92 protein-coding genes, 2 pseudogenes and 2 riboswitches (1 of these 96 running past the window's edge) are annotated in these 103,054 nt (G+C 42.6%); of the genes and pseudogenes, 69 read left to right on the top strand and 25 right to left on the bottom strand.

All coding sequences use genetic code 11. The annotated features are described in order from the left end of the window. Window positions 1–191: pseudogene (locus tag B5771_RS01760) on the top strand (IS110 family transposase); the annotation flags it as partial. Window positions 192–662: 471 nt separating this feature from the next. On the opposite strand, the gene B5771_RS24970 reads toward B5771_RS01760, so the two are convergent. Next, window positions 663–797 (bottom strand): hypothetical protein, encoded by a 135-nt coding sequence (locus tag B5771_RS24970; protein WP_282433304.1) that lies wholly within the window; start codon window positions 795–797, stop codon window positions 663–665. Between the two features lie 154 nt (window positions 798–951). Beyond that, window positions 952–1,078, top strand: a riboswitch (SAM riboswitch). A gap of 174 nt (window positions 1,079–1,252) precedes the next feature. On the opposite strand from B5771_RS24970, the gene B5771_RS01755 reads away from it, so the two are divergent. From B5771_RS01755 to gvpA, 21 genes are all read left to right on the top strand, one after another. Continuing rightward, a complete protein-coding gene (locus B5771_RS01755) occupies window positions 1,253–2,449 on the top strand; it encodes a homocysteine biosynthesis protein (protein ID WP_088185972.1) in 1,197 nt (398 codons plus the stop codon). A gap of 2 nt (window positions 2,450–2,451) precedes the next feature. Next, window positions 2,452–2,853, top strand: coding sequence for an NIL domain-containing protein (locus tag B5771_RS01750; protein WP_047808690.1), 402 nt, complete (start codon window positions 2,452–2,454; stop codon window positions 2,851–2,853). Continuing rightward, window positions 2,854–3,600: a UPF0280 family protein gene (locus B5771_RS01745; RefSeq protein WP_047808691.1), complete on the top strand. Its 747-nt coding sequence runs from the start codon at window positions 2,854–2,856 to the stop codon at window positions 3,598–3,600. It begins immediately after the preceding gene. Window positions 3,601–4,011: 411 nt separating this feature from the next. Continuing rightward, on the top strand, window positions 4,012–5,058 hold the full coding sequence (locus B5771_RS01740; protein WP_088185971.1) for a DUF6385 domain-containing protein: 1,047 nt from the start codon (window positions 4,012–4,014) through the stop codon (window positions 5,056–5,058). A gap of 75 nt (window positions 5,059–5,133) precedes the next feature. Further along, on the top strand, window positions 5,134–5,445 hold the full coding sequence (locus B5771_RS01735) for a hypothetical protein (protein ID WP_088185970.1): 312 nt from the start codon (window positions 5,134–5,136) through the stop codon (window positions 5,443–5,445). Between the two features lie 345 nt (window positions 5,446–5,790). Then, on the top strand, window positions 5,791–6,015 hold the full coding sequence (locus tag B5771_RS01730) for a hypothetical protein (RefSeq protein WP_047808693.1): 225 nt from the start codon (window positions 5,791–5,793) through the stop codon (window positions 6,013–6,015). 110 nt (window positions 6,016–6,125) lie between these two features. Continuing rightward, entirely contained in the window at window positions 6,126–6,572 is a 447-nt protein-coding gene (locus B5771_RS01725; protein ID WP_140417668.1) for a hypothetical protein, read from the top strand. Between the two features lie 238 nt (window positions 6,573–6,810). Continuing rightward, the gene (gene gvpJ / locus B5771_RS01720) at window positions 6,811–7,017 is read left to right on the top strand and encodes a gas vesicle protein GvpJ (protein WP_047808695.1); all 207 of its coding nucleotides are present in this window, start codon (window positions 6,811–6,813) and stop codon (window positions 7,015–7,017) included. Window positions 7,018–7,093: 76 nt separating this feature from the next. Further along, entirely contained in the window at window positions 7,094–7,510 is a 417-nt protein-coding gene (locus B5771_RS01715; RefSeq protein WP_088185968.1) for a hypothetical protein, read from the top strand. A gap of 4 nt (window positions 7,511–7,514) precedes the next feature. Then, a complete protein-coding gene (gvpN, locus tag B5771_RS01710; RefSeq protein WP_047808697.1) occupies window positions 7,515–8,399 on the top strand; it encodes a gas vesicle protein GvpN in 885 nt (294 codons plus the stop codon). Between the two features lie 6 nt (window positions 8,400–8,405). Next, window positions 8,406–8,627, top strand: a complete 222-nt coding sequence (locus B5771_RS01705; RefSeq protein WP_047808698.1) for a hypothetical protein — start codon at window positions 8,406–8,408, stop codon at window positions 8,625–8,627. An 85-nt stretch (window positions 8,628–8,712) separates the two neighbouring features. Next, window positions 8,713–8,934, top strand: coding sequence for a gas vesicle protein GvpJ (gene gvpJ, locus B5771_RS01700; protein WP_047808699.1), 222 nt, complete (start codon window positions 8,713–8,715; stop codon window positions 8,932–8,934). Window positions 8,935–8,949: 15 nt separating this feature from the next. Then, the gene (gene gvpO / locus B5771_RS01695) at window positions 8,950–9,225 is read left to right on the top strand and encodes a gas vesicle protein GvpO (RefSeq protein WP_047808700.1); all 276 of its coding nucleotides are present in this window, start codon (window positions 8,950–8,952) and stop codon (window positions 9,223–9,225) included. A 102-nt stretch (window positions 9,226–9,327) separates the two neighbouring features. After that, a complete protein-coding gene (locus B5771_RS01690) occupies window positions 9,328–10,056 on the top strand; it encodes a GvpL/GvpF family gas vesicle protein (RefSeq protein ID WP_088185967.1) in 729 nt (242 codons plus the stop codon). 36 nt (window positions 10,057–10,092) lie between these two features. Next, window positions 10,093–10,299: a gas vesicle protein GvpG gene (locus tag B5771_RS01685; protein WP_088185966.1), complete on the top strand. Its 207-nt coding sequence runs from the start codon at window positions 10,093–10,095 to the stop codon at window positions 10,297–10,299. Beyond that, window positions 10,296–11,285, top strand: a complete 990-nt coding sequence (locus B5771_RS01680; RefSeq protein ID WP_088185965.1) for a GvpL/GvpF family gas vesicle protein — start codon at window positions 10,296–10,298, stop codon at window positions 11,283–11,285. The genes B5771_RS01685 and B5771_RS01680 overlap by 4 nt, the downstream gene beginning before the upstream one ends. Then, window positions 11,278–11,478, top strand: a complete 201-nt coding sequence (locus tag B5771_RS01675; protein WP_047808704.1) for a gas vesicle protein — start codon at window positions 11,278–11,280, stop codon at window positions 11,476–11,478. The genes B5771_RS01680 and B5771_RS01675 overlap by 8 nt, the downstream gene beginning before the upstream one ends. Beyond that, on the top strand, window positions 11,475–12,224 hold the full coding sequence (locus tag B5771_RS01670; RefSeq protein ID WP_088185964.1) for a GvpL/GvpF family gas vesicle protein: 750 nt from the start codon (window positions 11,475–11,477) through the stop codon (window positions 12,222–12,224). Before B5771_RS01675 ends, B5771_RS01670 begins: the two co-directional genes overlap by 4 nt. Further along, entirely contained in the window at window positions 12,221–12,553 is a 333-nt protein-coding gene (locus B5771_RS01665) for a gas vesicle protein K (RefSeq protein ID WP_088185963.1), read from the top strand. The genes B5771_RS01670 and B5771_RS01665 overlap by 4 nt, the downstream gene beginning before the upstream one ends. A gap of 22 nt (window positions 12,554–12,575) precedes the next feature. After that, the gene (locus B5771_RS01660; RefSeq protein ID WP_088185962.1) at window positions 12,576–12,926 is read left to right on the top strand and encodes a gas vesicle protein; all 351 of its coding nucleotides are present in this window, start codon (window positions 12,576–12,578) and stop codon (window positions 12,924–12,926) included. A gap of 257 nt (window positions 12,927–13,183) precedes the next feature. Continuing rightward, window positions 13,184–13,396: a gas vesicle structural protein GvpA gene (gvpA, locus tag B5771_RS01655; RefSeq protein WP_047808708.1), complete on the top strand. Its 213-nt coding sequence runs from the start codon at window positions 13,184–13,186 to the stop codon at window positions 13,394–13,396. Window positions 13,397–13,491: 95 nt separating this feature from the next. Here the strand turns inward: gvpA and B5771_RS01650 are convergent, their stop codons facing one another. The 7 genes from B5771_RS01650 to B5771_RS01620 form a co-directional block, all read right to left on the bottom strand. After that, window positions 13,492–14,484 (bottom strand): glycosyltransferase, encoded by a 993-nt coding sequence (locus tag B5771_RS01650; RefSeq protein WP_088185961.1) that lies wholly within the window; start codon window positions 14,482–14,484, stop codon window positions 13,492–13,494. A 61-nt stretch (window positions 14,485–14,545) separates the two neighbouring features. Continuing rightward, the gene (locus B5771_RS01645) at window positions 14,546–15,496 is read right to left on the bottom strand and encodes a glycosyltransferase (RefSeq protein ID WP_088185960.1); all 951 of its coding nucleotides are present in this window, start codon (window positions 15,494–15,496) and stop codon (window positions 14,546–14,548) included. Between the two features lie 217 nt (window positions 15,497–15,713). Continuing rightward, window positions 15,714–17,393, bottom strand: a complete 1,680-nt coding sequence (locus tag B5771_RS01640; protein WP_088185959.1) for a hypothetical protein — start codon at window positions 17,391–17,393, stop codon at window positions 15,714–15,716. Between the two features lie 120 nt (window positions 17,394–17,513). Further along, the gene (locus B5771_RS01635) at window positions 17,514–19,064 is read right to left on the bottom strand and encodes a YncE family protein (RefSeq protein WP_047808712.1); all 1,551 of its coding nucleotides are present in this window, start codon (window positions 19,062–19,064) and stop codon (window positions 17,514–17,516) included. Between the two features lie 96 nt (window positions 19,065–19,160). Then, entirely contained in the window at window positions 19,161–20,168 is a 1,008-nt protein-coding gene (locus B5771_RS01630; protein WP_088185958.1) for a glycosyltransferase family 1 protein, read from the bottom strand. 179 nt (window positions 20,169–20,347) lie between these two features. Beyond that, entirely contained in the window at window positions 20,348–20,821 is a 474-nt protein-coding gene (locus B5771_RS01625; protein ID WP_088185957.1) for a chemotaxis protein CheX, read from the bottom strand. Further along, entirely contained in the window at window positions 20,812–21,675 is an 864-nt protein-coding gene (locus tag B5771_RS01620; protein WP_242966694.1) for a response regulator, read from the bottom strand. The genes B5771_RS01625 and B5771_RS01620 overlap by 10 nt, the downstream gene beginning before the upstream one ends. Before the next feature lie 296 nt (window positions 21,676–21,971). On the opposite strand from B5771_RS01620, the gene B5771_RS01615 reads away from it, so the two are divergent. After that, window positions 21,972–23,102 carry a glycosyltransferase family 4 protein gene (locus tag B5771_RS01615; protein ID WP_088185956.1) on the top strand — a complete coding sequence of 377 codons (1,131 nt, stop codon included), beginning with the start codon at window positions 21,972–21,974 and terminating at the stop codon, window positions 23,100–23,102. 146 nt (window positions 23,103–23,248) lie between these two features. Here the strand turns inward: B5771_RS01615 and B5771_RS01610 are convergent, their stop codons facing one another. After that, window positions 23,249–24,232, bottom strand: coding sequence for a glycosyltransferase family 4 protein (locus B5771_RS01610; protein WP_088185955.1), 984 nt, complete (start codon window positions 24,230–24,232; stop codon window positions 23,249–23,251). Window positions 24,233–24,362: 130 nt separating this feature from the next. On the opposite strand from B5771_RS01610, the gene B5771_RS01605 reads away from it, so the two are divergent. The 16 genes and pseudogenes from B5771_RS01605 to B5771_RS01535 all read left to right on the top strand — a co-directional run bounded on the left by B5771_RS01605 (window position 24,363) and on the right by B5771_RS01535 (window position 41,339). Continuing rightward, window positions 24,363–25,349: an SDR family NAD(P)-dependent oxidoreductase gene (locus B5771_RS01605; RefSeq protein ID WP_088185954.1), complete on the top strand. Its 987-nt coding sequence runs from the start codon at window positions 24,363–24,365 to the stop codon at window positions 25,347–25,349. Between the two features lie 44 nt (window positions 25,350–25,393). After that, entirely contained in the window at window positions 25,394–26,098 is a 705-nt protein-coding gene (locus B5771_RS01600) for a sugar phosphate nucleotidyltransferase (RefSeq protein ID WP_047808718.1), read from the top strand. Window positions 26,099–26,150: 52 nt separating this feature from the next. Further along, on the top strand, window positions 26,151–26,852 hold the full coding sequence (locus B5771_RS01595; RefSeq protein ID WP_242966693.1) for a glycosyltransferase: 702 nt from the start codon (window positions 26,151–26,153) through the stop codon (window positions 26,850–26,852). 31 nt (window positions 26,853–26,883) lie between these two features. Continuing rightward, complete coding sequence (locus B5771_RS01590; protein ID WP_088185953.1) at window positions 26,884–27,768, top strand: SDR family oxidoreductase; 885 nt, start codon at window positions 26,884–26,886, stop codon at window positions 27,766–27,768. Between the two features lie 17 nt (window positions 27,769–27,785). Beyond that, window positions 27,786–28,850 (top strand): polysaccharide biosynthesis protein, encoded by a 1,065-nt coding sequence (locus B5771_RS01585; protein WP_047808719.1) that lies wholly within the window; start codon window positions 27,786–27,788, stop codon window positions 28,848–28,850. Continuing rightward, the gene (locus tag B5771_RS01580; protein ID WP_047808720.1) at window positions 28,847–32,122 is read left to right on the top strand and encodes a glycosyltransferase; all 3,276 of its coding nucleotides are present in this window, start codon (window positions 28,847–28,849) and stop codon (window positions 32,120–32,122) included. The genes B5771_RS01585 and B5771_RS01580 overlap by 4 nt, the downstream gene beginning before the upstream one ends. A 276-nt stretch (window positions 32,123–32,398) precedes the next feature. Continuing rightward, window positions 32,399–32,743, top strand: a complete 345-nt coding sequence (locus B5771_RS01575) for a hypothetical protein (RefSeq protein WP_047808721.1) — start codon at window positions 32,399–32,401, stop codon at window positions 32,741–32,743. 27 nt (window positions 32,744–32,770) lie between these two features. After that, window positions 32,771–33,427 carry a hypothetical protein gene (locus tag B5771_RS24620; protein ID WP_242966692.1) on the top strand — a complete coding sequence of 219 codons (657 nt, stop codon included), beginning with the start codon at window positions 32,771–32,773 and terminating at the stop codon, window positions 33,425–33,427. Beyond that, window positions 33,388–33,789: a hypothetical protein gene (locus B5771_RS24615; protein WP_242966691.1), complete on the top strand. Its 402-nt coding sequence runs from the start codon at window positions 33,388–33,390 to the stop codon at window positions 33,787–33,789. Before B5771_RS24620 ends, B5771_RS24615 begins: the two co-directional genes overlap by 40 nt. Before the next feature lie 258 nt (window positions 33,790–34,047). Next, window positions 34,048–35,604, top strand: a complete 1,557-nt coding sequence (locus tag B5771_RS01560) for a collagen-like protein (protein WP_207652668.1) — start codon at window positions 34,048–34,050, stop codon at window positions 35,602–35,604. Window positions 35,605–35,699: 95 nt separating this feature from the next. Continuing rightward, window positions 35,700–36,785 carry a glycosyltransferase gene (locus B5771_RS01555; protein WP_088185951.1) on the top strand — a complete coding sequence of 362 codons (1,086 nt, stop codon included), beginning with the start codon at window positions 35,700–35,702 and terminating at the stop codon, window positions 36,783–36,785. A gap of 138 nt (window positions 36,786–36,923) precedes the next feature. Then, the gene (locus B5771_RS01550) at window positions 36,924–38,021 is read left to right on the top strand and encodes a glycosyltransferase family 2 protein (RefSeq protein WP_047811890.1); all 1,098 of its coding nucleotides are present in this window, start codon (window positions 36,924–36,926) and stop codon (window positions 38,019–38,021) included. 139 nt (window positions 38,022–38,160) lie between these two features. Then, window positions 38,161–39,225: pseudogene (locus tag B5771_RS24610) on the top strand (glycosyltransferase); the annotation flags it as partial. Window positions 39,226–39,306: 81 nt separating this feature from the next. Further along, on the top strand, window positions 39,307–39,870 hold the full coding sequence (locus B5771_RS24965) for a class I SAM-dependent methyltransferase (protein WP_172408119.1): 564 nt from the start codon (window positions 39,307–39,309) through the stop codon (window positions 39,868–39,870). Between the two features lie 45 nt (window positions 39,871–39,915). Continuing rightward, window positions 39,916–40,515 (top strand): class I SAM-dependent methyltransferase, encoded by a 600-nt coding sequence (locus B5771_RS01540; protein WP_047811889.1) that lies wholly within the window; start codon window positions 39,916–39,918, stop codon window positions 40,513–40,515. A gap of 110 nt (window positions 40,516–40,625) precedes the next feature. Further along, window positions 40,626–41,339: a glycosyltransferase gene (locus tag B5771_RS01535; protein ID WP_047811888.1), complete on the top strand. Its 714-nt coding sequence runs from the start codon at window positions 40,626–40,628 to the stop codon at window positions 41,337–41,339. 138 nt (window positions 41,340–41,477) lie between these two features. On the opposite strand, the gene B5771_RS01530 is transcribed toward B5771_RS01535, so the two are convergent. Continuing rightward, on the bottom strand, window positions 41,478–42,467 hold the full coding sequence (locus tag B5771_RS01530; RefSeq protein WP_047811887.1) for a glycosyltransferase family 4 protein: 990 nt from the start codon (window positions 42,465–42,467) through the stop codon (window positions 41,478–41,480). A 227-nt stretch (window positions 42,468–42,694) separates the two neighbouring features. Here B5771_RS01530 and B5771_RS01525 point away from each other — a divergent pair, with 227 nt between their 5' ends. The 3 genes from B5771_RS01525 to wecB all read left to right on the top strand — a co-directional run bounded on the left by B5771_RS01525 (window position 42,695) and on the right by wecB (window position 45,866). After that, window positions 42,695–43,774 carry an NAD-binding protein gene (locus B5771_RS01525; RefSeq protein ID WP_088185949.1) on the top strand — a complete coding sequence of 360 codons (1,080 nt, stop codon included), beginning with the start codon at window positions 42,695–42,697 and terminating at the stop codon, window positions 43,772–43,774. A 66-nt stretch (window positions 43,775–43,840) separates the two neighbouring features. Continuing rightward, window positions 43,841–44,761, top strand: a complete 921-nt coding sequence (locus tag B5771_RS01520; protein ID WP_088185948.1) for an NAD(P)-dependent oxidoreductase — start codon at window positions 43,841–43,843, stop codon at window positions 44,759–44,761. 22 nt (window positions 44,762–44,783) lie between these two features. Beyond that, window positions 44,784–45,866, top strand: a complete 1,083-nt coding sequence (gene wecB / locus B5771_RS01515; protein ID WP_088185947.1) for a UDP-N-acetylglucosamine 2-epimerase (non-hydrolyzing) — start codon at window positions 44,784–44,786, stop codon at window positions 45,864–45,866. A gap of 157 nt (window positions 45,867–46,023) precedes the next feature. On the opposite strand, the gene B5771_RS01510 is transcribed toward wecB, so the two are convergent. Then, a complete protein-coding gene (locus B5771_RS01510) occupies window positions 46,024–47,019 on the bottom strand; it encodes a CAP domain-containing protein (RefSeq protein WP_088185946.1) in 996 nt (331 codons plus the stop codon). Between the two features lie 285 nt (window positions 47,020–47,304). On the opposite strand from B5771_RS01510, the gene B5771_RS01505 reads away from it, so the two are divergent. The 17 genes from B5771_RS01505 (at window position 47,305) to B5771_RS01425 (ending at window position 72,840) form a co-directional block, all read left to right on the top strand. Next, window positions 47,305–48,459 (top strand): DUF362 domain-containing protein, encoded by a 1,155-nt coding sequence (locus B5771_RS01505; RefSeq protein ID WP_088185945.1) that lies wholly within the window; start codon window positions 47,305–47,307, stop codon window positions 48,457–48,459. A gap of 95 nt (window positions 48,460–48,554) precedes the next feature. Further along, on the top strand, window positions 48,555–49,577 hold the full coding sequence (locus tag B5771_RS01500) for a DUF1786 domain-containing protein (protein ID WP_088185944.1): 1,023 nt from the start codon (window positions 48,555–48,557) through the stop codon (window positions 49,575–49,577). Window positions 49,578–49,674: 97 nt separating this feature from the next. Further along, window positions 49,675–50,487, top strand: a complete 813-nt coding sequence (gene cdaA / locus B5771_RS01495; protein ID WP_088185943.1) for a diadenylate cyclase CdaA — start codon at window positions 49,675–49,677, stop codon at window positions 50,485–50,487. 3 nt (window positions 50,488–50,490) lie between these two features. Further along, on the top strand, window positions 50,491–51,717 hold the full coding sequence (locus tag B5771_RS01490) for a CdaR family protein (RefSeq protein ID WP_088185942.1): 1,227 nt from the start codon (window positions 50,491–50,493) through the stop codon (window positions 51,715–51,717). Window positions 51,718–51,732: 15 nt separating this feature from the next. Continuing rightward, on the top strand, window positions 51,733–53,334 hold the full coding sequence (locus tag B5771_RS01485) for an FAD-dependent protein (RefSeq protein WP_088185941.1): 1,602 nt from the start codon (window positions 51,733–51,735) through the stop codon (window positions 53,332–53,334). 158 nt (window positions 53,335–53,492) lie between these two features. Continuing rightward, complete coding sequence (gene glmM / locus B5771_RS01480) at window positions 53,493–54,830, top strand: phosphoglucosamine mutase (RefSeq protein WP_088185940.1); 1,338 nt, start codon at window positions 53,493–53,495, stop codon at window positions 54,828–54,830. A gap of 653 nt (window positions 54,831–55,483) precedes the next feature. Beyond that, window positions 55,484–57,307 (top strand): glutamine--fructose-6-phosphate transaminase (isomerizing), encoded by a 1,824-nt coding sequence (gene glmS / locus B5771_RS01475; RefSeq protein WP_088185939.1) that lies wholly within the window; start codon window positions 55,484–55,486, stop codon window positions 57,305–57,307. A gap of 496 nt (window positions 57,308–57,803) precedes the next feature. Further along, a complete protein-coding gene (locus B5771_RS01470) occupies window positions 57,804–58,793 on the top strand; it encodes an ABC transporter substrate-binding protein (RefSeq protein WP_047811875.1) in 990 nt (329 codons plus the stop codon). 18 nt (window positions 58,794–58,811) lie between these two features. Further along, window positions 58,812–61,082, top strand: a complete 2,271-nt coding sequence (locus tag B5771_RS01465) for a PAS domain-containing sensor histidine kinase (protein WP_088185938.1) — start codon at window positions 58,812–58,814, stop codon at window positions 61,080–61,082. Between the two features lie 18 nt (window positions 61,083–61,100). After that, window positions 61,101–62,504 (top strand): sigma-54 dependent transcriptional regulator, encoded by a 1,404-nt coding sequence (locus B5771_RS01460; protein WP_083996366.1) that lies wholly within the window; start codon window positions 61,101–61,103, stop codon window positions 62,502–62,504. Window positions 62,505–62,654: 150 nt separating this feature from the next. After that, entirely contained in the window at window positions 62,655–63,323 is a 669-nt protein-coding gene (locus B5771_RS01455; protein WP_207652667.1) for a 4Fe-4S dicluster domain-containing protein, read from the top strand. 36 nt (window positions 63,324–63,359) lie between these two features. Then, a complete protein-coding gene (nrfD, locus tag B5771_RS01450; RefSeq protein WP_088185937.1) occupies window positions 63,360–64,682 on the top strand; it encodes an NrfD/PsrC family molybdoenzyme membrane anchor subunit in 1,323 nt (440 codons plus the stop codon). 3 nt (window positions 64,683–64,685) lie between these two features. Then, the gene (locus B5771_RS01445) at window positions 64,686–67,799 is read left to right on the top strand and encodes a molybdopterin-dependent oxidoreductase (protein ID WP_088185936.1); all 3,114 of its coding nucleotides are present in this window, start codon (window positions 64,686–64,688) and stop codon (window positions 67,797–67,799) included. Between the two features lie 351 nt (window positions 67,800–68,150). After that, a riboswitch (M-box (ykoK) riboswitch) is annotated at window positions 68,151–68,309 on the top strand. A 252-nt stretch (window positions 68,310–68,561) separates the two neighbouring features. Then, window positions 68,562–69,803 (top strand): CBS domain-containing protein, encoded by a 1,242-nt coding sequence (locus B5771_RS01440; RefSeq protein WP_345788186.1) that lies wholly within the window; start codon window positions 68,562–68,564, stop codon window positions 69,801–69,803. A gap of 18 nt (window positions 69,804–69,821) precedes the next feature. After that, the gene (locus B5771_RS01435; RefSeq protein WP_207652669.1) at window positions 69,822–71,063 is read left to right on the top strand and encodes an Nramp family divalent metal transporter; all 1,242 of its coding nucleotides are present in this window, start codon (window positions 69,822–69,824) and stop codon (window positions 71,061–71,063) included. A 349-nt stretch (window positions 71,064–71,412) separates the two neighbouring features. Further along, on the top strand, window positions 71,413–71,622 hold the full coding sequence (locus B5771_RS01430) for a hypothetical protein (RefSeq protein WP_047811868.1): 210 nt from the start codon (window positions 71,413–71,415) through the stop codon (window positions 71,620–71,622). Window positions 71,623–71,778: 156 nt separating this feature from the next. After that, window positions 71,779–72,840, top strand: coding sequence for a DUF3231 family protein (locus tag B5771_RS01425; RefSeq protein ID WP_088185934.1), 1,062 nt, complete (start codon window positions 71,779–71,781; stop codon window positions 72,838–72,840). Between the two features lie 43 nt (window positions 72,841–72,883). Here the strand turns inward: B5771_RS01425 and B5771_RS01420 are convergent, their stop codons facing one another. The 5 genes from B5771_RS01420 to B5771_RS01400 form a co-directional block, all read right to left on the bottom strand. Further along, a complete protein-coding gene (locus B5771_RS01420) occupies window positions 72,884–74,383 on the bottom strand; it encodes an Lsa family ABC-F type ribosomal protection protein (protein ID WP_088185933.1) in 1,500 nt (499 codons plus the stop codon). A 1,009-nt stretch (window positions 74,384–75,392) separates the two neighbouring features. Beyond that, window positions 75,393–76,934, bottom strand: coding sequence for a citrate lyase subunit alpha (gene citF, locus B5771_RS01415; RefSeq protein WP_088185932.1), 1,542 nt, complete (start codon window positions 76,932–76,934; stop codon window positions 75,393–75,395). A gap of 31 nt (window positions 76,935–76,965) precedes the next feature. Further along, complete coding sequence (locus B5771_RS01410; protein ID WP_088185931.1) at window positions 76,966–77,670, bottom strand: aldolase/citrate lyase family protein; 705 nt, start codon at window positions 77,668–77,670, stop codon at window positions 76,966–76,968. Window positions 77,671–77,713: 43 nt separating this feature from the next. After that, on the bottom strand, window positions 77,714–77,986 hold the full coding sequence (citD, locus tag B5771_RS01405) for a citrate lyase acyl carrier protein (RefSeq protein WP_047811863.1): 273 nt from the start codon (window positions 77,984–77,986) through the stop codon (window positions 77,714–77,716). A 295-nt stretch (window positions 77,987–78,281) separates the two neighbouring features. Next, window positions 78,282–78,665 carry a nitrite reductase gene (locus B5771_RS01400; protein ID WP_088185930.1) on the bottom strand — a complete coding sequence of 128 codons (384 nt, stop codon included), beginning with the start codon at window positions 78,663–78,665 and terminating at the stop codon, window positions 78,282–78,284. Between the two features lie 243 nt (window positions 78,666–78,908). On the opposite strand from B5771_RS01400, the gene B5771_RS01395 reads away from it, so the two are divergent. Beyond that, window positions 78,909–79,232, top strand: a complete 324-nt coding sequence (locus tag B5771_RS01395) for a response regulator (RefSeq protein WP_088185929.1) — start codon at window positions 78,909–78,911, stop codon at window positions 79,230–79,232. Between the two features lie 143 nt (window positions 79,233–79,375). Here B5771_RS01395 and B5771_RS01390 read toward each other — a convergent pair whose 3' ends face one another. Next, on the bottom strand, window positions 79,376–81,232 hold the full coding sequence (locus B5771_RS01390) for an ABC transporter ATP-binding protein (RefSeq protein WP_172408118.1): 1,857 nt from the start codon (window positions 81,230–81,232) through the stop codon (window positions 79,376–79,378). Window positions 81,233–81,402: 170 nt separating this feature from the next. Between B5771_RS01390 and B5771_RS01385 the strand changes: the two genes are divergently transcribed. Further along, a complete protein-coding gene (locus tag B5771_RS01385) occupies window positions 81,403–82,074 on the top strand; it encodes a GNAT family N-acetyltransferase (protein WP_242966690.1) in 672 nt (223 codons plus the stop codon). A 344-nt stretch (window positions 82,075–82,418) separates the two neighbouring features. Beyond that, a complete protein-coding gene (locus B5771_RS01380; protein ID WP_088185927.1) occupies window positions 82,419–84,473 on the top strand; it encodes an LTA synthase family protein in 2,055 nt (684 codons plus the stop codon). A gap of 93 nt (window positions 84,474–84,566) precedes the next feature. On the opposite strand, the gene B5771_RS01375 is transcribed toward B5771_RS01380, so the two are convergent. Next, window positions 84,567–85,172, bottom strand: a complete 606-nt coding sequence (locus B5771_RS01375; RefSeq protein ID WP_088185926.1) for an isoprenylcysteine carboxylmethyltransferase family protein — start codon at window positions 85,170–85,172, stop codon at window positions 84,567–84,569. A 538-nt stretch (window positions 85,173–85,710) separates the two neighbouring features. Between B5771_RS01375 and B5771_RS01370 the strand changes: the two genes are divergently transcribed. Next, window positions 85,711–87,435, top strand: coding sequence for a methyl-accepting chemotaxis protein (locus B5771_RS01370; RefSeq protein ID WP_088185925.1), 1,725 nt, complete (start codon window positions 85,711–85,713; stop codon window positions 87,433–87,435). Window positions 87,436–87,454: 19 nt separating this feature from the next. On the opposite strand, the gene ytaF is transcribed toward B5771_RS01370, so the two are convergent. The 6 genes from ytaF to B5771_RS01340 all read right to left on the bottom strand — a co-directional run bounded on the left by ytaF (window position 87,455) and on the right by B5771_RS01340 (window position 93,735). Continuing rightward, window positions 87,455–88,087: a sporulation membrane protein YtaF gene (gene ytaF / locus B5771_RS01365; protein ID WP_088185924.1), complete on the bottom strand. Its 633-nt coding sequence runs from the start codon at window positions 88,085–88,087 to the stop codon at window positions 87,455–87,457. 190 nt (window positions 88,088–88,277) lie between these two features. Next, window positions 88,278–89,177, bottom strand: a complete 900-nt coding sequence (locus tag B5771_RS01360; RefSeq protein ID WP_088185923.1) for a formate/nitrite transporter family protein — start codon at window positions 89,175–89,177, stop codon at window positions 88,278–88,280. A gap of 207 nt (window positions 89,178–89,384) precedes the next feature. Further along, window positions 89,385–90,554 carry a cache domain-containing protein gene (locus B5771_RS01355; protein ID WP_047811858.1) on the bottom strand — a complete coding sequence of 390 codons (1,170 nt, stop codon included), beginning with the start codon at window positions 90,552–90,554 and terminating at the stop codon, window positions 89,385–89,387. A gap of 176 nt (window positions 90,555–90,730) precedes the next feature. After that, on the bottom strand, window positions 90,731–91,651 hold the full coding sequence (locus B5771_RS01350) for a helix-turn-helix transcriptional regulator (protein ID WP_088185976.1): 921 nt from the start codon (window positions 91,649–91,651) through the stop codon (window positions 90,731–90,733). A 190-nt stretch (window positions 91,652–91,841) separates the two neighbouring features. Beyond that, window positions 91,842–93,068 carry an ATP-binding protein gene (locus B5771_RS01345; RefSeq protein ID WP_088185922.1) on the bottom strand — a complete coding sequence of 409 codons (1,227 nt, stop codon included), beginning with the start codon at window positions 93,066–93,068 and terminating at the stop codon, window positions 91,842–91,844. Further along, window positions 93,058–93,735, bottom strand: a complete 678-nt coding sequence (locus B5771_RS01340) for a response regulator transcription factor (protein WP_088185921.1) — start codon at window positions 93,733–93,735, stop codon at window positions 93,058–93,060. Before B5771_RS01340 ends, B5771_RS01345 begins: the two co-directional genes overlap by 11 nt. A 149-nt stretch (window positions 93,736–93,884) precedes the next feature. Between B5771_RS01340 and B5771_RS01335 the strand changes: the two genes are divergently transcribed. Beyond that, window positions 93,885–94,433 carry a hypothetical protein gene (locus B5771_RS01335; RefSeq protein WP_088185920.1) on the top strand — a complete coding sequence of 183 codons (549 nt, stop codon included), beginning with the start codon at window positions 93,885–93,887 and terminating at the stop codon, window positions 94,431–94,433. A gap of 75 nt (window positions 94,434–94,508) precedes the next feature. Here B5771_RS01335 and B5771_RS01330 read toward each other — a convergent pair whose 3' ends face one another. Continuing rightward, entirely contained in the window at window positions 94,509–95,105 is a 597-nt protein-coding gene (locus tag B5771_RS01330) for an alpha/beta hydrolase (protein WP_088185919.1), read from the bottom strand. Window positions 95,106–96,111: 1,006 nt separating this feature from the next. Here B5771_RS01330 and B5771_RS01325 point away from each other — a divergent pair. From B5771_RS01325 to B5771_RS01305, 5 genes are all read left to right on the top strand, one after another. After that, the gene (locus tag B5771_RS01325) at window positions 96,112–96,891 is read left to right on the top strand and encodes an enoyl-CoA hydratase-related protein (protein WP_088185918.1); all 780 of its coding nucleotides are present in this window, start codon (window positions 96,112–96,114) and stop codon (window positions 96,889–96,891) included. A 35-nt stretch (window positions 96,892–96,926) separates the two neighbouring features. Continuing rightward, window positions 96,927–97,793 (top strand): 3-hydroxyacyl-CoA dehydrogenase family protein, encoded by an 867-nt coding sequence (locus B5771_RS01320; RefSeq protein WP_088185917.1) that lies wholly within the window; start codon window positions 96,927–96,929, stop codon window positions 97,791–97,793. A 190-nt stretch (window positions 97,794–97,983) separates the two neighbouring features. Beyond that, a complete protein-coding gene (locus tag B5771_RS01315) occupies window positions 97,984–99,384 on the top strand; it encodes a sigma 54-interacting transcriptional regulator (RefSeq protein ID WP_088185916.1) in 1,401 nt (466 codons plus the stop codon). A 324-nt stretch (window positions 99,385–99,708) separates the two neighbouring features. Beyond that, on the top strand, window positions 99,709–101,523 hold the full coding sequence (locus tag B5771_RS01310) for an acyl-CoA dehydrogenase (RefSeq protein ID WP_088185915.1): 1,815 nt from the start codon (window positions 99,709–99,711) through the stop codon (window positions 101,521–101,523). 32 nt (window positions 101,524–101,555) lie between these two features. Continuing rightward, window positions 101,556–103,054: the 5' portion of a 3-hydroxyacyl-CoA dehydrogenase/enoyl-CoA hydratase family protein gene (locus B5771_RS01305; RefSeq protein WP_088185914.1), read on the top strand. It continues 889 nt past the right edge of the window; the window shows 1,499 of its 2,388 coding nt (coding positions 1–1,499); the start codon lies at window positions 101,556–101,558; the stop codon falls past the right edge of the window.

Below are 103,054 nucleotides of genomic sequence, written 5' to 3'. Positions count from 1 at the left end.
AACGCGCCATTATTGCCATTTCGCGAATGCTGTTAATGTCCATTTATCACATCTTAAAGAAGAAAGAACCCTATAACCCGGATCTGTATAAAAAATCAAATGTTCTTCCAGTTGACCGTGAAATTACTGTTGAACAGGCAATTTTATTGGCCAAAGCTCGGGGTTTTCGGATCATGGCCGTCGAAACTTAACGACCCAACATTTATCCACCCATATTTTTACATTAAGTCATCGCCCGATGGCTTATTTGCTATACTTAGGTGGAGACAGTTACTGTCGATTTCAGACTTGTCACCGCCTGTTCATGGTTCTATGAGAAATATTTTAAGATACAATCCTCTTTATTATAACAGAAAGCTATTTGGGATAATATCCTCAGGTGCGAGCATCATAGATTTTAATAGCGACTTAAGTTAATTTACTTTGTAATGGCTAGGTGTGCTTCATGACGAAAACCGGGTCTTAAACCCGGTTTTGTGGTGTCTTCTTTTTAAAGGGTGAATTTTTGCCTCGATCGGGTTTTCCTGTTTTGGTTGAATCAGCCGCTTTATTGGACATTTTAAATAGGCCTCCTTAATCCTCGTTGATTATTTTTTTGCTGTTAGAGTATCTGGGCTTCCAGGAGTCTTAACATTAAGGCAAGGCGAATCCTGATAAAACAGTTACTGAGGAAAGGTAGTTTCTTTATCTCTGCCATAATCTGTGCGCCCATCCTGGTCTGCTGAATGTCCGCAGGGGAGATCTTCACGCTTTGGAAAGGGCCGCTTTTTTGCTTTGAACTGATCTTGTTGTTCCATTCTTATCCCTCCTCGTGATGCATTTATAGTTCCCTGGTCAATCATTAATTTATACAAAGATTCGAAGAGGTAACTTCTGTATTAATATACAGAGATTATATTGACATGGTATGTAACACATGTTAGACTCAGCGTAGTGAATTGAATAAGTATGCTCTTATCCGGAGTGGTGGAGGGACTAGCCCAATGAAACCCGGCAACCCGCTTTGCTGTGACAATGTTTGTCTGCGCAAGGTATGGTGCTAATTCTTGCAGGAGTGAATTCTTCTGATAGATAAGAGGAGTGTCGATGAATAATTTGGCCTCTTCGAACTAGAAGAGGCCTTTTCGATGCCTATGTATAGGTTTTCGAAAGGGATTTTTCAGGTCCTGGCTCTAGATCACTCTATTTAGAAGGGGAATTTCTTAAAGAATACAAGGATAAAGCGAAAGAAAATCTGGAGGTGGGGTCTTTTATGAGTATTGAGAAAACATACGCAGAGATTAACGCTAAGATCAAAACTGGGAAAGCCGTTGTTGTTACAGCAGAGGAACTAATAGCGTTGGTAGAGGAAAAAGGGCTTACAGAGGCAACCCGTGAGGTCGATGTTGTCACAACGGGAACTTTTGCTCCAATGTGTTCTTCAGGAGCTTTTTTGAGTTTTGGACATACGAAGCCGCGCATGAAAATGCAGAAGGTCTGGCTCAACGGTGTATCAGCTTATGCGGGAATTGCAGCTGTTGACGCTTATCTTGGGGCAGCAGAGCTGCCTGAGGAAGATCCCTTGAATAGTAATTTCCCTGGCGAGTTCCGCTATGGCGGGGGACATGTCATACAAGACTTGGTAGCTCGCAAACCTGTTAAACTAAAAGCTATAGCTTATGGAACGAATTGTTATCCCCGCAAGAGCGTGGAAACTATGATAACGCTGGATGAGATCAATGAGGCCATTCTTTTTAATCCGCGTAATGCCTATCAGAATTATAACTGTGCGGTGAATTTAACTGATCGGACAGTTTACACTTACATGGGTATGTTGAAACCCCAAATGGGTAATGCAAACTATTCCACCTCAGGAGAACTGAGTCCTCTTCTAAAGGACCCTCATTTTAAAACGATTGGTGTAGGTACGAAGATTTTCCTCGGCGGCGGTGTGGGGTATGTGGCCTGGAACGGGACTCAGCATTTCCCGGCCATGACGAATGTCGATGGAAAAGAGCTTGGCGGCGCAGGGGGGACTCTTGCTGTTATCGGAGATCTGAAACAGATGAGTCCTAAGTGGCTGGTCGGTACCAGCTTTCTAGGCTACGGAGCAACGCTTAGCGTGGGAATTGGAATACCAATTCCGCTGCTCAATGAAGAAATTACTCGCTATGCTGCTATGAAGGATGAAGATTTGTTTGCCCCCATAGTAGACTACGGAGAAGCGTATCCCTCCTTTACTCCTGGAAACTTGGGGTACGTCAGTTATGCAGAACTGAAAAGCGGCAAGATAACGGTGCAGGGCAAAGAAATCCAAACCTCACCCTTGTCAAGTATGCCAAGAGCTCGGGAGGTTGCTGCGACGCTTAAAAAATGGATCCAGAAGGGCGACTTCTTATTAACTGAGCCGGTTAAGTCCCTCCCGTCACCGGCAGATGGAATTGTGGCTCATAGTATTAAGGAGGTTTGATTATGGCACCGAAAAGAATCGTTTTGCGCTTTAGATCCGATATCTCGGTAAAGCCTATCGTCTATCGTCTCGTTAAGGACTTTGACTTAGTTGTTAATATTGTTAGAGCAGATGTTAATCCTCAAAAAGAGGGAACTATGGTGTTAGAGGTCACTGGAGATCAGAGCGAAAAAGGGCTCGCATATTTGCGTGAGTTGGGGGTTTCTGTCCAAGATCTTAAACAAGGAATTGTCCGCAATGAAGAAAAGTGTGTAATGTGCGGAGCTTGTACGGGACTTTGCCCCACAGGGGCTTTATACATCGAGCGTCCTTCTATGGAGGTTCATTTTGATGAAGACCAGTGCATCGTTTGTATGCTATGTACGAAAATTTGCCCGATGCGGGCAATGGAGGTTCATCTCTAAGTGGACTTTTCAGAACGTACCTACCGGCAGCTGCATCGCCAAGATGACCTGCAGCATTTTCAAGTGATGGTGCAAGAAACGGATCTGGATATCGGGATTCGTAAAGAACGTTTTTCTCCAGAATTGGTGAAATGGATCGAGGATACAATCTGTTCCTGCCGCAAGCCCTTGGAGACGTATATTCAAAAAGACCCAGGGTTTCAAAAGGCCTTAATTCCTTATGAAGTACCTGAGGATGCCCCCTTGATCGTTAAAACCATGTCTGAAGCCGGTCGTTTAGCGGGTGTAGGCCCAATGGCGGCTGTGGCGGGAGCAGTAGCTGAGTGGGTAGGAAAAGCGATAGCCAAACGCTCTCGGGATGTTATCGTGGAAAACGGCGGAGATATTTTCATGAAAACGACTCGCATTCGTAAAGTCGGAATCTTCGCCGGAGATTCCCCTTTGTCAAACCGGATAGCCCTTGAAATCCATCCGGAACAGACTCCCCTTGGAATATGCACGTCTTCCGGTAAAGTGGGTCCTTCGCTAAGTTTTGGCAAGGCTGATGCCGTAGTTATTCTTTCTACTTCTGCAGCTTTGGCGGATGCTGTAGCAACTGCTTGCGGAAACTTAATACAATCGGAGCGGGATTTGGAAAAAACCGTTGAATTTGCCTCTCAGATCCCAGGAATCAAGGGATGTCTGGCAATTAAGAATGACCAATTAGCTGCCTGGGGGACTATAAAACTCGTGCCAATGAACGTGTAATAGAAAGTAAAGTGAACTCGTTCAGCTAAATCTGAACATCGGGGTTTCAGATGGGGACTCTACCCCACCTGAAGTTTACGAAGGACCCACCCCAACTTATATTTATAGAAGTGGGGGCCTTAAAAACTGGATAAAAGATAAAAGAAAAAGAAGAAAAGAGAAAAGAAACCTCCCCGTCGGGAGGTTTTAGTTTTGCGCAATTATCTTTATCTTCTTATTAATTCCTTTGTACAACCCTAATTTAGCACGAAATACGAAAGGAATCAATGCCCATTTTTTGGATCATTAATCTTGCTGATATTAAAGTTGCTTAAAAATAATATTTTTTAGTTTGTTACAAGTTTAAGTGCTATTTGTGCCTATTAATCTATAGGATAAATTGAAACAATTGCCCAAGACAGGGGGCTAACTATGAAAAAGACTGTGACAAATCGAATTTGTAATGGTGATTTTCAAAAAGCTTGTGAACATGAAGATTTTCCGCAATACTGGCTGCCCATTGGCGGAAATTGTGCGTCGAGATGGAATTTTATGCAGGAATCTCAAGGTAGAGTTGGCGTAGAAATTATTAATTCAGCAAGCGTTAAGGCGGGAATTATCCAAACAAATGACAGTACCATAGAGGTTAGCGGCAAGAGGCATTGGCTGGTAAAAGTGGTTTTTCAATGTCGGGAACCTGCCTTGCAAGTATTTCTATATCTTTATCCAATTCTTGCTAATGGAGATATTTTGCTGCCTAGGATGTTTTGCTTTAATTCTGGGTCAAACACTCAGGAAATGGTGCAATTTAGGAAATTAATAAACATCGAGCCGGAGATTGAAGGTCTGCGTCTGGAAACGGGAATCATGGGTCAAGGCCAATTAGCACTCTACAAATTAGTGGCTCACCCACTAATCCCTAAACGTTTCAGAAGAATGATCAACAAACCAATTAGTCCTCCGATCGAACATATTCAATCCATTGGAGAAATTTTAAAACCAATCCAGCTTGCGACTCCGATTCCGCTAAACATTCCGGTTAACGTTCAAGCGAAAGTGCATGGGGATATTCGAAATTTAACATCTCAACGTGACAAAGTGCAAATCTATGGAAGTAAGCAAGTGCCTTTGGCCACAACCAGTACTGGACGGGCTCAAGTTGAAATAAGTGGTCATGGATTTCAAGAAAGCATCGAAGAAGTTTCAGTTGGTCAAGTTATATGCTATTCAACCATTCGTGATGTTTCTGCCCTTTCCCGTTATTCCTTTGCCATATACAATATGGGACCTGAACTCGTCTATGTGCAGGCTCAACTAAGCCCTGACGGCTTTCATTGGCTGAATATCGGTAAACGAAAAAACGTGGAACCAGAAGCCATAATTATGGTTGCCCCGGAAGTTTTTTTACGCTATGCCAGATTAAGCTTTGAGGCCCTAGGTTTAACCTCCTTGAGAGTTTGGGTTCAGGCTCAAAATTAGGTAAGGGAGGAACAGATTGTCATCCTTCAAAATATACTGAATCACAAGAGATTCATATCTGGAGGGGCGTTTGCTGTGGATGGCTTAGCTTTAATATCTATATTGGCCGTGGTGGTTGAAAAATTGGTTGATATCTTTAAGGATATCGTATATGCAATTCCGATTTTTCCGAATAAGTTCAGGCCCTTAACGTTGGAATTGTTGAGTTTAACGTTTGGGTTAATTCTTGCTTTTCAATGCGATGTTAATGCTTTGCAATTGCTCAATGTTAATGCGATCAATCCCATAACCGGAGTTGTAATAACCGGCTTGGTCATTGGCAAGGGAGCCAATTTTGCTCATGATTTTTTCCATACGGTCGGACAAAACCAAACAAGGAGACAGTAGCAGGATTTTATGGATATTCATTATGCAACAGCCCCTTGTTCTGTTTTAGCTTGGACCTTTGGCATGGAAGAATACCAATTAATAGAAGATAATCATTTACAAGGAGCCCTGATATTGGGCTTCTAAACTATGTCTCAAGGTTTCTTGAAATAAAAGCTGTAGTAATGACATTAAATTAGCAGATAAGTTTACTTAATAAAGATTGTATAGTGCTTATTCAAAACTAAATCGTTACGTCTAAACATGAATACTATACTAACAAGGCGATGAAATTATATGTTTGGGAGGAGAATTGTAGTCAATAGTTAGCTAAACTTGTAATTATTTTAATAAGGAGGAATTCATATGGCTCAATCACGATGCTTGAAATGTGGGGGTCAAAAATTTGAAGCTGTTTATGCCAATAATCTGGAAGGAACGACACGAGCAGTACTCTTTATTCAGTGTGTTGAATGTGGGTCAGTTGTAGGAGCGCTTGATTTTCTTAATATTAGTGTAAAAGCTGCACGGGTAAAAAATGATCTACAAATCACGATAGAGCGTTTATTAAGTCGTTTAAATGGCTCATGAGAACAGGAAGATCTGGAAGATGATTATTATATGCAGGAGGAAATAATTATTGTGAGAATGACCGGATGAAGTGATGAATTTCCACATCCAGTTAGGAGGAGATTAATGTGATGAGTACAATTGTTATAGGACTTTGCTTTTTTTTAGTAGTTGCATTAGCTATTGTTTTCATAAAATCCCGCAATGTTTATAAGGAAATAGATAAAAAATATGGGAAACCCTACGCTGCGAAAGTAATCAAAATGATTGGTGGTCATCCTGAGTTAAAGCAAGGAACAATGGCTCTCTCGTTTCATCCAATGGACGCTATAGCCTTTAACCGCAAAGTTTTCCATTTATCACAGATTGATTCGATAAAAATTATCTCTGAGGTACCTAAACTTCCGAACATTAAAAGAGAGACTGATGAGAAATATGCGTTAGACGAGAAGTTTCTTTGTATTGTTACTAAAGATGGCATTGATGAACATAAAATAATATTCACAGCGTCATCTGACTTTGAAGTGATTGCAAACACTTTGATGCAGAAATGGAAAAGGTACAATCTTAAAGGGTAGTTAAAAGTTGATTTTGAAATTGAGGGAATGCCTTTTTTACGGTAACGAGAAGAGCCCATAGCACATAGAGTGTAGGGAAACGGAGAGAGGGATTTAATTGCTAAAAGCTAGAAAAGCTTGCACACCTTTTGAGTAATTCACATAAATTGGGAATGAAAGAGATTGAGGGAAGGTGAAAAGTAAATCTAGCGCAATATCCCAAAAATCCTCTTCTAAAATTTAGAAAGGTGGCAGAAAAATGAAAAAGGACATTGACTCCTCAAGTTTGGCCGAAGTTGTGGATCGGATTTTAGAAAAAGGTATTGTAATTGACGCTTATGTGCGTGTTTCTCTCGTTGGAATCGAATTGCTCGCAGTTGATGCTCGTGTAGTAATTGCAAGTGTTAATACTTGGCTGAGATACGCAGCAGCTGTTGGATTAACAGAAATGCACCATGACTTTTAATCTAACGATTTAGAAATCCTTTATGGGAGGGGGAAATACTCCCTCCCATTCATTTAGCTGCAAAGGGGAAGTAAGAATGAGTATGAATCTTGTTGAATTAGGGAATGTGTTATGTGAGGAATTTGACCAAAGGAAGCATGAATTAGAAACGATACAAACTGAAATTTGGACAAAGGTAAAAAACGATAAAGATGAACTTGCTGAACAGAGAAAGGTTGATCAAAGAAATCAGCTGGTGGCTATCAAGCAGGTTTTGGAAAGTGCCCAAGAATTGCTTGAAAATTTCGAGGTTGAACATTCCGACATGAAGAAGGTACTGGTGTCAAATTTTAAATCGCAAGTAGAAGAAAGAATGGTATGGGCAGGAGAACGTGAAGAAGAACTCAAAGGTTGGTATAAAGCAGGGGAGTATCTTTTTGGTACGAAGATAGTTGAAGGGAAAAAAGAACGCAAATTTGGAGAGTATGCGACTAGAAAACGTATAGGGAGGTAAGGTAATGCCGGATGCATTTATAGAGACCGCATATTTTAAAGATCTAATGAACCGTGCAGTACTCTATCTCCAGGCAGGATATGCTGTTCATTTTTGTGGACCGGCCGGTACAGGAAAAACTGCATTAGCCATGCATATTGCAGAGTTATTAGGTCGTCCGGTAGTGACTCTCCAGGGTAATGATGAGTATAAACCCTCAGATTTAGTGGGCGGAAACTCGGGGATGCGTAGAAGGAAAGTACTCGATAACTATGTTCATTCTGTTTGGAAAGCCGAGGAAGCAATGGATAGTGTCTGGTACGATGGCAGGATCACTCATGCCTGTAGGAATGGGTATACTTTAGTCTATGATGACTTTACTCGTTCTAAGCCAGAGACGAATAATGTCCTGCTTGCCGTGTTGCAGGAAAGGACACTTGATTTGTCTACCTTGCAAAAAGGAGAAACAAAATTGAGTGTTCATCCTGACTTCTCGGTAATCTTTACCAGTAATCCGTCAGAATACGCAGGAGTGCATATACTGCAAGACGCTTTGAAGGATCGTGTTATAACTATTCCAATAAGAGGATTAGACCGAGAATCGGAAGTGGCTATAGTTTCAGGGCGTTCAGGATTACCCTGGCGCGAAGCGGCAAGGATTGTCGACATCATCCGTGGAATTCGGAGAAATTCAGTCAAGAAACCCAGCATACGGGCTTCTATTATGGTTGCAACAATCCTGGCGACCAGGGGTTTTAAACCTCTGAGCGAAAACCCTGTATTTCTTCAGGTGTTAATGGATGTTATCGGCTCGGAGATTTTCTATGAGAGTGATGATGTTAGCAATAATCAATTGCTGGAACGCATTAGAACTGAATTAGAAAAGTATATTTCAGAGGATAGGAAGTGAGAATAATTGCATCAATCACCGCCTATTAGACCGAAACTAATTCGGCCACTAGTTCATGACCATAAACCAAGCTACTTTCAGATGCATGTTTACGATCAGGAACTGCACCGACTCACAGCTGAGCGAGGGCAAATAGCTAAGAGGGTTAATATAATTGAGGAAAGGGTTCAGGTTGTTCAAAAAGAGCTGCAAAAGCTTGAGAAGATCTTGAAGAGAAATAGAATTTAAGTTTCATGCAGCTAAACTAATCTGTCATGATTTCTGCCCCCAGCTAATATATATGAGTTAGGCAAGGTTGGGAGGGGGTCAGAGTATGGCATTGATCAAAAGCGTAGAGTCGACTAATTTAACGGAGGTCATTGACCGAATTCTTGACAAGGGGATTGTTATTGATGCCTTTGTTAGAATTTCTTTAGTAGGAATTGAACTTATCACCATTGAAGCGCGCATTGTCATCGCTTCAGTGGATACCTATCTGAAATACGCTTCCGCCATTGGGCTAACCCTAGCTGACTCTTCCATAATGGAATATTGAAGGAGGAGCTAAAGCATGGATATCCACAAATTAGTTAGCGATGTCAAAGATTTCTTTCAAGATGTTTTAGAAAAAGAAGCTCATGTCATTGGCGTAAAGCGTTATGAGGATACTTGGTTAGTTCAAGTTGAAACAATCGAGGATTCCGAGTACCAGCGGCGACGGGCTCTGGACGATGTTGTTGGGATTTATGAGGTCGAAGTAAGTATTAACTTAGAGATCTTAGGATACAAGAGGATTAGTTTGAGAGAAAGAGATCAACTCACTAATATGAATTCTGAAGATTATTAAGTCGTGTCGTGACATGACTTTCTTTTTTAGAATTCAGTGTTTAGAAATTGAGTGCCGCGAGAAGTGAATGTTTTTGAGCCTGGTGCAGATGAGGTTTAAGGAGTGGAGAATTTGTATTATGCCTACGGAATTATTCGAGTGAATTCTGAAAACGCCGAATTAATAACATCTGCCTTTAAGCAAGAGAAAATTTGCCTTGTCACTGAGGGAGAACTAGGGCTCTTGTGCGCTGAGATTAATGATGAGTCAATAACTATGGTAACAAGGGAAAGTATGAGTCGTTATACAGAAGTATTATGTCAGGTGATAAAGTTTATGACGGTAATTCCCTTACGTTTTGGAACATTATTTAATAAAGAAGAAGAAATTCAAGAAATCCTTCGCAAGGAGAAAAAGAGTTATCAGAAACTGTTGGCATATTTGGAAGATAAAATAGAAGTAGAGCTCAAGGTGTGGTGGAAAAAGGAGAGCTTCCAAGAGACAATGCTGAAAAACAAGCGTTTGGCTCGCTGGAAAAAAGAATTGGAACGGGGAAAGGGTCAGGGCTATGATGTTGTGGAATTTGGAAAGGCAATTATGGAAACTGCAGATTATGAGCGTAAGGAATTAGAAAAATCATTTCTTGCAGCGCTGCGACCATTGGCAGCTGAGTTAGTAATCAAAGAGCCTATGGATGAATTTCAGGCTTTTGATGGCGTATATTTAGTGGAGCGTTCCAAAGAAGATGCATTTGACCAAGCTGTAGGCAAGCTTTACGCAATTTATTCGGAAACTATGATTTTTAAATATACTGGTCCGTGGGCTCCGCATCATTTTGTGAATGTCAAATAACGGTACTTTGAATTTCAGCGATAGAAGGTGAATGATATGTTTCGGTTTCCGATATGGGCGATAAAACAGGTGATTGAACATGCAGAAGCAGAGTATTACAGTCCCGAAGCAATTCGGCGAGAGCTTAGTCAACATCAGTATATGTTGGAAAATCATGAAATCACCTTAGAAGAATATCGGGAATACGAAAAGCGACTCTTTGAACGTTTAATGGAAGGGAGAGAAAGAGGGATTGAAGAATGAAATGGTCCCTTGAAGAGTGGGAAAATAGTATTGAAAAACTTGTAAATCAGTGCGCAGAAAAGGTGCTCGAAGAACTAGAAAAAGTCATTATGGCGAAGTTAAGAGAAAGCGGTGAAGCAGTAATAGCTCAGGGCTTTTTAAAAGCGAAGCCCTTGTCATTAGTCGTCAATAGCGTCCAGCATCAAGTGCCTCAGGACAACAAGGATGAGTTATTGTACGCTATTGGCATTACAAAGACTCTTGAAAAACCGATTTCATTGTTTGGCATGGAGGACAGGCCATGCCATCTTATTGAAAGCGGCAGTCTAAGTATGCTTGTTTGCCCGGTTTCCCGAGAAGAATACAGTGAAGAATCAATTCACAACCATATGGAGGATATGGTCTGGGTTGAGAGCCATGCGCGTCGTCATGAAGAAATTATATTGAAAGCAATGGAAGATAGGACGGTCATTCCTCTTCCTTTCTGTACGATTTATAGGAATGCCGATAACGTCAAACAACAACTTACAGTGAATACCGAGAAAATAGAAAATGATCTCAATCATCTGGAGAATCATTATGAAATGCAAGTTAAGGTTTTAGTTAATAGTCAACAGTTGTTGGCAAAACTTCATAATGATCTTCCCTATTCAGGTAACCAAAATGGCGGGGGGTATTTTCAAAAACTCCAATGGGAGAAAAAGCTCAAGGCAGAAATGGAACAAATGATGAATGATTATGGAGAATCATTTTATCAAGACCTAAACAGCATTTCGACAGAAAGCCTCCTCCTAGAAAAATCGGAGGTAGTAGTTCAAGATAATTATTTTCTTGTATTTGCCGCGCAGTATTTAGTTTCGGAGGAACGTCGTCAAGAATGGGATACAAAACTTAACGCATTTGATGAATTGACCGATTCTTTAGGTTTTATGGTTGAGGTATCCGGTCCCTGGCCCGCCTATCATTTTTCAAGGCTAAACAATGAGGAGGAAATAGCAGGTGGGTGATATTGCCAATACAAAAGAAGTTACTCTGCTCGAAGTCGTTGAAAAATTGCTGGATAAAGGGGTTGTAATTTCAGGAGATTTAATTCTAAGCTGTGGGAATGTTGATTTGGTTTATTTAAATTTGAAGCTCGTTCTTACTTCCGTTCAAACTATGCTTGAAGGTAGTCATCAGAAGAAAGATGTGTCGGTATGAAGAAACTTTATCTTTTGGCGTTCACTCGCTATGGCGCGGATTTGCCATGTGAAGCACCATTGTGGGTAAAATGTACAACAGTAGGAGAGTATAGTGTCCTTTGGTGTGATTCCCCTAAGGAGACATTTAGTTCTAAACGAGATTTCTTGTATGCGATGTTACAATGGTATGAAAGAATCAATGAGTTGAATCTGACCATATTGCCAATTCAGGCGGGTGTTATAACTTTCAGTGAGATCAATTTAGTCGAACTGTTGAACAAATATACCAAAGAACTTGAAGATTGTTTCGCCAAAGTCGATGGCTGCTCTGAGTATTGCTTAATTTTAGCACATAAGGAACGAGACTCAGCTCAGTTTCCTAATCTTCGAGACAAGGAAAATGTGCAAAGTGGAAAGGAGTACCTTAATCGGTTGAGAGTCAGGCATGAGTTTTTGGCTAGAGAAGTAGCACGGACTCGAGAACTAGTTGAGGATTTGCGTTCATCGTTAACTCCTTTGATCAAAGACTCATGGTTTGAGGTTCCTAAAACTATTGAGTCAGGAATTTGTCCGAGCTTCTTAGTGCCTAATTCCCTTAGAGGAGAGTTTATTCATAAATTAGAATCACTTGCTGTTAATTGTGATTGGACTATCAATTATACAGGTCCTTGGCCTCCTTTTCATTTTAGCTCACTGTCCTTAAAATCCGAAAAACACCTGCTGCGTGAATCATCCCAGTGGGTAAACAGGAAGGTGTTTCCATGATTGAAAATGATGAATCCGGTGCTAAGATAGCTGAAAATTTAAGCAGTTTCGAAGAAAGCAGCAATATCGGGCGTGTTAATGCTAATGAAGGTAATCCGGATCAAGGATTGGCAAAATTGGTACTTACAGTTGTGGAACTGTTGAGAAGAGTTATGGAACATGAAGCTTTGCGGCGTATTGAAGGCGGAACTTTGACCGATGAGGAAATCGAAGAAATGGGTCAAACTTTTCTAAAATTGGATGACAAAATGATTGAAATGCGTGAGATATTTGACTTAAAGGAAAGTGATCTTAATCTAGATCTGGGTCCTCTGGGTAATTTAATGTAGAGAGGAAAGAAGGGGAAGCGGTTTGGCAATTCAACACTCCAATAACAGCAGTAGCTTGGGCGATCTCTTAGAACGGATTTTGGATAAGGGGATTGTCATTGCTGGAGATATTAAAATATCTTTAGCAGATGTTGAACTGTTGAACATAAAAATTCGTTTGCTTGTAGCCTCAGTCGATAAAGCCAAAGAAATGGGCATTGATTGGTGGGCACATGATCCTTATCTTTCATCGAGGGCTAGAGCGCAAGAACCTGCAGCTTTGGAAGCTGTTGCGCCTGCGCAAATTGCTTTACAGGATGAGGAGAGCGTGGGAAATCCTGCAGAGGTATTAGAGAATGATGCAACTATTAAGCGGCCAAGATATCGTACTTAACGTTTAAGATGGAGCTGTACCTAATCAATAAAGGCGTTCTCATTTCACTATATACTAGTGAAGCGAGAACGCCTTTGGGTATTCGCCATTCACTTCGAAATTTTAGAAGTGAGTTTTCAGAACAGCTCTTTTAGTTTTCTGTTAAGTAAAAAATAACTATATTTATGCACCATGTCCAAAACTGAGCATATTATACAGTAGGACAAGGACAAGGACAAGTTTCATTCTAAGGTATAATTAGAGAGGGGGTAAACCTTATGAAAAAGGATGTCGATTCCTCAAGCCTGGCAGAAGTTGTTGACCGCATTTTGGAAAAAGGGATAGTAATTGATGGATATGTTAGAGTTTCCTTAGTTGGCATTGAACTCCTAACAGTTGATCTCCGTATTGTTATAGCAAGCGTCAATAGCTTTTTGAAATATGCTTGTGCAGTAGGACTAACTACTGAACATTATGGTGACCTGTTCTAATTAGAACTAGAGGAAACCTTGTTAATCCAATGCGAACTTCCCCACTTAGTGAAGTGGTGTGAAGTTCGTTTTTTTGGTTTGAGGATATCATCTTGTTAGAGGAGGGTTTGATAAGCTTCGTAGGTCATCTCGGCAACTTTGGACCAGGTGTAATGTTGGCGCAGGTGATGCATTAAGGGTAAAGGTGATGCTTGAAAGGATTGCTCGAGGGCAAGACGTAAACCTTCATTATCAAATGGATGCACATATAAGGCCATATCCTGGAAGTACTCTTTAGGGCTTCCTTGATCTGTGGAAATAACGACGGTACCGCATGCTCCAGCTTCAATGCTGGACAAACCCGGCGTCTCGAACCAACTTGGCAGGACATGTGCTTTGGCAGCTGAATAAGCTGAGGCCAGAAGTTCTCCCTGTAGCGTTCCAAGATGATAAATATTAGGAAAAAGCGTCACACTTTCGAAATAAGCTTGGTCATTTATAGGACCTAATAAGACAACCGGAAGACTAAGTTCTTGTGCAACTTTCGCTAACCAGTACTGGTTTTTACGTGGCGAAATTCTTGCCGCACAGAGCACAAACTCTTGGGGTAAATGGGGAAACTGTTGGCGAAAAGCATCTGAATTAACACCTATAAAAGCATCGGGGAATCCGTTGGGGATAACTATATAGTTTGCTGCTTTAGGGAAATCTTGACGGAGAGCATCCATCTCCATCTGGCTATTCGGGAGTAAGAGTTGGCATTCCCTAACTAATCGGTCACGCATGGGCTGCATATGTTTCCAAATTGCTAAGGCATTGGGATGGATGCCCTCTCTTTTCAGAAAGGCAATTGGCGGCCAATAAATTGGTGATATAAGGATTGGCTTGTGTTGTTTTTGAGCGTTGCAAAAAAACATGTAACTTTCCTTAACTCGTGTAATATTGAATATGTGTATTAAATCATAAAGGGTTAAATCAAGGTTGGGGTCTGCGGAAAAATTTACTTCAACTCCAAGTTTTATTAGATTTTGGCCTGTGGAGATCAACTGAACTGTATCTCCAGCAGGGTTTTTCATGAGATCTGGGCGTGCTTGAAAAAGTACTTTCATCGAAAGCCTCCTATTCATATTAGCTCAATCACCAGAATCTGAAGGAGACTTGAGCCAGCGATTATAAGGTTTCGAGAATTGCTCGAACGGATTGTATCCGGTGTTTATATGTATGGTTGCGGTATACTTCCTCTTGGCCTTGGCGAGCAATTTTGAGTCGGAGATCATCTCGGTTTAGATAAAAACGGACGAGCTCAATCGTTTCGTCGGGATGGCGGCTCCAGACGAGATGAACGTGGTTTTTAAAAAGAGCTTCCAGTGCTGGTGACCAATGGGTTAAGAAAAAAGCTTGACATCCTAATGCTTCAAAAGTGCGCATACTCATCATTGTTGGGGAGGTTATTACTGAATGCAAACCTAGTACAATCTTTGCCGAAGAATACGCGCAAGGCAGCCGGTTGTAGGATAAATAACCTTGGTAAATGTTTGAAGGTAACGTATAGTGGTCGGAATTTGATAGCCAATGTTCGTTGCCGTATACTTTCAGATGAAACGGTTCATTGAGTAAGGGAGTGAGGATTGTATCGAGACCAGTTTTCCTTTGAGGATAGGATGTATAGTAATTAGCCACCAGCAGTAAGTCGCTTTGGAGATCAAAGGACGGCTCAACGGGTCGATGAAACGATGGATTGCAGGCAAAATGAAAGTAATGCGCTCGAATTTTGTCTCTCTGATATAGGGGCAGACACTCTTTGGCTGGAGTAAGTACAAGACTGGCCCCGCGCGCTAAGGGACGGGACATGCGGTTCCAGTCGGGGGGATCGTCGATTGCCCAATAGACGAGAGGAACTGAATAACGACGTAGAAGCGGAAAGAGTCTCCGAGCTACTGTTGAAATTGAAACTCCTTCAGCAAAAGCGAAATCTGGTCTTTGTTTTCTTAATAAGCGGTCCAAACGATTTTCCCAATCGGCCAAATGGACCGGAAGATATTCAAAACTATCAGAAGAAGAAAAACCCGATGCTAAGCCATAGCTCAACAATGATGAATCGTTCAAAAATAATAAGTTCATTAATAATGTCTCCACTCGTCGCCGAATTGTTTCATAACAACCTCTAAGGATTTGATCAGAGTTGCTGAATTAAGATGATAACGTTGAGCAGCCTGCTCAATACTCATATTGAGTAAACTTTTGGCCCCTCAGCCACTTGTTGAGATCCCGAATTTTTTAAATACAAATGCTGTTTGAGGATATTTCGATAAGATTTCTGCAAGGTTGGATTGTAAGTTTAGGTGATCCATTTGTTCCAAAAGCCCCCTTTATTTTTCGATTCGGTCTTCTCCTGAAGCTGGCAAATTTGCATACCGAGACTTTCTAAAGAGGATTCATTTTCCTCCTGTTTGGCTAACATTTTATGCAGGATTTGAGAGAGCCCTTGTGTTTCTTTTTCGAGATTTGACATGGCCTCTTTAAAAGGCTCCAATTCTTCGACAGGGACTTCGGGCGTGGCCGGGGCTTCTTTTAAATCTTCAGAGAAATTGACATCGTTTTTGGAAATAGTAGTTTCTGAGAGGGCATTAAGGATCTGGTCAAATTTGGACATTATAGCTTGTAACGTGAGACTCAGATTAGAATTTTCTTGTTCCAAGTGGGTAACAGTTGTGATTAGATGTTCGAGTTGAAGGTTTTCTTGTTGGGGCTGAGATTGAGGCGGATCTTCCTCCTGAGAAGGAGTTGGTGATTCGGGAATATCTTGGATAACCTCTGAAGAAGGATCTGCTTCTTTTGGAGGATCATTAACATTTAGGGGATTTTCTGAGGTCGAAACAGGGGAAATGGGATAATAAGTTGCTGAGGATACTTCGGGATAGTAGGCCGGAACAGGAGGGGGAGGAGCTGAGGGACTTGTTTTAGTTGAGAGCGACTGAAAAGTAGCAAGTTGAGGCGAAGTGGAAAGAACTAAACCCAATTCACGATAATACACCGGAGTACGTCGTTCAACCTGACTTTCTAACCAAAGCGTTTGATGGAAATTTCGTTTACTTTTATGAACCCACTGCAAGGGCTGATGGAAAGGCGTGTGTGTGGAAACCAACCTCCAACCTGCGCCATCATTAAACAGCAGGATTTCTTCTTCGCTTTGGATTAAAAGCCAGATAACGCCGTTAACTTCCAAAGAGCCGAGATTTTTCCAAGGAGAGGAGAGGGTTCTTATGGGAGCGGGCGATGGGAGCCATTCTCCCGTCAGTTCAAGGGCATTCGTTTGCTGTGCCCAACGAACTTCAAACTGCCCATTAGTAGTTTTAACAGCCCAAAATAGATGATGAACATTGTCTGAGGTCATAAGTGCGGTCATATCTATAACTTCGCCGGAAATCTTCAGGGCTTGAGTCGGTGAGCCCCATATGTGAAATGTTCCATTAAAACGATTTGTAAAGAGGAGAGAATACCTTCCTTGGAAGGTTAAGGTGACTAAATGGAGGTTCCCCTGCCTATCCATGTTTACATGATAGAGGGGTACTCGCGGATGAACAACTTCCCCTAAATGAACACTGTTCCAAGTCGCACCATTCCAGAAATGGTGCTCAATACGCCAGAGATCACGAATAGCCTGGTGGGAACAAGCATAAAAAATATGTATCATTTTACCTTGAGGAAATAGAAAGAGCCGACGATATTTAGTTGTCCGAACATCCAATTTGGAGATCAAGGTTGTCTGTGGACTTGAAGAACGGGGAATCAGCGTATAACAGAGTTCGCCGTTTGTCTTTAAGACAACCAGATGAACAGTTTCAGAGTCTGTCATGATTCCGTGGGCTAAAAGCAATGGTTCTTGAATTCTGAAGTAAGGTTCGGGGGTATCCTTTCCGAAAAGGGCACATCCTTGAGAATCAATATGCAAATAGGTAGATTCGTTTTCATAGGTTAGAAGTAGAGAATTTGGTGTCGTTCGATTTAAGAAAGCCATATGATCACTTCCTTATTATTTTTATCAGGGCTTATCTGATAAATAGTTTAGTAAAAAGAAAAGGCCGCAGTGGACGACCCTTTCTTTTTATAGGGCAAGAAGTCATAAGAAATAGAGTATCTAGCAATTGTCCTGTTGTGGTGGGAAGAAATCACTGGGGAATGGAGTGAGAGTGGTATCGAAGAAGTTAAGACAGGGATTCTGAGGAATAACTGGGAATTCTTCACAAGCCGGAGGCTCTGGACAGAAGCCGAAAGCAGGAACAAGAAGTTGAACAACACCGGTTACTTTAGTTATGACAAAGCTGCCGATGGCAATTTGAATAGTTGTTGTTGTAAAGACAGGACTTGTTAAAACTTCAGTTCTTGTTTCAACACGAAGATTAAAGTCAAATTCTGGACGAGTAGGCGGGAAATACATAACAATATCTTTGTTAATATCCGGCAGGTTTCCTGTTACAGTAAACAGGGCGCCTGTTGAATCTCTTAGAGTCAGCGTGTAAGGTATCTCAATGGTGAATTGTACCCTGGAGAAATTGGGACGAGATGGAATTGGAGTTATGACGATACTGCCGGGAACAATCACGCCATTTGCGAAAGTCATGCTGATAAAGGTGAACGGAGGTACTCCTGTAGGCAATGTGACTGTGAAAGCAGGGAAACATTCTCTTTGCTGACAGCTGGCATAAACTTTTTCTACAATGATACAGACCGATTCGGTGATCTCTTCGAGTTGATAAGGGTCGAGCAAATCAATAGGTTCACTCGGGGATAGAGCTGATCCAACTCTGCCAACGGTAACCCCTCTTGGTGGGAAGGACGTGGGAAGAGCAGCTGCAATAGTATTTGTGGTGGTATTAATTATGCTGATAGAACTGTCTCCTTCATTAGCAACCCATACTTGAGTGCCATCACCGGTGACAGCTATGCCAAGCGGATTGATGCCAACAGGTACTGTTGTGGTGACATTGAGTCCAGTGGTTGAGATGACGCTTACACTGTTAGAGGTAAAGTTGGTTACATACATGAAGACTGGGTTGACAGGGTTGACTGCGATTTTTTGAGGATCTGAACCAACAGGAATTGTACTTATCAACGTATTGTTTGAAGTGTTGATAACACTGACATTGTTACTTCCGCTGTTAACAACAAAAAGTTTTGAATTATCTAAGCTGACTGCTAGACCGTCAGGCGAAGTTCCGACTGGAATTGTGGCTATAACGGTATTTGTTACTGGATTAATGACAGAAACTGAATTGCTGCCACTATTGCTGACATAAACGCGGCTGCCATCGCGAGCAATGGCTACGTCCACAGGATTCGAGCCAACGGTAATTGTTGCAACTACTGTATCTGTTGGAATGCTGATGACAGAAACTGTTCCGCTTCCGGAGTTTGTCACGTAGGCTGTTGTACTGGTTGGGTCAATGGCTACGGCAGTAGGAGCAAGCCCCACCGGAATGGTTGCTAAGACACGATTTGTAGAGGTACATAAGATTGAGACGGTGTTACTTCCTTGATTCGGGACTAAAACTTTGATACCATCCGGCGTACGTTTTGGGAAAGCGGGCGCAATTCCTACGGGGATGGTGGCGACAAGCACGTCGCTGTATACGTTATATATGGCGACTGCGTTGTCGAGGGTTACCCAAGCATGGGTTTCAAATAGCATGTGTGTATTCCCCCCCTTTATTGAATCGAGAAAAAGTTAGACTGTGCAGGATTTCCAACGTTTTCAACGTATTGTATTCCATAGTTCTGTGGGGTGTTACACGCTTTCTTGATTTTGGCTAGTCATTATAAAAATTTGCTGAAGCATTCTACCACTTCGTTGTGTCCAATCGTTTGCGTGAGCATAGGACATTCGTTCAGCTTTGTTTGAATCCTTTTCTGTTAAGAGATGACGTAAGCGAAGGGAGAATAAACGGGGATCACTTTCAAGATTGATTTTAGGAACTGGGAGCAATTCGGGCAGAGGTGTGGCTAATACCTGAATTCCCGCAGCGTAATATTCATAGAGTTTAATGGGGTTGCATCCCTTTGTCATTTCTGTTAGCAGAAATGGTATTAATCCAACGTCAAAGTAATGTAGGTAAGTCGGCAGGTCATAATAAGATTTCAACCCTAAATAGTAAACGTTTTTAAAATTTAGCGGAAATTTATATTTCTGAAAAAGGGCCCCGATAAATACAAAGTTAAGATCATTATTTTGTTGGATCACGCTTTTAAGCAACTCCCAATCAACCCAAGGAGCTATTGCACCGCTGTAGCCGATAATGGGCTTGCCTATCGGCAGATCCTTGGGGCGGCTAGTGGGAGAGGGGGAAAAATGCACGTAATCTACGCCATTAGGAACCAGATATACCTGAGGATGCCTTGGGTAAAAATAGTTATAGATGCTTTGGCTGCTACAAAAAATAAGATCCGCCTTTTCAAGGATAGTAGGGTAATAGGGCGCCCAACTTGCAAATTCTTCTTTGGGCTCATCAACAGCATCGTAGATAACGAGATCAGGATTATAATTGGAAATAACGTTAATATGAGAGGGAACTGTTAACCAAAGTATACGTGGTCGTAGATGTGAAACCTCAAGGGCTGAAATTCCTTGACAGAGATGTAGACTTGAGGATAAGCTCCTGATTCTAGGATGAGGAAAGTTCCCCAGGTCTTCATATAGAACCGTGTGTCCAGATGAGGAAAATTGCCCAAGAAGTTGTTGAGGTCGTTGAAACATCCAATTCCAAGGTATTGAGGGAGGATAGATGAAGGTTGGCATTGCGTACCTCCTTGGTTTGGGTTATAAAATATTGCTCTTATAGTTAAGGTATGTTAGTCATCCTCAATTGGGAATTAAGAGGAAGTATTTTGTTCTAGTTAACAAAAAAATGGCTGCCGCTCCGAGAACACTAGAGTTCTCAGAGCGGCAGCCGCTGTCTTATATTTTGGCTACTTTAATTAACCATTTACTTCAATCAACCCTACGTACACATTAATCTCAATACCATCAACGAGAAACTGAACCGCTATGGTTTGAGGAACGGGTAAAGTGGCCTGTCCATTATGACCAATAAGCAGGACCGGAGGAGAAATATCAAGTCCGTCTATGCCCACCTTGCTAAATTGAGTACAAGCATTGGCACACACCATATTCCCCATTTCTGAGATCGCGCTTTGGGCCAGCGAATCAAAGTCCGTCACCGGCATACCCATCATCATTTTGGATGCAAATTCTTTAGCAGAATCTAAGCTCATACCAATTAAGATAGCACCTTTTAACACTCCGACCAAAGATATATTTACAAGCACTCCATCGTAATCCAACGTTGATTCGACTAAGGAGAGGGCTTTACGTTCCACTGACTGAAAACCAATTTGGGGAAGGATGTCTATAAATGATAGGATGAGCGGATTAATGAGATTTATATCCATGATGCCGCTCCTTTTTTAAAACCAATTCCTAGAAATACAGGGCCAAAGGTTGTTTGAGCATAGGAGGCCTGAATTTTTAAATTGGGACTGGCAATTTCTGAGCTTGAGCTAAAAAACACACTGGGAGGAGATACGCGTAAACTGTAGGATTTGTCCTTTTTGTTGAGCATCGAACAAGCGACGCCTGCAATGATATTGGCGAGTTCCGCGACCATTGCCAATACTTCTTCGTGGTTTTTGCTGGGGCGATGTAAAAGAACTTCAACAATTTGCTCGGCAGCCTCACTTGATAAATCCAAAATCACAGATCCGGAATAGCGTCCAATGATACCGATAACCGTTGTAATCCCTTGGGATACATAAGTGTCACCGAAGGTATCCATAGATTCGAAAGATACTGGCGTCTTAGTCATACGTGTAATATTCTGCGAAAGCGCTTCATTAAAAATTCCGGGAGCTGATTCAATAAGTTCCTCAAATAGAGTGTCCGGCGATAGTATGTTCTTAATGATATTCGAGAGATATTCGCCATCAACGGGCTTTTGGACATATCCGGCAATGCCTGTCCGTCTAGCCTCAGCCTCCGTTTCTTCATCTTTCATTGAACTTACAAGTATTATTTTAGCTGAGGGATCATTCAGCAGAAGTGCTCTGCTGCATTCGAATCCGTCAGTACCGGGCATAACGATGTCCATAGTAACAATGTCAGGTTGGCAATTGTTATAGGTTTCGATTAAGGAATCGAACGAATCCGCTTCTCCTACAACTTCACATCCCCCAAGTTGCAAAGTTTCGGCAAGAAGCGTTCGAGAAAAAAATGAATCATCGACAATCATTACTTTAGCTGCACTCATACACACATTCCTCTCAATATACTTATTATAATAGTTTTTACAAATTAATTACGTTATCTTTTAGCTACTTATTGTATTATTATAACATAAATCTAAAGTTTAATCAGAAAGAAGTTTGTTTTTTTGAAATACTTGAATTAATTTTGAAAAAACAAACCAATAAATAGGAGAAAACATCTAAAACTAGAAAAAATATTACAAACGCTTGTAACTAAACTAAATGATAGCCTTAATATAAAATCTGCTTCGGCACCACCTTAGGCTTGTCGCATAGGATGGTGTATGGAGGTAATTTTATGGATGTGTTATCCTTGACAAACGAATTCGAAGAAGAAAGTTTTGGTGGAGCCGGTACTGCAGTCACCGGCATGGTGCATATGCTTGATCGTTCAGGTGTGCGTCAAACTGTCATAGTACCACGTAGCGATTTTACCGAACCTAGGTGGGATTTACGGGGATTACAGATCAAAGTTTTAGGATTGCCTCGTAACGCCCATTATTGTGGCAATTTAGGTATGATTAAAGCGGAGACGGTAGGTCAGGAATTTCCCGAGCTTAATCGGGAATGGGACTTAATTCATTGCCATGCCATTAATTTTACTTCTCTGGCCTATACACTTTCTGGTGGAAAAATTCCCATTCTCTATTCTGTTTATTCTTTTTTGCGTCAGGAGTTGGGAGATAGAGCGGAGCCTGAGCTGCAAGCACAATTTAAAGTTCAAGAGGATCTGTTGATGCGCTGCAGACGCATTCATCTAATAAGCCAGAGCGAAAAGAACTATTTGCAAGAGAAATTTCCTCAATATCTTTTAAAAACGGAAGTTACTCCCCTGGGTATTTCCTGGCCATCTGAACGTTGGGAGCCGAAAGCTGCTAATGAGTTTCTTTATGTCGGCAGATTGTTGGATTATAAAGGAATTGAGGATTTAATTCTGGCTGTGTATCTTTTAAGGAAGAGTGGACGGCAGGTCCGACTGAATATTATCGGAAAGGCGCCAGACTACTCTTATGAAGTTTATTTAAAACGGATTGTCGAGTCGAGGAAACTTGGGGCTTGGGTTAAGTTCCTAGGTTGGCTGCCAAGTTCAGAAGTATGGCGCTGGATGGGGCAGGCGGCAGGCTTGGTGGTACCCAGTCGGCGTGAAGCTTATGGCCTCGTCGCTTTGGAGGGTATGGCAATAGGGGTCCCAGTGATTGCTTCTCGAGCCGGAGGGCTTGCAGAATTAACCTCTGATATGTCTGCTTTAACCTTCGAACCGGGGAATATTAAGCAGTTGGCTGATGCTTTGCGCAAAGCTGTTGACAACCCGGCGTTCTTACGATCTCTTGCGGTTAGAGGTCAGAAGTGTGCCGCAGCTTTAGAGTGGAGGCAGATGGCTCCGAGATATTTGATGCTCATGGAACAAGCGAAGAGACGGGAATTTTGATGTCAGACATTTGCGTCTAATTGTATAGACTAGTTTATGAGACAACATGAGTTTGAAGTGTGTCAAAGGTGTGTCAAAGGGACGGTCCCTTTGATACACCTTTTCACATTTGTCGGAGTATGGTCGTTTACGTTTGATAGTAAACTTTAAAGTTGTTTTAACACAGATATCAATTGATCAGCAGTACGCTGCCAAGTCCAACTTTTTGCGAAAGTTTGACCGGCATCGGCAAGACGCTGTCGCTCGTTGTCATTAGTTAATAGATGATACATAGCTTCGGTTAGGGCCATAACATCGCTCGGTTGAATGACAATACAGTTTTCTCCATTTCTCGTGTAATCACGATTCCCGCCACAATCGGTAGTTATAACTGCCGTCCCGCAAGCCATTGCTTCAAGGGGCGGTAGGCCAAATGATTCGTAATATGAGGCATAAACAAAAAGGTCTGCTCGAGCATAGAGTAGGGCCATCTCTTGGTCACTTTTGGCTTTCATGATCGTATAAGGAAATGTAGTTTCGAATGTTTGCTCTTCTGGATTAACAACAAGAAGAGTAAAATTCGGGAAACGTTCCTTCAGATATTTGCAGGCTTCCAGAAAGTCGCTATTTCCTTTCCAGGAATAGCCTGGACCACGCAAAATGTAGAAAATAGTTTTTTGACCAGTTCGCGCGGAAAGCTTAGGGGAGGGATGGAAAAAAGCCGAATCGACGCCACCAGAGATTACTGAACTGTCGCGGCCGACTTCCGAAAGAATCAGTTGGCGCTGCCACTGAGAAATGGTGACAATTGGCGCATCGATAGAATAGGTGGCTTTGGATAATTCAGGATTAGCTATGCACAATGGCTCGTAGACGAGACTAAGGCGAACAACTTGCCCTTTTTTCGATTGCCAGGCTGGAAAAACAGTTGAATAGAAATTGGGCAGGATAAAATCGCATGAGGGAAATGCCTTCGGAGATAATTCTTTTACCCGAGTTATTTTAGCGCGCACAGGCCATTCTACGATAGCCTGTTGAGGCATGACTAATTCTACGTTTTGGCCACGATCTATCAGAGCATTTGCTACCTGATAGAGAAAACGGGCTCCGCCGCCTTTTTCTAAACTCTCAGCCGGAATCACAATTTTCATAGGTTAACCTCCGAGGTGGTTTTATTGCTAGTGTATGTAGCAACCTTCTCCAATGTGGCAACTTGTGTCAGATAAACATACATTGACATACGATATATCAGTTATCGGGAAGGAGGAATGAAAGAGCGTGATGTGGGAGGGAAAAAAAGTCTTGATCACGGGGGCTGGTGGTTTTATCGGCAGCCATTTGACAGAAGACTTAGTCAAAGCGGGGGCAAGTGTTCGGGTTTTTATCCGTTATAATTCCAGAAATGGCCGCGGAAATTTGGAAGATTTAGAGCAGCGGGAACTTGAAGAGATTGAGATCATCGCAGGGGATTTGCGAGATGCGGATGTAATAGAACGATCAGTAAAGGGATGCAATGCTGTTTTTCACCTTGGTGCTTTGGTCGGGATCCCTTATTCCTATAAAAATCCCCGGGAGGTTATTGAGACGAATATCTTGGGGACGTTTAATATTCTGACGGCTGCACGCGATCATGGAGTTGAACGAATTGTCCATACGTCCACCAGTGAAGTATACGGGTCTGCACGTTATGTCCCAATCGATGAGGCTCATCCTCTTCAGGGTCAGTCCCCATATTCGGCGAGTAAAATTGGGGCGGATAAGTTAGCAGAAAGTTTCTATGCTTCTTATAACCTACCCGTTGTTACGGTAAGGCCGTTTAATTGTTATGGACCGAGGCAGTCAGCCCGTGCTGTCATTCCGACGTTAATTACTCAGGCACTTGCCAGTGAAGAAATTCTTCTTGGTAATACCGAGGCCATACGTGATTTCACCTTTGTTTCAGATACAGTGGAGGGTTTTATAAAAGCAGCACAAAAACAAGCGGCGGTTGGAAAAGTGATTAACGTGGGTTCAGGACAGGAAATTTCGATTGGGCAATTAGCGCAGATAATTATTGCAACCCTAGGCAGTTCGGGGAAAATCGTCCTTGATGAGTCCAGAGTTCGACCCAGTCGGAGTGAGGTGAATCGTCTTTTAGCCGATAACCGGTTGGCGAAAGAAACTCTGGAGTGGGAACCACAGGTTTCCCTTGAAGAAGGAATAAAAAAGACGATGGCGTGGATTTCTGCTCATTTGAATCGTTTTCAGATAGGAAAATATCAAATATGAACAACTATATAAGGTTCCTATGAAAAGTGAAGAAGGGAAATGCAATGCAAACTATTATTTTAGCGGGCGGCCGGGGAGTACGCCTAGACCCGTATTCGCGGGTTTTACCCAAGCCCCTTTTTCCGATTGGAGACAAACCGATAGCGGAAATTCTTGTGCATCAACTCCAACGTGCCGGGGTTGATGAAATTATCATGTGTTTGGGATATTTGGCGGATTTTATAAAGCTTTATTTTCAGAACGGCAGTTTTTGGGGGGTGACAATTCGATATTCCGTGGAGAAGGAACCTTTGGGGACGGCTGGCCCGTTACGGTTGGTCGAGGATTTAGAGGATCATTTTCTGGTAGTCAATGGTGATGAATTAACCACTTTAGATTTTAAGGCTTTATATGAGCATCATCTTCGGAGCCGAGCGGATATGACGGTTGCGGTTCACAACAAAGCTGTTAGTTCATCCTTTGGAGTCTTAGAGATAGAAGATGGTAACATCACAGGCTATAGGGAAAAACCCTCGCTTAATTACTGGGCGAGTATGGGCATTTATGTGATTAACAAGCAGATATTGTCGTATATACCAGAGGACGAACGGTTTGATATGCCTGATCTGGTTCAGCGGCTGTTGAGGGAAAAAGCTCGGGTGGTAGGTTACGAGAGTCAAGACCTTTGGTTTGACATTGGTACGATGACTGATTTCGAAAAGGCTAAAGAGGAATTTAAAACAATTTTAGATGCCGAAAAGTCTATATAAGAGGGCAGTCGTAAGTGGCAAGGATTCTAGCCATTGGGAGTGGAGGGAAACTATGATGACGATGCCAAAAGTCAGTGTAATTATACCAACTTATAATTATGCACAATATGTTGGCATTGCTGTAAAGAGCGTTCTCGATCAAAATTATCCAAACATGGAGATTTTTGTGGTAGATGATGGCTCGACGGATCAAACGCAAGAAATTCTTATGCCTTTTATACCCTGGATTCATTATTACTATAAGGATAATGGCGGAACAGCCAGTGCCTTGAACTTTGGTCTTGCCGTTGCATCGGGAAAATATGTGTGTTGGTTGAGCTCTGATGATATTTTTTTAGCGGATAAGGTTGCCAAACAGGTTTGTTTGATGGAGAAAGAGCCTGCACTGGGATTTAGTTATACCAGCTTTGTCATGATCGATGGGGCAGGATCTAAGCAGTATGAAGTGCACTCGCCGTTTTATTCGGACCAGAGAGTAATGGTACAAAAACTGATGGAGGGCTGCTTTATCAACGGATCTTCAGTGATGATGCGCAAATCAGCCTTAGATCAGGTTGGGTATTTCGATGAAAGTATGGCTACTGTTCATGACTACGAGCTATGGTTTCGCATGCTTAGAAGTTATCCGTGCGGCTTTCTTGATGAACTGCTTTTAGGCTATCGTTGGCACGGTCGGAATGGGAGCCTTTATGTACCGGCAAATTATACAGAGCCTGCTTTGAAAAAAGCGCGTGAATTCTTCCCAGACTTATAGGAAGCGGTTGAGAAAAGGAGTGGACACTAGCATGTACAAGGTATTGATCTTGGGTGGGTCAGGGATGCTGGGGCATACCCTTTTCCGCCATCTTGCAGGGGAACGCAATTTAGATGTTTTTACCACAGTTCGTTCTTCGAAGGTTTTGTCTGATTGGCGGCCAAGGGATCAGATGAAGAAAGTACGTCAAGACATCGATATCCATCAGATGGAAGGGCTCGTTGAGGTTTTCGGCGAAGTGAAACCAGACATTGTTATCAATTGCATTGGTATTATCAAGCAAATTCCCGAGGCAGAAGATCCTATCGAGACAATAACCATTAATGCACTGCTGCCTCACCGCATTGCGTCGCTTTGCAGTAAAGCGGGTGTCCGAATGATCCATATTAGCACGGATTGTGTCTTTGATGGAGAAAAAGGAAACTATGCCGAAAGTGATGTTTCTAATGCCAGAGATCTCTATGGAAGAGCCAAATACCTTGGAGAAGTCGCTTATCCACATTGTATTACCCTGCGAACTTCCATTATTGGACATGAACTGAAAGGAAACTATGGTTTGCTCGAATGGTTTCTAAGCCAGAAGGATGGAGTGCGTGGCTTTAGAAACGTCATTTATTCCGGTTTCCCGACGATTGAATTATCTCAAATCATTGCGGATTATGTGATCCCAAATTCGGAAATGTCGGGGCTTTATCATGTGTCCTCGAATCCAATTTCCAAGTATGAATTGCTTAAACTGATCAATGCTCAATATGGTAAAAATATAAACATCGAGCCAGAGGATGGTGTCCGGTCGGATCGATCTTTGAACTCTTCGGTTTTTCGTTCTCTAACGGGCTACTCCCCACCAACTTGGGAGGAGCTCATTAATGAAATGTATCAAGATTATTTACAAGGACCTTATCATAACGGTTAGACCAAGGGGGAAGAATTATGGAACTTTTTGATAGCAAAGTTATTGTTATTACCGGGGGCACAGGTTCACTGGGAAAGGTTTTAACCAGGAGACTCCTCCAGAAAGAACTCGGTTCCCCTAAGAAAATCATTATTTTTTCGCGTGATGAAGCCAAACAGCATGCGATGCGTGTCGAATACCAGAATCAGCGCAATGTGACCGATGAGGTCATTTATGATAATTTCACACGTTTAATCGAATTTAGAATCGGAGATATTCGGGATTATCATTCAGTTAGTTCTGTTTTGAGAAATGCGGACATTGTGATCAATGCAGCAGCTTTAAAACAAGTACCTTCTTGTGAGTATTTTCCTTTTGAAGCAGTTCAAACGAATGTCCTGGGAGCTGAAAATATTGTCCGGGCTATTGCTGAAAATGATCTGAACGTAGAAACAGTTGTTGGAGTATCGACGGATAAGGCGTGTAAGCCGGTGAACGCCATGGGAATCTCCAAAGCTATGCAAGAGCGAATCTTTATCGCGGCCAATGTGACGCTCCCCAAGACTAGGTTTATCTGTGTGCGTTATGGTAATGTACTTGCTTCCAGAGGTTCGGTTATTCCGTTATTTCAGGAACAAATCAAGCACGGAGGGCCAATCACAATAACAACCAAGGAAATGACAAGGTTTTTATTGCCTTTACAGAGCGCGGTAGATACTATCTTTGCAGTTCTCCAAGGAGCTAAGGCTGGAGAAATATTTATTCCCAAAATTCCAGCGGCTCGCATAGAAGATATCGCTAAGGCCCTGATTGGGGATCGGAAGGTTGCGATCTCGTATACGGGAATCCGTCCCGGTGAAAAGGTCCATGAAATCCTGATTTCAGAAGAAGAGGCCTGGAGAGCTTATGACCGCGGAGGCTATTACGCGATTAAGCCAATGCTTCCTGAATTAACGGCAGCAGAACCGGGCTTACTGGCGTTGTCAAAAGAATATAGCTCGGGAGATTTCCTTATGACTGATGAAGAAACGGAAGCGCTCCTGCGAAAGCACCATTTAATGATGGGACTGGATAATCGGGAAGAAGGGGAGCTCTTGCGATGAACTATCGGATCGTAGGAATCTGCCAAATTTATAATGAACTCATTAAAGGTAACTTAGAGAGGTTTGTGCATCATATCAAACCTCTTGTGGATAGTTTGGTTGTCTATGATGATGGAAGCACGGATGGAAGTTACGAATATATGTTGAAACAAACACCTTATGTCCTTCGCTCAACAAAAAATAATTTTGCCAACGAGCGTAGTCATAAAAAACTCTTGCTCCAAGAGGCCTTAAAATTAAAACCGGATTTTATCCTTTGGCTGGATGCAGATGAAGTACTAACCGCAAATGCAGAAGAATCTCTGCAAGAATTGTGCAGATATTGTGAGGAACAGGAATATGATGCCATGAGTTTTCATGAAATCAATTTATGGCGAAGTCATTCCTGGCAAAGGATCGATAGTTTATTTGGCTCGGGTTGGTTTTGTCGTTTATGGCGCGTGGTTCCTGGTATAAGTTTTACCGAAACTAAGCCGGGACTTCATCAGCCGCCTTATCCTTCTACAATTCGAAAGATGACTTGGACAGATAAAATTCAAGTGCTGCATTATGGTTTCTCTTCAAAACAAAGGCTGGCTCATAAATACCTCGTTTATAGATCGCATGGACAACGAGGATATGAAATGCTCGATCGTTTGATCAGTGAAGAACAGTTAGTCGTGCAAAAAGTTCCTCAGCAGCTCTTTCCGGAAGACTTGTGGATTGATGATGAACAACCAAAACCTTTAACGTTTGCGGAGTCTTTAACCTATGTCGAACAATATCGTGATGAAGTGTTTAAACCAAAATTCAGCATTATCTGTTTGATTTACAAAAGCGTTGAATGGTTGAAGTTCGTTTATGAGCAGGTCTTTAAATATACGGATATGACCGACAAAGAGTTCTTCTTTGTTGCCAATGATGCTGATTCTGTGGTTCTCGAATATTTGCGTGATAACTATGTGCCGCACTATGTTCACACGAATACTCCTGAGCAGCAAGAGGAATGGTATATCAACAATGTTTATCGTGCTTACAATTTTGCGGTTAACAAGGCACGGGGAGATTTTGTCGTTTTGATCAATTCGGATATGGCCTTTACGCCGAGCTGGTTTGATAATCTATGGCAGGCCTATAACGGAGAGAACTGTGTCACCGCTCGATTAGTGGAGTCTGGGAGGCTGCGCAGCGGTCAGTTTGGGGTGGAAAAGGACTTTGGCAAGGATTATCTGTCCTATCAAGAAACAGAATTTGAGCAGTATGCTCGCGATTTAGCGGAGCCTAAATTGCTGGATGGCGGTTTATTTATGCCTCTCTTGATACGGAAGGAACATTTTAAGAGAGTAGGCGGTTATCCGGAAGGAAATATCGTTCCAGGAAGTGATTTTACTCATCCGATCATAACGCGGCCGGGTGAACCGTGTATATCCGGGGATAATGTCTTAATGTCGAAACTTAGCGCCGAAGGGATTCAACATCAAACCGCATTTGACAGTATCGTCTATCATTTTCAGTGCGGGGAATTAAATAGCCCGCGAACAGCAGAAAGGGTAGAAGAAAAAATCAAAGTTGCGGTATGTAATGACCTGATTACAGGGTCCATGGGGGAAAAGGTCTTATGGAATTTTCTCCTGGAAGCCTTACCATCCTCCGCAGGTGTTGATATGTATCTCGCAGGCACCGAAGGCGATTATGCGGCAAATGCCCGGAATTATATTCAGATGCATCACCCAGAGGTTGAAGTCGTTATTCAGAATGCGACGTTTATAAACACCGTTGATCCATCCCGTTATACGATTGCCTTTTTACAGGACAATCTGAGGTCTATGGGCTGGGCTAGTGCGCAGCAAGAGGAAAATTTACGCCGAGCCTCCATACTTGTTACTAATTCATTGCAAACTGCACTGTCCTATCCAGAGCATGATTTTGAGATCATTCCCGTAGGTGTTGATTTAGAACTCTTTAAGCCTCTGGATAAAGTGGAGGTTCGCAAGGAATTGGGGTTTGATACAGGAAGAATTGGTATTTTTGTCGGCGATTTTTCTGAGGTAAAGGGTTGGAGCAAAGTGCGGAGCTGTATAGAACAACATCCCGAGATCACTTGGATTTTGGTCTCTAAAGCCCAGGAAACCTTCGCTGCTCCCAATGTTCGAGTGTTTAACCGAATAGCCCAAACCCTAATCACCAAGCTCTTGAACTGCGCTGATTTCTTTATGATCGGTTCGCCCGTTGAGACTCAGTGCTTGGCAGCGGTTGAAGCATGTCTATGTGATATTCCGGTGGTTATGCGGCAGGTGGGAATTTTTAAAGACCTCAGTGAAGAAGAACGTTCACGATGTGGGATTTTCGGAGAGGATTTTGAAGCCGCCCTTCAAGAATTACCAAACCGTGTTTTTTCGCCTCGGCAGGTGATGATCGAGAAGAAATTGTCGACCCAAGATTCCATGGAAAAATGGTACCGTCTCTTAACAACTGTTTCGCAAAAACTAATGGCAAAAAAAAACACTAAACGCAGCGCCGGACAGAAAAAAAAGCCTAAAATTTCTATCATTATAACAACATTTCAAAGAGTGAACTTGTTAAAATGGGGGCTTTTTTCTCTATCCCAACAGACAATACCCTTTGAGTTCGAGACCATTGTGGTTAATGATGGCCTACAAGACGAAACCGAAGAAGTCTGCAATGAATTCAAAGAAAAACTCAATTTGAAGTATATCTTTTCCGGGCAGAGAAATCTAAACTCAGAGCCTGTTTGGCGGATTCCTGGCTTTGCCATTAATATTGGAGTGAAACAATCGTCCGGAGATATTTTAGTTCTCTGCTGCGCTGAAATGTTTCATATCAACCAAACGATTGCGGCTCTAATTACCCCGATCCTCGATCAGCCCAAACTATTGGGTATTCCAATTGGAAAAGATGATCGAGATGGGAGGTTTCTCGAGCAGATTAAGGATAAGAATGGCTCGTTTGAATTGGATGCCTTAAATAACTGCATCGTATTAGATACAAGAATGCCTTTTTTAATGGCAATGCACCGCGATCAATTTTATGAGATCGGGGGCTATGATGAAGATTTTGTGGGAATTGCCTATGATGACAATGATTTTATCCACCGCTTATTAGGGAATGGCTGCAGTTACTGTATGACGACGGCGATTACGGTGCACTTGTATCATCCCAGGGCTCAAGATTATTACCAGGACCCTCCTGAGTGGGAATATAACAAAAAATTATTCTATTCCAGGATGGGCAAAATTGTACGAAATGAAGGAAGAGAATGGGGAGCTTTATAGCATTTTTCGCTTAAACTTTAATATGGGAACAACTTTAGACGTTCGTCCATATTTATTATTAAAAAGTAAGGATTAATTTTGAATTTAATTAATCCTTACTTTTTTTATTTAGATAAAGACTATCTTTTTTAAAGCAAACCCCAAGACATCTAAATAGCAAATGCCAAGATACAGATAAAGAAAGATTTCTGGTCTCTCTAATAAATGGAATAATTAGGTAACCAAAAGAGGACAGGGATAATACAATGTATAGACCCATAATTAGGAGGTGAGTGAATGCCATATTTAACAACAGGTTTATTTGATAACACTGCGGTTGCGGGTGTTAGACCGAGTTCAACGCTCGCTGTAAAGATCGCTAATGATGATACCTCAACCGTGGTGATTCAAATCGAGGGCTTTTATCAGACCGGAGCAACCAAAGTGAAATACGTGGAAGAGTTTTTTACACTTGCAGCGGGTGAAGTAGCTTTGAGAAACTACTTTGTCCAATTTGATGCTTTCGAGTTTCAATTCTTTGTTAATTCAGAGGCTGTGCAAGTATCCGTTTGGGGGAAAGACTCAACCGGAAATCTTACCGCAGCACATCGGGCAGTGGCCCGAGAAGTCAATCCCTTTTAATTAAAAATAATTTAAGGAGACGATTTGATGATTATTTTAACGACTGGGTTGATTGACAATCCTGCGGTCTCTGGGGTAAGACCAACGTCAACGCTAACTGTCAGGATAACAAATGATGACACCGTTTCAGCTTCCGTTGAAATTATAGGATTCTATTTGACTGGAGTCACTAAGACAGAGTACGTTTTGGAGCTTTTTGCCTTAAATCCGGGTGAGGTAGCTACAAGAAATTACTATGCTCAGTTTGATGCTTTTGAGTTCCAGTTTCTAACTAGCTCAGATGCTGTGGAGATCACAGCCTGGGGAAAAAATGCTGCCGGTGATTTGACAACAGCCCATCGCATGGTAGCCGAAGAACTGAATGTGATTGGCTCAGAAGGAATAACAGGGGCAACTGGACCGACAGGGGAACGCAGGGTATTCAAGGAACGCAGGGTATTCAAGGAACGCAGGGTATTCAAGGAACGCAGGGTATTCAAGGAACGCAGGGTATTCAAGGAACGCAGGGTATTCAAGGAACGCAGGGTATTCAAGGAACGCAGGGTATTCAGGGAACTCAGGGGATCCAGGGAACGCAGGGGATCCAGGGAACGCAGGGTATTCAAGGAACGCAAGGTATCCAGGGCACTGCAGGAACAGGCGGTTTGCCTGCCTTTGGATATGTCTATGAACTTGCTACACTAGCTGATGCAACTGTCGTTGGCGGCGCCGATGTACCTTTCAGTAACAACGGTCCTCTTTCAAATATAACGCACACTGCAAGTGCGACCACTGTGGTTGTCGCTAATACCGGTAATTATCAAATCGATTATAGTGTGTCAATAACTGCAGGCGTCGGTTCGTCAATTGCTATCACAGTGAACGGTACAGTAGATGCCTCAACGCCTATTTCAGCGCTGATTGCCACTGGTCAAGTTTCAGGTCAGGCTATTTTGTTACTAAATGCCGGGGATGTTTTAACACTAAGAAATAATTCAGCTACTCCCTTAACTATGGAATTAGCACCAAGTGTAGGGGCACAAATGACAGTCGCTGAATATAACTAATAAACATTTATGGGGTTAGATGATATCTGGCAGTAACAGAAACTGGACATGAAACGTAAAATTATAGTAACGATAGATTACGACGGTGTCCGTAAATGTGGTGCACTAAATAAGAGAATTTTTGAAAATCGGAGGGCAAAAAATTTGCCGAGGTATCGCTATTTGATTCTCGCTAGCCAAGATATCAATATAAGCATCCATTTTTAAAAAGTATACTTCAAAATAATCCTAATAATTATAGGAAAGGAGATGGGGTAATTGCCTTCTTTAACTACTGGGTTGATTGACAATCCGGCGGTCGGCGGGGTCAGACCGACTTCGACGCTTACTGTGAGAATAACAAATGACGATTCAGTAACTGCTTCCATCCAAATACAGGGTTATTATTTAACCGGAGCTACAAAAACACAGTACGTTTTGGAATTTTTTACTCTGGTACCCGGTGGAGTGGCAACTAGAAACTATTTTGCTAATTTTGATGCTTTTGAGTTCCAATTTATAACGAGTTCTGATGCCGTTGAGGTTACGGCCTGGGGAAAAAATGCCGCAGGTAATTTGACGACAGCCCATCGGATGGTGGCTGAAGAGATAAATGTTATTGGGGCTCAAGGGATAATAGGAGCGACGGGAGCGACGGGAGCAACAGGTATCCAAGGAACGCAGGGTATCCAAGGAACACAAGGTATCCAAGGAACGCAAGGCATCCAAGGAACGCAAGGCATCCAGGGAACACAAGGCATCCAAGGAACGCAGGGTATCCAAGGAACTCAAGGCATTCAAGGAACGCAAGGCATTCAAGGAACGCAAGGCATTCAAGGAACGCAAGGTATCCAAGGAACACAAGGTATCCAAGGAACACAAGGTATCCAAGGAACACAAGGTATCCAAGGAACGCAAGGTATTCAAGGTATCCAAGGAACGCAGGGTATCCAAGGAACGCAGGGTATCCAAGGAACGCAGGGTATCCAAGGAACGCAGGGCATCCAAGGAACGCAGGGCATCCAAGGAACCCAAGGCATCCAGGGAACGCAAGGTATCCAAGGAACGCAAGGTATCCAAGGAACGCAAGGTATCCAGGGAACGCAGGGTATCCAGGGAACACAAGGCATCCAAGGAACGCAGGGTATCCAAGGAACGCAGGGTATCCAAGGAACGCAAGGTATCCAGGGAACGCAGGGTATCCAGGGAACACAAGGCATTCAAGGAACGCAGGGTATCCAAGGAACGCAGGGTATCCAAGGAACGCAGGGTATCCAAGGAACGCAAGGTATCCAGGGAACGCAGGGTATCCAAGGAACGCAGGGTATCCAAGGAACCCAAGGCATCCAAGGAACGCAAGGCATCCAGGGAACGCAAGGTATCCAAGGAACACAAGGAGCAACTGGAGCTACCGGGTCTGGATTAGCAGCCTATGCGTACCTCTATGATACGACAACGCAATCAATTGCCAGCGGCGGTGATGTGACGTTTAACTCAGTTGGCATATTAATCGGAGGTATAACTTACGCTACTGGTTCAACACAAATAACTTTGCCTGCCGGAAACTATTCAGTCGATTTCTCGACTACAGTTTCTACCAATAATGAGTTTGCTTTAACTCAAAATGGGGCAATACGCATCCGTACGGTGTATGCGTCGAGCGTTTCCGGAACGCCTACAGTTCGAAGGAATGAAGGGCCTTCAATTATTACCGCTTCAGCCGGCGATATTATAACATTGAGAAATACAAGCGGCGCAACGGTTACTTTGGTAAACAACGCTTTTGGACAGCTCACAAACGTGGCAGCAAGTTTAAGATTTATGAAATTAAATTAACTGCTTAAACGAGGGCTCCACGGAGCCCTCTCCTCAAACTATTGGCCTATACTTATAGATAGATATTTTACGGTTGTATACGAGGTGAATAAATTGTGAATAATTCAAAGATTACAATAAGTTTATGTATGATAGTAAGAGATGAAGAACAAACAATCTCCAGATGCCTGGATTCTGTGACAGGTATTCCTGATGAAATAATCATTGTTGATACGGGGTCAATAGATCAAACTAAAGAAATCGCCCAAAAGTATACTAACTTTGTTTTTGATTTTGAGTGGATAGATGATTTCGCTGAAGCACGGAATTTTGCTTTTTCTAAAGCTAATATGGACTATATCCTTTGGCTGGATGCAGACGACATTATCTCAGGGTGCGATCGTGACAAATTTTTGATATTGAAAAAAAGCCTTGATCCTTTGATCGATGTGGTTAATATGCCTTATATATTGGACCTCGATGAATATGAAACGGTTGCTATGAGTCTTCGCCGCAACAGATTGGTAAAGCGCAGTAAAAACTTTCAATGGTTTGGGGCCGTCCATGAATTTTTGAAAATTGACGGTTATGTTATGAACAGTGATGTCTGTGTGACTCATCTAGGAATCCGGGATGATCCGAATCGCAATCTCAGGATATTTGAAAAACAGATGATTAAAGGGAACCCCTTGTCAGGAAGAGATCTCTTTTATATAGGCAATGAGCTGCTTAGTCACCGCTTATACCATCGTGCCATTGAGATCTACCAAAAGGCTCTTCAGCAAGAGGACTTATGGGTTGAAAATAAACTGTCTGCCTGCCAACGTCTTGCCGGAATTTATCATCATCTTGAAGACAAGGACAATGAATTACAATTTCTCTTTAAATCCTTCGAATATGATGTTCCTAGGGCGGAGTTCTGCTGTCATCTGGGCAATTATTTCTTGGAAAATGGCCAGTACGAAAAGAGTATTTTTTGGTATAACCTTGCTACTAAGCTGGAAAGGCCTGGAGAGAACTGGGGTCCGGCGGAGCATGCCTGTTGGACTTGGCTTCCCCATATCCAGTTATGCCTTTGCTATGATCGTTTGGGTAACTACAGCCTTGCTTACAAACATAATGAAATCGCCCGGGGTTACCGTCCCCAAGATCCCCGGATTCTTTACAACAAAAAATATTTTGAAGATATTTTAAGCCCTTAGATAAAGCATGGATGTTTCTTAAAAATCGATTCCCCTAACTGAATTATTTAGCTCGATATTTCGCGAAGAAAATGCACCGCTGTCCCCTGTTATGAATACGATATATTGACTTTATTTTTGGGGAGGCTAAATAATCCAATGCCACAAACAGAAATAACCATCAGTCTGTGCATGATTGTCAAAAACGAAGAGAGCAATATCGAGCGCTGCCTAGATTCGGCGCATAACCTTGTGGATGAAATTAATATAGTAGATACCGGTTCGACGGACCGCACGAAAGAAATTGTAAAAAAATATACTGACCGAATTTTTGATTATGCCTGGAATGATGATTTTGCTTCCGCCAGGAACTACGCTTTCAGTCAGGCAACTAAGGACTACATTCTCTGGCTGGATGCAGATGACGAGCTTCTTGAACAGGATCAGAAGGAGTTTTTAACCCTTAAGAAAACGTTGGATCCTGTGGTAGATGCTGTAAACATGCCCTATCATTTGATTCTGGACAAACATGGAAAACCTATTTGCAGCCTGCGCAGAAACAGGTTGGTCAGGCGCAGTATGAATTTTCAGTGGATAGGGTTGGTACATGAGTATTTGGAGGTTAACGGGAAAGTTTTAATCTCAGATTGTGCAGTTACTCACAGAGGAGGCCCGGGTGAACTTGACCGAAATTTAAAGATTTATGAAAGTCGTTTAGCAAGGGGAGAAGTTCTTTCTCCTCGGGATCTATATTATTACGCCAATGAACTAATAGACCACAAGATGTATAATCGAGCGATCGAATATTACCTTAAGTTTTTGGCCACCGGAAAAGGATGGGTGGAGGATAACATTTCTGCTTGCGGGAGGCTCGCGGATTGTTTTGAGATTCTTCATGAGCAGGGAAATATGTTCAAATATTGTTTTAAATCCTTTGAGTATGATACTCCACGGGCTGAATTTTGCTGTCGTCTTGGTTTTTATTTTCTTCAATTAGAGGCGCTTGATCAGGCCGTTTTTTGGTATAAACTTGCCACAGAAGTAGAGTTGCCTATAGATTCATGGGGTCAGGTTAACTACGACTGTTGGACCTGGCTTCCTCATCTGCAGTTATGTGTCTGTTACGACAAATTAGGAAAACATGAGCTTGCCTACAAGCATAATGAGTTAGCCTTAAAGTATCGTCCGGAGGACTCCCATATTCTTCATAATAAGAGATATTTAGAGGGTGTGTTGGGATTGGAATCCGAAGGATAAATAAGACCTAGTTTTAAAAGTCCTCAGGCAATAGCCAAATGCCAGAGGGCTTCTTTATTTTGAACGAGTGTGTCCATATTCTAGTGTCATGAATACGATAAAGTATGGCTGAAACCCAAACTTTGAGGTGATATAAACGATGGAAGAGCGTCCGATAACCATCAGTCTTTGTATGATTGTTCGCAATGAAGAAAGCAACATTGCCAATTGTTTAGAATCTGTGAAGGGAATCCCAGACGAAATTGTTATCGTTGATACCGGGTCGACGGATAACACGAAGGAAATTGTACGTCAATACACTGATCAAATCTATGATTTTGAGTGGATTGATGATTTTTCTGCTGCCCGTAATTTTGCTTTCGCTCAAGCAAGGATGGATTATATTCTATGGTTGGATGCCGATGATATTTTATCAGAGGTAGATTGTCAGAAATTCCTGAATTTAAAAAGTAATTTGACTCCGTTCATTGACGCTGTCAATATGCCTTATAATTTATCGTTCGATGAGTTCGGAGTCGTAACGTATAGTTTTAGGAGGAATCGCCTGGTTAAGCGGAGCAGTAACTTTCGTTGGGTTGGAGCAGTCCATGAATATATTGATGTGAGTGGAAACATTCTTAAATCGGATATATGTGTGACCCATACGGGTACGGCTGAAATCAGCGAACGCAACTTGAGAATATTTGAAAAGTGTCAGGCAAAAGACATGGTCTTCACTCCGCGGGATTTGTATTACTATGGCAATGAATTATTTGAACATCAGCTTTATAATCGTGCTGTTGAAGTCTATCAAAAATTTTTAAACACCGGACAAGGATGGGTGGAGGATAGACTTTCAGCTTGTGCGAGGTTAACTGATTGCTTTCAGCAGTTGGGCGACAGGGATAAAGAACTGGAGTATAATCTGAAATCCTTCGAATTTGCAGCTCCGAGAGCTGAGTTTTGTTGTCGCTTAGGATTTTATTTCCTGAGTGCTGAAAAATATGAACAGGCCGCTTTTTGGTATAGCCTAGCTACGAAACTAGAAAAAAGCGACATATGGGGGCCCGTGATTCAATCCTGCTGGACATGGCTGCCTCATTTACAGTTGTGTGTTTGCTACGATCGCTTAGGCAAGTATGAGTTAGCCTATGAGCATAATGAAATGGCTAGAACGTTTCGACCGGAAGATTCTCAAATTCTGCACAACAAGAATTATCTGGAGCAAACGTATGGATTAGGGTCTGCCGAAAGAAAAGTCAGTAATCATGAGTCAGCTTTTGAGTCAAGTAAAAGGGGATGGAGTATGAATCACTTGCAGATTGCTTTAAAAGATCAATTGCCAGGTTTAAACTGGCACGAGGACTTTATCGTTCACCTGGCGAGCCTTTACAGACCGAAGGTTTATGTGGAACTTGGCTTATTTCAATGCGCTCTTTTTAACAGAGTTATACCCTTTGCCGAACAATTAATTGGGGTTGATATAACCCCAGAGGCCGGAAACTATATGCAGCATTCTCCCAAAACGCATTTCATGAATGCTGCAACCCAAGAATTTGTCAAAGAATTGCAGGCAAACCCTATAAAGATTGATATGTTATTCATCGATGCCAATCATAGCAAAGAGGCCGTACTACAAGATTTTAGGGACTTTTTCCCTTATGTCGCACCTCACGGACTCATTCTGCTTCATGATACTCATCCGAGCGATGAGGCTATGATGCAGCCGAATTGGAGTGGTACTGCCTGTCAAGCTGTTGAGATATTGGCCCAAGATACGAAGGACTATGAATTAATGACGATTCCGATTGGCCCCGGTTTAACGATTTGCCGGAAACGGCAGGTTCAATTATCCTGGCAGGAGGAATAAAGAGGCCAAATAAAAGGAATTAACGTTTGAAAGGGTGTTCGGTCAATGACAGTAACTATCTCAACCGTAACCCACAAAGATTTCCTTGTTACGATTAATGAACTTCTGTTGGATTCCCATTCGCTCTTGGATGTGGGCTGCGGTATGTGTGTAACTCTCAAAGAATTTCATTGCCCTATAAAAATAGGTGTTGATGTTCATCGGCCATATTTAGAAAAAGTTAAGTTCGGTGAGCAGATTATCAGACTCAATTTTGCGGCTGAGCGGCTTAGTGAACTATTCTTGCCCAATACCCTGGATAGCGTAACTTTAATTGATGTCATTGAGCATTTTGAAAAAAAGGCTGCCCTTGATGTTTTGCGTCAATCTGAGGAGATTGCCTGCAAAAAAGTTATCGTCTTTACTCCGAGAGGATTTTTCCAACAAAAAGAATTTGATTATTACGGATTAGGGGGAGAAAGTTATCAGCGGCATCGATCGGGATGGGAGGTTGAGGATTTCCAAAAGCTCGGGTATCACGTTGTTGTTTTCAGTAAGTTTCACGATCAATCAAATTTTGCTTTCTTGGAAATCTACGGCAAAGACGCTGAACCTGTAGATGCCCTTTTAGCTTGGAAGGATTGCTCTCCAATCAGAGATTTGTGATTTGGTGTCAGCCGTTCAAGGCTTTGCATGTTTCAAAAGGATGCATCGCCTAGGTGAAAGTCGCTCTGTAATTTTGTAATAATGTGCTTTTACGAATTGGAGGAAATTAAATGATTATGCCGCTCGTTAGCGTGGTTATTCCTACGTACAATCACGCCAGATACATTACCCAAGCTGTTGAGAGCGCTCTGAAACAGACTTACCAAAACGTTGAAATTCTAGTTGTCGATGATGGTTCCACAGACAACACTGCAGAGGTTATTAAGCCGTATTTAACGCAAGTCCACTATATCTACAAGGAAAACGGCGGAACATCCAGCGCCTTGAACTATGGAATAGAACAAGCAGCTGGCAAATACGTTTGCTGGCTAAGTGCCGATGATATGTTTGAACCTGAAAAGACGGCTAAACAGGTTCTTTTGCTGGAGAGTGATCCATCGCTTGGCTTTTGTTATACGAGCTTTATGATTATAGATGCTTTGGGAAACATTACCCATCTGATACGTTCGTTTTACACGGCTAATACTCATGACATGGTTTTAAGACTTATGGATGCGTGTTTTATCAACGGTTCAACCGTCATGATGAGGAAGTCTGCTTTAGAGAAGACGGGAGGATTTGACGAAACTTTACCGACGGCTCATGACTATGATATGTGGTTTCGCTTGTTACGAAATGGCCCTTGTGGATTTATAGATGAACAACTCCTTAAGTATCGCTGGCATGGCGAAAATATGAGCTTGTATGGAGTTAATTGTGATGCCAGAGTAAAAGCCAAGGCCAAAGAGCTTTTTCCGGAATGGCTGGGGGAGGACAGACTATAGTATACAAGGTGTCTCAGAGAGTTTAGCGTTCATTATTATCAAGGACAGTAACCGTAATCATTTTCAAGCGGTTGCTGCCCTTTTTCAGTAGTATTGGATATCGCTTCACGAAGGTTATCTGAAATATAAAGAAAGGGGTTAAAGCCGGTCTAATAAGAAGGATTCTACCTGATTGGCAGTACGCTGCCAAGTCCATGGCCGGACATCTTTAAATCCATTGCGGGCAAGGACCTGCCGTTGGTCATCATTTAACAGTAACTGTTTTATGCCCTCGGTTAGTTGAGCTACATGGCTCGGCGAAATAACGAGACAGTTTTCATTATGCTTAGCATAATCACGGTTCCCGCCGCAATCGGTAGTTACAACGGCTGTTTGGCAAGCCATAGCTTCTAATGGAGGCAGCCCAAAGGCCTCAAAATACGAGGTATAGACATAAAGATCAGCTTGGGCATAGAGTCTGGCCATCTCATGGTCGTTTTGCGGAGTTCGCTGTTCACAAGGAAAAGGAGGAACAAGTTGATCCGGTTCAGGGTGAACAACATAAACATCAAATTCAAGATGCTCGTCTTTTAAACGGGAACAGGCTTCCCAAAAATCGTTGCCACCTTTCCAAAAATAACCATATTTTTCAGAGCGTGATATATAGAAGATAGTCTTGCGGCCGGTTAGTGACGAGTGTTTGGGCAAGGGATGAAAGATTGACTGATCAACTCCGCCGTGGATCACGGTGCTGTCTCGTCCGGTACCATTTAAAATCATTTGGCGGTGCCACTGGGATATGGAGAGAATGGGGGCATCAATCTGATAGGTTTGCAGAGCCAGCTCATCTTTAACCCACAGGGGCTCGTAGCCAAGGCTTAAACGGACGACCCGGCCCTTTTTCGATTCCCAAGCCGGCATAACCGTCGTATAAAAGTTCGGAATAATAAAATCTGCTGAAGGTATAGCTTCCGGAATAAGCGCTTTAACACGTGTGATTTTCACGTGTAAGGGCCAGACAATTAAGCCTTCTTCGGGTATAACAATTTCAATGTCGTGTCCTTTGTCTGCCAGGGCATTGGCCAATTGACAAACAAAGCGTGCTCCGCCGCCGGTCCCCAGACTATGATTCGGAAACACAATTTTCATGGTGACATCCCCCCTTTTATAACTCACTTTGAGGTAAATGCTTTTGGTTTTAAAGATGGATAGTATAGCCTATGCCAGTAAGCCCGGCACAGGAAGCAACATTTCAACAAAAAGTGTGCTGGCCCCTTAGACATAGTCCTCCAGCTAAATGCTTATTCAGAGTTGTGTCAACATTAAGGGGACTGCCATACCTTATAGTGATGAGCTAGAGGAGGATGGATCCAAAAATGAAAATTTGTGTCGTGGGTTTGGGGAATATCGGTTTTAATCTTTTCGCCTTCCTTTGTCAGAGATTTGCCGGAGATGTAATCGGAGTGGATGTGAATGAGCGCAGAGTTGATGAATTAAGGCGCCAAGGTTATAGGGTAACTGGGGATTATCGGGATTTAACTGAGATCGATGTTTGGTTAATGGCTCCCTCCACGGGTAATCAAGGGGAAAATCTATTTGCGGCTTTAGACCAGATGGTACTCTGTCCGGGCTCTTTAATTTCTGTAGAATCGACATTGCCTCCTGGAACAATGCGGCGAGTGCGTGAATTCTTGGCGGAAAAAGGGTTAACCGTGGGAACTGATATTTATTTAATCCATGTGCCCCATCGAGTCATGTTTGGCGTTGACAAAACCGTTTGTGATACCCCTCGGGTAATAGGAGCCTTTACGGAGGCCTGTTTGGAAAAAGGACGTCAGTTCTATGCTCCCTTGGTTCCTGGGCTGGTGGAAGTATCTGATATCAGGGTGGCGGAGCTGTCTAAGGTCGTTGAGAATGTCAAACGTTATATAGATGTGGTATTTGCTGAAGAAATTTACGGTTATTGTGCAGACCAGGGAGTGGATTATAACGAGCTAAGACGCGCTGTAAACAGTAAAAATAACGTTGAACTTCTTGAAACCGACTGGGGCATTGGCGGAGAGTGCCTGCCCAAGGATATGCGTTTCTTGCGATCTGTTTGTCACTCAACTTTGCTGGAAGGGGCGGAACAGGCTGATCGGCAATACAGAAGCAGGATAGTGCGTCAGGTGGGGAGCGGTAAGAAAGTTTTAGTCAGAGGTGTAAGCTATAAGACTGGGGTTAAGGATCTTAAGCATAGCAGAGGGGTTGATTTGGTCAGCGCTTTAGAAGCGGCCGGGAATACTGTTTGGGTGGAGGACCCTTTATTTACCGCTGCTGAGCTTAGGAGTGCCGGCTTTAGAGTGACGGATGATCAGGAGAACGAAAACGAAGGAAGCGTTGCAGATGGGGTAGTATTGGAACGGCAAAGGGCCTTAGAGATGGAGCTTCCTTTAGAATTAGATAACGGCTTATAGCCTTCAGGGAATAGCCGGGTTCTATAAATATAATAAGTCTAATCAGTGAGAAAAGGAGCAAATAAGATGGCCAAAATATTGGTAATCGGCAGTAAGGGAACTTTAGGTTCACCCTTAGTAGGAGTACTGCAAAGCCGGGGGCATGAGGTTTGGGAAGTTGATTTACAGCACCATCAGGGAGATAAGTATTTTAGGGCGGATATTGCGGAATATCGCCAGTTGGAACGGGTTTTTGAACAAAATTATGATTTTGTTTATCTATTAGCGGCTGAATTTGGCAGGATTAATGGAGAACATTATTATGACACACTTTGGAAAACAAATGTTATCGGGACACGTAACATTCTGGAGTGGCAATTGAAAAAAGGTTTCAGGCTGGTATTTACTAGTTCCTCTGAAATCTATGGGGAAGCGGCAGAACCTGTGTTGACGGAAGACTTACCCTTGAAAAAGACAATAATTCAGCATAATGATTATGCCTTAACCAAATGGGTCAATGAAGTTCAGGTTCTGAATTTTGAGAAAAAATTTCAGTCCCCGATTGTTAGATTGCGTTTATTCAATGCTTATGGCCCTGGAGAATATTATCACCCCTACCGCAGTGTTGTTTGCCTCTTTGTTTATCGAGCCTTAAAGGGTATACCCTACGATGTTTTTGAAGGATATCACCGTGTCTTTATGTACGTTGATGATTTGATCCCGACAATGGCCAACGTTGCTAATAATTTTATGCCTGGAGAGGTATATAACATCGGTGGAAGGGAATACCGCAGTGTCAAAGAATTAAGTGATTTAGTGCTTAAATATACGAAGGGCAATCCGAAATTAGTTAGTTATCTTCCGGAAGATAAGCACAATACGGTTAGTAAACGGCCTGATATTCGCAAAGCGATGACTGATCTGGGACATGATCCCAAGGTAGTGCTGGAAGATGGTTTACCCATGACCGTGGAGTGGATGAAGAAGATTTATGGAGAGGACCGTTAATAATTAGAAGGGAACTCCAGCAATGAAGATAATGACTATATTGGGTACGCGCCCTGAGATCATTCGTTTAAGCCGGATCATTCCTATTTTGGATAGCCTTTGTGAGCATATTTTCGTGCATACCGGTCAAAATTTTGACCGAACATTAAGCGCTATATTTTTTGCTGACTTAAAGCTGAGGCCCCCGGACTATTTGCTGGAATGCAGGGCTTCAACGCTGATGGGACAAATCGGCGAGATATTGAGCCGGTGTGAACAGGTGATGGTTCAGGAGAAGCCGGACCGCCTGCTAATTTTAGGGGATACCAACAGTGCCTTGACTGCGATGGCGGCGAAACGGCTGCGTATTCCGGTTTACCATATGGAGGCGGGCAACCGTTGTTATGACGACCGGGTACCGGAGGAAATTAACCGGCGAGTGGTTGATCATTGCAGTGATATTTTGCTGCCTTATACAGAGCGAAGCCGGGCCAATCTGCTTAGGGAAGGGATCGACGGAAAACGTATCTATGTAACGGGCAATCCAATCGGGGAAGTGCTTAGGCATTACTCAGACAGGATTGAACAAAGCCAAGCGCTGCAGACTTTGGGCGTGGACAGCAAGAGGTATTTCCTTGTGACGTTACACCGTGCTGAAAATGTCGACGATGAGGAACGCATGGCCAAATTTATCACTGCACTGCATGGGTTAGCTGATGAATACGGAATGCCCCTTATTTGCAGTCTTCATCCGCGAACCCGTTCTCAGTTAGAGAGGCAAAAAAGGACTTTAGCCGGAACAGGCATTCAAGTCGTTGAACCCTTAGGGTTGTTTGATTTTGTGCATTTGGAGCAAAATGCTTTCTGTGTTTTAAGTGACAGCGGAACTGTTCAGGAGGAGTGTTGTCTCTATAAGGTACCGAATGTAACATTGCGTGATGTGACGGAACGACCAGAAACTATAGAGTCAGGAAGTAACCTCATTGCGGGATGTGAACCGGAAGCCATCTCGCGGGCTGTAAAAACGGTTTTAAGTCAAGGGTGGGATTGGGAACCTCCGCCTGAGTACCTGGTCCACAACGTCAGCCGTACAGTTGTAAAAATTCTCTTTAATCACGTCTGCTGACAAGCCGGAATAGGATAATAGCTGGGCACGAGAGTTCCAAGCATAGCAAAAAAAACAAACTCAGCACAGCGTTTGCTAGTAATGCGGAGTTTGTTTTTCAAATACGTCATTTCAGTATTTATTATTTAGTGGTCTTGAGGAAGCTGTATACAGATTTCTATTCTTGTAAAAATTCTTGAACATAAAGATTACCATAGGCACTTCCGTAAGCGATTCCTACGCCCACATGGGTAAAGCGGGGATCAAGGATATTGGCCTTGTGGCCAGGACTTTGCATAAAAGCCGCCATAGCTCCGGAAACAGAGTCATTCCCGGCAATGTTTTCTCCAGCCCAGCCAACAGTTAATCCTACCTCCTGCATCATGGCCCAAGGGCTGCCGTAAGTGGGTGATGTATGGTCAAAATAATTATTCGCTTTCATATCGTCGGCCTTGGCTTGTCCAACTGAAACTAAACGAAAATCTACCTTGAGGGGGGCAACACCGGCGGCGGCGCGTTCTTGATTAATCATATCCACCATTTGCTGTTCATCGGGTGTCAAAGAAGTAACCGCAGGAATGGCGGGAGTCGTAGGTGTAGTTGTTGGAGAGCTTGAGGAGGATGTCGGGGAAGTGTTAGAGGTTGGAGGTGTCGAGGTCACCGGAACAGAGGATGATGACTGGTTAATATTTTTTAAGGAAACAACGCTTCCTCCGAGGCTTGGTTGTCCAATTGTTACTGTCACCGGTTGGTATTGAACGGTTGAAGGCGTTGAGGAGTAGTTTGTTGACGTTCCCGTTCCCTGTGTTGAAGTAGGGACAGTCACCGATGTGGAAGGAATCGAGGTCGGATAAATATTTTTTAAAGAAACAACACTGCTGGAATTAGTCGTAGTCGGCAGGGTGTTGACTGTTGGAGCAGAATTCTGAGTTGAGGGCGTAGTAGATACAGACGTTGTTGATTGAGTTCCGGAAGCTGTCGTGGTGGTAGTCGGAGCAGAAACTACTTGCGTCGCGGCAGGTGCTGTCGATCGGAGGGTAACCACTGAACCTGAGGCAGACCCCGGTAAGGATTGTGAACCGCCGATCAGCAGGGCGGCCTGTGCCGGCATAGCAATCGTGGTCATGAGTAAAGCCATTTGAATTCCTGCGAACACTTTAAAACGTTTATTCATGTATGTATCCTCCTATTAAAATTGAAGACAACAGTAGTATAACATGACAAGTTGCTTCATCAAATGGTACATTTTGGGAATGAAAAGACAAATTCCCGTTTACTGGTAATTTCCTTCTCTATATAAAACATTGTATAATGAAGGCATCTATTCTCTGTTTTCGGCAGGGTAAAACTCTATAAATGGATATATAAGTAAGCAAAGGTTAATCATGACGTTAAATTCAGTGCTTTCCCAGGAGGAGGAGAGAATCTCTTTAACGATCTGGAGAGGGTGAAAAGCTAAGTGCAGGAACAGGAAAAAGTAGTTTTAAAATATTGCCCGGATTATACCGCTGATGTTGAACTGAGCTTGAGAGATGGTTTGGCAGAATGGGGCGGTATGTCCGAGTTTGTGAAGCCCGGTCAAAAGGTATTGCTGAAAGTTAATCTTCTGATGAAGAAGCGGCCGGAGGAAGCTGTTACGACTCATCCCAGCGTTGTTGAGGCAGTTGTTCGTCTGGTTCAGGAAGCGGGCGGGATTCCGATTATTGGAGACAGTCCCGGGGGGCCTTACACTCTGAGTGCTCTGCAAGCGGTCTATGCCCGATCTGGCCTGCGTGACGTCGCCGAAAGGACGGGAGCACTTCTTAATGAAGATATTGGCCAAACAACTATTCCCTATCCTGAAGGGAAATTAGTTAAAAGTCTGACCGTAACAAATTGCGCTCTCAATGCAGATGTGATTATCCCTCTTTCAAAGCTCAAAACTCACGGGATGATGACCTTTACAGGGGCTGTGAAAATTCTTTTTGGTGTTATTCCTGGTCTGCTTAAGGCAGAATATCATTTAAAAATGTTTAAGATCGCTGATTTTGCCGATCTTTTAGTGGATATTGCTGCTTGGGCCAAACCAGCCTTTAGTATTATGGATGGAATAACAGCAATGGAAGGAGACGGCCCATCAGCAGGCAGACCACGCAATGTTGGAGCTTTGATCTTAAGTAGGGACCCTTTCGCTCTAGATGTTGTAGCGGCTGATTTGATTGGTTTAAAGCCAGAAAAGGTACCTACAGTGATGGCGGCCCGCAATCGGGGATTAATCAGCAGCCTGGAAGAAATTCAGATAAAAGGAGATGCCCGTTCTCTCTGGCGCATTCAGGATTTTATAATACCCAAAGCTGTTTCGACCAATTTCTTGGATATGGTGCCTATGCCCCAAAGGGCCAAGAAGTTTGTGCTTAATCGTGTTCGCCCGCGCCCTGTTTTTGACCATACTAGTTGTGTGGGGTGCAAAGACTGTGTCAATAACTGTCCGCCAAAAGCTCTGAGCATGAATGAGCAGCAACGCCCTGTTGTAGATTTAGAAGCGTGTATTCGCTGTTTTTGCTGTCAGGAGCTTTGCCCGCAGCAAGCTGTGAAAATCTTTAAGCCCTTGATGGGAAGAAAATTACTAAAATAATTGCAATCCCTACTAAAGTTTAGTAGTATGTCCGAAGATGATTGTATGCCGCAGCCAAAGGATGGTTACGGATATGGCTGGAGAAGGTGTTGGAAATGAGTAATAATTTAATTGCTGTTGATGTTGGTTCCGGTACACAAGATATCCTTCTTTATCAATCTGGGGTCGCGTTAGAAAATTGTCCTAAGTTTATTGTTCCCAGTCGTACGCAGGTCGTGGCAGCTCAGATACGAAAAGCCAGCTTAAACGGTAGGAAGATTTTTCTGCATGGCTATATGATGGGCGGCGGAGCCTGTACCCAAGCTTTAAAAGAACACCTAGCCTTAGGTCTCAAGGCCTATGCTGCCCCTCAAGCTGCTCTAACATTTAATGATAACTTGGAAAAAGTTAAGTCTATGGGAGTTGAACTCTGTCCGGAAGCTCCCAATGCTGCAGCTTCTATCTGGATGGGAGATATTGATATCTTAGCCTTGGAGCAGGCGATGGGAGCTTTTGGTTTAGACTACCCCCAGAATTGGGCCGTAGCTGTTCAGGATCACGGTTTTAGCCGAACAGAAAGCAATCGAACGCTGCGCTTTCAGTTATGGAAAGATTTTGTACTTCGGGGAGGAGATTTGAGAACGCTGGTTTTCAAAGAAGAAATCCCCGAAGTCTATACCCGGATGAGGGCTGTGCGGGAGATCCTGCCGGGTGCTGCAATTACGGATACCGGGACTGCTGCGCTGTTGGGAATTATGGCCGATCCGTTGGTGAAGCCTTACCTGGAGCAGGGTATTTTAGCGGTTAATATCGGGAATTCCCATACGCTTGCTGCTGCTATACGGGGAGAACGTGTTTATGGGATTTTCGAACATCATACGAGTATGTTGACTCTTGAAACATTGGCCGCCTTTATCAAACGTTTTCAGGCAGGGGAATTGACCAATGAAGAAGTTTTCCGTCATGGAGGTCATGGCGCAACAGGACATCCGGATATGAAAGCCGGCTGGGAATTTGTGGCTGTTACTGGTCCTAAAAGAAGTATGGCAAAATCTTTAAATTGGTATGAAGCGGCCCCCTATGGGGATATGATGTTAACAGGGTGTTTCGGTCTTCTTGCAGGGCAAAAAATTATTTAAACTCTATAAAAATATTTTTAAATGGCAAGGTATTTTTCGATGTGTGGAGAATCAATAAGAAATGACTTTTTAGAGTATATAAGAAGGGGGGAAGACCATGACGGGGGTTTTATCTCAATTTCGTAATTTTGGCTGGTTGGATGCCATTGATGTTCTTGTGGTGACAGTGGTCTTCTACCAATTCTATATGCTCATTAAACGAACTCGGGCAGTTCAGTTGGTCAAAGGTGTTTTGGTGCTTCTTGTTGCCTACCTTTTGGCGAAATATTTTCAACTGCGTACATTAAGCTGGATTCTTGACAAATTGTTCCAGATGTTTGTCATTGCTATTCCGGTGGTATTCCAGCCTGAGCTTAGAAAATTGCTGGAGCAGCTTGGCCGAGGTCGATTTTTAACACGCCATCCTTTAACTCCCGGCATTAATTCTTTAGAACAGGTCGTTGAGGAATTGGTGCGCTGTACTCAAGTGCTCTCGAAGAATCGTATTGGAGCTTTGATCGTCATTGAACGAAAAACCGGAGTCCAGGATTTTGTAGAGACTGGTATCAAAATTGACGGGGTAGTCTCCTCCGAGTTTTTAGTCAATGTTTTCATTCCGAATACACCGCTTCATGATGGGGCAGTTATTATTCGTTCAGATCGTGTGGCCGCAGCGGGTTGTTTCCTTCCTCTTTCAGAAAACCCCAATATTCAGAAAGATTTAGGTACCCGACACCGGGCTGCTTTGGGCCTGACAGAAATTACAGATGCCATAGCTCTTGTTGTTTCAGAGGAAACCGGTGCGATTTCTGTGGGAATTGACGGTGCTTTGACTCGTTTTATGGACGATAAAATGTTACGTGAATTGTTGCTGAGGGAACTTGAACTGAATGGCACCTCTTCCCCGACAATTCCTTTTTGGAGGTGGTAGCTAGTGATTGATGTTTTACGGCGAAACCTCGGTGTTAAATTGCTTTCGTTTTTAGTTGCCATACTTTTTTGGCTCTTTGTTATGAATCAAGGAAGTGCTGATAAAATAATATCTGACCAAACGTTGACGGTTCCTTTGGTCGTTACCAACCTGCCGCAAAATATGGTCGTGATGAGTCAGCTTCCTTTAATCAGTGTCCGTTTCCAGGGAATTAATCCCAGCGCCAATATTAAAGACATATATGCTCAGGTGGATCTTTCCGGGGCAACAGCTGGAGAACACAGCTATTCAGTTATCATTAATGCCCCTGTAGGAACGACTGTAGTGGATCGTCAACCGGCAAGCATAAAACTAACGTTGGATAATGTTCAGGAGAAAATTCTTCCGGTTCGGGTTGCCATGTCTGGCAATCCTGCCGATGGGTTCCAAGTTGGGACTCCTATTGTTAAACCTTCGGCGGTAAATGTCAGGGGACCGAGTTCGGTTGTTTCAAACTTAGATAAAGTCACCGCAGAAGTCAGCATAGCGGGTGCCAATGATACTGTTGAAGTTTCTCCGGCCGTAAGTTTTCGCGATAAAGCAGGTAAACCTATTCTTGGTCCTAACCCTAGTGTCGATATCTTATCCGCTTATCCGAGCAGTGTCGATGTTATTGTTCCGATTACAGCCAAAGGTATGTCTACTAAGATGATCTCCCTCAAGGTAAAAACTACCGGTACAGTGGCTCAGGGGAAAGTACTTAAATCCGTAATAGCTTCACCTACCAGTGTGCAGGTTTCAGGCAGTGCCCAGGCCTTAAAGGGTTTCGATTCTCTGACCATCGGTCCCGTTGATCTTAGCGGCCTGACTGAAGACAAAACCTTTCAGATTCCTCCGGATCAGGTTACCCTGCCGTCGGGAGTCTCCTTCCTCAATGGAACGACAATCAGTGTTATTGCTCAGATAGGGGCCGGACCAATTCAAAAAACTATTACAGGTGTTCCTGTTGACATCCGAAATGTTGGCAAAGATCTTCAGGTTGATCAGGGAATATCGCCAGTCGATGTGGTGGTTGAAGGCCTTCCGGATGTCGTAAATAACCTAACGCCTACTCAAATCCAGCTGTGGGTAGATGCTTCCGGTCAAGCTGAAGGCAGTTATCCTAATACCCAGCTTCTCTGGCAGCTGCCACCTGGAGTTACCATGATTACAACGCCACAAGTAACCTATAGCCTTAAAGCGAAGGCTTAAAGGAGAATAATAAACGTGGATTTAATATGGACAAGTTTAAGAATTCCTGTCGAGGATGATGGTTTATTAAGAACTGTCATGGCCCGAAAGTTAAAGGTCCCTGAAGCAATGATTCAGGGACTTCGTTTCTTGCGCCGTTCCTTAGATGCTCGTAAGAAACCTAATCTTGTTTTTGATTATACCGTTCAGTTTTCGCTGGAAATTCCTAAAAAAGAAGGATATCGGCTTATATCAAGAATTCCGGGACTAAAAGAAGCTCCGCCGGAAGTTCCTGTAGTCTGGTCAAAGCCTGTGAAAAAGTTACGACATCGCCCTATCGTCGTCGGCTCGGGCCCGGCCGGATATTTTGCAGCCTTGGCCTTAGCCCGTAAAGGGTATCGGCCCTTAGTGCTGGAACGGGGAGATTCGGTGGACGAGCGGACGCGAAAAGTTCAGCAATTTTGGCAGACGGGGAACCTGGACACTGAGAGTAATGTTCAATTCGGCGAAGGAGGGGCGGGAACGTTCTCCGATGGGAAACTGACAACTCGTATCCAAGATCGTCGTATCACAGAAGTATTAGAAACCTTCGTTAAGCACGGTGCACCCTCCGAGATCCTGTTTCTGGCGAAACCGCACATCGGTACAGACATTCTTAAAGACGTCGTAAAGGGGATTCGCCAAGAAATCATTTCCCTTGGCGGCGAAGTTCGGTTTCGAGCTAAAGTGACAACTTTAAAGTCATCAGGAGGTCACCTGCAAAGTGTCATGGTAAACGGCCAGGAAGAAATTTCCGCTGAGGCAGTCGTTTTAGCCGTAGGGCATAGTGCTCGGGATGTCTATAGATTCCTCCATGGGCAAAACATTACTTTGGAGAGAAAAGGGTTTGCCATAGGTTTGCGTATCGAACACCCTCAGACATTGATTAATTTAGCACAGTATGGTGTTGAGAAACATCCTTTGGTTGGCCCTGCGGATTATCAATTGACCTATAAGGACGCAGGGACCGGTCGGGGGGCCTATGCCTTTTGCATGTGTCCCGGAGGAAAGGTTGTTGCCGCTGCTTCGGAAGAAGGCGGCTTAGTGACTAATGGCATGAGCGAATATGCACGGGATACGAACGCAGCCAATAGTGCTATCGTCGTAACTATTGGGACTGATGATTTTACGACCTCGCATCCTTTGGCAGGCCTGGAGTTTCAACGAACATGGGAAAGTAAAGCTTTCGCTGCCGGAGGCGGCAGCTATCATGCCCCGGCACAGCGAGTACGGGATTTTTTAGAGGGCCGGGTATCAGATGATTTTGACTTGCCTGCCAGTTATCTGCCGGGTATTACGTCCTGTGATCTGCATAGTGTCCTGCCCCAGGAAATTGGGGAGGTGCTTGGCAGAGCTTTGCAGGAATTTGAGCGGAAAATTCATGGGTTTACGGGGCCTTCAGCGACCTTGACAGGAATTGAAACGAGGACAAGTTCTCCTCTGCGCATCGTGCGTAATGAGCGAGGGGAATCTTTAAACCTGGCAGGATTATATCCGGCGGGAGAAGGTGCCGGTTATGCCGGCGGCATCACAAGTGCGGCGGTAGACGGCTTAAGAATGGCCGAGCACCTTATGGCACATTATGCGCTGATGGAGTAGAATAGGAGTGTTAGGCGATTAAAGTATGCCTTTCCATGCAAAACCTTAATTACGACATGTTAAAAAATAAGTTGAACATCTCGTCCATATGGTTATAATTAGATAATGTTCATGTAAGCTCATCGAGTTAAAAAAGTGATGAAAGGGAGAGAAAGGATTTGGGTCGACTCTTTGGAACCGATGGGGTGCGCGGCGTGGCCAACAGCCAGCTGACACCAAGCCTTGCTTTTCAACTTGGGCAAGCAGGTGCGTATGTTTTGAGCAAGGAGCATCCACACCCTCGAATTGTGATAGGCAAGGATACCCGGATTTCAGGGGATATGCTTGAAGCTGCCTTAATCGCGGGAATCTGCTCTGTTGGAGCGGACGTGTTAAAGGTAGGCGTCTTGCCGACACCTGCGATTGCTTATTTAACGCGAACCTTAGACGTTAGTGCAGGCGTGGTAATTTCAGCGTCCCATAACCCTGTTCAAGATAATGGTATAAAATTTTTTGATTCCACTGGATTTAAATTACCCGATGCCATTGAAGATGAGATTGAAAGTATTGTTGTAAATGACGATAAACCGTGGGATTCCCCCATCGGCGGGGAGGTCGGACGGGTTATTGAGGTTAAGGATGCTGGAGAACGGTACATAAACTTTCTTAAGCAGTCCGTAGGGCGCCTCGATGGCCTTAAAGTAGTTTTAGACTGTGCCAACGGCGCAGCAGCCTGTGTAGGACCTGCGGCACTGCGGGAATTTGGCGTAGAAGTCATTCCGATTTTCCATAATCCGGACGGTGTAAATATCAATGCGGGCTGCGGATCGACCCATCCTGAGGAACTGCAGCGGGCTGTTTTGGCGCATGGCGCTGATCTGGGTCTGGCCAATGATGGTGATGCTGATCGCTTGATTGCCGTCGATGAGCATGGAAATATCCTGGATGGGGACTTTATTATGGTGATTTGTGCTTTGGCTCAGAAGGAGAAAGGAACCTTAGCGGAAAATGCCGTAGTTGTAACAGTTATGAGCAATCTGGGGCTGCGTTTAGCCCTTAAAGAAGCCGGCATAACCGTTTATGAAACCCAAGTGGGAGATCGTTATGTCATGGAGGAATTACTGCGGACGGGAGCCAGATTAGGCGGAGAACAGTCCGGCCATATCATTTTCTTAGATCAAAATACCACGGGTGATGGCTTATTAACTGCTCTTCATTTGCTGTCGGTGGTCAAAGAACGGCAAGTTCCTCTTTCCCAGTTGGCTAAGCAAATGCAGAGATTGCCTCAGGTGCTTCTGAACACTCGGGTAAGCAATAAAGAACGTTTAATGTCCGATGAGAGAGTTCTAGCCAAAGTGAAGGAAGCTGAAGAGTTATTGGGCGGGCGAGGCCGTGTTTTAGTACGTCCTTCGGGAACGGAACCTTTGATTCGAGTGATGGTTGAAGGACCGGATCAGGAAAAATTGACGCAATTAGCCCAAAGTGTTATCGATATGATTATTAAGTGTGATGCATAAAGATACCATTGAATAACTTGTTTAGTTTAGCGTATAATTGGTTCATGTGTTGGAACAGATATGAGTCCTGAAGCATAGAATGCTTTGGCAGCATCTATTATGAGACCTTCCGGATGGAACTTTGTGATAAAACATACGTATCTGACCGGCACATGGACCTTTTGTTTAGTGGAGTGAACGAAGGGCCCCCATTGTAGAAGTGGTGGCCTTAAAAACGGGATAATGATTCGGTCGCGGATTTCGACCTTATCAAGCTTGTTCTTTGAAAGGGGTGATGCTATAAGAAAAGATCAGTTAGGAATTTCTATGTTTACGGGTTAGGGTAAAATTGAATTGCGTTGTTTCAGAGACGTTTAAGCGCCAGGACCTTATCTATTATTACCTTTAAGGTCGACGAGGAAGAGGGTTATCGAATCTTTCGGCGGGTCCCTCTCGGTGGCTTGTCACCGTTACGCTTACATAAAACCAGAGAGCAATTTCCGGGACAAAGGGTGAGTGAACAAGAGAAGGGGTTAGTCTGCCTATATGGACCCCTTGACTTTTAATGTCCAAAAGCTGAAACAACGAAGTCGTCCGAGGTAGGGCGGCTTTTTCTCGTATTTGAAAAACGATTTTAAGAAGTATAACGATGAGATTGAGGGGAGAAAAATAAAATGTGTGGTATCGTTGGATATGTGGGAAAGCAAACTGCTATTCCTATTTTGGTAGAAGGTTTAAAGAAATTAGAATATCGCGGGTATGATTCAGCTGGGGTAGCCGTGTTGGATGCCCAGGGTATCTCTGTGTCCAAAAGCGTAGGCAAGTTGGCCGCTTTAGAGAAGGAAATCGGAGAAAATTATTCTCAGTCCTGTATAGGTATTGGCCATACTCGCTGGGCAACTCACGGTCGTCCTTCCCAGGTCAATGCCCATCCTCATGGGGACTGCGGGCTTGATTTTGCTGTTGTCCATAATGGGATCATTGAGAATTATCTGGAATTAAAAGATCAGCTGATCGAAAAAGGGCACTCATTTGTCTCGGAAACAGATACAGAAGTTTTAGCACACCTTGTTGAAGATTTTTACCAAGGAGACTTGGAAGCAGCTGTTCGCCAAGTTTTAGCGATTATTCGCGGTTCCTTTGCTATGGTCGTACTCAGCCGCAAAGAACCGGGCAAGCTGGTGGCGGCCCGTAAGGACAGCCCGATGGTTGTAGGGCTTGGTACAGGAGAGTTTTTTATAGCGAGCGATATTACCGCGATCCTTAACCATACCCGCCAGGTCTATATTCTAGATGACGGTGAAATGGTTGTTATCCAAGAAACCGGGGTAAAAATTACGGATTTTGCCGGAAATCCCCGCGTCAAAGAAGTCATGCATGTTAAGTGGGATGCTGTAGCAGCGGAAAAAGGCGGTTATGAGCACTTCATGCTTAAAGAAATTCACGAGCAGCCTAGGGCCTTGCGAGATACGATGCTGGGGCGTCTGGAAGAGGAAAAGGTTGTTCTTCAGGAAGTCGATTTGACCTCGGACGAGCTCGCTCAAATTCATAAAGTTTATATTGTTGCTTGTGGAACAGCCTGGCATGCCGGGTTAGTCGGTAAGACCCTGATTGAACGCTGGGCACATCTCCCAGTGGAAGTAGACATTGCCTCAGAGTTCCGCTATCGGTCCCCATTAATCGACGAACACACCCTTGTGGTAGTTGTGAGTCAGTCCGGCGAGACAGCGGATACTTTGGCAGCTTTGCGGGAGGCTAAAAACCGGGGTGCACGTGTAATTGCCATCACCAATGTTGTAGGCAGTACGGTGTCCAGGGAGGCTCATGATGTAATCTTTACTTGGGCCGGTCCTGAAATCGCAGTAGCCTCAACAAAAGCTTATACAACTCAATTAGAAGGAATGGTGCTGCTCGGATTATACCTTGCTCAAGTCAAAGGAACCTTACCGGCAAACAAGATCGGGGAAATTATTCAGGGTTTAAAAAATATCCCTGCTCAAGTGCAGGAAATACTTGACCAAGAGAGCAGTATTCGTGAACTAGCCAAATCATTTGTCGGCGTTGAGGATGCGTTCTTCCTGGGCCGTTCCTTAGACTGGGCGGTTGCTATGGAAGGTGCTCTCAAGATGAAGGAGATTTCCTATATTCACGCTGAGGCCTATGCGGCAGGGGAATTGAAACATGGTACGTTGGCCCTCGTCACAGAACAAACCCCCGTCCTTGCTCTGGCAACTCAACGGGAGGTATTCGACAAAACCGTTTCCAATATCAAGGAAGTAAAAGCTCGTGATGCCAAAGTTTTCGGGATGACTTACAAAGGCAATACCAGCCTAGCTAAGGCGGTAGATCAGGTTATCTATATTCCTGAGACCAGAGATGAACTTGCTCCGATTCTCACAGTTATTCCGCTCCAGCTTTTGGCTTATTATGTCTCTGTGGCCAGAGGCTGTGACGTCGATAAGCCGAGAAACTTGGCCAAGAGCGTGACGGTTGAGTAGAATGTTAATAAAATGCGACAACTGTCTGTTCAATAATAATAAACACTGCAGAAAGAAAATAAAGACTGCAGAATAAAAATAATGTATGCAGAAACCCGTGGGGTGTAAGCAGGAGCAATCTTGTAAACCTCCACGGGTTTTTTTGTGTCCAAGAAACTACCCATCACCCCAAAAAAGAGAAATATAAATAAAAAAAAGAGCCCCACAGGGGGTGTAATCAAGACGGTTTCTGATGGGTCAGATAGAGATAAATATATATAGAAAAATAGATAGAGGAGGATGGATAAAATTGTTTTTTAAAAAATTTCATTAGTGCTTGCTATATGTTAAGCTAATGAGGGTACTTTGATAAAACTATATTTCAAGATACTAACTTTTCTTAAAATATTTTTTTACTTGACTGAAAAGCGATTCAGTGAAGTAGAGAAAAGGAATAGAGACGCTCAATAGAAAAAGCTAAAAATACCTAAAACGTTAAGGAGATCATGAGTAACGTATGAAGTTTTCTTTTTTTCGATGGCGCAAAGGGATCCTTCTAAGCTTTCTTGGACTTATCCTTTTAACCGGTTGTTCCGCAAAAAGCCCCTCTCCTCAGGTAACGAAGGTTGGCATTTTAGTTGCTGATTCTACAAGAACAGCCAAGTTTGAGGGGTTTAAGCAGGGCTTGGCTGAATTAGGCTACGGTGAGGGGAAGATGAGCTTTCAAGTTTTGAATGCGGAGGGTAATTCGCAGAAACTTACTGTCGAGGCTAAGGAATTGGTCCGCCAAGCCCCGGACCTTTTGGTGGCTGCAGGCTTCGCGGAGGCGGAGGCTATTCTGCATGCTTCCGATGAAAAATCGAAAATTCCGGTTCTTATGATTGGAGTGACTTCAGCTTCAGACCTTGCGGATGAATTTAAAGCAAGGGAAATACCCGTCTCCGGGATTGATAATGGGCATGTGGAATTGACCGGGAAACGTCTTGAACTTCTGCAGCTTCTTTTTCCTGATCGGACTAAAATCCTGAATGTTTATGATCCGGGCATTCAAGCAAGTCAACAAGCCCTGGACGAAGTTCATAAGATCCTGGGTTCTAAAACCCGTTATGAAGATATCCCTGTTAGTGAGACGTTGGGTTTAAGCCGTTTGCAGAACCATGATTTTCAAAAGAATGAAGCGATACTGCTTTTGCCGAGTTATACTATTGAAAGCAACGTCCGCAAAATCCGTGATCTTGAACTTCAAGAGCGGGTCCCGGTGATGGGCTTCTATGATACCGAAGTGGCTGCCGGTTATACGGCAGCTTACGGACTTTCTTATCATGATTCGGGTTACCAGGCTGCACGTTTAGCCATTCGTATGCTGAAAGAAAAAAAGTCAATCCCTTTTGATATGCCGGACTCGGTCCAACTGGAAGTCAATCGCCTGGCGATCCAAAGGATTGGTGAGAAATTATCCCCTACCGGGCAGAGCTTTGCTGTACAAGTGGATACGATTCAGAAATGAGAGAGGAGGTAACGTGCGATGAAGGGTCTCGATCCTCAAATCGGTCCTGAATCGATCCACCTCCCTTGGTGGTATCGTATCCGAGTACGAACGCTTCTTTTCGGAGTTTTAGCATCTATTCTTCCGGTGCTCCTTATCAGCGGCTATTATCTTTATTTTGCCAAGTTGGATTTGCAACGCAGTGTTCAAACACAAAACAATTTGTTAGTCGCTCGCATTGCTCAAGAAGTTGATCTGTCGCTTGAACATACCGAGGAATCTCTGAAAAGTTTGGCGATCAATCTAACGGATCCGGAACATCCCCATGATGATTCTCAGGTAGACAGACTCCGTCATGATCCTCAGTTGCAGCTTCAGTTCTACCGGTTCTTACAGGAATTTCCTCTGGCGGATGAAGTCGTCCTCCTGAATGCGCAAGGTGAGGCTATTGGAGGAGTGAGTCGGTTTCGGATCTTTCAGCCTGAAATGAATTGGGCGAACCCCAATTTGCTCAAGAACCTAACCCTAGATAAACTTTCCTATAGTGATGTCCATTTTTTGAGCAGCGGAATTCCCACCGTTAAGATTGTTGTGCCCTTGGATGCTGATGCGGATTTTTCGGGTGGTATAGGGATTCAACTCCGCCTGAGAGGGTTACTGACAACCTTAAAGACGCCAAATCCTTTACCGAAAGCCGATCTTTTCGTGGTCGATCCCTCGGGACGCCTGATTGCGGATTCGGATGTTACTCGCCTCCTGGAAAAAGCAGACGTTCGCCAAAGCTATACAGTACAGAATTTCCTTATGTATAAAAACCCTCAGGAATTGCCCGCTTTGAATCAGTATCTCAGCTATACCGGCCAGGAAGTGATCGGTGGGTATGAAGTGCTGCCGCGCAATGGCTGGGGAGTTATGGTTGAGCAGCCTGTTGCAGTGGCTTTTGCTCCGATCAATCAGTTAATAACGCGCTTTTTGATCTTTATCCTCTTTATCTTGGTGATCTCGATATCCGCGAGTATCGTATATGGTTTATCCATTACCCGTCCGGTCGAGCGCCTTGAAGAGGCTGCCTGGATTGTTTCGCGCGGGCGCCTGGAGGAACGGGTTCCGGAAGATCGGAAAGACGAGTTGGGGCAGCTGGCCGGGACGTTTAACTTTATGATGGAACGGCTGCAAGCTCAGTCCGAAAACCTAATCCAGGAGAAAGAACGTTTAGACACGATTGTGCATGGGATTGGTGCGGGTTTGGCTCTTTTGGAGAAAGATTTTTCGGTCACCTGGATGAACCCGGTTCTGGAACATTGGGTAGGAGAAGGCTTTTCTTTTCTTCCCCAGAAGGATAAGTGCTATACGTTCTTTGGGAATTCAGAAAAACCCTGCGAGAATTGCCCTCTGGAAAATTCTTCAGGCACTGATTGGAAGGAGGATGTAATTTCTTATCTGAATCGCCCGGACGAAGGCAATGCAGCCAGGCAAAAGATCTTTAGACATCGACTTTATCCCTTAAACCATGCCCGACCCAATGAACCGGGTTATCTGATGGTGATTGAGGATATTACTGAACAGCGCCGCATGGAGGATTTAATAATCCAAGCAGATAAACTCTCGGCTCTAGGCTTATTGGCCTCAGGTTTTGCCCATGAAATCAATAATCCATTAGCCATTATTCAAGGTTATGCCGAAGATTTAGAAGAACAGATCGCCGAGCCTTTTGTGGGAAACGGAGGCACCGTACCGGAACGGATGAAGCGCTCTTTGCGGACGATTCGTAAGCATGTCGGGAGAGCTCAAAGAATTACCCAGAGCCTTTTAAACTTTTCACGAAAATCAGAGTGGAAGGTTGAAGAGATTGGCGTGGAGCAGGTGATTGAGGAAAGTTTAGCGCTCCTTGAAATCCTACTGCGAAAAAAGCAGATCCGGGTCATGAAACGCTGGGAAAGCCCGTTGCCAGGGGTTAAAGGAGATGCACTGCAGCTTGTTCAGGTGTTCGTGAATATCCTCAGCAATGCCGTGGATGCACTTCCGGAGCAGGGAGAACTTCAGATTGAGGTTCAAACAAGGACCAAAAAAGGCGAAAGCATCCTGGAAATCACAGTTCATGATAACGGCGAGGGGATAGCGCCTGAGCTTTTGTCCAAGATTTTTGATCCGTTTTTTACGACCAAAGAGGTGGGCAAGGGAACAGGACTGGGACTGGCCATCAGTTACGGCATTATCGCTCGAATGGGAGGGACGATTCAGATAGAAAGTGAACCTTGCCAGGGAACGAAGGTTCAGATTACTTTGCCGGTTATAAAAATGCCGGGGTGAAATGAGGAGTGACAAGGAGTGGCTGAAGGAGCGAGGGGCAACACCCCGGAGTGGGAAAATTTGAGGTTAATTATTGTTGATGATGAAGAGGATTTGCTGGATTTGCTCGTGGATCGTTTTGAGCGCAAGGGATGTTTTGTTGAAGGTTATTTGAACAGCCTCGAAGCGCAGAAGGCTTTAGAGGTTCGGAATTTCGATCTTGGGATTTATGATATCAATCTTCCGCAGATGAACGGGGTTGAGCTCCTGCGTTGGAGTAAAGAAGTGAACCCGGAGATGGAAATTCTGATGCTTACCGGGCATGGTACCGTCGAGACGGCGATAGAGACGATGAAGCTGGGGGCTTATGACTATTTACGTAAACCATATGCCTTGGCGGAGCTGGAAACCATGGCCGAGATGGCTTGGGAGAAAAAGCGTCTCAAAGAGACGAATACCGGACTTCGTCAAGCTCTCGTGAATCAAGCCGTAACAACCTCCGGCTTCGACCCGGAAGAGAGCTTCCAGATTATTGGGAAGAGCCCGGAAATGATGAAATGGATTGAGCTTACCCAGCGGCTGGCGGACAGTGATATATCGGTTTTAATTGAAGGAGAGAGCGGCACCGGTAAAGAGTTATTCGCGAAGGCCCTGCATCTTTGGGGGAAACGGTCGGAGCAACCCTATATTGCGATTAACTCTGGTGCGCTTCCAGAAAACCTGTTGGAATCTGAACTTTTCGGGCATGTCAAAGGAGCCTTTACCGGTGCTTCCCAGGAGAGAAAAGGTCTTGTCGAGGTAGCGCATCAGGGAACGCTTTTTCTTGATGAAATTGGGGAGATGCCGCTGAACTTACAAGTTAAGCTCTTGCGTTTTTTGGAAAGTGGAGAATACCGGCGGATCGGTGAATCCCGCTTGCGCAAAGTAAATGTTCGAGTGGTTGCAGCGACTAATCGTGTCCTAGAAAAAGAAGTAGCACACGCTAATTTTCGCCAGGATCTATACTACCGTCTGAATGTCATGAAATTGACGATTCCTCCTTTGCGGGAACGTCCGGAGGATATCGAACCGTTAGTTGAGCATTTTCTCAAACGCTACAGCCGGGTAAAACCACTGAAAATGACACCTGAAGCCTTGAAAGACCTTCGCCGTTATCCCTTTCCCGGAAATGTGAGGGAACTGGCCCATATGATTGAAAGGGGTATCATCCTTAGCCAAGGAGTGGAAATTGAGGGGAAGGACCTCCTAATTCCGCAGTTTCACGCGTTCGGCCAACCGCAAAATGAGCGGCTTGTTTCTCTAGCCCAGCTCGAAAAAGAGCACATTGTCAAGGTTCTGGATTGTTGCAAAGGCAACAAGACTCATGCTGCGAAGATCCTTGGAATCAGTGTACGTCAGTTGTATCGGAAGCTCGACGAGTACGACTCTGAAAATATGTCATAGCTGCTCTGTAAAAATGTCAGAGTAATGAAAGTCTTAAATCCTAGAAAGCTAGGGTTTAAGGCTTTTTTTACTCTGGTACAGTAATTGCAATATATTATGTCGCTTATGAGCACAAGAAAAAAACTATTGTACAAAAAAAGGAGGTACCCCATGCGCAGTTCAGATGCAGCTCAAACCGCCAAAAAACAGCCCCGCTGGGGGATGGTCATTGATCTGACAAAATGTGTCGGATGTGATACGTGTACCGTCTCGTGTAAGGCGGAGAATCGTACCCCACCCGGGGTTTCTTATAATGTCCTGTTGGAGCTGGAGGACGGAATATTCCCTAATGTAAAACGGGTTAATATTCCCCGCCCCTGCATGCAGTGTGATAAGGCGCCCTGTGTCCAGGTTTGTCCGGTCAGGGCCTCTTACAAAGCAGACAACGGGATTGTTGTCATTGATTATGATCGGTGCATAGGCTGTCGGTACTGTATTAGTGCCTGTCCTTACGGAGCCCGTTCCTATGATGACGGCGCAAGTTATGAACAGGAAATGTTAGGCTACAATGATGTTCAAGCTCCGGAATATGGTAAAAAACGCGGACCCTGCAGAAACGGAAAGATTCCCGAAGGCGTCGTACGCAAGTGTTCTTTTTGTTTCCATCGTTTGGAGCGGGGTGAAGAACCGGCATGTGTAGAAACGTGCATTGGGGATGCCCGATATTTTGGAGACTTGAATGATCCGAACAGCGTCGTCTCCAAATTAGCAGCCAGTCCTAGGGCTTACCGTTTGAAAGAGGACCAAGGAACTGAGCCGCGGGTTATCTACTTGCGCTGACATTTGGAGAGGAAAACCAAGAAAGTGGGGATAGTTATGCAAACGACAAGCGCCGGTTCGAGGCTTCATCGTATCGAACGGGAGTGGTGGACTGTCTTAGGAATTATCTTTGTTGTCGGGATGATTTCTCTTGTAAAAGGGTATTTATTGGAGGGAATGAGCTCAACGAACTTGACGAACACTGTTCCCTGGGGAGCTTGGGTTGCTTTTTATATTTATTTTATCGGCATGAGTGCCGGCTCGTTTCTCCTTTCGACGTTGATCTTTGCCTTTGGCATGAAGCAATATGGAGAAATTGGGCGTTCAGCTCTTTTATCGGCGATTGCCAGTATGATTACCGCCATCGCCTTTATTTTCTTGGATATCGGCCGTCCTGACCATGTCTTTAATTCTCTGCTCAATTGGAACATCATGAGTACGATGGCGTGGGAAATCCACTTCTATATACTTTATATTTTGCTCTTAGTTACTGAGCTCTATTATTCAATGCGCCCGGATCTGGTCAAACGGTCTGAAGGCCAAGGGCGTTTTGCCAAACTTTCTAAGTTCCTGACTTTTGGCTATACGGATGTTTCAGAAGAATCACTTGCCTGGGACAAGCGTCTACTTAAAATCTTAGGAAGTGTGGGAATACCCCTCGCAATCTTTGGTGTCCATGGAGGAACGGGTTCGATTTTTGCCGTAGACAAAGCACGTCCTTTTTTAAACAGTGGACTTTTCCCCATCATCTTTATTCTTTCGGCTCTCGTTTCCGGAACAGCTCTCTCCATTGCCCTCTATGTTATTAAGAATTGGGTATTTCATCGTCCTCATGACCGGACCATGGTTCAGTCCCTGGGAACCTTGATGGGAATGTTCCTGGCCATTGAGCTCGGACTGGAGTGGTATGAATTCCTTATTGGCCTTTACGGACTTAAAAGTGAAGAACTCCTAACGATTAAAACGATGACAGCCAGCCCATTCTGGTGGTCCTTTTGGGTTTTTCAAATGGGACTTGCCATGGTGATTCCATTGATTCTTGTTTTTTACAAAAAAACACGCCAATCCGTAAAGTGGGTTTTGGCCGCAGCGATCATGACAATTGTTGGAGTCGTTGGCGTTCGCTTCAATATGATTGTCCCTCCCTTTATCGTCCCTGTCTTAAACGGACTCCCACCAGGGAATTATTACCCGACCCTTTCCGAATGGGTAACGAGCTTTGGACTGATTGCGATGGGAATGATTATTTATACTTTGGGTGAGAAAATCCTGCCCATTGATCAATACGAGGCAAAGACCCAAGAAGCTGCCGTTGGCTTGGATGCATTCGATGCAGGTCAAGATTTTGGGCACGCGGGTCTTGAGAAAGGAGTGGAATAATCCATGGCAGAGAAAAAGGATTCGATGAAGTTGAACCGGCGGAACTTTCTAAAAGCTTCGGGAGTTTTAGGTGCCGTGGCTTTTGGCGGACCGTTCCTCGGAGATCCCCTGCGACAATTGATGAATAATGCTTGGCTCGATACCCCTCACGGCGTAGGCGGCCAAGATGAAGATTACACAGCGGCTAATGTGATCTATACTACCTGCGAACAGTGCAATTCCCACTGTACAATTAAGACTTGCATTGAGGAAGGGGAAAAAGGAAGGCCCTATTCAAGCTTAGTCCGAAAAATTGCGGGAAATCCCTACAGCCCGTTGACGACGATTCCGTTTGGTCCGGTTCCTTATGGAACTTCGGCTTTAAGCGCAGCGAAGGGTAAGCACACCTTGGCCGTGGAGGGCCGCGGGTTTCGGGGCGGAAGAACCTGCCTCAAAGGACAAGCCGGGATACAGACTGCTTATGATGCTTTACGCGTCCGTACACCTCTTAAACGGGTCGGACCCAGAGGAAGCGGAGAGTGGAAAAGCATCACCTGGGAGCAGGCGATTCAAGAAATTATTAATGGCAGTCCTGATTTGGGAACACCGGGTCTTAAATCCCTTTGGGCCTATGTCGGCAAAGCAAAGGTGATGGGCGATTGGGATCTCGTAAAAAAAGGACAAATGACGGCTCAAGAGTTTGATAGAAAATACAAAGATGTGCTCATTGACACTCAACACCCTGATTTTGGTCCGAAGTCAAATCAAATTGCCTGCCTTGGAGGAGACCGCCGAGATTTTATGCGCGACCGCGTCTGGTTTCAAGGCTTCGGCAGTATCAACTTTGATGATCACGGCGGGGCCTGCGGTGCCAACGGGGTCATTGGAACAGTTCACTCCTTCATAACTCAGCAACCGAAAAAGAGACTCTATGCCGACCTGAACGCCACGGAATTCCTGTTAGTTTGGGGAACAAACCCCATGGTCGCCAATCGGGGTCCTACGTTTTTGGCGCCGATGTTGACGAATGCCTTAGCCCGGGGTATGAAGATGGCTGTTATTGATACCCGGATGAGCCGGACCGCTGAAAAAGCCGATATCTGGGTGCCGATTCTCGCAGGGACAGATGCTGCCTTGGCCTTGGGCATAGGCCGTTGGATTGTTGAGAACAAACGCTATGACGAGCGATACTTGCGCAATCCAAACCTTAAAGCGGCCCAGGCAGATGGAGAACCAACCTGGAGTGATGCCACCTATTTAATCAATGTTTCGGATGAAAAAAAGCCGAAGCTAAGGGCAAAAGATCTGGGAATCGGGGATGATACCGAATTTGTAGTTTTGCAGAATGGGACTCCTGCTGCTCATAGTCAGGCTGCTGAGGGCGATCTGGAAGTCGATAGTGTAGTTAATGGCATTCATGTGAAATCGGCCTTTACTCTTTATAAAGAACGGGTCATGGAACAAACCTTAGACGAATATGCGAACATCGCAGGAATTACGAAGGAACAAATTATCGAACTTGCCCAGGAATTTACGTCTCACGGCAAGAAGGTCGCCATCATGGCTTATCGCGGCATCGCCATGCACGCCAACGGATATTATACGGCACGGGCTGTGAACATGCTGAATCATTTAATCGGCAATCATGATTGGCAGGGAGGAAGCCTGACCGGTGGAGCACGGCATAAGGATATGACAGGCCGCTATGATCTGAAAAAGGTCCTGAATGCCCATCAGGCCTGGGGGATTCCGATCAGCCGCCGCTCCTCCGCCTACGAAAAGAGCAGTCTCTTTAAACGAGACGGTTATCCTGCCAAACGCCCCTGGTTCCCGATTGCCGGAAATTCTTCGGAAGAAGTGATTCCAAGCGCTGCCGAAGGATATCCGTATTCCTTAAAAGCTCTTTTCATTTACCGGGTCAACCCAATACTCACCTTCCCGGCAGGGGATATGACCCGTCAGACCTTAATTAATCCTCGAAAAATTCCTCTGCTGGTTTCTTCTGATATCGTTTTAAGTGAAAGCACCTCCTGTGCGGATTTTGTCTTACCGGACCTGAGTTATCTGGAACGCTGGGGCAGGAAAACAATTACTCCCAGTTTCCCCTTGAAGGTGACACACTTCATGCAGCCTGTGACCCGCGTTTATCCAGAGCCTCGCGATACGCAAGACGTTTTCATCGAGATCTTAAAGAAACTAGGTTTACCGGGTGCCGGAGCGAAGGCCTTTGCGGATGGGAGTCCGTTAGACCGGGTTGAGGACTTTTACCTAAAAATGATTGCCAATATTGCTTTTGCTGAAACTCCGGTTCCTGATGCATCAACCGAAGAACTTATGGTCTTCAGCGAAGCCCGAAAGGCGGCTTTAGGTCAATTCTTCGACGAAAAAAGCTGGCGCAGTGCGGTTAAACCGGAAGAGTGGGCCAAGGTTGTCACGGTTCTTAACCGGGGCGGACGTTTTGAAGATCCAGGTGCGGAATATGAGGGGCCCCTCCTCAAATACCGTCTTAACGGGCAAACTATATTCTATGACGAAAAAACGGCGGGAGCGAAACATTCCTATACAGGACAATATTTTGATGGCTTGCCCAAATACGAAAGCATTCGCACGTATGATGTACAAGAAGTCAAACAAAGTGAGCCGCTTCACTTTCTTAACTGGAAGGCGAGGAATATTGCCACTCACCGCACGATCAGCGATGTTTGGTTAAGGGAGATTAAACCTGAGAATTTTCTTTGGATTAATCCGATCGATGCTAAAAAGCGCGGGTTGCAGGACGGTGATCAAGTCAAGATCAAATCAGGACTTATTGAGGTTGTCGGCCATATCATGGTTACGGGCGGAATTCGCCCGGGAACGGTGGGAACACCCTACAACTATGGTAATACTGCTTATGGGGGGCATCCGGTCATCATTGACGGAAAATCAACTCCTGTGCTAAAACCGTATAACCATACACCGTTTACTGTTAAAAAGCCTTTTGAGCAGAAAACGGGCTATGCCCTTGGGCGGGATACCGGGTTCTCAGGAAACAGCTTGCTCATGATTGACCCCAAACTAAAAAATACCTCATTGCTGGATCCGATTGGCGGAGGTGTCGCTTCGCTCGATACTAAAGTTGAGATCATACGAATGTAAGTTATGCTAGCTACCCCCCGTTGTACTAACGGGGGGTAGCTAGGTCTATATTATTTTCATAATATCCATGCTCTAAAGCAACAGAATGATCGTTATTCATAACTCTGATCTCCTATCTGATTAGAATTCAGGGCTTTGCCTTATAGTTTGTTCATATATATGGAATGATATCATTTGAGGTAGTTATACAATATTTCCTTGAAATAAGGCTATATCTGGTTTAAAATAGGAATCCATTGAGCATAGTACAGATATTTAAGGTTTATGCACTAAAACAAAACAAATTGCACAAAAATTGAGTTCGTGTGCTTGTAATTAGGCAACTAAAGTATTATAATAAACGCGAAGTTAATAATTACTCGGTAGGTGAGGCTACCGCAAGGATATGGATTGCTGCCGCGGAGAGTTGGAGACAACTCGAGAAGGTCAACAGGATATGTCGAAAAACAAGGCATAACCTAATGTAATTTCACTGCCTTGCAGAGCTAAAACTTGAACGGGATTTAACAAGGGATTATTATGCCTTCGCCATGTTGTTCAAGTTCTGGCGAAGGTTTTATTATTTTTCGCAAGTTGTAACAGTTGCATTGCAACTTTATAGTCTGAAACATGGAGGTTGTTCATGATGGACACAGACCCTGATGGTAGATGCTTTTATTTGAATATAGCGTGGAGGGAATTTTGACTTTGATTTATTTATATATCTAAGTCTAATATATTATTGTCAAAAATCCCTCCATATAAGAAATGGAGGGATTTATTGTGTCAGTATCAACGTTTTATCTTAGCCGGGTATTAGGTAATAAAGTTATTTCGAGTAATCATAAAACAATAGGCAAACTATTAGATTTAATTGTTGATGTAAACGAGATTAGTCCAAAAGTGATTGCGGCTAAAGTTAAGCTTGAGAGAGAAATTAGAGTTATTGACTTTTCAGGGATATCAATTTTTAAAGATAAGGGTCAGTACATTATTCGGTGTGATCAGTTACAAGAAATGACAGTTGCCAAAGAGAATACCATGTTCCTGAAAAAGCATGTTTTAGACAAGCAAATCGTCGATATGGATGGCCGGAAAGTTGTAAGGGTGAATGATTTAAGGTTAGCAATTCTTAAAAGCGGTATATTTACGATTGCGGTTGATGTAGGTTTCGATGGCCTTTTGAGACGTATTGGGATTGCTAAACCGATAAAGAAGATTTTGAAGCCTTTTGGGATTCGCGTACCAAGTAAAATGATTTTATGGGATGATGTGGCTTCTGTAGATTATATCCATGTAGGACTAACGCTTTCCAAAGAACATGATAAACTTTTAACCCTTCATCCCTCTGATCTAGCAGATATTATTGAAGATTATGACAGGCATACTCAGGTTGCCATTTTTAACTCTCTCGACGAAGAGAAAGCTGCCGATGTACTGGAAGAACTTGAAACTGATGCGCAATTACACGTCTTGGCAAACCTTTCGGTAGAAAAGGCAGCCGACGTTCTTGAGAAAATGCCGGCAGATGAAGTCGCAGATATTCTTGATGAGATGGAAGAGGAAGATGCCGAGAAACTGTTAAATGAGATGGAACAAGAAGTATCTCTTGAAGTTCGGGAATTGATGGAATACCCGGATGACACGGTAGGAAGTTTAATGACTACAGATTATATTTCTCTTAATCAGAGCATGACAGTCAACGAAACGTTAAGGGAGTTAAGACACTTAAAACCTGAACCAGATACGGTTTATTATCTGTATATTGTTGATGATCATGAAAAACTTATCGCGATAGTCTCGTTAAGGGATATTGTTATTTCTGAACTTGATGTAAAACTTAAGGAGATCATGCATACAGATGTTATCTATGTATACGATTATGAAAAGATTGAAAAACTGAATGAAATAATAACGAAATATAATTTGCTTTCAGTTCCAGTTGTTGACAAAAAAATGAAGATGCTTGGTATGGTTATTATTAATGATGTCATGGATTTGGTCGTAAGAAAAAGAAGAAATTAGATGGAGGTGATTAATATGATGACGCAAGCTAAGAAATCATCCTTATTAAGAAATCTGGTTTTATTTTTGGCAGTATTAGGTCCGGGTATTATCACGGGGAGTGTTGATAACGATGCCGGCGGGATTACAACGTATTCGGTGGCCGGAGCGCACTACGGATATAGTCTTCTATGGACATTGATTCCTGCCTTCGTTGCCCTTGTCGTTGTACAGGAAATGAACGCTAGAATGGGTATGGTCACAGGAAAAGGACTAGCTGATTTAATTAGGGAAAACGCCGGGGTGAAAATTACATTTTTTATCTTTATTGGTCTTCTCATTGCCGACATCGGAAATACAACGACGGAGTTCGCCGGTGTAGCGGGTAGTATGCAGGTTTTCGATGTCAGCAAATATATAGCGGTACCACTTGTGGCTATTGCTGTATGGTTTCTGGTTGTCAAAGGCACTTATCGTATGGCTGAAAAGATATTTTTAATCTTCAGTGTGTTCCTTCTTTCTTACATCATATCGGCTATCATGGGAAAACCGAACTGGGGAGAAATTGGCAGCTCAATTATTCACCCGGATATAGAATATAATTTCGATTATGTTACGATGGTTATCGGCTTAATCGGGACAACGATAGCTCCATGGATGCAATTTTACATGCAGTCGGCCGTAATAGAAAAGGGATTGGAAATTAAGGATTATAAATTTACCATGTGGGACGTAATTATTGGCAGTATTGCCACAGTGGTTGTTGCCTTTTTTATTGTGGTTGCCTGTGCATCAACTCTCCATGTGAATGGTGTTAAAATAGAAGAGGCAAAAGATGCAGCATTGGCCTTGGAACCCTTTGCCGGAACGTTCGCGTCTCAAATATTCGCTTTCGGTCTATTTATAGCTTCGGTCTTTTCGGCTACGATACTTCCGATTGCCACAGCATTTTATGTATGTGAAGCATTTGGCTTTGAAGCAGGTATTGATAAAAAATTAAATGAAGCTCCTCAATTTTATACATTATTTACGGCGATCTTGATCATTGCTGTGGGGATTATTCTTATACCGAATGCGCCGCTCATATTGATAAGTTTATGGTCGCAGGTTCTAAACGGAGTATTGCTGCCTGTCGTACTAATTTGTATGATGCTTTTAATCAATAACAAGGAGATCATGGGAGAGCATACGAACAAGTTATTTCATAATATCGTTGGATGGACTACTACGATAATTTTAATCGCTTTAACGCTTGCCCTTTTGATTGGTCCCTTTATTTAAAAGTGTTATAAACGTTAGAAAAAAGAAAACTTAAATCTTTGCAAGATAAAGAAATCAATTAAATTATTAAAGAGTGATTGAAAGAGTTATCAATCACTCTTTAATAATTTATAGCTTCAATTTGAGTTTTATTTTTGATGATGATCAATGAGCCATGACTAAAGTCATATAAATATTTGATTTAGATCACAGATTAAAATTGAGAATTTAGATAAAATTAAGACACCTAAAAGAAAATTGCTAAGTTCCCGGCCATTGTTAAGCAATAAAAGGGTGTGGTAAAAAATGCAGCTAACTAAAGAGCTGAAGGTAGAACACAACGATGTATTTATTACGGGGGGGCCTAAAGATGTCAAAAAGTATATTTGAATTGGAAACAAATCCTCTTTTAATGCAAGATAAGAAGTTTCAAGTAGGTAACCGTGTTAAAACAAATAATGATCACAAGGGTACCATTGTTCGTGTTGATCGAGATGAAATGGGAGTCTTCCTTGTTGTCCAATTAGATTTTTCAACTCATGAATTTGCATATGATCAGAACGAACTTGAGCTGCTTTGACTAGTAGAAACGGAGAGTGTCATGCTCTCCTTTTTTTCTAAAATTAAACTTATTAGAAAAGTTATATGGTTATTGCTCTGGGTGGAAACCATAAAAAAGCCTCTTGAAGGATAAGCTAGTAAAAGAGCTACTACATTCAACAGGAGGTAAAAAATAATGACCATACAGGAATTCAATCAGGCATCAACCCAACAAGAACAAGTTCCTTTTGGAGCCTTTCAACATAACGTGTCTAATATTCTGCCAACTTCACCAGAAATCGGTTATCTTTGGTCTGGATATTTGGCAGAATGTATGTCTGTTTGCTTTTTGAAAGATTATGTTTCGAAAGCTAAAGATCCTGATATTCGAATGGTTTTACAGCGAGCTCTTGATTTCTCAACGCAACGGGTGACATCTATGGAGGGTTTGTTGAATTCAATTAATTGCCCGATTCCTGATGCCTTTGGCGAGAAGGATGTTGATGTCAATGCCAAAGAGCTTTTCTCCGAATCATTTACACTCCAGTACACTAGATTGATGCAAAAATTTGTTTTGTATTACTATTGCAATGCTATGGCAGCGTCAACTCGTTCGGATTTTCGTAAGTTTTTTGTAGAATGCATGAATACGTCTATAGAGGTTCATCAAAAATCTACTGATGTACTGTTAGCAAAAGGAATTATTGATAAACCCCCGATTATCCAGGTTCCTTCCAGAGTAGACTATGTTCATGACAAAGATTACTTTGGAAGTCTTATTGGAAAGAAGAGACCTCTCAATGCCCTGGAAATAAGCCATCTTTATGCCATAATGGAAACTAAAGAATTAATTGAGACGTTACATGTCGGGTATAGTCAGGTCGTTAAGTCAGAGAAAATAAAGAAATATCTTCTTAAAGCAATTGAAACGGCTAGAGATCATTTAAAAATTCTTAGTTCTTTTTTGTCGGAGGAGAGTCTTCCTACACCAAAAATGACAAAAATTCTTATATCTGACACAAAAGAGTCCTCAGTAAGTGATAGATTAATTCTAACCCATTCGACTTCTGTTATAGGCTATATTTTAACGGAATATGGAATTGCAGACACGAATAGTGCTCGGTCTGATTTAGTATCAACGTTTCGTGGTTTAGTTACTGACGTTCTTTTCTTGGCCAAGAATGGAGCAGAATTAATGGTGGAATATGGTTGGTTGGAAAAGGTTCCTGATGCGACAGACCGCGATAGTTTGCATTAGTATATGTTTCAGATAACGATCAAACGCTTTCTTTGTTGTTTGTTTAGAAGGATCTACAGGTATCCAAACATTTTACAAACTTTGTCGCGAGGTTCTCGCTGAATGACCTATCATGCTCAACAAACAAAATAGTCGGCTGGTATTCAAGCAATAACTCTTCGATTTGGATACGAGAAATTACATCAATAAAGTTAAGTGGTTCATCCCAAATATAGAGATGAGCTTTTTCGCATAAACTTTTGGCAATCAGTACCTTTTTCTTCTGGCCGCCGCTGAATGTTTCGATATTCTTTTCAAATTGAACCCTGGCGAAACCAAGCTTTCTTAAAATTGTTTTAAAAAGGCTTTCATCGATTCCGTTGTCTTGAGCATAGTCCTTTAAATTACCTTGAAGATGTGAGGTGTCCTGCGAAACATAGGATATTACAAGTTGGCTTCCTTTGCGAAAATTACCCGTATAGTTAATAGGCTCTCCACAAATTAGTTTTAGAAGACTTGATTTTCCTGAGCCGTTTTTACCAATAAGGGCAATCCGGTCCCCTTGCTCAATTGTGAAGCTTATTGCTTCGCAAACCGCCTTTTCATCGTAATATATGGAAACATTTTCGAGTTCAGCGAACCGTTCATTATGATAAGCCAGGGGTGAAATCTTCAGGCTGTCGGAGTCTTCAAGATTTTTGAGAAGCATGGATTTTTCATCGATAGCCGCTTGTTGTCTCTTTTCCATTGACTTAGAGCGTTTCATCATTTTGGCTGCCTTGTGACCAATGTACCCTTTATCGGGCTTGCTTCCAGAATTCCTGATTCCTCTTTTAGTCTTTTCCACTTCCTCAGACCAGTTATTCGTTCGCTTAGCAGAATCGTTCAAACGATCAATGCCTTTTCTCAGCTTCTCATTTTCGGCAAGCTCAAAGCTATCTTGTCTTTGTTTATTTTTCCACCAAGAGGAGAAATTGCCTTTTTGGATTTCTAAGTTAGTCTTATTAATCGATAGAATATGATCGATGCAGTTATCTAAAAAAGCTCTGTCATGTGAGACGAGAATAAATCCCCGTTTGGTCTTGAGATAGTCGCTAACCAGTTTTCTAGCTGTCAGATCAAGATGATTAGTGGGCTCATCAATTAAGAGAAAACTATTTTCCTTAAGAAACAACGTTGCGAGCAGCACTTTCGTTTGTTCTCCGTTTGATAATGTCTTGAAAGGACGATACAAAACTTCCTCAGAAACGTCGAGCTGCGAGAGTTCACGTATTAATTCCCAGTGAACATAATCTGGAAAAAGGTCGTTAATAACATCGAGGGTTTTATTTTCCTTAGCTTCTACATTGAACGGAAAATAGTCAAAGTTGACATTGGCAGAAATATGACCGCTGTATTTATAGTTGCCGAGCAATAAATGGAGAAATGTTGTTTTCCCTCTGCCGTTTCTGCCCGTAAAGCCCAGTTTCCAATCTGTGTCAATCTGAAAGCTGACATTCTCAAAGACATTATCATAACTGCCATCATAGGCAAAGGTTAAATTTGTTACATTGATTAGCGACATAGTTTTATCCTCCTGTGAAAAATTAAGAGCTGCAAGAAAGTTAATTCTTGCAGCTCGCAAATACACAACAAAACCAAACCTACATAGGTGTGGCAAGGAGGTATTATTTGAGTGAAAAGAGATAGTAACTTTCTTGCATATGCACAACAAAACAAGCGGTTTTAGGTAACCATACTTATTTCATCATGCCTGATTGTTTAGCAAGAAAAATTACGCATCTTTTCAACTCCAATCTACTGTTATTTTTTAATACTACTACGTATCTTTTATAAAAGCAAGGAGCCTTTTCTCAGTATGGCATGTGCGAGACATTAGATTTGCTATTGACAATTCTAATCAGTAAAATAGCGATTGCCTATAGACATATAAGCTTGAGAATGTTATTATTAGCACAAGAAAAAAGAACGAGAAGGAAGTGAACCATAAACCCTAAGGTAGAGAAAAATAAGACACGAGATCAGCCTAACGATTTGTGATTGTAAACACTATCTCAAAGACATTCTAATAGATAAACTAATCAAACAGCGTATGGTTATCATTCTGTGAGCAAGTTTTAAGTTTAACAAAACAGTTTAAAGGGGGCGTTACTATGTTAGCATGGATTTCAATGATTATGCTGTGTATATTTCTCGGCTCATGTGCGGTTGTAACCGTTACTTCGTGTTATCAGATTTTTAAACTGGTACGAAGATTACCGGGAAAAAGAGATTATGCAATTAAACCACAACATTTAAAAACCAGTCATGGATGATTTCTACAGAATTAAAACATGCGTCTAAGCAGGCTGTCACTTGAAGAAGGTGATGGCCATTTTGTTTTTAATAAGATATTTATCCCGGTTTTGTGTTTACATACCGTGATCGGAGGTAACTGGTTTGGGGGAGAAGTTAAGAACCCCGTGTCGCTAAAACACGGGGTTCCTCAGCAAATCGGGTACGTTTATATAAAACGGCATCAATTTTGAGCGGATTGAAATCAACTTTCGCCCAGGGCAGATCTGATTTGCAATTTAGAGTGGTTTTCGAACGACATCAATGACCGTTCCATCCCGATATTGAACAACAGCCACGACTTGATCGGAAAATTCAATGGGTTCTGGCTTGCCGGTTAAACGTTCAGCAATATTTTTCAATTCTTCAATCGGGACGATTGGCAGGTCAGTATCTTTAAGTTTGTCAATAAGATCTTGCCGTGCAGGGTTAACTGCTATCCCTCGTTCTGTCACAAGAACATCAATTGTCTCTCCAGGAGTGGTGACCGTTGTAACCTGATCTTTAACAACCGGAAGACGGCCTTTGGTTAAGTTTGTGACGACGATGGCAAGTTTTGAACCTGCGGCAGTATCATTATGTCCGCCGGAAGCCCCAATAATAATCCCGTCAGAACCGGTAACGACATTAACATTAAAGTCGGTATCAATCTCGGTGGCACCCAAAATCATGACATCAAGATTATTTACGACGGCACCTCTATTATGGGGATTCCCGTAAAGTGAACCGCTCATTTTTTGGTGTTTGGGATTGTCACGCATGGAAGCAATAGCTTTTAAGTCAAAACATTGTACATCAAAAAGGGAGCGAAATAACCCATCGTTAAGCATATCAACCATATAACCGGTGATACCTCCGGCAGCAAAGCTCCCAACGATATTCTTTTCCTTCATAAACCTGCGAACTTCAGCCGCAACAGCTAAGGAAGTTCCGCCTGCTCCCGTTTGAAAAGACATTCCTTCTTTAATATAACCTGTTGCTTCAATAACTTGGGCTGCAAGTTTAGCTATACGCAAACCTACGGGATCTTTGGTTACAGTCAGAGTTCCGGAAACAATTCCGTTTGGATCGCCGATTGATTCAACCTTAACAACATAATCAACGTAATCCTGGCTGATTTCAATAGGGCAAGCTGGATAAGGGACAAGATTATCTGTAACGGCAACGACGTGATCGGCATATTGGGCATCCGAAACGGCATAAGCCAATGTTCCACAAGCCGCTTTCCCCTGAACTCCGTTCATGTTGCCATAAGAGTCTGCTGTTGGTGCAGCGATAAAAGCAACGTCAATATGCAAGTCGCCGCTCTCAATAGCCCGGGGACGGCCGCCATGACTCATGAGAACTGCTGGTTTTTTTAATAATCCTTTAGAAATAGCGGTCGCAACAGGACCTGGTGCGATATAGTTTACCGAAATTCCGGTGACAATTCCGCTCTTGATATAATCAACAAGTGGTTCGTGGATCTTGAAAATACCGGTTGCGGCAACGGTAATATCTTTAACTCCGCGCTTGGCGATAGCTTCCATAACCAGATTAAGGACAAAGTCGCCGTTGCGGAGATGATGATGGAAGGATACTGTCATACCATCACGAATGCCGACTTTATCGAGTACTTCATCAATAGTTTCTACGAGTTTGTTATCACCAGGTTTAACAGAACGCAGTTTTACTGATGTTTTAGTGCGTTCGCCGTAATTAGCCAGAGCTCCGCCAAAGGGTTTCACTTGGCCATAGCTCTCAATATATTCTGGAATTTCACGTCCTACACTATTTTTCATGCGATACTACCCCTCGTTTCCATTTGATTCACTAAACAAAGATTTTATGAATTGTATCAATTTGCCGGCCATCAATGGCAGCTTTACCAGTGAAACCGAGATTACGGGCTTTAAGACAATCTTTCTCTAAACCCTCATAATCGTTGCTGTCAGTAAAGGCAGTATCAAAACTATTCATGCCTGCAGCACGACAAGCCATGGCAAACTTACTTCGGGCATAGAGGATCTCGTCACCTTCCTTACTGCGAACGATTCCAAGCTCTTGAGCAAGACCTTCGGCATTGAAAAAGACACTTTTGATGCGGGGTGATACGTTGAGAAGTGAAGACATTTGTTCTAAGGTCTTAACGGTTTCAACTACTGGGATCAAGCCAATACTTCCTTCTTTGAGTCCTGCCTTCTTTTCAGATTCTGCTAAAAGGATTTCGATCTCTTGAAGTTGTTCCGCGTTTCCTTGTGGAATAACAAAAGCAATAGGCTGAACTGGGGTAATGATCTCAATGTCTTTGGCTCCGAAACCCGATTGGAGGGAATTAATTCTTACGACAACCTGGGTATTTTCATAATCCATAAAACCAATGGCTTCTTTAACGAGTAAGCGGGCGCTGTCCTTATCTTCAAGCGGCACACCATCAGCCAGATCAAGGACAAGTAAATCCGGGTTAAATACCGGAGCGTTTTGAAGCCCCTTGGGGCTATTTCCTGGAATAATAAGCATACTCCTGTTTTGACTCATCTTGATACTCCTTTTCATATTATCTTAGTCATCTATAAAAGGCTTAAATAGAAGCCCGTTGAAGCGCTGCTTGAACCCTGGCCCTAAAGGTATAATCTAATGCGCCTTTGTCTTGTGCTTTAATAAGTACATCTTCGACGCCGCTTTGTTCTGCAGTCTCAAGGATTACTTTTTCGATTTGCTTGCTAAATTGTTTCTGAATAACACGTTTTGTTTCGAGTTCAATTTTAATCCCGCCTTCAGGATTGGGTTCAACGGTAACAAGTACATCGCTGGATTCTAAAGCTCCAGCCTGCGCAGCCTTATTAATTTTCATCGTTTACTCCTCCTCGTACATCATTTTGAGCAATTTAGTCATGTCCAAATACTTCTAATTTAACAAAAACCATCAACTCCTAACATACCCAAATGCAATAACATTATCAAGCGGAAAGAAGAGTTTTTCATTGCAGCTATTAAGAAAAGATAGGTTGTCTAATGTCATAAGTTTTATTATATGAAACCGAGTTTCATATAATAAAGAAAATTTGCTCATACAATTAAAAAAAAGTCGCCAATTATAGGGTAACTATTAAATTAATAATTGAGTTTACGAATAGGTTTTAAGCATTCTAGCAAGATTCCTTTTGTAATTCGTTGAGGCGTTGATTAAAATATGCTTTGATTTGTCCAACATATTCAGGCTTTAAAGCGAATTTGCTAAAGTAACAAGTAAAATCCCTATCTAAACCGTATGTTCCAGACTCAGCCCATTCAGCCTCTAGGGTACAGGTTGATTTAATCTGATCGTATAAATAAGAAGAATTAGAAAATTTTTCAAACAACTTTTGTAATTCCGCATCAATTTTCGGGTGAGGAAAAAACAAATTAAAAGGTTTTTTAAAGTTGCCATATTTATAAGAGCCTTCTTCTTCCCAAACAAAGGGCTGATCACAAGAGTCTAAGATGGCTTGGCAAGTTTCAATCATCTTGTTTTTGTCGTCATTAAAAGACATATAATGAACACCTCTAAAACTATCTTATTGAATATTATACAACGAGATAATATAAAAATGAACTTTATGATTTATTGCGAAAATTTAAAATAATCTTGAGTGCTAATAGCACTATTAGGATAAGGGAAGTGCTTTTGGCATTAAAATCAATGACCTTGTGTACTATCGACCAGTTGATAAATTGTTACAATAGAATATATGAAATAAATGTTGTTCACAAGAAGAACATGAGGTGTAAAGTAATTGAAGAGAGCATTAATTGTTGACGACTCGGCATTAAAGAGACGTTCTATTAAAAACCTCTTAGAAACTAGTGGCTTTGAAGTTGTAGGAGAAGCCGATAATGGGTTGTCTGCTGTACAGCTTTATAATGAGCTTAAGCCTGATATGGTAACTATGGATATTACAGTACCCAAATTAGATGGAATTAAGGTTATTAAAATGATTAAAGAAATCGATAACAGCGCCAGAATTTTCATTATTACTTCTCTGGGGCATGAACACCAGGTTAAAGATGCCATTTCACTAGGTGCGGTTGGGTTTATCATGGAAAACTTTCCAGAATAATAGAGATAGGAGAAAAACGTGTTCTGCAGATGAGTTATTAACCATTAGTCAAGAACTTGATGTGGAAATCGTAAAGTATATGAGACGACAGTTGAATTCTCGAAAGGGATTGGATTTTATCGAGTGGCCAAAAACAGGGGGATTTAGGGGAGGGAAAATTGAGTCTCATAAAGCCTTTTGTACAAAGGGTTTTTCTCTACAAGTTCCTGATGAGTACCAGAAGCGATTATCTCACCTTTATCTAAAACAATTATTTTGTCAGCCGCCAGTATCGTCGATAGACGGTGGGCAATGACGATTGCGGTTCTTCCTTTTAATAAAAATGCCAATGCATCCTGTATTTTTCGTTCAACAACCGTGTCTAAAGCGCTCGTTGCTTCATCTAAAAGAACGATACGGGGGCTTTGAAGCAGTACTCTCGCAATAGCTAAACGCTGTCGTTCTCCCCCGGAGAGACGATATCCTCGTTCCCCGACGACCGTATGATAACCTTGAGGTAAATTGGCAATGGTATCATGAATTTGGGCTGCTTGGCAAGCCGTTTCCATATCCTCTTGACTTGCGTTTTCGTTGGCGAGAAGAAGGTTATGGTAGACCGTATCATGGAAAAAGAAAGGGTCTTGGGGTACTAAGCCCATTTGTGCTCTTAAAGATTCTAAGGATAGACTATGACATTCTATACCATCTAAAAAGAGACAGCCTGATACCGGATCGCTGAACCGAGGTATCAAATTTAAGAGTGTAGTTTTTCCAGCTCCGCTTGGGCCAACAAGGGCAACGGTTTGTCCGGGCTCTACCGTTAAGTTAATGTTGCAGAGAGCCAGCCTTGTTTCCCCATCTTTAGGTTCGTGCTGATAAGAGAAGGAAACATCCTTTAGTTCAAGATGTCCCTTAACGCTGTTAGGCGGAATAGTTCTTGGGCCGTCTTGAACTTCTGGTTCAATATCCAAAATTGAATAAATTCTTCGGAATAAAGCAATCGATGAGAGAACATTAACGTGGATTTGGGCTAACTGACTTAACGGTCCATACAATTTAGATAATAACGTTGTGAAAGCGACAATGACACCAAGATTCATTTCCTGGTGTATTACTAACCAGCCCCCATAACCCCACAACAAGGCAGGACCTATTGAAGAAAACATACCTAACCACATGAACAGCCAGCGGCCAATGAGTCCCTGGCGTATTTGCAAATCTCGTAATTTGTCATTGGCGAGACGAAATTTCGTTTCTTCTCTTGGTTCACGGTTAAATATTCTAATCAGAAGCGCTCCGCTTACTCCGAGGGCTTCACTGAGTTGAACTGTCAGCGCAGATAGCCACTGCTGAATTTCCGCTTGAATTTTCTGCCTTATTCTGCCAACCTTTTGCGTTGGAATAACAAAGCCAGGTACAACAATAACAGCCAAGACAGACATCCGCCAATTCATTTTAAACATCAACAACAAGGTTACTGTGATGGTAAGAAGATTGCTGATAAATCCTACTAAGGTTGAAGTAATGACATTTTGAATTGCTGTAACATCATTGATGATCCGAGACACAAGATCTCCGGACTGACGGGATGCAAAGAAATTTACTGTTTGTCGCTGAAGGTTGCGAAATAAAGCCAATCGATAATCTGCCATAACGTTTTGAGCAATTTGATTGCTAAGCCAGTTTTGCCAAACTCCAAGTAATCCTGTGATAACTGCTGCCGCGATAAGTTCCATAGTTAAATAAATAACGGTAGGGAGTTGCCCTTTCTGGATACCATCATCTATAATCTTTTGGGTTAACCAAGCAGGCAGAACACTACCTATAGCGGTAATAAAAATGATGATTGTCACGAGGATGGCTTTAGGCCAGTAAGGGATAAATGCCTTAATAACCCGTTTGATGATAGACCAGTCGAGATGTTCGTTTTTCGCCAGTTCTCTTAACTGCCAGCGCTTTCCTCCTGAACCCGTGCTCCCTGAACCGGCGCCAAACCCCAGACCACGAAAATCCATACTCATAGGTAACAACACCTCTCTTGCGTTTAGCAATCTTAAAGGGATCTCCATAGAAACCACATAGTGACTTGACAATATCTTAAAACTTATAAATTATCCTAAAAGCATATCCTTTTATTTTTCCAGTGAATAAAGAATCAGCGGAAATTTTCAAAAGAGAGGTATATGCTTACGTGCCAAATAATAGCCTTAATTATCATAATTGTAAATGTAATATAGACGTTATGCATCTGCAAAGTGAGGATATACCTTTAGTTGCTCGATTATATAAACGCTCCTTTCAAAATCACTTTCTGGGGCATATGGGATACAAATTTTTAGAGCTTTTTATTTCAGAATTCGTTAAGTCCGATGCGAATTTTGGCTATGCAGCAAAGTATAAGAATGAGGTAATTGGCTTCATTTTAGCTACGACTTCCGATAACCCTTTTCGGGAATTTTATCGAGACAACTTTATGATGCTAGTTTACCTTACTATTTCCAGATTTCTTAAGGACTCTTTTATTCGGAGGCATATAACAAAGAGACTTGGACATGTACATGTGGCGCTGAAGGCGCTGTTTTCCTTTTCTGTGAAGGATAATAATTCTGGAGAAAAACGGGAAGTATGCTTATCCCGACAACCGCGGCTATTGGCTCTGGCAGTTGATAGAAGCTATCGAGGATTAGGCGTAGCCAATGAATTAACAGCTGAGTTTTGTAAAGAGATGAAAGAACTAGGCTTTAAAAAAGTTGGATTATCGGCCTTGCCTTGGAATCAAAGAGCTATAAGTTTTTACATCAAAGATGGGTGGAAAAAGGAAGGAGCCTCTGAGGCGTCAATTTCCTTTTCTCGCTTGCTTTAGATAAATTAAGACACGAAAAATGGCTATTATGTATGAAACTCATGAGATTTAAACGTTATACATAGCTTGCTTAACGGGTTTGTTTGTTTAATACTTAGATAGTGAACTGGATAAAATGTTGACATACTCCTTTAAATACAAAGGCACACTAAGAAGTGAGCCTTTGAGGCTTTTTAAGGCTTTTTGATAAGTTCAATACATTGGCATATTGTTTTCCTTTTTGGCAGATAATTAAATACTGGCAGCGTATATTTCACAAATTCTACAAATATTTGTCACTTATTTTTGAACTATATTTGCTATAATGTTTGGTGTTTACTTTTATTAATGGAGGAACGATTTTTGTGTTTAGCCGGGGTTTGAAGATTATAACTAAAAACAAGATCTTATTTATTCTTACTGTTCCTTTAATTGTCTTGCTGGCATTGGAGGGCTTTTCCACCGGAAGCATTATGAAAGCCATAACTTGGATTAAGAGTTATCCTTCCGAATTTTTCTTAAGCTATTTGCTGATGTTTGGCATTATCAATATATTTTATATTTTGCCCAAACGAGCATATTTAGTAACGGCAACAATTTTTTTAGCTTTATTTTCAGCCTTGGGATTTATCAGCCAACAAAAATTAAAACTCAAAGGAGACCCCCTGCTTCCTTCAGATTTTCTTTTGGCCAAAGAAGCGATGGGCATTTCTGATCATTTTCGTAATGTTTTTGTTGTCCTTGGAATCTTACTTATTGTTACCGTTGCTTTGATTCGTTTCATACTTAAACATATTGCTAAAGAAAGAAAACAACGCTATCGGTCTATCGTATTTCTTTGTTCTTTCTTTGTCGTATTTATTTTTTATTCTTTCTTTAACTCCATTCAGAATGTCTTTGCTTTACAACTGATTACGTATAGTCAGTCTTTGAATTATGAACAAAACGGAACTATGCTTGGTTTTCTTATGGATACGGAATATTTAAAGGTCACTAAACCGGAAAATTATCAAGAGAATGCAATCAATACTATTATCCAAAATAATACGTCCTCTTATCCCGTGAATGCTGATTTTAAGCCTAATATTATTTTTGTTATGAGCGAAGCCTTTTGGGATCCGACTCTGATGAAAAATGTTTCTTTTAACCAGGACCCTATACCCTTCTTCCACTCACTGCAAAAATCCCAAACAAGCGGGACGATGGTTTCGCCTGTTTACGGCGGTGGCACGGCTAATACCGAGTTTGAAGCCATGACGGGTTTTTCGACGCAGCTTTTGCCTAATGGTTCTATCGCCTATGATCAATATGTTAATCGGCCTATTGAGGCTTTGCCTACAATTCTCAATCGGCAGGGTTACGCTACCTCCGCCATCCATACTTATGATGATTGGTTCTATAGCAGGGATAAAGTTTATCAACTTGAGGGCTTTAATAAATTTATTACGAAGGAATTTTTAAACAATCCCGAATACAAAGGTCCCTACATTCGCGATACGGTACTTACGCAACAAATTCTGAACGAGGTAAAAGAAACAGATAAACCTGATTTTATCTATGCGGTTTCCATGGAAGACCACGGCCCTTATGATTCTACGGAGGATCCCGGAAATACCATAAAAGCCAGCGGTGCTAATCTAGGTCCTCAGTCCCAAGCGATTCTGGATAACTATGCCAATAGAATTTCTGATGTTGACCAGTCCTTGAAGCAGCTTATTGATGGCTTAAAACAAATAAATCAACCGACAATGGTCATATTTTATGGTGACCATCTGCCAATGCTTGGTGACAATTATAGTGTATACAAAGAGGCTGGTTTTATCAAAGACGGCAATTCTTATCAAGATTATTTAAACCTTCACAGCGTTCCCTTTGTAACTTGGAATAACTTTTCGACAACCGTAAATCACAACCTTAAATTGTCATCAAATTTCATGGGAACCTTTGCTCTTCAGCTTGCTCAAAAGTCAGGCAGCCCTATGACAGATCTGCTCGCGAATTTGATGCAAAAAGGTAATGATGTGATTATTAATAAGGATTATTGGAATGCAGCTAATATATCCGAAGATACCTTTAAGGATTATGAATTGCTGCAATATGATTTATTATTTGGCAAAGAGTATGGCTATGACCTTAAACCAGACCATAAGCCGCCGTCGAACACTAGTTATATCCAAGGTGATGCTTTGCCGGTAATTACGAATGTTACGCCGTCTGAAGGCTCTTTGATGATTGAAGGAAATAACTTTGTGGAAAATGATCAAGTATATTTAAACGGTAAAGCTGTCAAAACTACCTATTGCGCCCCTAATTCCTTAACGATTGACCTGCCTCAAAGCATGGCAAAGACAACTTTTCAGGTTAAACTGTCTGATAGCAGAAACAAGGTCATCTCTAAATCTAACGTTTATAAAAATTGACTAAGTAAGTCTGCCGCTTCACGGCTTACTCGAAATGAAAGCGGCAGAGAAAGAAGATGTTAAATTAAGCTTGCATATCCTAAGGATGCAAGCTTAATTTAATTTTGGCAGAAGGCGTCCCGTTTTTAACATATACTCTCGATAGTCTTCGCCAAATTTTTCAATGAGCATAGCTTCTTCTTTGTCTAAGCGTAATAGGAGCAGGATAATGGCTGCCAGATGAGGGACGAGGATTAAAGTACTTGCTGAGAAGAGTGAAATGCTGATCATAAAGACGATGAGAATCGTATACATAGGATGTCTTATTACGCTATAAGGACCTTTCGTAATAAGCTTGTGATCCTGTTTCAGATCAAGATCCGGCGAATATTGGCGGCCTAAAGCAAGATGCGACCAATAAAGCCAAGGCAGTGTGGCTAAGGATAAGGCTAAACCTGTAAGCCGTAACCCAAGGGGAAGGGACAAGCTGAAAACTTGCAGCCAGGAGGGGCTAAGGACATAAATTCCGATACTCAGCAGCATGACTATAGAAAGGATTGAACGCAGGGTCATGCTTACCTTTCCCTCACGTTGGGCGGCAAGATCCAGGCCCTTCAATTGATCTTTTGCTTCTTCAGCATTTTGAAACTTGATTCCAGAACGTGAGCGAACAAGAAAAAAGGCTAAATAGATAATCAAGAAAACGAATCTCCAGAACATATTTGGCAAGAGACCTCCTTTGATTGGTAAAATTGTTTCGCTGTATCGTTTTGTAAGAGATTACTCAGAAATATTTTATGAAATAAGATGTATTTGAGTGATATTTGGTACGTCGTGCGTGCGCTAAAAATGTTATTAGTTAGAGTTCTCCTTCGCCGCTAAGTAATCCTATTGGGAAAGGCGGCTCGGCGATAATGTCCACTGGACATTATTGTATCTGAAGCCCCGATGTTCAGTTTTCTGTTCTCAATTATAGTAATTACAACGAAATTTCTCTTTGAGCAAATATCGGTAATTTAAAGATCCATCTAGTTAACATTTGAAGTAGTTACTTAAATTAGGAGATAAAATTAACTTGGTTTGTGAAAAATAGAATAAATAGGTAACCTGGTTATTGTTTTTAAATATTCTATGTATTAAATTAATTGATTCAAAATAGAAAGAACGAATAGCTCCCTTACCCATTTTACCTAATACGTGGAAAAATATGTAGTATAATGACAATAAAATTCGACATTTGAAAGAGAGATGAAAAAAGGTGAACTTTATAAACAATTTATCTTGGAAGATCAAGCTGACAAGTGGTTTTTTAATACTTGCTTGTCTAGTGGGGCTAGTTGGGTTTATTGGAGTAAAAAACTTAACAACAATTAATTCCAATGGAAGCAAGATTTATTCTCATGAACTTAAAGCTATGGAGAAACTTAATACCTTGCGAGCTAAATTTTTGGAAAATCGTTCGTCAGCCATACTTTTTTATTACACTGCTGACGATAAAACTAAGCAACAGACTATAAAACAATCAATTATCCAAAATTCTGCAGTCAATACACAGACTGAACAAGACTATGAGAAAATGTTTGGTGCTGATCTTTCGAATGTAGAAACTCAATATTTCAATGATTTCAAACAAAATCAGGTAGATTATCGAGATAAACGGGTTAAAATGATGCAGCTGGTTGAGGAGGGAAAGCTTCAGGATGCCAGTATAGTAATGGATCAATTTTTTCAAGTCAATGATAAAAGTGTCGAAATTTTAGATAAGTTAATTGCTTCCCACGAAAACGATGCAGACCAGCGGCAGGCGTCCAATCAAATCAACTATGAACGGACTCTTGTTATTATGTTTACTCTTATTGGAATCAGCATTGCTTTCGCTGTGGTCTTGGGGCTATTTTTATCAAGAAATCTCACCAAAAGACTTGGTAATATTGTTAATTTTGCTGAGGCTCTAGGGAATGATGACCTTACACAGCAGCTTACTATTTACGGTCACGATGAAATCGGTCAATTAGGTCTCTCTATCAATAAGGCGACGAGGAGCATGGAAGAACTGGTTAAGTCAATAAGCTACAGCTGTCAGACCATGAACGCCCAATCGCAGGAGTTATCTGCGACGACTGAAGAATTGTATGCAACTATGCAGACAATCCAGCATTCTACGCAACAAATTGCCCAGGGTTCCGAGGAGCTGAGCGCTAGTACGGAGGAAGTTGGAGCTTCGTCTGTGGAGATCGAAGAGTTCAGCAAACAACTTGCCCAAAAAGCCGATGAAGGACAGCATAATGCCTCAGAAATCAGTGATCGTGCAAGTGATGTCAAGAATAAAGGGGTTAAGGCGGAAGAGGAAGCAGATTCTTTGTACAGCGATAAGGCCGTAAATGTAAAGAAGGCTCTTGAAGAAGCAAAAGTTGTAGAAGAAATCAAAGTAATGGCTGAAACCATTGGCAGTATCTCCGAACAAACCAACCTGTTATCACTCAATGCCAGTATTGAAGCAGCACGAGCAGGGGATGCGGGCAGAGGTTTTTCAGTAGTTGCCGATGAAGTCCGCAAGTTGGCGGAACAATCACAGTCGGCTGTTGGAAATATATATAATGTAATTAGTATTGTACAAAGGGCTTTCGATAATCTCATTACAAATACTCAGGAGTTGCTAGGGTTTATTGAAAATAGAGTTAAACCGGATTACGAAGCATATGCCCAGACGGGAATACAGTATGAAGAAGATGCTCGTTTTATTAGTCAAATGTCCCAAGAAATAGCGTCAAGGACTCAATCTATTAGTTCAGTCACAGCTCAAATCAGCCAAGCTATCCAGAACGTTACGGCAACAGCTGAGGAGTCGGCTACAAGTTCTGAGGAGATTTCCAAGAGTATCCTCCAGACAACTTTGGCGATTGAACAAATCAGCCAATCGGCTCAGGCTCAGGTTATACTGTCTGGGAAGTTAAGTGAATTGATCGGAAGGTTTAAGGTATGATATACATGTATTTAAAGTGCTAATTTAATAATTCATAGACTCCGATAAGTATCAGCATTGCTCCGGAAAGGAATTGGGAGTAACCTTCGAGACGGTCTGAGGCCGTTTTCCATCCGGCCCAATAGCCTGAACTAATTGTCAGCAGACTGAACAGGCAGACTGAAATCGCTAACGGTAAAGGAGCAAGCCCGGTTAAGCCGGCCCCAATTCCGGTAGCTATACAATTAAAGGACAGGGTTAATCCAAGGGCTATGGCTTCTCTGGCCGAGATAAACCCATTAGCATCAATGTCTGCCATGGAAGGATTTTTTGTGATTTTGACAATGGTACTGAGTGGTTTAATAGAAATAGAATAGGTCTTCATGACGGGCACAGCAGCCGGTAAGGCCTGTTCTACAGCCGGCTTATGTACTGTAACCCAAATTCCGATAAGGATGATTAAGATAGCACCCAGCATATTTGCGACGGCAATAAAGTGACTCAAGAAGTGGCCGGTAAAGACGGCAATAAATGTTATGGCTCCTGATAATAAGGCAATAAAAAAGTTGGAGAGAAATGGAATTCGGATTTTTTGAACTCCGTAGCTTATACCTACTCCAAAATTATCAAGGTTTGCCGCGAGACCTACTAATAAGGCAGATACTATGTGCATCGGACTTTCCCCCTTCTCCTGAATCCATGGATAGAATATTCAAGGGGAAAAGCTGTGGTGCCAGATAGCTCTTGAACCCAAAATTTATAAGCCGAGATTTCTTATTGAGGGAAATCTCGGCTTATTCGTAACAGATTAATTTCGTTTTTTCTAATATCCTATTATGGAAATTATGATAGGTTGCTAATTACTATTTCCCGGGGTTCATTTCTAACTCATGACTTGTTAAGGACGATAGGGAAGCCTTTTCGGCCGCAGATTTTCTGTAGATAAACCAGTAAATCCCTGCTACAAATACGCACCCTCCGACAATGTTGCCGAGAGTCACCGGAACTAAGTTATTAATAACGAAGGTCTCCCAGTTTAATCCTGCGAGGACCTGTGGGTTGAGGTGAGAGGCTGCCGCCCAGCTGGGGTTTGACTTTGCTAAGATTCCGGCAGGAATATAGTACATATTGGCGACACTATGTTCAAAGCCGGAAGTTACAAACAGCCATATTGGAAAGAAGATGGCAAACATTTTCCCCAGCATATCTTTGGCCCCATAGGCCATCCAGACTGCTAAACAAACCAGCCAGTTGCACATTAGTCCCAGATAAAAGGCTGAGGAAAAAGAGAGTCCAACTTTATAGGAGGCGATTTTAATCGTAATTCCTCCCAGGAGACCGGCACTGCTGCTAAATAATCCGGATTGAACCATAAGGTAAGCAATAAATACGGAACCAATGAAATTGCCGATATAGACGAAAAACCAGTTTTTAAGCATTTCCATAATTTTGATTTTACCATCAAAAACACCAGCCGAGATTAGGGTATTACCGGTGAATAGTTCTCCTCCGGCTAGGATAACGAGCATAAGTCCAGTTCCGAAGATAGCGCCGGCTAAAGTTTTACCGAGCCCATAGGTCTCTGGTTTGGCAAATAGATTAAAAGCTGCCATGTTTGAGCCTTCTGCTGCAAAAGCTATAAATACTCCTGCTAAAATGCCTAAGAGGATCTGTTTCGGTATAGGCAGTGCAACTTTTTTCATACCTGTCTGGATTGTGGATTCGGTGATTTCCGCCGGTGTTAAAAATCCCTTTGTCTCCATAATTAGCCACTCCTTTACTTAATCTCCAATAAACTTTCTCAGCACTCAGGGGGAGAGTAGAGAGCTGATTAAGTTATTTTTAGTTTAGAGCTAATTATCTGAATTGTCTTGTTTGTGAAAATTTAAAAAGTGTTTTTATGAATATTGTAAGTAAGGAAAATATTCTAATTTAATTATGTAAATAAAGAAAAAAAGCCCAATCGGGCTTTATAGCGAGATAAATAGTTTAACTGGGCGGCCGACTCGGCCATATTTCTGTTCAGACTTTACTACACCTTGTTGTTCAAGATATTCAAGATAACGACGGACGGTAACTCTTGTCAACTTAACCTTTTCGGCCACTTCTTCGGCAGAAAGAGGCCGGTGAGTAGTTTGAATGAACTGTACGATATGTTCAAGGGTCGCCTGATTTAATCCTTTGGGTAACTCCTCTTCACAAAGAGAATCAGACGTCGGCGGGGAGTTTGCCATTGAGGTCGGATTAGAGACGTCAGTAAAGCCAGTAGGGGGGGCATAGAATTCATCGTCTGCTTCCAAGTCAATTTCGGGGGGATTACTCTTAGACCCAAAATTATTTTCGAAGGTATCTGATGTCCGATTCAATTCATCCGTTAATGATTGGATTTTCTCAACCATTTGATTAAATGCGTCTTCTAATTCTTCGATTTCCTTTGCTCCGGAGACTTTAATTTTTTCGGTTAAGTGTCCCGTTGCCACATCTCTGGTTCCCAGTGTAATATCGTGCAAGGGATTGATAACAAATTTTTGCAGGAAGAACCAGGCTATAAGGGATACCAAGAATGTTAAAGCCAATCCTAAGACTGCGAGAGTCAGCAGCGATCCGGTAATGGTTTTTTGATCGTAGGCGTGGGAAATTCCAACATAAAACATTCCTATAATAATACCGTTTTCGGCTCGCAGGGGCATGTATCCGGTTTCATACCACTGCCCAAGGACGTTAGCCTTGCCGATAAATGTTTGGCCATCCTGCAAGACGGTTTGGGCCACGCTGGCCGAGACTTTGGTCCCGATGGCTCGCTCGTCGTTCGAACCACGAACTGTCGTAGCTACTCTCGTGTTACCCAAGAAAATAGTAACAGTATCTCCGGTAAGGGATGATAAATGATCAACTAATTGATTATTTAGGTTAATTTTTACAGACCCTTTGTAAAGCTCTCCATTTTGGACAGCCCAAGTACCGGGGTAGGTTTTATCAATTATTTCTTCACAAGTTGCTAAATCTGTTTGGGCCTTTATAAAAGCGGCTGCTTCAGCTTTATCTTTCATATACCAGCCGAGGACAACGATAAAGCATGCTGCTAATAAAACGAGGGAACCCAGCAGCAAGATAAGAATTTGTTGTTTGAGTGAACGCAAATAATCACCTCTTCGCTGATAACTAATAATTAAGAATAAATTCGCGATTAATATGGAAATACCTTTTTAACCGGATCAAGAATACGTAGTGTTTCGGCGAAAAGAGTGACTAAAAAATTGAACCATCGTGATTCCACGATAGTTCTTCTAAAGGGTATTATAAGTACAGGGTATGTTTAAACTTCAGCAATAATTTGTCCCATGAGAGACAAATCATATCCTCCAATCCCCGAAACTTCGTTTTGAAAGGCCGGTGACTTTAGGATGCTCATTAAGGCCTGAAAATGTGGACGTTCCAAATCTTCTTGGCGGATTACAAGATCATAGCGCTCTTTCTGTAAGGGGATAAAATCGAGACCATTAACTTGCATGGCAACTTTCTCGATCCCTAAACCAACATCTGCTTCTGATCGGGCGACTTTACTGGCAATGGCCAGGTGAGTCATTTCCTCATCACCATACCCATAAATATCCTGACGGCGAATTTTTAGAAGTCTTAACTGCTCATCTAATAATACCCTTGCCCCTGATCCTACTTCCCGATTAACAAAACGAACTCCGGGTTTCGTTAAGTCAGTCCAGGTTAAGATATTTTTAGGATTCCCTTTAACAACATAAAAGCCTTCAACCCGATAAAGTAAGTTAATGATGTAGGTCGGTTGACCTGGCAGAATCCTGCGCACATAAGGAAGATTATAATCATTGCTGTCGCTGTCCCATAAATGGACTGCGACAGCATTGGCTAACCCGCGGTAAAGGGACATTAAACCGTCAATACTTCCCACATAACGGCGTAAGAAGCGCACGTGGGGAAATTGTTTTTCTAAATAACGAGTTAAAATATCTAAGACGATATCTTGGCCGCAGATAACTAAGGCTTCTGCTGAGGAATCCTGTTGCTGTACATCTGGCAGCTGTGCAGACACCCCTTTCAGTTTTTGTTTATAACTTTCGATGTCTGCGCCTTCTACTCGGACTTTACGTCCAATATGGTAAGCCTTAAGCTCGCCTCGTTTTATGATTTCATAAACAGTAAATTTAGAAATCTTAAGGATTTTAGCAACTTCTTCGGGAGTGTAAGAAACATCGTTTGGCATTATAAACTGCACCTATCTCTCCTCAAATGTTCTCTGTTACGTATTAACTAAAATTGAATTAAGCATAACGTTCTATCCGGATTGTAAATTTATTATAGCATATCGTAAATTTAAAAAGATTACCCTATCGAGTGGTTAATTTTTTTAAGGATGATAAAAGGTTATCATAAGAGTACTACGTTTAAGTTTTCTAAGATTGGTAGGGAAGGTTAATTACAAAGGCGGTTCCTTTTCCGGGGGAGCTGGTGACCTTAATTCGGCCATGGTGACATTTAATAATCCAGTCGGCAATAGCCAGACCTAGTCCGGTACCTTCTCTTTGCTGGGAGCGGGCAGGATCGGCGCGATAAAAACGTTCAAAAATTTTTGTCAAATGTTCTTGGGCAATTCCTTCTCCAGTATCGGACACTGTAATTTCGGCATGGGTACCCCAATTTTGCAGACTTAGGGTAACTTGTCCTCCGGGGTGAGTGTATTTAAGGGCATTATCCAAGAGAATAACAATCAGTTGTTTAATTCTGTTTTCATCGCCATAATAATCTGCGGCAGTATTCAGCGAAGCTTCTAAAGAAATGCCGTTCGTTTCAGCCAGCGGTCTAAAGGATTCGAACACTTCATTCAGAGCTGCTTTGAGAGAGAACATTTGCGGGTTTAAGGTTTGCTGCTGGGAATCTGCCCGTGCAAGAAAGAGCAGATCGTCAACTAATTTGGACATGCGACGTATTTCAATCAGGCTGTAGTCTAACCACTTTGACTGGCTGGCCACGGTTTCCTCGGGATTTCCCTTGACAATATCTAAATTAACCTGAACGACGCTCAGAGGGGTTCTCAGCTCGTGAGAGGCATCGGCAACAAACTCCTGTTGGCGCTGCCAGGAACTTTTTATGGGTGCCATCGCTCGATCAGCCATAAATCTGCTGCCGTAGTAGGCCAGCCCCAGACAAACAAGTCCGCCTATAGAAAGAGTCAGCAGAAGTTCTTGAAGAATATCTTTATCTCGTTCAAGATCAACAAAGGTAATTACATAGCCTGGACCTTGGTTGAGGGGCATTTTCAAATAGGTGTATGTTTCATCATTGACTTCTACTTCACCTCGGGAATTAGATTTGTGAAATGCCTTATCGAGTAAGGGGGTTAATTGGGCGAGAGGCATGGGGAGGCCAGAAGAGGTATAAGTGACTTTGCCGGAATTATCGGTTTTAATATAAAAGTATTTAGCGAGGTGCTTGTCGTGCTCTCGTGGATTGACGATGGTGCCTGAACCGGCTTTGCCGGCAATAATCTGCATTAATTGCTGGGATTGGTTAATAACTTGAATCCTCATAACAAAAAACGTGCCAATGATAAAGATTAGCAAGAGAAAAGCCATGACACCAACATTAATAAGTGTTAATTTAAGCCTCAATTCACGAAACATCGGGCCCCTCCTTCAAACAGTAGCCGATTCCTCGTACTGTATCGATTTTTAAGTTTGGTGAATTTAACTTTTTGCGCAGGTAATGAACGTAAATTTCTACGTTATTGGCTTCAACATCCGAATCAAGCCCCCACACGCGGTCAAGTATCTGTTCTTTTGTTATGACTTGCCCGGGGTTACGCATAAAGAGCTCTAAAAGCAAGGATTCTTTCAACGTTAGCTTGATCGTCTGGTTATCATTCATTAATTCACAATGAAGCGGACGAAAGGTAAAGCCACCCAAAACTAGTGTTTCACCTTGAATTTGACCTGGTCTTCTCCCTAAGGCTCTTATTCGTGCCAAAAGTTCGTCTGTTGAAAAGGGCTTGATAAGGTAATCATCCGCACCTGCGTCCAGTCCCTCAATTCTATCTTGAATAGAATCTTTAGCCGTTAATAGCAGAACAGGAGTATGGATGCCTTGGTGACGCAGGGATTTTAAGACAGCAACCCCTTCTTTGCGGGGCAGCATTCGGTCAAGGATAATTAAATCGTAAACTCCTGTTTCAGCCATAGTTTGCCCGGTTTCCCCGTCATAGGCGGTGTCTACTCCATACTTATTCTTTTTGAGAATGTAGGCCAAAGCCTCCGAGAGCCTTGGCTCGTCTTCAACTAATAGTAATCTCAAGATTTTCACCACCTTGTTTTAGTTTAAAGGAACTACCTTTAAATTTCCTTAGTTTTTCTGGGTTAGCCCGCATATTATACAACTCGTTTTGGATAAAGTATAGGATAGGGTTAGGGTTAGGATTCAATGTCATATTTAAGGAGGCAACTATGCAACTAAAGAAATGGCTGATCAGCGCTGTGATTGTGTCCGTAATGATCTCTCTAACGGGCTGCGCCAAGAATCAGCAACTCTCAACATCAACTCCTCTGCCAACAAGTGCACAACCTATGGAAGGGCATCCGGCGGAAGACTCTGATACGGTTGGCGATAAGGGAAGTCAACAAGCTGTAGAATCTAAAATAAATGATTGGTTGACTAAAAACTACCCCGGCAATTGGAACGTTGTTGGAACTACTTTAAGTAAGGGGAATTACATTGAGAACGGTCACTATAAACTAGTGGATGGTATAGAAACTCTGTTTCCAGGAACCATGGGCGTCTCAATTTTTGTTGGCGAAGAGCGAATTTCCTCCAGCGTTAAAAAGGGTTCAGAACGCGTCTTGAAAGGTTTTCCGACACCTGAAAAGGTTGGGGAGGTTCTGAAAAGCGGTAAGGCAACAAGTTCCCTGAGCAGCGGTTATCTTAAAGTTTATATTCCTTTTCAAGCCGGAGGTAAAACGGTGGCCGTGTTGACGGTATCAGTCTCACACCAATAGAAGTTTGTATAAATTATATACAATTAAAAACCTCTCAGCTCTTTTGGCAGCGGAGAGGTTTTAACGTTAAAGGCCTTAACGCAGAAATAGCAAAATATTTTGAGAGAATGTTGCCATATCGTCGAAATAACAAGTATGACCGAGATGATCAAAGGTTAATAATTGACTGTTAGGAATCTTGTCTTTGAGAAGTAAGGCATAGTTATAAGGCGCAATTTGATCTTCTTTTCCCCAAACAATAAGGGTCTTGGCTGCTATTTCATTTAATTGTTTTTCATATTGGTCCACGTTAATACTATCAATTAAGGTCAAGGATAAAAGCAGCTCTGGGTACTTAATAGCAAACTTTAAAGAAATTTCCCCGCTGAAGGAGGGGCCAATCAGATGAAAGGCCGGCAGGGTAAGCTGCTTTGAAAACTCGAAAATAAAATCCTCAAAGTTCTTTTCCGTCGGAAGTTTCTCTGACAATCCATAACCTGGAAGATCCAAGGCGAGGATCTTATAATTTTCTTTTTCAAGTTGATCAAGTAGACCGGATTCCTGCCAGTCTTTGGCGGAAAACCGCTTGCCATGGAGCAAGACAACCCAGCCGCCGGGATTTTCAGCACCGCAAATTAGATAATGAATCATGCTGCCTTGGAAATTGACAAACTTGTCGACAGGAATAGTCATGAGAATAACCTCTTTTCTAAATTATAATGCTTAAATTTGGTCCTGAAGTAGTTCTACAATTTAACAAAATCTCCTCTAAGTAAGTGAACTCGCTTACGCTAAAGCTGAACATCGGGGCTTCAGATACAATAATGTCCAGTGGACATTATTGCCGAGCCGCCTTTCCCAATGGGAATACTTAGTGGCGAAGGAGGACTCTACCCCACCTGAAGTTAACGAGGGACCCACCCACTTACAGAAGCGGGGGTCTTAAAAACTGGATAAAAGAGCCTATAGTAATAGTCTTAATATTTATGTTTTATGGATTAAACATACTTCAAATCGCCGGTTAGGCGATTATATTTTTCTTGGATTAAGCTAAGGGTTTAGGCCATCGCAAAAGTGCAATACGAATCATAGAATACAGTATAAGTCAGGTTCTCTTTATCCCAATGATCTGGGAATTAACATTTATGTTAATAGTTGCTGGCATTGTATTATTTATCGATTATATGACAAGAAACGATTAGATAGATTTCAGCGTACCTTTTGGCCAAAAATCACATTTAAAATTGCTTAGATTCAGAGAATACATGTCTATCTTGATAATTTAGTATCAATTATATACAAGTTCAAAACCTCTCTATTCTCACAGCCGAGCTAGAGAGGTTTTTGATTTATATAGTCATGCTCACATTTGAGCAGTATATCACGATGTGAAAATAGCTATTCTAACTAAACAGGTCAGACAGGAATAGTTTACTTTTGAAACTTAAATTAAATATTTAAGCCGCATTTAGTTTTATTTACATACAGAGATTCTTAAACCAATGGATCAAAGCTCAAAACCAATGACTAAGAAACCGTTATATCAGACTAAGCGGTTTGCTAAATTTAGTAGATTATTAGGTTTCAAGAAAGTATTTTTAACGATTAATTGTGAGTTGGCATGGTTTTTGTAATGGAAATGACTGAACAGATTTTTTAGATAGTAAAGAGAGCTAAAACAATTTAGGAGGTAGTGGAATTGGCGTTCGAAACAATTCTCGTGGAAATCGAAGAAGGAATTGCAACCATCACTTTAAATCGCCGGGATGTGCTGAATGCTTTAAACAGTCAGGTTTTTACTGAGTTGGCTGAGGCAGCCGAAAATTTGGCTGTTGATGATTCAGTTCGAGCAGTCATCATTACCGGCGGTGACAAAGTATTTGCGGCCGGGGCAGATATTAAGCAGATGGCCTTACTTGGTGCTGTTGATGTTGCTATAGGTCTCAGGCCATCAAAGATAGCCTTTGAGCGGCTGGAGAACATGCCTAAGCCGGTCATTGCAGCTATTAATGGTTATGCTCTTGGCGGCGGGTGTGAATTGACCTTGGCAGCTGATGTTCGTGTTGCCGCTGATAACGCTCAATTTGGTCTGCCGGAGATTAAGTTGGGGATTTTACCCGGCGGAGGAGGGACTCAGCGTCTCCCGCGCTTAATCGGAGCCGGTAAGGCGAAAGAATTAATCTTTACCGGGGATCTAATTAACGCGGAGGAGGCTTTAAGGGTTGGCCTTGTGAATAAAGTGGTCCCCGCAGATCAGGTCTTGGCAGAAGCCAAGAAAATGGCTAAGAAATTTGTTTCCAGAGGAGCTGTGGCCTTAAGTCTGGCGAAAGCGTGTATTAATGAAGGACAGCGCATGGACTTAGAAATGGGTTTAGAGTATGAACATAAATGCTTTAGTTTATTGTTTGCTACTGAGGACCAAAAAGAGGGCATGAAGGCTTTTGTCGAAAAACGAAAACCAAACTTTCAAGGGAAATAATAAGTTTATCCAGTTTTGATGAGGAGATGATCCAATTGAAATTAGAAGACATTAAAACAATCTGTGTAGTTGGAGCGGGCAACATGGGCCATCAGATTGCCCTGTGCTGTGCTTTAGCCGGTTATAACGTTGCCTGCACGGATATAAGTCAAGATATGTTGGACAAAGCAGAGGCCTTTGCCAAATCCTATTTGCCAGAACGGGTGAGTAAAGGGAAATTAACGCAGGAGCAGGCAGACAGTGTTTTGGTGAAGCTGAAGTTTACTGCGAGTTTAGAAGAAGCTGCCGGAAAGGCTGATTATGTTATTGAGGCAGCTGTGGAAAAAATGGATATCAAGCGGAAACTCTTTGCTGATTTAGATCGAATTGCTCCGCCGCAGGCGATTCTTGCCACGAATAGTTCCTATATTGTCAGTTCAAAGATTGCTGATGCCACGGAGCGTCCCGATAAAGTTTGCAACATGCATTTCTTCAATCCGGCTTTAGTTATGAAACTCGTGGAGGTTGTTCAAGGACCTCATACTTCTGCCGAAACTGCTCAAATCACCATGGACTTAACTGCTAAACTAGGCAAGATTGGTGTTTGGCTTAAGAAAGAAATTTATGGTTTTCTGGTCAATCGGATATTATCGGCTTTGGCGCAAGAGGCGATATTCCTCGCTGACATGGGAATCGCCACTCCCCAAGAGATTGACCTTGCAGTGACGAATGCCTTGGGTCATCCTCTGGGGCCTTTCCGTTTAATGGATCTAACTGGAATTGATTTGAGCTATTATATTAGTATGGAGCGTTTTCAAGCAACTGGTGATCCGGCCGATCGTCCTTCCCCTATCATTGTAGAAAAGTATATCAAGAAAGAATGGGGCCGCAAAACAGGTAAAGGGTTTTATGAGTATTCCTGAAAAAGTAAGCGCTGGCCTTCTTATCGGTGAAATCATATTGAAAATAATGACAATGATTTAGGGAGCTTGAGCAAAAGCTCCCCTTTTGTTCCGAACTAAATATTTTGACTATTTAAAATTATTGCTTTACTTCATTTGTTTTGATTCTATATAATAATGCTAAACGATGGATAACAAGTGGGGGATAAACATGAGTACCGGAGTCCAGGCTGTCACAAGCAGTAATTTTCCGCAGTGGAATCGAGAACTTTTATTCCGGATTATGGACAACATTCATGATGTAGTACTTGTTATTGATACGGATACGACCATAGTCTATGCGAACGAAGCTTATGCGAAGATACTGGGGGTGCCTGTAGAAAAAGTGTTAGGACGCAGGTTGGATCAGATCGAACCTAAGGCCGAAGCGATAACGTTAATGCGCAGCGGAAAGTCCTGTCATATGGGGAGGGACTATTTGGACTCGCTCGGAATTGATGTTATAGGAAGTTCCTTCCTTTTAAACGATGGCCAGAGAATCATGGGCTGTGTTTCGATCTTTAAAAACATTTCCGAAGTCATAGAATTGAGCCGCGAGTTGGAGCAGACAAGAGGTCTGGCCGATTATTTAAAAGAGCAATTAGAACAATGGGAGCAATTGCCTCTATCCTTCAAAGAATATGTAGGACAGAACAGCTCTTTAAAAGAAACCTTAGTCTTAGCAGCCAAGGTTGCCAAAACAGACAGTACCGTACTAATTCGAGGAGAAAGTGGTGTCGGTAAAGAGGTCTTAGCCAAGGCGGTACATAACAGCAGCCGAAGAAAAGATAAGCCGTTAATTAAAGTTAATTGTGCTGCGATACCGGACAATTTGATTGAAAGTGAACTCTTTGGATATGAAGATGGCGCTTTTACGGGCGCAAAAAAGGGAGGAAAGCTCGGTAAGTTCGAGTTGGCTCATAGCGGTACTATATTCTTGGATGAAATCGGTGATATGAGTATTACCATGCAGGCTAAATTATTGCGTGTCCTGCAGGAAAAAGAGTTCGAGCGGATAGGCGGAACTAAAACGATTAAAGTTGATATCCGGGTGATTGCCGCGACAAATCGGGATTTGGAAAGCATGATTCAAGAAGGCACTTTCCGGCGGGATTTGTATTATCGTTTAAATATTGTTCCTCTTAATCTTGTTCCGCTAAGAGAACGAAAGGATGACATTGTAGCTTTAGCTAAAACCTTTCTGAATCGGTATGCTTGTGAAGTAGGCCGTGAATTAACGCTTTCTTCTCAAGTTCTGAGGTTTTTTCAGGAATATGACTGGCCGGGCAACATTCGTGAAATGCAAAATGTACTCGAACACGCAAGTATTGTTTGCAGCGGTACAACTATAGAAATGTATCATTTGCCGAAACAAATTCTCCACCTTAATGATGACCAGTTAAGCGCCAAGAATAAGTCCCAAACAGTGAAGGAAATTGTGGCGGCCTTGGAAAAAGAACTAATTCTTTCGGCCTTAGCAGCCAATAAGAATAATCGAACGAAAGCAATGAAAGAATTAGGATTTTCTCGGCGAGTATTTTACGATAAATTACATCGTTATGGGATTAACTGAGCGGGATGACTATTAAAAATGTATTGTACGTTTTACGCACTATAGGTTTGGAAAGGAACTATTTTTTGTTTCAAATTCATACACGTTTTGCTGAGTCTTCTAAGATCATGCGCTCTTTAGAAGGCCTTTTTTATCTGGTTTTTAAGCCTCCCGCTTCTATAAGTGGGAGTGGTTCAGGTCACTTGGCATGGATATTGCTAGTTAAACTATTAAGAATATTTAATTTTTTTAGAAAAGGAAGTGTAAACCCAGCTTTGGTCAAAAAAATAATCAATATCAGAAGTCATTGATGGTACTACTATTTTGTGGAAAGGGTGAGTTATCTTGGCGAGTAATTTTATTTACAGCAATAAGGATCATAAATTTATTATCAAAGAGTGGTTGGACGGAAAAAAGATTCTAGGCTTAAAACGCTATCGAGATTATCTTTCCATTGAGGATGTCGATGGAATCCTCGATCAATCCCTGAAAGTGTGTAAAGACGTGGTAGCTCCCACAAATGATGATGGTGATACGATTGGGGCAAGATTTAACGATGGGAAAGTGACTGTTCCACCCTCGTTTCACAAGGCCTTCAGATTCCTCCATGACAACGGATGGGGTGCCAGCAACAATGATGTGGATGGTGAGGGAGCTCTTCCGGAAATCCTTAATCAATCTGTTCGTGAATATATTATCGGGGCTAATCCGTCCATGTCCCCCTATATTGGCTTAAGCGGCGGTATTGCGGCTGTAATCAAGACTTTTGGGTCTAAGGAACAAATCGCTCTTTATACACCAAAAATGTTTGCGGGAATCTGGGAAGGTACAATGTGCTTGACTGAACCCGGAGGCGGTTCTGACGTGGGGGATATGACATCCAAAGCGTATCCCACTGATGATCCTCTAGTTTATAAAATTAAGGGCACTAAATGTTTTATTACCGGAGGAGATCATGATCTAACGGAAAACATAATTCATCTGGTACTGGCCCGTGTTGATGGAGCTGCTCCCGGTACCAAAGGTTTGTCCTTATTTATCGTTCCTAAAATTTGGGTCAATGAAGACGGAAGTTTAGGTGACCCCAATGACGTCGCTACCGTGGGGATTGAACATAAAATGGGTCTTAAAGGTTCGGCGACAGCAGTACTCAGTTTTGGCGAAGAAGGTAATTGCCGAGGTATTCTGTTGGGCAGTGCTCCTGATGAAAAAGGGGTGGGCCAAGGTATGGCGCAAATGTTCATGATGATCAATGGATCCCGGATGGATACCGGGCATAGTGCTCTGGCTGTGGCGACAGTAGCCTATAACAATGCCGTTAATTATGCCAGAGAGCGCATTCAGGGGCGTCCCATTACCAATCCCAAAGGTGATCGCGTACCCATCATTCAACACGAAGATATTCGGCGTATGTTATTAACTCAGAAGGCGACCTTGGAAGCTATGCGGGCCATGATCTTTAAGGGCTATTATTATCTGGATTTAATCCAACATGGGGATGATCCTGAGGATATCCGTAAAGCTAAACGTTCAATTGAAGTTATTACGCCTTTGGTTAAGGCATACTGTTCAGATCAAGGGTGGCTGATGATTACCGAAGCCATTCAAGTCTTAGGCGGCTATGGCTATACCGAAGAGTATCCTATTGCGCGTCAAGCCAGAGACGTAAAGATTTATTCGATTTGGGAAGGTACTAATTTTATCCAATCCATGGATCTTGTAGGACGCAAATGGAGACTAGACAATGGCAATATTTTTAAAGAGTGGATGATGGAGTTGGCGGCATTTGTCCAGACCAACCAAAATCATAGTACCTTTGCCCACGAATTTGCAGTTTTAGGAAAAGCGTTAATGTCTTATCAAGATCTTGTGGGCACCATGCTGGGTTATTTCAAGGAAGACATCAGGCTGGTTCCTCTCTATAGCACGAGAATTTTGCGCATTACGGCTGAAGTATACGGAGGCTGCCTGCTAATGCAGCAGGCATTAGTTGCTCAAGAAAAGCTTGCTCAAAAAACTGCTGATCAGGACTTCTATAAGGGAAAAATTCAGGCGGCGAAATTTTACGTTCTTAATATCGTGCCCGACGTGGCGGCGACAGTACGAATTATTAAGGAAGCTGATACTTCGGCTATGGATATCCCAGAAGCAGCCTTTTAAAGTTAGTTAACAGAAACGAGAGGAGGATATAAATGCAGATTTATAAAGTTGCGGTAATCGGGTCAGGCGTGATGGGAAGCACTATCGCCGCCCATTTAGCCAATGCCGGGATACCAAGTCTGTTGTTGGATATTGTCCCGTCAAAGCTTTCGGCCAAAGAAGAAGCGGCTGGATTAACTCTTGAGGACAAAAAGGTTAGAAATAGTATCGCAGAACAAAATAAAGCCAAACTGCTGAAGATGAATCCTGCCCCGCTCCTGGTTCCGGAGTTTGCAGAACGAATTGAGGTTGGCAACATAAGCGATGATTTAGGACGTTTAAGCGAGGTTGATTGGGTCATTGAGGTTGTCGTAGAACGGCTCGATGTTAAGAAGGATCTCTTTAAGAAGATAGCTGCTGTTGCTCGTCCAGGGACGATTGTTACGTCAAACACCTCAGGGATCTCACTTAAAGACATGGTGGAAGGGCTTCCGGAAAGCTTTACACGATATTTCTGCGGCACCCATTTCTTTAACCCGCCGCGGTATATGAAACTTTTGGAGATTATTCCAGGACCCAATACCGAACCACTTGTGATTGCTTATCTGAAAGAGTTTGGCGAGCGTGTTTTAGGTAAAGGTGTGGTTATGTGCAAAGACACGCCTAATTTCATAGCTAATCGCATTGGAGCTATCGGCTCACCTGTGTTGCTGAAAGAGATGCTTCGTTTAGGACTAACTGTTGAAGAAGTGGATGCTTTAACAGGACCCGTTATGGGACGTCCCAAGAGCGCTTCCTTTCGTTTAATAGATCTCGTCGGCCTCGATATCTTTATTCATTCCAACAATAATGTTGCCAATGGTGTTCCGGAGGAGAAGGATGACTTTGTTTTACCTGAGTTTATCTTCACGATGCAGAAAAACGGCTGGTTAGGCGATAAAACGAAGCAAGGCTTTTATAAAAAATCCAGAGGCCCTCAAGGTAATGTTATAGAAGTTCTAGATATCAAAACCATGACTTATGGTCCACCCAAAAAAGTATCGTTTCCTTGTTTGGACAAAGCAAAAGCGGCAAGAAACCTGCGCGAGAAGCTTCGTACATTAGTCAGCGGAGATGACGTCGGCTCCGAGTTTGCTTGGAATGTTTTAAAACCAACGCTTCTCTATGCCGCTAATTTAGTTAAAGACATTGCTGAGGATATCACCGGTATCGACGAGGGCATGCGCTGGGGCTATAACTGGGAAATGGGACCATTTGAACTTTGGGATGCTCTCGGTGTTAAAGCTACGGCAGACCGCATTGTTGCTGAAGGCGGTAAATTGCCTGCAATAGTGGAAGAATTGCTCTCGAAAGGATATGAGAGCTTTTATAGTAAAACGGAAGCTGGAGAGACCACCTATTATGACAACGGTGTCTACCGTCAAAAAGTAGTCAGCAGTTATTCCTTCTCTCTGAAGCAAGCTTACAAGACAGGCAAAGTTATTATGGGCAATGCCGGTGCAAGCTTAATAGATTTGAACGATGGGGTTGCTTGCTTGGAATTTCATTCTCC

This window comes from Desulfosporosinus sp. FKA (assembly GCF_002196785.1).
GTDB classification, from domain to species: Bacteria; Bacillota; Desulfitobacteriia; order Desulfitobacteriales; family Desulfitobacteriaceae; genus Desulfosporosinus; species Desulfosporosinus acididurans.
Note: the sequence above shows the minus strand (reverse complement) of the source record. Positions and strands in the feature narration are given on the sequence as shown.

What these genes read in the sequence shown, in the direction of transcription:
- B5771_RS01315 (WP_088185916.1), top strand. Translation starts at nt 97,984, where the DNA reads ATGAGTACCGGAGTCCAGGCTGTCACAAGCAGTAATTTTCCGCAGTGG.
- B5771_RS24620 (WP_242966692.1), top strand. Translation starts at nt 32,771, where the DNA reads ATGATTATTTTAACGACTGGGTTGATTGACAATCCTGCGGTCTCTGGG.
- B5771_RS24965 (WP_172408119.1), top strand. Translation starts at nt 39,307, where the DNA reads ATGAATCACTTGCAGATTGCTTTAAAAGATCAATTGCCAGGTTTAAAC.
- wecB (WP_088185947.1), top strand. Translation starts at nt 44,784, where the DNA reads ATGAAGATAATGACTATATTGGGTACGCGCCCTGAGATCATTCGTTTA.
- B5771_RS01400 (WP_088185930.1), bottom strand. Translation starts at nt 78,665, where the DNA reads ATGTCTTTTAATGACGACAAAAACAAGATGATTGAAACTTGCCAAGCC.
- B5771_RS01350 (WP_088185976.1), bottom strand. Translation starts at nt 91,651, where the DNA reads ATGCCAAACGATGTTTCTTACACTCCCGAAGAAGTTGCTAAAATCCTT.
- B5771_RS01670 (WP_088185964.1), top strand. Translation starts at nt 11,475, where the DNA reads ATGAAGAAACTTTATCTTTTGGCGTTCACTCGCTATGGCGCGGATTTG.
- B5771_RS01535 (WP_047811888.1), top strand. Translation starts at nt 40,626, where the DNA reads ATGATTATGCCGCTCGTTAGCGTGGTTATTCCTACGTACAATCACGCC.
- B5771_RS01730 (WP_047808693.1), top strand. Translation starts at nt 5,791, where the DNA reads ATGGCTCAATCACGATGCTTGAAATGTGGGGGTCAAAAATTTGAAGCT.
- glmS (WP_088185939.1), top strand. Translation starts at nt 55,484, where the DNA reads ATGTGTGGTATCGTTGGATATGTGGGAAAGCAAACTGCTATTCCTATT.
- gvpN (WP_047808697.1), top strand. Translation starts at nt 7,515, where the DNA reads ATGCCGGATGCATTTATAGAGACCGCATATTTTAAAGATCTAATGAAC.
- B5771_RS01580 (WP_047808720.1), top strand. Translation starts at nt 28,847, where the DNA reads ATGAACTATCGGATCGTAGGAATCTGCCAAATTTATAATGAACTCATT.
- B5771_RS01540 (WP_047811889.1), top strand. Translation starts at nt 39,916, where the DNA reads ATGACAGTAACTATCTCAACCGTAACCCACAAAGATTTCCTTGTTACG.
- B5771_RS01630 (WP_088185958.1), bottom strand. Translation starts at nt 20,168, where the DNA reads ATGCCAACCTTCATCTATCCTCCCTCAATACCTTGGAATTGGATGTTT.
- B5771_RS01390 (WP_172408118.1), bottom strand. Translation starts at nt 81,232, where the DNA reads ATGAGTATGGATTTTCGTGGTCTGGGGTTTGGCGCCGGTTCAGGGAGC.
- B5771_RS01455 (WP_207652667.1), top strand. Translation starts at nt 62,655, where the DNA reads ATGCGCAGTTCAGATGCAGCTCAAACCGCCAAAAAACAGCCCCGCTGG.
- B5771_RS01615 (WP_088185956.1), top strand. Translation starts at nt 21,972, where the DNA reads ATGGATGTGTTATCCTTGACAAACGAATTCGAAGAAGAAAGTTTTGGT.
- B5771_RS01445 (WP_088185936.1), top strand. Translation starts at nt 64,686, where the DNA reads ATGGCAGAGAAAAAGGATTCGATGAAGTTGAACCGGCGGAACTTTCTA.
- citD (WP_047811863.1), bottom strand. Translation starts at nt 77,986, where the DNA reads ATGAAAATTAATAAGGCTGCGCAGGCTGGAGCTTTAGAATCCAGCGAT.
- B5771_RS01425 (WP_088185934.1), top strand. Translation starts at nt 71,779, where the DNA reads ATGACCATACAGGAATTCAATCAGGCATCAACCCAACAAGAACAAGTT.
- B5771_RS01575 (WP_047808721.1), top strand. Translation starts at nt 32,399, where the DNA reads ATGCCATATTTAACAACAGGTTTATTTGATAACACTGCGGTTGCGGGT.
- B5771_RS01715 (WP_088185968.1), top strand. Translation starts at nt 7,094, where the DNA reads ATGAGTATGAATCTTGTTGAATTAGGGAATGTGTTATGTGAGGAATTT.
- B5771_RS01585 (WP_047808719.1), top strand. Translation starts at nt 27,786, where the DNA reads ATGGAACTTTTTGATAGCAAAGTTATTGTTATTACCGGGGGCACAGGT.
- B5771_RS01330 (WP_088185919.1), bottom strand. Translation starts at nt 95,105, where the DNA reads ATGACTATTCCTGTCGACAAGTTTGTCAATTTCCAAGGCAGCATGATT.
- B5771_RS01430 (WP_047811868.1), top strand. Translation starts at nt 71,413, where the DNA reads ATGTCAAAAAGTATATTTGAATTGGAAACAAATCCTCTTTTAATGCAA.
- B5771_RS01665 (WP_088185963.1), top strand. Translation starts at nt 12,221, where the DNA reads ATGATTGAAAATGATGAATCCGGTGCTAAGATAGCTGAAAATTTAAGC.
- B5771_RS01755 (WP_088185972.1), top strand. Translation starts at nt 1,253, where the DNA reads ATGAGTATTGAGAAAACATACGCAGAGATTAACGCTAAGATCAAAACT.
- citF (WP_088185932.1), bottom strand. Translation starts at nt 76,934, where the DNA reads ATGAAAAATAGTGTAGGACGTGAAATTCCAGAATATATTGAGAGCTAT.
- B5771_RS01625 (WP_088185957.1), bottom strand. Translation starts at nt 20,821, where the DNA reads ATGGATATAAATCTCATTAATCCGCTCATCCTATCATTTATAGACATC.
- B5771_RS01600 (WP_047808718.1), top strand. Translation starts at nt 25,394, where the DNA reads ATGCAAACTATTATTTTAGCGGGCGGCCGGGGAGTACGCCTAGACCCG.
- B5771_RS01635 (WP_047808712.1), bottom strand. Translation starts at nt 19,064, where the DNA reads ATGCTATTTGAAACCCATGCTTGGGTAACCCTCGACAACGCAGTCGCC.
- B5771_RS01530 (WP_047811887.1), bottom strand. Translation starts at nt 42,467, where the DNA reads ATGAAAATTGTGTTTCCGAATCATAGTCTGGGGACCGGCGGCGGAGCA.
- B5771_RS01335 (WP_088185920.1), top strand. Translation starts at nt 93,885, where the DNA reads ATGCAACTAAAGAAATGGCTGATCAGCGCTGTGATTGTGTCCGTAATG.
- B5771_RS01750 (WP_047808690.1), top strand. Translation starts at nt 2,452, where the DNA reads ATGGCACCGAAAAGAATCGTTTTGCGCTTTAGATCCGATATCTCGGTA.
- B5771_RS01680 (WP_088185965.1), top strand. Translation starts at nt 10,296, where the DNA reads ATGAAATGGTCCCTTGAAGAGTGGGAAAATAGTATTGAAAAACTTGTA.
- B5771_RS01550 (WP_047811890.1), top strand. Translation starts at nt 36,924, where the DNA reads ATGCCACAAACAGAAATAACCATCAGTCTGTGCATGATTGTCAAAAAC.
- B5771_RS01640 (WP_088185959.1), bottom strand. Translation starts at nt 17,393, where the DNA reads ATGGCTTTCTTAAATCGAACGACACCAAATTCTCTACTTCTAACCTAT.
- B5771_RS01645 (WP_088185960.1), bottom strand. Translation starts at nt 15,496, where the DNA reads ATGAACTTATTATTTTTGAACGATTCATCATTGTTGAGCTATGGCTTA.
- B5771_RS01605 (WP_088185954.1), top strand. Translation starts at nt 24,363, where the DNA reads ATGTGGGAGGGAAAAAAAGTCTTGATCACGGGGGCTGGTGGTTTTATC.
- B5771_RS01500 (WP_088185944.1), top strand. Translation starts at nt 48,555, where the DNA reads ATGAGTAATAATTTAATTGCTGTTGATGTTGGTTCCGGTACACAAGAT.
- gvpO (WP_047808700.1), top strand. Translation starts at nt 8,950, where the DNA reads ATGGATATCCACAAATTAGTTAGCGATGTCAAAGATTTCTTTCAAGAT.
- B5771_RS01470 (WP_047811875.1), top strand. Translation starts at nt 57,804, where the DNA reads ATGAAGTTTTCTTTTTTTCGATGGCGCAAAGGGATCCTTCTAAGCTTT.
- B5771_RS01410 (WP_088185931.1), bottom strand. Translation starts at nt 77,670, where the DNA reads ATGAGTCAAAACAGGAGTATGCTTATTATTCCAGGAAATAGCCCCAAG.
- B5771_RS01360 (WP_088185923.1), bottom strand. Translation starts at nt 89,177, where the DNA reads ATGGAGACAAAGGGATTTTTAACACCGGCGGAAATCACCGAATCCACA.
- B5771_RS01725 (WP_140417668.1), top strand. Translation starts at nt 6,126, where the DNA reads ATGAGTACAATTGTTATAGGACTTTGCTTTTTTTTAGTAGTTGCATTA.
- B5771_RS01520 (WP_088185948.1), top strand. Translation starts at nt 43,841, where the DNA reads ATGGCCAAAATATTGGTAATCGGCAGTAAGGGAACTTTAGGTTCACCC.
- ytaF (WP_088185924.1), bottom strand. Translation starts at nt 88,087, where the DNA reads ATGCACATAGTATCTGCCTTATTAGTAGGTCTCGCGGCAAACCTTGAT.
- nrfD (WP_088185937.1), top strand. Translation starts at nt 63,360, where the DNA reads ATGCAAACGACAAGCGCCGGTTCGAGGCTTCATCGTATCGAACGGGAG.
- B5771_RS01685 (WP_088185966.1), top strand. Translation starts at nt 10,093, where the DNA reads ATGTTTCGGTTTCCGATATGGGCGATAAAACAGGTGATTGAACATGCA.
- gvpJ (WP_047808695.1), top strand. Translation starts at nt 6,811, where the DNA reads ATGAAAAAGGACATTGACTCCTCAAGTTTGGCCGAAGTTGTGGATCGG.
- B5771_RS01420 (WP_088185933.1), bottom strand. Translation starts at nt 74,383, where the DNA reads ATGTCGCTAATCAATGTAACAAATTTAACCTTTGCCTATGATGGCAGT.
- B5771_RS01650 (WP_088185961.1), bottom strand. Translation starts at nt 14,484, where the DNA reads ATGAAAGTACTTTTTCAAGCACGCCCAGATCTCATGAAAAACCCTGCT.
- B5771_RS01375 (WP_088185926.1), bottom strand. Translation starts at nt 85,172, where the DNA reads ATGTTCTGGAGATTCGTTTTCTTGATTATCTATTTAGCCTTTTTTCTT.
- B5771_RS01345 (WP_088185922.1), bottom strand. Translation starts at nt 93,068, where the DNA reads ATGTTTCGTGAATTGAGGCTTAAATTAACACTTATTAATGTTGGTGTC.
- gvpA (WP_047808708.1), top strand. Translation starts at nt 13,184, where the DNA reads ATGAAAAAGGATGTCGATTCCTCAAGCCTGGCAGAAGTTGTTGACCGC.
- B5771_RS01510 (WP_088185946.1), bottom strand. Translation starts at nt 47,019, where the DNA reads ATGAATAAACGTTTTAAAGTGTTCGCAGGAATTCAAATGGCTTTACTC.
- B5771_RS01465 (WP_088185938.1), top strand. Translation starts at nt 58,812, where the DNA reads ATGAAGGGTCTCGATCCTCAAATCGGTCCTGAATCGATCCACCTCCCT.
- B5771_RS01525 (WP_088185949.1), top strand. Translation starts at nt 42,695, where the DNA reads ATGAAAATTTGTGTCGTGGGTTTGGGGAATATCGGTTTTAATCTTTTC.
- B5771_RS01590 (WP_088185953.1), top strand. Translation starts at nt 26,884, where the DNA reads ATGTACAAGGTATTGATCTTGGGTGGGTCAGGGATGCTGGGGCATACC.
- B5771_RS01595 (WP_242966693.1), top strand. Translation starts at nt 26,151, where the DNA reads ATGATGACGATGCCAAAAGTCAGTGTAATTATACCAACTTATAATTAT.
- B5771_RS01740 (WP_088185971.1), top strand. Translation starts at nt 4,012, where the DNA reads ATGAAAAAGACTGTGACAAATCGAATTTGTAATGGTGATTTTCAAAAA.
- B5771_RS01620 (WP_242966694.1), bottom strand. Translation starts at nt 21,675, where the DNA reads ATGAGTGCAGCTAAAGTAATGATTGTCGATGATTCATTTTTTTCTCGA.
- cdaA (WP_088185943.1), top strand. Translation starts at nt 49,675, where the DNA reads ATGACGGGGGTTTTATCTCAATTTCGTAATTTTGGCTGGTTGGATGCC.
- gvpJ (WP_047808699.1), top strand. Translation starts at nt 8,713, where the DNA reads ATGGCATTGATCAAAAGCGTAGAGTCGACTAATTTAACGGAGGTCATT.
- B5771_RS24970 (WP_282433304.1), bottom strand. Translation starts at nt 797, where the DNA reads ATGGAACAACAAGATCAGTTCAAAGCAAAAAAGCGGCCCTTTCCAAAG.
- B5771_RS01435 (WP_207652669.1), top strand. Translation starts at nt 69,822, where the DNA reads ATGACGCAAGCTAAGAAATCATCCTTATTAAGAAATCTGGTTTTATTT.
- B5771_RS01610 (WP_088185955.1), bottom strand. Translation starts at nt 24,232, where the DNA reads ATGAAAATTGTGATTCCGGCTGAGAGTTTAGAAAAAGGCGGCGGAGCC.